General features: G+C 71.7%; 96 protein-coding genes and 1 tRNA gene (2 of these 97 running past the window's edge). 52 read left to right on the plus strand and 45 right to left on the minus strand.

All coding sequences use genetic code 11. The features are described 5' to 3' along the window. The 3 genes from DK419_RS21840 to DK419_RS21850 all read right to left on the minus strand — a co-directional run. Positions 1-1,400, minus strand: partial view of a CheR family methyltransferase gene (locus tag DK419_RS21840; RefSeq protein ID WP_109960958.1) — the beginning only. Its footprint begins 2,140 nt before the window's first position; the window shows 1,400 of its 3,540 coding nt (coding positions 1-1,400); it begins with the start codon at positions 1,398-1,400; its stop codon lies beyond the left edge, outside the window. Positions 1,401-1,580: 180 nt separating this feature from the next. Beyond that, a complete protein-coding gene (locus DK419_RS21845) occupies positions 1,581-2,618 on the minus strand; it encodes a chemotaxis protein CheB (protein WP_109960959.1) in 1,038 nt (345 codons plus the stop codon). 121 nt (positions 2,619-2,739) lie between these two features. Then, complete coding sequence (locus DK419_RS21850; RefSeq protein ID WP_109960960.1) at positions 2,740-3,549, minus strand: glycosyltransferase family 2 protein; 810 nt, start codon at positions 3,547-3,549, stop codon at positions 2,740-2,742. Positions 3,550-3,853: 304 nt separating this feature from the next. On the opposite strand from DK419_RS21850, the gene DK419_RS21855 reads away from it, so the two are divergent. The 4 genes from DK419_RS21855 to DK419_RS21865 all read left to right on the plus strand — a co-directional run bounded on the left by DK419_RS21855 (position 3,854) and on the right by DK419_RS21865 (position 8,230). Then, positions 3,854-5,122 carry an alpha/beta hydrolase gene (locus tag DK419_RS21855; RefSeq protein ID WP_245442618.1) on the plus strand — a complete coding sequence of 423 codons (1,269 nt, stop codon included), beginning with the start codon at positions 3,854-3,856 and terminating at the stop codon, positions 5,120-5,122. A 494-nt stretch (positions 5,123-5,616) separates the two neighbouring features. Beyond that, positions 5,617-5,928: an ImmA/IrrE family metallo-endopeptidase gene (locus tag DK419_RS21860; RefSeq protein ID WP_245443046.1), complete on the plus strand. Its 312-nt coding sequence runs from the start codon at positions 5,617-5,619 to the stop codon at positions 5,926-5,928. Then, entirely contained in the window at positions 5,894-7,012 is a 1,119-nt protein-coding gene (locus DK419_RS28800) for a hypothetical protein (protein WP_162561352.1), read from the plus strand. The genes DK419_RS21860 and DK419_RS28800 overlap by 35 nt, the downstream gene beginning before the upstream one ends. Before the next feature lie 207 nt (positions 7,013-7,219). Beyond that, entirely contained in the window at positions 7,220-8,230 is a 1,011-nt protein-coding gene (locus DK419_RS21865; RefSeq protein WP_109960963.1) for a TRAP transporter substrate-binding protein, read from the plus strand. Between the two features lie 104 nt (positions 8,231-8,334). On the opposite strand, the gene DK419_RS21870 is transcribed toward DK419_RS21865, so the two are convergent. Further along, complete coding sequence (locus tag DK419_RS21870; RefSeq protein WP_109960964.1) at positions 8,335-9,501, minus strand: mandelate racemase/muconate lactonizing enzyme family protein; 1,167 nt, start codon at positions 9,499-9,501, stop codon at positions 8,335-8,337. A gap of 129 nt (positions 9,502-9,630) precedes the next feature. Next, entirely contained in the window at positions 9,631-9,942 is a 312-nt protein-coding gene (locus DK419_RS21875; protein ID WP_245442619.1) for a hypothetical protein, read from the minus strand. A gap of 586 nt (positions 9,943-10,528) precedes the next feature. Between DK419_RS21875 and DK419_RS21880 the strand changes: the two genes are divergently transcribed. Further along, on the plus strand, positions 10,529-10,813 hold the full coding sequence (locus DK419_RS21880; protein ID WP_109960965.1) for a hypothetical protein: 285 nt from the start codon (positions 10,529-10,531) through the stop codon (positions 10,811-10,813). Positions 10,814-10,919: 106 nt separating this feature from the next. Here the strand turns inward: DK419_RS21880 and DK419_RS21885 are convergent, their stop codons facing one another. The 3 genes from DK419_RS21885 to DK419_RS21895 form a co-directional block, all read right to left on the minus strand. Continuing rightward, a complete protein-coding gene (locus DK419_RS21885; protein WP_109960966.1) occupies positions 10,920-11,594 on the minus strand; it encodes a sigma-70 family RNA polymerase sigma factor in 675 nt (224 codons plus the stop codon). A 67-nt stretch (positions 11,595-11,661) separates the two neighbouring features. Further along, the gene (locus DK419_RS21890; protein WP_208642232.1) at positions 11,662-12,459 is read right to left on the minus strand and encodes a spermidine synthase family protein; all 798 of its coding nucleotides are present in this window, start codon (positions 12,457-12,459) and stop codon (positions 11,662-11,664) included. 84 nt (positions 12,460-12,543) lie between these two features. Continuing rightward, positions 12,544-13,707 carry an MFS transporter gene (locus tag DK419_RS21895; protein ID WP_109960967.1) on the minus strand — a complete coding sequence of 388 codons (1,164 nt, stop codon included), beginning with the start codon at positions 13,705-13,707 and terminating at the stop codon, positions 12,544-12,546. 324 nt (positions 13,708-14,031) lie between these two features. Here DK419_RS21895 and DK419_RS21900 point away from each other — a divergent pair, with 324 nt between their 5' ends. The 4 genes from DK419_RS21900 to DK419_RS28805 all read left to right on the plus strand — a co-directional run bounded on the left by DK419_RS21900 (position 14,032) and on the right by DK419_RS28805 (position 16,806). Then, a complete protein-coding gene (locus DK419_RS21900; RefSeq protein WP_109960968.1) occupies positions 14,032-15,051 on the plus strand; it encodes an aldo/keto reductase in 1,020 nt (339 codons plus the stop codon). A gap of 167 nt (positions 15,052-15,218) precedes the next feature. Further along, positions 15,219-15,632 (plus strand): SWIB/MDM2 domain-containing protein, encoded by a 414-nt coding sequence (locus DK419_RS21905; RefSeq protein WP_109960969.1) that lies wholly within the window; start codon positions 15,219-15,221, stop codon positions 15,630-15,632. Between the two features lie 163 nt (positions 15,633-15,795). After that, on the plus strand, positions 15,796-15,978 hold the full coding sequence (locus DK419_RS21910) for a hypothetical protein (protein ID WP_109960970.1): 183 nt from the start codon (positions 15,796-15,798) through the stop codon (positions 15,976-15,978). A 105-nt stretch (positions 15,979-16,083) separates the two neighbouring features. Further along, entirely contained in the window at positions 16,084-16,806 is a 723-nt protein-coding gene (locus DK419_RS28805) for a hypothetical protein (protein WP_162561354.1), read from the plus strand. A 424-nt stretch (positions 16,807-17,230) separates the two neighbouring features. Here DK419_RS28805 and DK419_RS21915 read toward each other — a convergent pair whose 3' ends face one another. The 4 genes from DK419_RS21915 to DK419_RS21930 all read right to left on the minus strand — a co-directional run bounded on the left by DK419_RS21915 (position 17,231) and on the right by DK419_RS21930 (position 26,417). Next, complete coding sequence (locus DK419_RS21915) at positions 17,231-18,877, minus strand: OFA family MFS transporter (protein ID WP_109960971.1); 1,647 nt, start codon at positions 18,875-18,877, stop codon at positions 17,231-17,233. A gap of 166 nt (positions 18,878-19,043) precedes the next feature. After that, positions 19,044-20,417, minus strand: a complete 1,374-nt coding sequence (locus DK419_RS21920; RefSeq protein ID WP_109960972.1) for an MFS transporter — start codon at positions 20,415-20,417, stop codon at positions 19,044-19,046. A gap of 308 nt (positions 20,418-20,725) precedes the next feature. Beyond that, positions 20,726-24,325: an autotransporter family protein gene (locus DK419_RS21925; RefSeq protein WP_245442620.1), complete on the minus strand. Its 3,600-nt coding sequence runs from the start codon at positions 24,323-24,325 to the stop codon at positions 20,726-20,728. A gap of 415 nt (positions 24,326-24,740) precedes the next feature. Next, positions 24,741-26,417 carry a methyl-accepting chemotaxis protein gene (locus DK419_RS21930; RefSeq protein ID WP_109960973.1) on the minus strand — a complete coding sequence of 559 codons (1,677 nt, stop codon included), beginning with the start codon at positions 26,415-26,417 and terminating at the stop codon, positions 24,741-24,743. A gap of 441 nt (positions 26,418-26,858) precedes the next feature. On the opposite strand from DK419_RS21930, the gene DK419_RS21935 reads away from it, so the two are divergent. Next, the gene (locus tag DK419_RS21935; RefSeq protein WP_109960974.1) at positions 26,859-27,920 is read left to right on the plus strand and encodes an HD-GYP domain-containing protein; all 1,062 of its coding nucleotides are present in this window, start codon (positions 26,859-26,861) and stop codon (positions 27,918-27,920) included. A 112-nt stretch (positions 27,921-28,032) separates the two neighbouring features. On the opposite strand, the gene DK419_RS21940 is transcribed toward DK419_RS21935, so the two are convergent. After that, complete coding sequence (locus DK419_RS21940) at positions 28,033-30,636, minus strand: putative bifunctional diguanylate cyclase/phosphodiesterase (protein WP_245442621.1); 2,604 nt, start codon at positions 30,634-30,636, stop codon at positions 28,033-28,035. Between the two features lie 143 nt (positions 30,637-30,779). After that, a complete protein-coding gene (gene pdxR / locus DK419_RS21945; protein WP_245442622.1) occupies positions 30,780-32,258 on the minus strand; it encodes a MocR-like pyridoxine biosynthesis transcription factor PdxR in 1,479 nt (492 codons plus the stop codon). 127 nt (positions 32,259-32,385) lie between these two features. Between pdxR and DK419_RS21950 the strand changes: the two genes are divergently transcribed. From DK419_RS21950 to DK419_RS21985, 8 genes are all read left to right on the plus strand, one after another. Then, positions 32,386-33,282: a LysR family transcriptional regulator gene (locus tag DK419_RS21950; protein ID WP_109960976.1), complete on the plus strand. Its 897-nt coding sequence runs from the start codon at positions 32,386-32,388 to the stop codon at positions 33,280-33,282. 118 nt (positions 33,283-33,400) lie between these two features. Next, positions 33,401-34,201 (plus strand): putative hydro-lyase, encoded by an 801-nt coding sequence (locus DK419_RS21955; protein WP_109960977.1) that lies wholly within the window; start codon positions 33,401-33,403, stop codon positions 34,199-34,201. Between the two features lie 140 nt (positions 34,202-34,341). Further along, positions 34,342-35,592 (plus strand): ABC transporter substrate-binding protein, encoded by a 1,251-nt coding sequence (locus tag DK419_RS21960; protein WP_208642233.1) that lies wholly within the window; start codon positions 34,342-34,344, stop codon positions 35,590-35,592. Between the two features lie 249 nt (positions 35,593-35,841). After that, a complete protein-coding gene (locus DK419_RS21965; protein WP_109960978.1) occupies positions 35,842-36,720 on the plus strand; it encodes a branched-chain amino acid ABC transporter permease in 879 nt (292 codons plus the stop codon). Beyond that, positions 36,721-37,761, plus strand: coding sequence for a branched-chain amino acid ABC transporter permease (locus DK419_RS21970; RefSeq protein WP_109960979.1), 1,041 nt, complete (start codon positions 36,721-36,723; stop codon positions 37,759-37,761). After that, positions 37,758-38,519: an ABC transporter ATP-binding protein gene (locus DK419_RS21975; RefSeq protein WP_245442623.1), complete on the plus strand. Its 762-nt coding sequence runs from the start codon at positions 37,758-37,760 to the stop codon at positions 38,517-38,519. Before DK419_RS21970 ends, DK419_RS21975 begins: the two co-directional genes overlap by 4 nt. Continuing rightward, positions 38,512-39,216: an ABC transporter ATP-binding protein gene (locus tag DK419_RS21980; RefSeq protein ID WP_162561459.1), complete on the plus strand. Its 705-nt coding sequence runs from the start codon at positions 38,512-38,514 to the stop codon at positions 39,214-39,216. Before DK419_RS21975 ends, DK419_RS21980 begins: the two co-directional genes overlap by 8 nt. A gap of 348 nt (positions 39,217-39,564) precedes the next feature. Beyond that, entirely contained in the window at positions 39,565-40,149 is a 585-nt protein-coding gene (locus DK419_RS21985; RefSeq protein ID WP_109960981.1) for a hypothetical protein, read from the plus strand. A 271-nt stretch (positions 40,150-40,420) separates the two neighbouring features. On the opposite strand, the gene DK419_RS21990 is transcribed toward DK419_RS21985, so the two are convergent. Together DK419_RS21990 and DK419_RS21995 are read right to left on the minus strand one after the other, a co-directional pair. Then, entirely contained in the window at positions 40,421-43,612 is a 3,192-nt protein-coding gene (locus DK419_RS21990) for an efflux RND transporter permease subunit (RefSeq protein ID WP_109960982.1), read from the minus strand. A 469-nt stretch (positions 43,613-44,081) separates the two neighbouring features. Beyond that, positions 44,082-45,350: an efflux RND transporter periplasmic adaptor subunit gene (locus DK419_RS21995; RefSeq protein ID WP_109960983.1), complete on the minus strand. Its 1,269-nt coding sequence runs from the start codon at positions 45,348-45,350 to the stop codon at positions 44,082-44,084. Between the two features lie 88 nt (positions 45,351-45,438). On the opposite strand from DK419_RS21995, the gene DK419_RS22000 reads away from it, so the two are divergent. The 3 genes from DK419_RS22000 (at position 45,439) to DK419_RS22010 (ending at position 50,018) form a co-directional block, all read left to right on the plus strand. Next, complete coding sequence (locus DK419_RS22000) at positions 45,439-46,053, plus strand: TetR/AcrR family transcriptional regulator (protein WP_109960984.1); 615 nt, start codon at positions 45,439-45,441, stop codon at positions 46,051-46,053. 307 nt (positions 46,054-46,360) lie between these two features. Further along, a complete protein-coding gene (locus DK419_RS22005) occupies positions 46,361-48,529 on the plus strand; it encodes a methyl-accepting chemotaxis protein (RefSeq protein WP_109960985.1) in 2,169 nt (722 codons plus the stop codon). A gap of 421 nt (positions 48,530-48,950) precedes the next feature. Beyond that, positions 48,951-50,018, plus strand: coding sequence for a DUF4274 domain-containing protein (locus DK419_RS22010; RefSeq protein WP_162561356.1), 1,068 nt, complete (start codon positions 48,951-48,953; stop codon positions 50,016-50,018). Positions 50,019-50,088: 70 nt separating this feature from the next. Here the strand turns inward: DK419_RS22010 and DK419_RS22015 are convergent, their stop codons facing one another. The 4 genes from DK419_RS22015 to DK419_RS22030 all read right to left on the minus strand — a co-directional run bounded on the left by DK419_RS22015 (position 50,089) and on the right by DK419_RS22030 (position 54,041). Next, positions 50,089-51,147, minus strand: a complete 1,059-nt coding sequence (locus DK419_RS22015) for an alpha/beta hydrolase (RefSeq protein WP_109960987.1) — start codon at positions 51,145-51,147, stop codon at positions 50,089-50,091. Positions 51,148-51,286: 139 nt separating this feature from the next. Next, positions 51,287-52,444, minus strand: a complete 1,158-nt coding sequence (locus DK419_RS22020) for an oxidoreductase (protein WP_109960988.1) — start codon at positions 52,442-52,444, stop codon at positions 51,287-51,289. 114 nt (positions 52,445-52,558) lie between these two features. Then, a complete protein-coding gene (locus DK419_RS22025; RefSeq protein WP_109960989.1) occupies positions 52,559-53,821 on the minus strand; it encodes an MFS transporter in 1,263 nt (420 codons plus the stop codon). A 128-nt stretch (positions 53,822-53,949) separates the two neighbouring features. Then, a tRNA-Ser gene (locus DK419_RS22030) sits at positions 53,950-54,041 on the minus strand. Between the two features lie 237 nt (positions 54,042-54,278). Between DK419_RS22030 and DK419_RS22035 the strand changes: the two genes are divergently transcribed. The 7 genes from DK419_RS22035 (at position 54,279) to DK419_RS22065 (ending at position 63,566) form a co-directional block, all read left to right on the plus strand. After that, the gene (locus DK419_RS22035) at positions 54,279-55,538 is read left to right on the plus strand and encodes an aromatic ring-hydroxylating oxygenase subunit alpha (RefSeq protein WP_109960990.1); all 1,260 of its coding nucleotides are present in this window, start codon (positions 54,279-54,281) and stop codon (positions 55,536-55,538) included. A 4-nt stretch (positions 55,539-55,542) separates the two neighbouring features. Then, the gene (locus DK419_RS22040) at positions 55,543-56,691 is read left to right on the plus strand and encodes an FAD-binding oxidoreductase (protein ID WP_109960991.1); all 1,149 of its coding nucleotides are present in this window, start codon (positions 55,543-55,545) and stop codon (positions 56,689-56,691) included. A gap of 55 nt (positions 56,692-56,746) precedes the next feature. Beyond that, on the plus strand, positions 56,747-58,789 hold the full coding sequence (locus DK419_RS22045; protein WP_109960992.1) for an NADH:flavin oxidoreductase: 2,043 nt from the start codon (positions 56,747-56,749) through the stop codon (positions 58,787-58,789). A 280-nt stretch (positions 58,790-59,069) separates the two neighbouring features. After that, positions 59,070-60,962, plus strand: a complete 1,893-nt coding sequence (locus tag DK419_RS22050) for a DUF3483 domain-containing protein (protein WP_109960993.1) — start codon at positions 59,070-59,072, stop codon at positions 60,960-60,962. Further along, entirely contained in the window at positions 60,959-62,200 is a 1,242-nt protein-coding gene (locus tag DK419_RS22055) for an electron transfer flavoprotein subunit alpha/FixB family protein (RefSeq protein ID WP_109960994.1), read from the plus strand. The genes DK419_RS22050 and DK419_RS22055 overlap by 4 nt, the downstream gene beginning before the upstream one ends. Beyond that, a complete protein-coding gene (locus DK419_RS22060) occupies positions 62,197-63,027 on the plus strand; it encodes an adenine nucleotide alpha hydrolase family protein (protein ID WP_109960995.1) in 831 nt (276 codons plus the stop codon). Before DK419_RS22055 ends, DK419_RS22060 begins: the two co-directional genes overlap by 4 nt. Before the next feature lie 8 nt (positions 63,028-63,035). After that, positions 63,036-63,566: a prolyl-tRNA synthetase associated domain-containing protein gene (locus DK419_RS22065; RefSeq protein WP_109960996.1), complete on the plus strand. Its 531-nt coding sequence runs from the start codon at positions 63,036-63,038 to the stop codon at positions 63,564-63,566. 405 nt (positions 63,567-63,971) lie between these two features. Here DK419_RS22065 and DK419_RS22075 read toward each other — a convergent pair whose 3' ends face one another. The 5 genes from DK419_RS22075 to DK419_RS22095 are packed head-to-tail and all read right to left on the minus strand — an operon-like array spanning position 63,972 to position 70,565. Beyond that, complete coding sequence (locus tag DK419_RS22075) at positions 63,972-65,375, minus strand: L-serine ammonia-lyase (protein ID WP_109960998.1); 1,404 nt, start codon at positions 65,373-65,375, stop codon at positions 63,972-63,974. Continuing rightward, positions 65,372-65,965: a sarcosine oxidase subunit gamma gene (locus tag DK419_RS22080; RefSeq protein WP_109960999.1), complete on the minus strand. Its 594-nt coding sequence runs from the start codon at positions 65,963-65,965 to the stop codon at positions 65,372-65,374. Before DK419_RS22080 ends, DK419_RS22075 begins: the two co-directional genes overlap by 4 nt. Beyond that, positions 65,958-68,942: a sarcosine oxidase subunit alpha family protein gene (locus tag DK419_RS22085; RefSeq protein ID WP_109961000.1), complete on the minus strand. Its 2,985-nt coding sequence runs from the start codon at positions 68,940-68,942 to the stop codon at positions 65,958-65,960. The genes DK419_RS22080 and DK419_RS22085 overlap by 8 nt, the downstream gene beginning before the upstream one ends. Next, entirely contained in the window at positions 68,942-69,280 is a 339-nt protein-coding gene (locus DK419_RS22090; RefSeq protein WP_109961001.1) for a sarcosine oxidase subunit delta, read from the minus strand. The genes DK419_RS22085 and DK419_RS22090 overlap by 1 nt, the downstream gene beginning before the upstream one ends. Before the next feature lie 31 nt (positions 69,281-69,311). After that, positions 69,312-70,565: a sarcosine oxidase subunit beta family protein gene (locus DK419_RS22095; RefSeq protein WP_109961002.1), complete on the minus strand. Its 1,254-nt coding sequence runs from the start codon at positions 70,563-70,565 to the stop codon at positions 69,312-69,314. A 320-nt stretch (positions 70,566-70,885) separates the two neighbouring features. On the opposite strand from DK419_RS22095, the gene DK419_RS22100 reads away from it, so the two are divergent. Then, positions 70,886-71,815 carry a GlxA family transcriptional regulator gene (locus DK419_RS22100; protein WP_109962439.1) on the plus strand — a complete coding sequence of 310 codons (930 nt, stop codon included), beginning with the start codon at positions 70,886-70,888 and terminating at the stop codon, positions 71,813-71,815. 691 nt (positions 71,816-72,506) lie between these two features. Here the strand turns inward: DK419_RS22100 and DK419_RS22105 are convergent. The 3 genes from DK419_RS22105 to DK419_RS22115 form a co-directional block, all read right to left on the minus strand. Further along, positions 72,507-73,346: a glycine betaine ABC transporter substrate-binding protein gene (locus DK419_RS22105; RefSeq protein WP_109961003.1), complete on the minus strand. Its 840-nt coding sequence runs from the start codon at positions 73,344-73,346 to the stop codon at positions 72,507-72,509. A 99-nt stretch (positions 73,347-73,445) separates the two neighbouring features. Then, positions 73,446-74,297: an ABC transporter permease gene (locus DK419_RS22110; RefSeq protein ID WP_109961004.1), complete on the minus strand. Its 852-nt coding sequence runs from the start codon at positions 74,295-74,297 to the stop codon at positions 73,446-73,448. After that, the gene (locus tag DK419_RS22115; protein ID WP_109961005.1) at positions 74,213-75,532 is read right to left on the minus strand and encodes a quaternary amine ABC transporter ATP-binding protein; all 1,320 of its coding nucleotides are present in this window, start codon (positions 75,530-75,532) and stop codon (positions 74,213-74,215) included. The genes DK419_RS22110 and DK419_RS22115 overlap by 85 nt, the downstream gene beginning before the upstream one ends. A 500-nt stretch (positions 75,533-76,032) precedes the next feature. Here DK419_RS22115 and glyA point away from each other — a divergent pair, with 500 nt between their 5' ends. The 7 genes from glyA to DK419_RS22155 all read left to right on the plus strand — a co-directional run bounded on the left by glyA (position 76,033) and on the right by DK419_RS22155 (position 82,356). Then, complete coding sequence (glyA, locus tag DK419_RS22120) at positions 76,033-77,334, plus strand: serine hydroxymethyltransferase (RefSeq protein WP_109961006.1); 1,302 nt, start codon at positions 76,033-76,035, stop codon at positions 77,332-77,334. Positions 77,335-77,445: 111 nt separating this feature from the next. Continuing rightward, positions 77,446-78,345 (plus strand): polysaccharide deacetylase family protein, encoded by a 900-nt coding sequence (locus DK419_RS22125; RefSeq protein WP_109961007.1) that lies wholly within the window; start codon positions 77,446-77,448, stop codon positions 78,343-78,345. Positions 78,346-78,352: 7 nt separating this feature from the next. Beyond that, complete coding sequence (locus DK419_RS22130; RefSeq protein ID WP_109961008.1) at positions 78,353-78,646, plus strand: hypothetical protein; 294 nt, start codon at positions 78,353-78,355, stop codon at positions 78,644-78,646. Next, the gene (locus DK419_RS22135; RefSeq protein WP_109961009.1) at positions 78,643-79,695 is read left to right on the plus strand and encodes a CobW family GTP-binding protein; all 1,053 of its coding nucleotides are present in this window, start codon (positions 78,643-78,645) and stop codon (positions 79,693-79,695) included. Before DK419_RS22130 ends, DK419_RS22135 begins: the two co-directional genes overlap by 4 nt. 50 nt (positions 79,696-79,745) lie before the next feature. Further along, positions 79,746-80,096: a hypothetical protein gene (locus DK419_RS29595; protein WP_245442625.1), complete on the plus strand. Its 351-nt coding sequence runs from the start codon at positions 79,746-79,748 to the stop codon at positions 80,094-80,096. An 87-nt stretch (positions 80,097-80,183) separates the two neighbouring features. After that, entirely contained in the window at positions 80,184-80,609 is a 426-nt protein-coding gene (locus DK419_RS22150; protein WP_109961010.1) for a thiol-disulfide oxidoreductase DCC family protein, read from the plus strand. 46 nt (positions 80,610-80,655) lie between these two features. Next, entirely contained in the window at positions 80,656-82,356 is a 1,701-nt protein-coding gene (locus DK419_RS22155; protein WP_109961011.1) for a saccharopine dehydrogenase family protein, read from the plus strand. Between the two features lie 9 nt (positions 82,357-82,365). Here DK419_RS22155 and DK419_RS22160 read toward each other — a convergent pair whose 3' ends face one another. The 6 genes from DK419_RS22160 to DK419_RS22185 all read right to left on the minus strand — a co-directional run bounded on the left by DK419_RS22160 (position 82,366) and on the right by DK419_RS22185 (position 88,656). After that, positions 82,366-83,340 carry an alpha/beta hydrolase gene (locus DK419_RS22160; RefSeq protein ID WP_109961012.1) on the minus strand — a complete coding sequence of 325 codons (975 nt, stop codon included), beginning with the start codon at positions 83,338-83,340 and terminating at the stop codon, positions 82,366-82,368. Between the two features lie 66 nt (positions 83,341-83,406). Then, positions 83,407-84,618, minus strand: a complete 1,212-nt coding sequence (locus DK419_RS22165; protein ID WP_109961013.1) for an acyl-CoA dehydrogenase family protein — start codon at positions 84,616-84,618, stop codon at positions 83,407-83,409. A 109-nt stretch (positions 84,619-84,727) separates the two neighbouring features. Beyond that, positions 84,728-85,237, minus strand: a complete 510-nt coding sequence (locus DK419_RS22170) for a hypothetical protein (RefSeq protein ID WP_109961014.1) — start codon at positions 85,235-85,237, stop codon at positions 84,728-84,730. Continuing rightward, positions 85,234-87,054, minus strand: coding sequence for a PQQ-dependent dehydrogenase, methanol/ethanol family (locus DK419_RS22175; RefSeq protein WP_109961015.1), 1,821 nt, complete (start codon positions 87,052-87,054; stop codon positions 85,234-85,236). The genes DK419_RS22170 and DK419_RS22175 overlap by 4 nt, the downstream gene beginning before the upstream one ends. 283 nt (positions 87,055-87,337) lie before the next feature. Next, positions 87,338-87,919: a QcrA and Rieske domain-containing protein gene (locus DK419_RS22180; RefSeq protein ID WP_109961016.1), complete on the minus strand. Its 582-nt coding sequence runs from the start codon at positions 87,917-87,919 to the stop codon at positions 87,338-87,340. A 179-nt stretch (positions 87,920-88,098) separates the two neighbouring features. Beyond that, positions 88,099-88,656 carry an SCO family protein gene (locus DK419_RS22185; RefSeq protein WP_109961017.1) on the minus strand — a complete coding sequence of 186 codons (558 nt, stop codon included), beginning with the start codon at positions 88,654-88,656 and terminating at the stop codon, positions 88,099-88,101. 301 nt (positions 88,657-88,957) lie between these two features. On the opposite strand from DK419_RS22185, the gene DK419_RS22190 reads away from it, so the two are divergent. Then, positions 88,958-89,437: a cupin domain-containing protein gene (locus tag DK419_RS22190; RefSeq protein WP_109961018.1), complete on the plus strand. Its 480-nt coding sequence runs from the start codon at positions 88,958-88,960 to the stop codon at positions 89,435-89,437. 156 nt (positions 89,438-89,593) lie between these two features. On the opposite strand, the gene DK419_RS22195 is transcribed toward DK419_RS22190, so the two are convergent. The 3 genes from DK419_RS22195 to hisC form a co-directional block, all read right to left on the minus strand. Next, entirely contained in the window at positions 89,594-90,790 is a 1,197-nt protein-coding gene (locus tag DK419_RS22195; RefSeq protein ID WP_208642234.1) for a patatin-like phospholipase family protein, read from the minus strand. A 108-nt stretch (positions 90,791-90,898) separates the two neighbouring features. After that, positions 90,899-91,831 (minus strand): prephenate/arogenate dehydrogenase family protein, encoded by a 933-nt coding sequence (locus DK419_RS22200; protein ID WP_109961019.1) that lies wholly within the window; start codon positions 91,829-91,831, stop codon positions 90,899-90,901. Next, on the minus strand, positions 91,824-92,942 hold the full coding sequence (gene hisC / locus DK419_RS22205) for a histidinol-phosphate transaminase (RefSeq protein WP_109961020.1): 1,119 nt from the start codon (positions 92,940-92,942) through the stop codon (positions 91,824-91,826). The genes DK419_RS22200 and hisC overlap by 8 nt, the downstream gene beginning before the upstream one ends. 247 nt (positions 92,943-93,189) lie before the next feature. Here hisC and DK419_RS22210 point away from each other — a divergent pair, with 247 nt between their 5' ends. After that, positions 93,190-93,969 (plus strand): DUF1499 domain-containing protein, encoded by a 780-nt coding sequence (locus tag DK419_RS22210; protein WP_109961021.1) that lies wholly within the window; start codon positions 93,190-93,192, stop codon positions 93,967-93,969. 69 nt (positions 93,970-94,038) lie between these two features. Here DK419_RS22210 and DK419_RS22215 read toward each other — a convergent pair whose 3' ends face one another. Both DK419_RS22215 and DK419_RS22220 read right to left on the minus strand, forming a co-directional pair. Continuing rightward, entirely contained in the window at positions 94,039-94,965 is a 927-nt protein-coding gene (locus tag DK419_RS22215; protein WP_109961022.1) for an MBL fold metallo-hydrolase, read from the minus strand. Positions 94,966-95,330: 365 nt separating this feature from the next. After that, positions 95,331-96,374: a DUF2865 domain-containing protein gene (locus DK419_RS22220; RefSeq protein WP_109961023.1), complete on the minus strand. Its 1,044-nt coding sequence runs from the start codon at positions 96,372-96,374 to the stop codon at positions 95,331-95,333. Between the two features lie 215 nt (positions 96,375-96,589). Between DK419_RS22220 and DK419_RS22225 the strand changes: the two genes are divergently transcribed. Beyond that, entirely contained in the window at positions 96,590-96,946 is a 357-nt protein-coding gene (locus tag DK419_RS22225; protein ID WP_109961024.1) for a CsbD family protein, read from the plus strand. A gap of 86 nt (positions 96,947-97,032) precedes the next feature. On the opposite strand, the gene DK419_RS22230 is transcribed toward DK419_RS22225, so the two are convergent. After that, a complete protein-coding gene (locus DK419_RS22230) occupies positions 97,033-97,755 on the minus strand; it encodes a sigma-70 family RNA polymerase sigma factor (protein ID WP_109961025.1) in 723 nt (240 codons plus the stop codon). A 371-nt stretch (positions 97,756-98,126) separates the two neighbouring features. After that, a complete protein-coding gene (locus DK419_RS22235) occupies positions 98,127-98,402 on the minus strand; it encodes a hypothetical protein (RefSeq protein WP_245442627.1) in 276 nt (91 codons plus the stop codon). A 310-nt stretch (positions 98,403-98,712) separates the two neighbouring features. Between DK419_RS22235 and pstS the strand changes: the two genes are divergently transcribed. From pstS to phoB, 6 genes are all read left to right on the plus strand, one after another. After that, a complete protein-coding gene (pstS, locus tag DK419_RS22240; protein WP_109961027.1) occupies positions 98,713-99,750 on the plus strand; it encodes a phosphate ABC transporter substrate-binding protein PstS in 1,038 nt (345 codons plus the stop codon). Between the two features lie 173 nt (positions 99,751-99,923). After that, on the plus strand, positions 99,924-100,898 hold the full coding sequence (gene pstC / locus DK419_RS22245) for a phosphate ABC transporter permease subunit PstC (protein WP_109961028.1): 975 nt from the start codon (positions 99,924-99,926) through the stop codon (positions 100,896-100,898). Positions 100,899-100,926: 28 nt separating this feature from the next. Then, the gene (gene pstA, locus DK419_RS22250; protein ID WP_109961029.1) at positions 100,927-101,844 is read left to right on the plus strand and encodes a phosphate ABC transporter permease PstA; all 918 of its coding nucleotides are present in this window, start codon (positions 100,927-100,929) and stop codon (positions 101,842-101,844) included. A 103-nt stretch (positions 101,845-101,947) separates the two neighbouring features. Next, positions 101,948-102,760, plus strand: a complete 813-nt coding sequence (pstB, locus tag DK419_RS22255) for a phosphate ABC transporter ATP-binding protein PstB (protein ID WP_109961030.1) — start codon at positions 101,948-101,950, stop codon at positions 102,758-102,760. 80 nt (positions 102,761-102,840) lie between these two features. Then, positions 102,841-103,560, plus strand: coding sequence for a phosphate signaling complex protein PhoU (gene phoU / locus DK419_RS22260; protein WP_109961031.1), 720 nt, complete (start codon positions 102,841-102,843; stop codon positions 103,558-103,560). Between the two features lie 71 nt (positions 103,561-103,631). Continuing rightward, a complete protein-coding gene (phoB, locus tag DK419_RS22265) occupies positions 103,632-104,333 on the plus strand; it encodes a phosphate regulon transcriptional regulator PhoB (RefSeq protein WP_109961032.1) in 702 nt (233 codons plus the stop codon). 261 nt (positions 104,334-104,594) lie between these two features. Here the strand turns inward: phoB and DK419_RS22270 are convergent, their stop codons facing one another. Then, positions 104,595-105,113 (minus strand): GcrA family cell cycle regulator, encoded by a 519-nt coding sequence (locus tag DK419_RS22270; RefSeq protein WP_109962441.1) that lies wholly within the window; start codon positions 105,111-105,113, stop codon positions 104,595-104,597. A gap of 541 nt (positions 105,114-105,654) precedes the next feature. Here DK419_RS22270 and DK419_RS22275 point away from each other — a divergent pair. After that, the gene (locus tag DK419_RS22275; protein ID WP_109961033.1) at positions 105,655-106,524 is read left to right on the plus strand and encodes a cell envelope integrity EipB family protein; all 870 of its coding nucleotides are present in this window, start codon (positions 105,655-105,657) and stop codon (positions 106,522-106,524) included. Positions 106,525-106,546: 22 nt separating this feature from the next. Here the strand turns inward: DK419_RS22275 and DK419_RS22280 are convergent, their stop codons facing one another. After that, positions 106,547-107,878 carry a DNA polymerase IV gene (locus DK419_RS22280; RefSeq protein ID WP_109961034.1) on the minus strand — a complete coding sequence of 444 codons (1,332 nt, stop codon included), beginning with the start codon at positions 107,876-107,878 and terminating at the stop codon, positions 106,547-106,549. Further along, complete coding sequence (locus tag DK419_RS22285) at positions 107,875-108,159, minus strand: DUF3572 domain-containing protein (protein ID WP_245442629.1); 285 nt, start codon at positions 108,157-108,159, stop codon at positions 107,875-107,877. Before DK419_RS22285 ends, DK419_RS22280 begins: the two co-directional genes overlap by 4 nt. Positions 108,160-108,294: 135 nt before the next feature. On the opposite strand from DK419_RS22285, the gene DK419_RS22290 reads away from it, so the two are divergent. Together DK419_RS22290 and DK419_RS22295 are read left to right on the plus strand one after the other, a co-directional pair. Beyond that, a complete protein-coding gene (locus DK419_RS22290; protein WP_109961036.1) occupies positions 108,295-108,675 on the plus strand; it encodes a response regulator in 381 nt (126 codons plus the stop codon). A 28-nt stretch (positions 108,676-108,703) separates the two neighbouring features. Next, a complete protein-coding gene (locus DK419_RS22295; RefSeq protein ID WP_109961037.1) occupies positions 108,704-110,068 on the plus strand; it encodes a PleD family two-component system response regulator in 1,365 nt (454 codons plus the stop codon). 145 nt (positions 110,069-110,213) lie between these two features. Here DK419_RS22295 and DK419_RS22300 read toward each other — a convergent pair whose 3' ends face one another. Next, positions 110,214-111,716 (minus strand): NAD(P)H-hydrate dehydratase, encoded by a 1,503-nt coding sequence (locus tag DK419_RS22300; protein WP_109961038.1) that lies wholly within the window; start codon positions 111,714-111,716, stop codon positions 110,214-110,216. Between the two features lie 202 nt (positions 111,717-111,918). Here DK419_RS22300 and DK419_RS22305 point away from each other — a divergent pair, with 202 nt between their 5' ends. The 4 genes from DK419_RS22305 to rnr form a co-directional block, all read left to right on the plus strand. Next, on the plus strand, positions 111,919-112,257 hold the full coding sequence (locus DK419_RS22305) for a P-II family nitrogen regulator (RefSeq protein ID WP_048427121.1): 339 nt from the start codon (positions 111,919-111,921) through the stop codon (positions 112,255-112,257). 100 nt (positions 112,258-112,357) lie between these two features. After that, positions 112,358-113,770: a type I glutamate--ammonia ligase gene (glnA, locus tag DK419_RS22310; RefSeq protein ID WP_109961039.1), complete on the plus strand. Its 1,413-nt coding sequence runs from the start codon at positions 112,358-112,360 to the stop codon at positions 113,768-113,770. A 144-nt stretch (positions 113,771-113,914) separates the two neighbouring features. Further along, positions 113,915-114,256 carry a hypothetical protein gene (locus DK419_RS22315; RefSeq protein WP_109961040.1) on the plus strand — a complete coding sequence of 114 codons (342 nt, stop codon included), beginning with the start codon at positions 113,915-113,917 and terminating at the stop codon, positions 114,254-114,256. Positions 114,257-114,376: 120 nt separating this feature from the next. Continuing rightward, positions 114,377-114,409, plus strand: the start of a protein-coding gene (rnr, locus tag DK419_RS22320; protein ID WP_109961041.1) for a ribonuclease R. 2,310 nt of this gene lie beyond the right edge of the window; 33 of the gene's 2,343 nt are visible here — the first part of the coding sequence; its start codon is at positions 114,377-114,379; its stop codon lies beyond the right edge, outside the window.

The following is a 114,409-nucleotide window of genomic DNA, read 5'->3' on the forward strand; positions in this document are numbered from 1 at the left end:
CGGAAGATGCGGTAGCGCCGGTCCACCGGCGCGAACAGCTTGGCGTGCCGGGTGACGTTCTCGGAATTGCCCAGGAACAGGAACCCGCCCGGCCGCAGGGCGAAGTGGAACAGCGGGATCACCCGGTTCTGCAATTCGCCGTTGAGGTAGATCAGGAGGTTGCGGCAGGAGACGAGGTCGAGGCGCGAGAACGGCGCGTCCTTGATGACGTTGTGCTGCGAGAAGATGCACATCTCCCGCAGTTCCTTGACGACGCTGTAGGTGGCCCCCTCCTTGACGAACCAGCGGCCGAGGCGGTCGGGCCGGACCTGGCGGGCCAGCGCCTCGGTGTAGCGGCCGACCCGGGCCGAGGCCAGCGCCCGCCCGTCGATGTCGGTGGCGAAGATCTGCACCTGCGGCACCGCGTCGAGCGTGGCCATGTGCTCGCGCAGCAGGATGCCGATCGAGTAGGCCTCCTCGCCGGTGGCGCAGCCGAGCACCCAGACCCGGACCTGGTCGCCCGAGCCCTTGCCGGCGAAGAGCCGCGGGATCACCTCGCCCTCGAGCAATTCGAACTCGCGGCCGTCGCGGAAGAACTGCGTCACCCCGATCAGCAGGTCGTTGAACAGGTTCTGGACCTCGTCCGTGTCGGCGCGCAGGTGCTCGACATAGGCCTCGATCGTCTCGACCTGCACGACCTGCATCCGCCGGTGGACGCGGCGCAGGAAGGTGTTCTGCTTGTAGCCGTGGAAGTCGTGGCCGGTCTTGTTGCGCAGGATGGTGGCGATGCGGATCAGCCACTCGCCGGCGGTCTCGGCCTCCGCCTCCCCGGCGGCGAGGAGGCCGCGCTGCAGGTGGCGGGCATAGGCCAGGATCCGGTCCGCCATCTGCTCGGGGTGCACGACGTGGTCGGCGAGCGCCGCGGCGGTGCTGGCGGACGCGCCCTCCTCGCCCTGCGGCTCGGCCAGGGTCAGGCCGCCGGCCTCCTTGATCGCCGTGACGCCGAGGGTGCCGTCGCCGCCGGTGCCGGCGAGCACCACCGCCACGGCACCCGCGCCCCGATCCTCGCCGAGCACCACCAGGAAGCTGTCGAGCCCGCCCCGGACCTCCGGGTCGCCCGCGGGCCCGAGCGTGAACCGGCCCTGCCGAAGGACCGCCGTCCTCCCCTCCGGCAGGAGGTAGATCCGGCCGGGCTCGACCGCCTCGCCCTCCTCGACGGCGGCGGGCGCCAGGGCGCCGGCCCGCGCCAGGACCGTGCGCCAGCGCGCCTCGTCGAGCATCTCGCGCTGCTGCGGCACGATCACCACGGCGGTGCCGGGCATCTCCGGCACGTGGGCGAGGAAGCGCTCGAGGGAGTCGATCGCCGTTCCCGAGGCGCCGACGCCGACCACCACCAGAGGCTCCTGCGACCGTCCTTCCATGGGGCTGCCCGATCCCGCACGGGTCTTCCTGGCCAAGGGTCGTCGTCTCCGATGTCTGGCGGCGGACGGGGAACGCGGCCTTGCCGGGGCGATCATACGCGTCCGGCGCGACGCTGTCAGGACATGGCGCCGGGCTTCTCCCGGCTTTCGTGCCCGGCTTTCCTCATGACCGCCCGCGCCTCATCCGGGCTCGCTCCGGCCGGCCTCGTCGCGCAGCGCCCGGCGGATCGTGCGCACGTGGCCGTCGTACTCGCGGGCGCGCTCCTCGTACATCCCGGCCACCAGGGCGTTGCCGCGCCGGTGGGCGTCGGCGGCCATGCGCCCGACGAGGTCGGCCCGCTCCTTGACCACCCGGAGGGCGATCCGCAGGGCGCTCTCGACCGCGTCGCCCTGCGCGTCCGCCAGGGCCTCCGCCGTGTAGGCGTGGCCGATCTGGCAGCGGAAGCGCAGCACCCCCCCCTCCCGCAGCTGGGACAGCACGCCGCCGCAATCCGGGCAGGTGATCGGGGCCGGGTCGGCGCCGTGCCCGAGGGTCTCGGACGAGGAGCGCCCGCCCGCGATCGCGACCTCGAGGGCGAGGTCGTCCGGCACCGGGCCCGGCGCGCCGGTGGGCAGGGCGACGAGGCGCGCCAGCGCCTCGCCGAGGGCGGGCGTCGGCGCGCGGGCATCGACCTGCACCGCGGCGAGCGCGCTCCGCGGCATGTCGGGCGCCTCGGCCTCGTCGGGATCCTGCACCAGGGCGAGTCCGCCGCGGGCCTTGATCGCGTCGAGGCCCGCCGCGCCGTCGTGCAGGAGGCCGCTCAGGAGCACGCCGACCACCCGCGGCCCGTAAGTGAGCGCGGCGGAGCGGAACAGGGCGTCGATCGCCGGCCGGCTGGTATTCTCCCGGGGCCCCGAGCCGAGGCGGATCGCGCCGGGCTCGACGAGCAGGTGGCGGTCGGCCGCCGCCAGGTAGACCCGGCCCGGCGCGATCGCCATGCCGTCCTCGGCGGTCGCCAGGGGCAGCGGCCCCGGATTCGGACCCAGCCGGGCCGCGAGGCGGCTGCCGCTCGCCATGTGCAGGACCACGAAGTAGGAGGCCGGGCTGTCCGGCGGCAGGCTCGCCAGGATCGCCCGCAGGGGCGCCACCGCTCCCGAGGAGCCGCCGATCACCACGACGTCGTGCGCGATGGCGCCGCCGCCCGGCGCCGGAGAATCTCGTCTGTGCGTCGGGGGCATGCCTGTCGCCGGAGGGGCGGCGGCCCGGCGCGTCACGCCGCCTGCCGTCTTTGGGGGGAGGGGGAGCCTCGCATCCGGGGGCCGGCCGTGCCCCAACACAGGTTAAGCGGAGGTGCCGCCTTCAGCGTTCGGCGCGCCGATCCCGCTTCGTCGCCCGGCCCCCGCCCCCGATGCGGCGCTCGTAGTGCTTGGCGACCCGGAGGTGGCGCGAGATCGCGTAGTTCATCGCCGTCAGGAAGCCGTAGGCGCCGCGCACGCAGTGGCGGCGGCCGAAATAGGCCTTCAGGAAGTTGCCCGGCAGCTCGACGAACAGGCGCCAGGTCGGGATCTCGACGCCGCGCGCCGCGAGGTCGTCGGCCTGCTGGTCGGAATAGCGGTTGAGCTTGTCGAGCTGGTCGCCGAGCGAGCGGACCGAGAAGTGGTGGATCACCGCCTTGAGCCGCCCGACCGTGGCGCCGGGCTCGAGATCGACCCGGTCGTGCACCGGCGAGGGCGAGTAGCGGCCCCGGTCGCGCCGGTAGAGCCGCACCGGCCGGAGCGTGTAGGCGAGGCGGTGGGGTCTGGCCTCGCCGGGGAACACCTCGGCGATGCCGAGCGCGTAGGCCGGGTGCGGCGGCTCGCCCGAGGCGAAGAGCCCGCGGATCTCGGCGGCGAGCGCCGGCGGCACCACCTCGTCGGCGTCGAGGTTGAGCATCCAGACGTGCCGGCACTGCTCCTCGGCGAAGCGCTTCTGCGGGCCGTAGCCGGGCCAGCCCCGCTCGATCACCCGGGCGCCGTGGGACGCGGCGATCTCCCGCGTGCCGTCGGTCGAGCCCGAATCGACCACGATCAGGTCGTCGGTCAGGTCGCGGACCGCCGCCAGGGTGGCGCCGAGGCGGTCGGCCTCGTTGTGGGCGATGAGGAAGATCGAGAGGGGGAGGGGGGCGAGCATGGACCGACGCGGGAGGGCCCCGGCCCGCCTGGAGAGCGCCGGGGGATGTCGGGGCAGCCTCTAGAGCACTTTTCGGCGTTCTGGAAACCGGTCCGGGCCGGAGGGGCCGACCGGCGGGCGGGAGCGTGCCCTGGCGGCAACGGCCGCCCGAAGAAGCGCGCTCGCGCCCCGCCGCCCCATTGGCGCCGCATCGGTTTGGCTCATCCTTAAGCAGTGCCCGGGACAATCGGGTGCGAGGAATCGTTCGGTGCCGCAGGGTTTCGCGGGACGAGCGGGGAGCGGGTTCGTGGTGATGAGGTGTCTCGTGCGCGGCCGGAGCCTGGGAATCCTCCTCGTCGCGACGGTGCTCGGCGCCTGCGCGGGCACGCCGAAGGGCGTGCTGGCCCCGGTCGCCGCGACGGTGCCGGGGGCGTCAAAGGTCGACATGCTGGTCGCGACGACCCGCAAGACCGCCGCCAACCCGGGCGAGATGTATTCCGGCGACCGCGGGCCGGCCCTGTCCTACGCCGACATCACGGTCTCGATCCCGCCGGATTCGATGCGCCAGCCCGGCACGGTGCAGTGGCCGAAGGAACTGCCCGGCAACCCCGCCACCGACTTCGTGACCCTCAAGGCCGAGACCCTGGACCGGCCGGAGGCGGCGGCCCGCCTGCGCCGCAGCGCCGCGCGCACGGGCAAGCGCCACGTCCTCGTGTTCGTCCACGGCTTCAACAACCGCTTCGAGGACGCGGTCTACCGCTTCGCCCAGATCGTGCACGACACCAGGGCCGACGTGGTGCCGGTGCTGTTCACCTGGCCGTCCCGCGGCAGCGTGCTCGCCTACGGCTACGACCGCGAGAGCACCAACTACTCCCGCAACGCCCTCGAGGGCGTGCTGCGGCGCCTCGCCCAGAACCCGGAGGTGGCCGAGGTCACGGTGCTCGCCCACTCGATGGGCAACTGGCTCGTGCTCGAATCCCTGCGCCAGATGGCGATCCGCGACGGGCGCGTCGCGCAAAAGATCCGCGACGTGGTGCTGGCCGCCCCCGACGTCGACGTCGACCTCGCCCGCGAGGCGTTCCGCGACATGGGCCCGACCCGGCCCCGGCTCAGCCTGTTCGTCTCCCAGGACGACAACGCCCTCGCGGTCTCGCGCCTGGTCTGGGGCAATTCCGGCGCGCGGTTAGGCGCCATCGACCCCTCGACCGAGCCCTATCGCAGCGAGCTCGCCCGCGAGAACATCGCGGTCCTCAACCTCACGACGATGAAGGGGGAGGACGCCCTCAACCACGGCAAGTTCGCCGGCAGCCCGCAGCTCGTGGCGCTGCTGGGCAACCGCCTGGCGCAGGGACAGACCATCACGGATTCCCGCGTCGGCCTCTCAGACCGCATCGTCCAGATGACGGCCGGCGCCGCCGCCACCGTCGGCACCGCGGCCGGCCTCGCGGTCTCGGCCCCCGTGGCGGTGGTCGACGCCCAGAGCCGCGAGACCTACGGCGAGCACCTGCGCAACCTCGGCCAGGGCATCGGCGACACGGCGGAAGGGGCGGTCGATCTCGCCACCGCGCCGGCCCGGGCGCTCGGGGGGCGGTGAGAGGGTCGGCGGCGCAACGGTTGTGGCTCGCGATCCAGGTCCGCTGCGACGAGCAGCAGGAACGGGGGAGGCTCGATAGGGGGCTCGCGGGATCGCTCCGGGTGGCATCAGTCTGTGCACAAGTGCGGCGGCGCACGTGACGGCGGCTTGTCGCAGGGGCGGGCTGCGCTCTGTGTATGAGTGTGGATAAATAGCATGTTCTCCACACGTTCTTCCGGTGGTAGTCTCTTGAATCGGTCCTCAACCAGGTGCCCGTCGTGAACCCGCTGCCCCCCATCCCGACTCGCTTGTTGAAGGCTAAGGTTCACGGCCTCGCGGAGGCTGCTGCGTCACGACTGAAATTTGAGCCCGGCGACGCAATGGAGCCATTGGTCGTGCGACTTGGTGGCCGAATAGAGTATTAAACTGCCGACACAAACTTTGATAGGTTGCCCGAGTCAATCATCGTTCGATCAACCAACGATTTTACGATCTTTCTACCGAGCGTAACGTCGGTGGTAAGGGATAGATTTACGATAGCCCACGAGCTTGGTCATTTATTTCTACATTACGCCATGATTGTCAGAAATTTTCCTGGCGCAATGATGATTGCAACGCGTTGGGTCAAGGAAGATAATGATGATTTGAAGCGCGCCGAATGGGAAGCGAATTGGTTTGCTGCAGCATTTCTTATGCCTGCTGCTAAGTTCAAGAAGTGCCTCGAAGAAAATGATGGTCACGTGAATGTTGTTGCCGTCCAATTCGGCGTGAGCCCGAAGGCGGCGGAAGTGCGTGCGCAATCTCTGGGCCTTTTTGTGTATGCTTGAGTGCCCCGATTACCGTCTAAGGCTGTTTTTGTCTGTCGATCTTGTTGGGTCGACGGCTTTTAAATCGAAGCATGCCGACAGACGTGAAGAGAACGAGCCGTATCCAGTCTGGCTGAATCGAACGCGAAGCTTTTACAGGCATTTCCCGCAAATGCTTAATAAGCATTATAATGAATTTTTGGGTGTAGTTGAACATAGAAATGCGTTTTCCGAGATGGCGCCAAAAATTTGGAAAACTGTTGGGGATGAAATCATATTTTGCATTCGCATAATATGTTTAGAGCATCTTTCGTATTGTATGAAAGCATTCGTGCGAGCGCTCTCATCATACGGTGAGGCGATCAATCGGCAGGAGAAGGAGCTGGATGTAAAAGGGTGCGCGTGGATCGTATCCTTTCCTGCTCCAAATGCGACGGTTCTATCTCCAAGCGGTGCTTCGGGCGACATGCGACAAACTGAAATCGGAGCACAGCTCGACGAGGCGGATGAAATAAAGGCCGATTTCAATCCGAGGGAATATGATTTTTTAGGTAAGCAGATTGACACTGGATTTCGGGTCTCGAAATTCGCTCAATCGCATGAGCTTGCCCTATCAATCGATTTGGCGTGGCTGCTAACGCTCGTGCGACATCGAGATCTGGTCGATTTTAATTTTTTGTATAAAGGACGAGAGGCTTTGAAGGGCGTAATTGGAGGAATCCCTTACCCGATCATAACAATTCAAACGGAAAGATCGGTTCATCGTCGCGAGCTCGAAGCACTCGAAAGATCTGTTAATGGCACGGGCTTTGCTGAGCCGTTTGGTTTGCACAAATATATTTATAAATTTATGGAAATCAATGAAATAGAAATGCCGATTTTAAAAGCATTTGGTGAGAGTATTGAATCAGAAGAACTGCCCATATGCTATAAGAATATCAAATCTGCATGGAATTCAGCCGCACAAGAAACGGACAAAAGAGAAATATTAAAGGACGAAGCAAATAAATATGAAGATCAAGAAAATGATAGCGACGGCGCTAGTCTTTCCACCGATCCAATCGAATATTTAGACAGTTTTATGGAAAAAATTACGAAGGAGTAAATTGAGGTTTAATATAAAACATTGAATGTTTCCTACATCATCGTGCATGATAGTCTTTTTCATAATATATAAGTGTATATATAAATGGTCGGACCCTGCACGCCTCGATCATGGGCATCATCAGTCATGAGACCAGAGCGGTGGCTCGGCATAGAGAAGTGACATAATGGCGTTGCCGACGACGCCGAAGATGCGAGGAAAGCCGCCATGCACCACCCCACGCGCCGCACCCTTCTCGCCGGCGCCGCCGCGACCGCGATCCTCCCGAGCCCGCACGTCCGGGCGCAGGGCGGGCCTCTCCGGCTCAAATGCGGCGTCGTCACCCCCGACACCCATCCGGCGACGATCCGCCTGCGCGAGGCGGCCGACAAGGTGGCGAAGGAGACCAATGGCGCCATCGAGGTCGCGGTGTTTCCCAACGGCCAGCTCGGCTCCGACACCGACATGCTGAGCCAGCTGCGCTCGGGCGCGCTCGAGATGTTCGCGCAATCGTCCTCGAACCTCGCGACGCTGGTGCCGCGGGCCTCGCTCATCAACATCGCCTTCGCGTGGAGCGGCTACGACAAGGTCTGGCCGGCGGTCGACGGCGAGCTCGGCGCCTATATCCGGTCCGAGATCACGAAGGCCGGCCTCGTCCCGTTCGAGCGGATGTGGGACAACGGCTTTCGCCAGACCACGACCAGCACCCGCCCGATCAAGAGCCCGGCGGATTTCGAGGGCCTGAAGCTCAGGGTGCCGAACAGCGCGCTGTTCACCTCCGCCTTCCGGGCGCTCGGCGCCGCGCCCGTCGCCCTCAACTTCTCGGAGGCCTACTCGGCCCTGCAGACTAAGGTGGTGGACGGCCAGGAGAACCCGCTCGCCATCATCACGAGCTTCAAGCTGGCCGAGGTGCAGAAGTACCTCTCCTTCACCAACCACATCTGGGACGGGTTCTGGCTGATGTCCGGGAACCGGACCTGGTCGCGCCTGCCGGAGGACGCGAAGGCGGTGCTCGCGCGCCACTTCGACCAGGCGGCCCTCGACCAGCGGCAGGACATCGCGAGCCAGGGCGTGGCGATGCGCGAGGCGCTGGCCAAGGCCGGCTTCGCGATCAACGACGCGCCGGCCGGTCCCTTCCAGGACAAATTGCGGAGCGCCGGCTTCTACACCGAGTGGAAGGGCAAGTACGGCGCCGAGGCCTGGGGGCACCTGGAGAAGTTCGCCGGGGCGGTGTCGTAGAACGCCTCGACACCCGTCTCATCCCGCCTCGTCGTCCCGGGGCTCCGCGCGGCCCCGGGACGACGTCGATGGATGGACGGAATGCCGGGGGAGCGACCGGAGGCCTACCCCGCCTCCAGCGGCCGCATCACCGCGTAGAGCGCGCTCTTCGCCTCGAAGCCGATGCCGGGCACGTCCGGCATCGCGACCCGGCTGTCCTCGACCGGCACCGCATCGGCGAAGCCGCCGAAGGGGGCGAAGACGTCCGGGTAGCTCTCGTTTCCGCCGAGGCCCAAGCCCACCGCGATGTTGAGGGCGAACTGGTGCCCGCCATGGGGCACGCAGCGGCGCGGCGACCAGCCGTGGGCGCGGAGCACGTCGAGGGTGCGCAGGTACTCGACGAGCCCGTAGGACAGGGCGGGGTCGAATTGCAGGATGTCGCGGTCGGGCCGCAGGCCGCCGTGGCGGATCAGGTTGCGGGCGTCCTGGTGCGAGAACAGGTTCTCGCCGGTGGCGAGCACGCCGTCATAGGTCGTGGCGAGCGCGGCATGCGCCAGGCAGTCGAGGGGATCGACCGGCTCCTCGTACCAGCGCAGGCCGAACGGCGCGACGGCGCGGCCGAAGCGGATCGCCTCCTCGAGGGTGAAGCGGCCGTTGACGTCGACGCAGAGGCGGGCGCCGTCGCCGCCGAGCACGGAGAGCACCGCCTCGATCCGGGCGAGATCCTCCTCCAGCGGCACCAGCCCGACCTTCATCTTCACGGTGCTGTAGCCGCGGTCGAGGTAGGAGCGCATCTCGTCCTGGAGGGCGCCGACACCCTTGCCCGGGTAGTAGTAGCCGCCCGCGGCGTAGACCCAGGCGGTCGGGTCGGCCTCGCCGCCGCGGTAGCGGTCGGCGAGCAGCCGCCACAGCGGCACGCCCTTCGCCTTGGCGAGCGCGTCCCACAGGGCCATGTCGAGGACGCCGACCGCCACCGAGCGCTCGCCGTGACCGCCGGGCTTCTCGTTCCTCATCATCGCCGCCCAGGCCCGGTGCGGGTCGATCAAGCCGTCCTCGCCCTGGAGGTCCGGGGCGGCGGCCAGGAGGCGCGGGATGAAGCGCTCGCGCAGGAGCCCCTGCGGCGCGTAGCGCCCGTTCGAGTTGAAGCCGAAGCCGACGACCGGGCGGCCGTCGACGACGGCGTCGGTCACCACCGCGACGACGCTCGCCGTCATGGTCGAGAAGTCGATCCAGGCGTTGGCGATGTCCGACTTGATCGGCGCGACGATGTCGCGGATGGCGGTGATGCGCATGGGGACGCCCCTACGAGTTCGGTCGCCTCGTCTCGTAGGACCCCGAGCCGGCGCTGACAAATGCGCCGGACGCGCGGGATGCCGGCGCCGGCAAATGGGCGCCGGCAAGTGGGCGCCGGCGCCGGGATGTCAGCGTGCGGTGCCGTTCTTCTGCGCGCCCGGGCCGGTGCCGGGGGCGCCGCTGCCGGTCGGGCCGTCGCGCTGCACCGTGGGGCCGGGACCCATGTTGCCGCCGCTCGACCCTTGCGAGCCGGTCGAGCCCATGCTGCCGGGATTGTTGCCGCCGATGCCGTTGCCCGGCGGCTGGCTCGCCATGCCCGAGCCGGTATTGCCGCTCGAGGACGGAGCGGCGCCCGAGCCGTTGTTGATGCCCTGGGCGGCGACGCCGGCCGCCGTGCCGGTCACGAGGGCGAAGGCGAGGAGGGAGATGCGGAGCGACATGAGGCTAACCGGTCCGGGATGAGTCGGACCGGGGCAACGGCGGGACGCTGCGGGCGTTCCCCGCCCGGGAAACACCTCTGGCGGATCGGGCCTGGCCCGACCCCGGACCGACGGTCGACGCCGCCCGGCGGATTAAACCCTTGGCATCGCGTGCCACTCGCGGGCAGAGTGCGCCGCCTGTCGTCCCGCTGTCACGGGGCGGCGGCTATGGCCGCCCGGAAGAAGGTGGCGTGGATCTTGAAAGGGAGCGCGCGGGGTCCGGTCCCGGCCCGTCCTCGCGCGAAGGAGTTGTGATGCAGGTGTTCCTGGTCGCCCTCGGGCTCATCGTCGTCCTGGTCGCCGTCGGCGTGTTCGGTCATCATCCCGATCACCGCGAGGAGCCGACGCCGCGGCGGCGCGGCTGAGGAGGCCTTTCGGGCGGCACGGCCGAGGAGGCCGTTCGGGCGGCGCGGCCGAGGAGGCCGTTCGGGCGGCGCGGCCGAGGGGGTATCGGCGCGGCGCAACGGCCGCGTCCCTGCCGCGTTGGATCCTGCGGACGGCCGTGCCTCGCGCCACGAGGATCGTCCTCCTGCGACAGGAGCCCACCATGCCCGCATCGCGTCCGATCATCCGCGCGCTGCTCACCGGCGCCCTCGCCGCCGGCAGCCTCGCGCAGGCTCATGCCCAAGCCCAGAGCCTTCCCGACCAGACCGGCACCGGGGGCGGGCCGCGCTCGACCATCACGGCCCCGAATACCAGCTCGGTCGGCCAGGTCATGCCGCATTCCGGCCGGCCCGAAGCGGGCCTGGAGCGCAGGATCGACGACCGCACCCGCCAGGAGCGCGTCGACGACCGGATCGATTCCGGCATCTGCGTCGGCTGCGGCCGTTAGCGCATTTCCCGACGACGCGGATACCGGCCCGTCGACAGGCGACGCGGCACGATCAAAGACCGGGAGCATCATCCGATCGCCCGCGATCGGATGATCTCGCGGGGGCTCAGCCCAGCATCTCCGCCAGCCGCGCCCGGGCCCGGTTGATCCGGCTCTTCACGGTGCCGACCCGGCACTCCATCGCGGTCGCGATGTCCTCGTAGGAGAGGTCGTGGACGGCCGAGAGCAGGAGCGCCTCGCGCTGGTCCGGCACCAGGCGGTCGAGGGCGGCCTGCACGTCGCGCAGGTCGACGTTGCCCTGCTGGGCCGGCAGGGAGACGAGGCTCGCGGCGAACAGCCCGTCGGGATCGCCGACCTCGCGGGCGCGCTTCTGGTGCTCGGAATAGAAGCTGTTGCGCAGGATGGTGTAGAGCCAGGCCGAGAGGTGGGTGCCGGGCGCGAACCGGTCCTGGGCCGCCCAGGCCTTGAGCAGCGTCTCCTGCACCAGGTCGTCGGCGCGGGTGCGATCGTTGCACAGGGTCACGGCCCGGCGCCGCAGCCGCGGCACCTCCTCCAGGAGGTCGCGGCGGAACGCCTCCGCGGGCGCGGCGTCGAGGCCGGCGAGCGCCGCGGCGAGGCGGGCGACCAGGTCCTGCAGGTGCGCGCAAGGCGGCAGCGCCGCGTCGTCGTAGGCGGCGCGCAGGGTCGCGCCGAGATGGGCCTGGATGCCGGCCGGCAGGGCCGGCGCCTCGGCGCGCTCCGGACCGAGCCGGTCCGGGTCGTTCGTGGTCAGCGACGGCATCGTGCGGTCTCCGGTGACCGACGGCTTAAGGCACGTCCCGGCGTACCATTACAATGAGCCCGATGTACTAGTTCGTCCGGTCCGCCGCATCGGCCGGCGGACCGTCCGCGAGGGTGGGCGGCACCGTGCCGGGCAGCCAGCGCCCGCGCATGTGCCGCCCGGCGGCCTGCCTCAGCTTCTCGGCATAGTCCGGCAGCTCCGGCCCGATCAGCGGCAGGGCGAAGTCCGCGATGGTGGCCCGGATGCCGTCCGCGTCGAGGGCGCGCCCGGCGAGAGCGGCGTGGCGGGCGATCTCGAGCTCCTGGCCCCAGAAATAGACCTGGGCGGCGCGCACGTTCTCCTGCATCCGGCGCACTTCCTCGACCCGGCCGTCGGACACGAGCGGCAGCCAGATGTCCGGCATCAGCAGGTCGACGGGCCGGTCCGGCCGCCAGGCATGGGCGTCGCCCTCGACGATACGGAGCTTGCCCCGCGCCTCCGGCGGCAGCTGGGCGGCGAGGTCGAGCTCGCGGTGCAGCGCGATCACCTCGGGGTCGCGCTCGACCACGGTGACGGCGGTGACCTCCGGCCGCAGCGCGCTCGCCACCGCCGACCAGCCCATGCCGAGGCCGAACACGGCGACGTGGCCGCGGGCGAGCCGCACGCCGGTCTCCTGGCTCTCGAGCTCGATCGGCGTCGTCGACATCCAGGTCTCGTCGCCGCGGGTGAGCACGGTGACGCGCGGCACCAGCATCGTCGGGCTCCAGTAGCCCTGGGTGAGGAGGTTCTGCCCGTGATGCACCTGCCAGGCGCCGGAGCGCAGCGCCCGGTATTCCGGCACGAACAGGTCATAGACGAAGGGGGCGAGGCCGGGTGGGTGCGTCATGCCGTCTCCTCGTGCATCCGCCGCCCGGCACTGGGCCCCGATTCTCCGCCCTGACGCAAGGCGACGTCCGCCCGGAAGACGCCGCTAACCCGCGACCCGCCCCGGATCCGGACCGGGTCCCGCGCCCAGGCCCCGCACCAGCGGCAGGGCGGCCGCGCAGGCCCCGGCCATGACCCAGAACGCGCCCGCGCCGAGGCGGCCGTAGAGCGGGCCGGAGGCGGCGGTCGCCAGGGTGGTGGCGAGGCCGAGGCCGAGGGTGCCGTAGAGGGTCTGGGCCGTCGCCGCGAGGCCGGGCGGCACCGTCTGCCCGAGGATCCGCATCGCCGCGAGGTGCAGGAGCGCGAAGGTCAGGCCGTGCAGGGCCTGGATGCCGGCCAGCGCCGGCAGGGACGCGGTGAGCGCCGCCACCGACCAGCGGACGATCCCGGCCCCGGCCGCCAGCGCCAGGGCGCCGGCCGGCCCGATCCGGGCGAGGAGGGCCGGGCCGAGGACGAGGAAGACCAGCACCTCCGCCGCCACCGCCTCGGCCCAGAGCAGGCTCGCGGCGGTCGGGCCCAGGCCCGCCTCGCGCCAGCGGATCACCGCGAAGGCGTCGTGCACCGCGTGACTGCCGATCACCAGGGCCGCCACCGCGACGAGGCGCCGGAAGCGGGGATCGCGCAGGAGCGGGCCGGCCCCGGCGGTGGCGGGGCCCCCCGCGGCCGGGGCGGAGGCGGACGGAAGCCCGCGCACCGCCCCGGCGAGGCCCGCGAACGCGGCCGCCCCCGCGACCGGCAGGGCGGCGAGGCCGACGAGCGCCGTGAGCTGGCCGGCCGCGAGGGTGCCGGCGATGAAGGCCGCCGAGCCCGCACCCCGCACGGTGCCGTAGGCGAAACGGGCGGCCTTGGCGGCGGGCAGCGCCAGGGCGTCGGCGAGCGGCGCCAGCGGCGCGGTCGCGGCGGCGTGGGCGAGGCCGGCGAGCATCAGCCCGGCGAAGCCGTGGCCGGCGAGGTAGAGGAGGGCGGTGAGGCCCGAGAGGGCGGCGCAGCCCGCGAGCACGCCCCGCCCGGCGGCCAGCCGGTCGGCGACCCGGCCCGCCAGCGGTCCGGCGGCGAGGCGGATGCCGGTGCCGGCGGCGAGCACCAGCCCGACCTCCTCGGGGGAGAGCCCGCGCTCGGCGAGGAGCGCGGGCAGGAACGGCGTGGTGAGGCCGTAGCCGGCGTAGAGCGCGGCGTAGACGAGGAGGAAGCGCGGCAGCGCGCCGGGCACGCCGCCGCGCTCCCTCGCGCGCGTCAGAACGCGCGTCAGAGCAGGCCGGCGCCGTGCGGGTGGTCCCGCGGCGGCTCGACCGTGACGATGGCGCCGAGACCGAGGATGAGGGCGCCGGCGGCGCAGAAGGCGAGGGAGAGGGCGGTGATGATCATGGGCGAGAGCTTCGCGACACCGTGCTTAACGCGCGCTTGCCGAACAGGGTGAAGAGAGGGAAAACCCCGGCATCCACAACGCGGATGCGGGCGGGTGCGGACTCGCCGCCACGGCCACGCAAACGCCATCATCGCGGCCCCGCCCCCGCGATCGCCGGAGGAACGTTCCATGGAGTACCGCACCCTCGGCCGCTCCGGCCTGAAGGTCTCGCAGCTCTGCCTCGGCACCATGATGTTCGGCGGGCCGACCCCGGACGCCGAGGCCGAGCGCATCGTGGCGGACGCCCGCGAGCAGGGCGTGACCTTCATCGACACCGCGAACGCCTACACCGAGGGCTGCTCGGAGGAGGTCGTGGGCCGCGCCATCGCCCGCGACCGCGACGCCTGGGTGCTCGCCACCAAGGTGGCGAACCCGATGGGCAAGGGGCAAAACGACCGCGGCCTGTCGCGGGCCCACATCGTGCAGGCCTGCGAGGCCAGCCTCAAGCGGCTGAACACCGACCGGATCGACCTCTACTACCTCCACAAGGAGGACCACGACACGCCGCTCGCCGAGACCGTGCGGGCGATGGCCGACCTGATCCGGGCCGGCAAGGTGCGCTACTTCGCGGTGTCCAACTACCGGGCCTGGCGGGTCGCCGAGATCTGCCGCCTGTGCGACGAGCACGGCATCGACCGGCCGGCGGCGAGCCAGCCGTACTACAACGCCCTCAACCGGATGCCGGAGGTCGAGCACCTGCCGGCCTGCGCCCATTACGGGCTCGGCGTCGTGCCCTACTCGCCGCTCGCCCGCGGCGTCCTGACCGCGAAGTACCGCCCCGGCGAGGCGCCGCCCGAGGGCACCCGCGCGGGGCGCGGCGACACCCGGATGATGCAGACCGAGTGGCGGCCCGAGAGCCTGCGCATCGCCGAGGAGCTGAAGGCCCATGCCGAGGCCAGGGGCGCCACGGTGATCGACTTCGCGGTGGGCTGGGTGCTCAACAACCGCGCCGTCACCGCGGTGATCGCCGGGCCCCGGACCTTCGACCAGTGGCGCTCCTACGCCGACGCCCTGGCCTACCGCTTCACGCCCGAGGACGAGGCGCTCGTCGACCACCTCGTGCCGGCCGGCCACCCCTCGACGCCGGGCTACACCGACCCGGCCTATCCGCTCGAGGGACGGACCACCTGGACGGCGGCGCGCGACTGAGCCACGCTCCCGCCGTCAGGCTAACGGCGTGATCCGATGTGGATGACGCCGGTCGATGGCGGATTTCCTCTTGGAACGCGCCGCGCACGGCTTAGTTGTTGACGCTATGTGCCCAGGCATGTCCACTCTTCGACCCTGGGAAACGGGTTGCAGACCGGAGGAGACCCATGGCGACCAAGACCACCAAGAAAGCCGAGACCAAGGCCGAGCCCGAGGCCGCCCCGAAGGCCGCCGCCAAGGCGGCCCCGAAGGCCGCAAAGGAGACCAAGGCCGAGCCCAAGGATGACGGCAAGGACGAGGCCAAGGGCAAGAAGGTCGCGGCGCCGAAATCCGGCGACAAGCCGAACGCCCTGCAGAAGCCGCTGCAGCCGACGCCCGAGCTCAGCGCCATCGTGGGCGACAAGCCGATCCCGCGCGGCGAGGTGGTGAGCAAGGTGTGGGAGTACATCCGCAAGCACTCGCTCCAGAACCCCGAGAACAAGCGCGAGATCCTGGCCGACGACAAGCTCAAGAAGGTCTTCGGCAAGGACAAGGCGACGATGTTCGAGATGAACAAGTACCTCGCCCAGCACCTCAAGTAAGGCGGTCGGCCTCCTCCGGTCCGGATGGCCGCGCCGCGTGGCCATCCGTTCCCCGTGGGCGAAGCGAGGGGTAATCCCGGCCTCGGACGGCCCCGTCGATGCGGGCCGGTCCGCCGCTCTAAGCCGTGTCCGGCATCCGCCCGGCCCGCCGGTCGTCGATTGAATGACCCAGCCCCCCGATCCGGCCGAAGCCGGCCGTCGCCGCGCCCTGGCGGCCCTCCTGTTCCTCATCGTTCTGGTGATCGGCGGCGTCTGGCTCGCCGATGCGCTGCGCCGCGAATCCGAGCGCGAGGATTGCCTGGCGAGCGGCCGGCGCGACTGCGCTGTGGTGCGATCGGAGCCGTAGGGTCAAAACTCAATCAGCTTCACCCTGCGGAGAGCCGTCGAGGGTGGGAACTGGATTCCGGCCTTCTCCCCAGAGCGGATGTTCCTCCGCCGATCTGGAGAGCGAATGACGGGAGCGACCTCCATGTCCAGGGATTCTGCCCCATCACTTGCCGATATCGCTGTGGGTGTTTCTCGCATGCTCCAATTAACGCTTGAGCGCGATAGCAATGCAGAAGGCTATTTTTTCCACATCCTTCACGGCCCGTTTGATGAAGCCTGCTACGTGCTGGAAGATTTCCGAGTCGCCCATCCGATGCGCGAGAATAACAATCAAGCTATTTGGCATCAAGACGGCAAATATCCTTCTGACGTTTCCCCATGCCATTACGCATTTCAGCCTGACGAAGAGATGCGAGCGAGCATTGCTTCTCGGCCTCAGATCGATAAACTATTGGCAGATCGGCTGATTTCGGTTTTTCTCAGCCTGAGCTGCGAATATGCTGCGGCGGGCACAGCTTTGCCTGCTGGCCGAGAGCCATTCAGAGTGCCGCGCGAGTATGATTTGGAAATAAAGGCACTTATACTTTTGGGATATCTCGATCGGTTAGGCGAACTTGTCAGGTGGAATAATAATATATCTTCAATTATGCGAGAAATTCGCTTGTGGGACGAATCAAACGATCTAAAATTACCTGAAGTTCCGCAGGTTCCTGCTGATGCGCAGCATAAAGCGCGAAACTTGCTGATGCAAAACCAACGTATTGCCGCAATCAAGATCGTATGCGATGCGTCCGGTATGACGCTCGTTGATGCCATGGCATGTATAAAAGAATTGGAAAAAATCTGAACTGGAAAGCAACGCACTTACAGCCGATTCATGCTTGCAATAATACAAGTCATGTGGTTAAACATCTATCTGTGTGCTATAGCTTGCATATTAGCCCGAGGGCGGACGTTCCCGGGATCCGCAAGGGAGCAAAAGCAGCCCCGCACCGTGAAGCTGATGAGAATTTAACTCCAAGGCGTTGCCCGGAGCGGGCTTAAGGTCTTGCGCTGGCCGCGCGGCACCCCTCTTCCAACCCGCGCCTCATTCTGCCGGTGTCAAAGCCTTTTGATTGGCTTGGGAAATTCGCAAATCTCGACCGTCGTTCCGGGCTCCGCTTGCGCGGTCCTGGAATGACTCGATAGGTGTCGATGCCGTCGACGTCGATCAAGAAGGGTCTGGACCTGGGAGCGTCGCAGGAGGCCTGCGGCCTGCGACGCCCTCGGTCCTACCGGAACAGGATCAGCGCCTTTCCGAACGTGATCCACACGCCCCACAGGATCGGCAGGCCGACCGCCGCCCAGGCGAGCGCCGCCGCCGGCGTCAGGCCGCCCCGGCCGATCCCGAACGAGCCGGACGGGCCGGCCGCCGCCGTGTCGGACGGCGCTCCAGCGTCGGCCATGAACCAGCGCTCGGCGAGCGGCCGCACCAGGAGGTTCGCCACGAACCCGGCGGCCAGGAAGCCGGCGAGGATCAGGAGCGTGCGGCCGTAGAGCGCCGCGCCCTGGACCCCCGCATCGACCTGCGCCTGCCGGATCGCGGTCACGACCAGCGGGCCGATCACGCCCGCGGTCGACCAGGCGGTGAGCAGCCGGCCGTGGATCGCGCCGACGAACCGGGTGCCGAACACGTCGGCGAGGTAGGCGGGGATCGTCGCGAAGCCGCCGCCATACATCGACAGGATCACGCAGAAGAACAGCACGAACAGCGCCTTCGAGCCGATGCCGGCCGCCCAGGGCGCGGCCCCGTAGAGCACGCAGCCGAGGGCGAAGAAGGTCGCGTAGGTGGCCTTGCGCCCGATGCGGTCGGAGAGCGTCGCCCAGAAGAACCGGCCGAGGATGTTGAACAGCGACAGGAGCCCGACGAAGCCGGCGGCGATCGCGGCGACCTGCGCCTTCTCCCCGGCATCGAGCTGCCCGAACCCGATGTCGGGCCGGCCGATCAGCGCGCCGCCGAAGATCTCCTGCAGCATCGGCGAGGCGAGCGCCAGCACGCCGATCCCGGCCGAGACGTTCAGGCACAGCATCGCCCAGAGCAGCCAGAATTGCGGCGTCCGGTGCGCGTCGGAGAGGTGGACGTGGCCGCTGGTGATCATGCGGTTGCGCGCGGCCGGCGAGGTCCAGCCCTCGGGCTGCCAGCCGTCCGGCGGCACGCGGTAGCCGAAGGCGCCGCAGAGCATGACGACGAGGTAGCCGGCGCCCATCAGGGCGAGGGTCTGCCACACGCCGGCGGAATCCGGCCCCTTGAAGTGGGTGATGAGCAGGTCGGCGAGCGGCGAGCCGATCATCGCGCCGCCGCCGAAGCCCATGATCGCCATGCCGGTCGCCATGCCGCGCCGGTCCGGGAACCACTTCACCAGGGTCGAGACCGGCGAGATGTAGCCGAGGCCGAGCCCGATGCCGCCGATCAGCCCCATGCCGAGCCAGACCAGCCAGAGCTGGTGCAGGTAGACCCCGAGCGCGCCGACGAGGAAGCCGCCGCCCCAGGCGAGGGCCGCGACGAGGCCGGCCTTGCGCGGCCCGGCGCGCTCGAGCCAGCCGCCGAACAGCGCGGCGGAGAGGCCGAGCATGACGATGCCGATCGAGAACACCAGGACGAGGTCGCTGACGCGCCAGTCGCAGGTCGTGGTGACGAGGGCGGTGGCCAGCCCCATCTCGGGACAGGTCGCCGGGGCCGGCTTGCCGACGCTCAGCGCCCGCGACAAGGGCAGCCAGAACACCGACAGCCCGTACGACATGCCGATGCAGAGATGGATGGCGAGCGCCGCCGGCGGGACGAGCCAGCGGTTGAAGCCGGCGCGCGCGACGATGCGCTCGCGGGTCAGGAGGCCGGGCGAGACGACATCCGGGGAGCGATTGACGACGCGTGCGTCCATGAACGTCCTCCTGGTCCGACCCTGTGTCGGGCCATTCGGCCTGCACGTTTAGGGGCTGATTTTCATCCCCGATAGTCGATCCGCGGCCCGATCGGGTTGCGATCCCTCATCCTTTCGTCGGGAGGGCCGGACGTAATTTCCGTAACGTCATGCCGCCCGAGATCTTTCAGCGCCGGACCCTGAGCCCGCTCGCGACGGCACCGGCCAGCGCGAGGCCGCTCGCCAGCCACAGCACCGTCACGGTGCCGCCGGTATGCAGGTGGCCGAAGATCACCGCCACGACCGCCGCGCCGAGGGACTGGCCCAGCAGCCGCGCGGTGGATTGCATGCCGCTGGCGCCGCCGCTGCGCTCGCGCGGCGCGCTCGTGATGATCACCTTGTTGTTGGGCGACTGGAACAGTCCGAAACCGAGGCCGCACAGGGTCAGCCGCCAGGCGATGGCGAGCGGCGAGGCGTCCGGGCCGACGCTCGCCATCAGGGCGAGGCCGGCCGACAGCGCGACGAGGCCGATGCCGCCGAGCAGGCCCGGCGGGTAGCGGTCGGCCATCCGCCCGGCGAAGGGGGCGATCACCGCGATGGCGATCGGCCAGGGCGTCATCAGGAGCCCGGTCCGGGTGCTCGAGAGGTGCAGCACGTCCTGGAAGTAGAACGGCAGCGCCACGTAGGCCATCATCTGGGCCGAGAACGAGCAGACCGAGCTCACCATCGACAGCGCGAAGACCGGGATGCGCAGGAGGTCGATCGGCAGGAGCGGCGCGGGCAGGCGGGCCTGCATCCACACGAAGGCGGTGCCGACGAGACCCGCCGCCGCCAGGAGGGCGAGCGCCGTGCCCCGCCGCTCCGGCTCGCCGAGCCCGTCGACGCCGGTGATGAGCAGGCAGAAGACCAGCGCGTTGAGGAGCGCGCTCACCCCGTCGAACCGGGCGCCGCTGCGCGGCGTCGCCGGCAGCATCCGGGTGGCCAGCGTCAGCGCCGCGAGGCCGAGCGGCACGTTGACGAGGAACAGCCACGGCCAGCTCGCCACCGACAGGACCGCCGCCGCGACGCTCGGGCCCGCCGCCGAGGCGATCGCCACGATGAGCGCCATGGTGCCGACGCCGCGCCCGATCATCCGATGGGGATAGATGAAGCGCACGAGCGCGATGTTGACGCTCATGATCCCGGCCGCGCCGAGCCCCTGGACGATGCGGGCCGCGACCAGCACCGGCAGCGAGCCGGCGAGCGCGCAGGCGAGCGACGCGGCGGTGAACAGCGCGAGGCCCGTGCAGTAGACCCGCTTGTAGCCGAGGATGTCGCCGAGCGAGGCGAGCGGCAAAAGGGCGGCGGTGACGGCGAGCTGGTAGCCGTTGGTGATGAAGATCGCCGCCCCCGGGCTGACCGCGAGGTCCCGGGCCATCACCGGCAGGGCGACGTTGACGATGGCGCCGTCGAGCACCGCCATCGACATGGCGATGCCGATCGCCAGCATCGCCCACAGCCTCTCCCGGCCCGGCAGGCCGTCGGCCGCCTCCGCCGCCACCGGCCTCGCCGCTCCCGTCATCCGTCCCGCGCCCCTGGCGGGCGCACCTCGCGCCCATGGCGGGCGCGCGATGCGCCCGCCGGAGCCCTAGCCCAAAGCCGCGCCCGCCGCACCGTCTCCGGCCTCATCCCGGCCCTGCGCGGAGGGCGCGGATGCCGAGTGCGACCCGCTGCCCGGCTCCGCGCCGGCAGGCCGCGCGACCCACCCGAACCCTCCTCGCTGAAGGGAAGGGGCTCGCGCGAGCGCCGCGGGTAACCCTGCAAGGGGAAATCCCGCAAACGAGAAGGGCGCGGCCCGCGCTGCGCCCCCTGCCGTGACTCTCCTCGGGCTCAGAACCGGTAGGTGAAGCTGCCCTTCACCGCGTGGTCCTGCGCCCGCGACCCGACCTGGCCGGTATACGACACCCCCAGGGTCGCCGCCGCCGACACCCGCAGGTCCAGGCCCGCCGAGGCGACCAGCGCGTCCCGGGTGATCGGGATCCCCGCCGTCACGAAGCTCGGGCCGGTCCCGAAGGCGAGGAGCGCCGTCGGGATCACGTCCCCGAAGGCGCGCCGGTAGCCGACGAGCCCGTGCAGCGACACCGGAGGCCCGACGCCGAGATCCACCTCGGTCTGGCCGCGCACGCCCGCGGTCAGGGTCGGGATCTCGGAGAGCCGCGAGGCGCCCGCCAGCGCCGCCACGCCGCCCGTCTCCGCGAACCGGGCGCGGTCGATGCCGACATACGCCCCGCCCACGAACGGCTCGATGTACGACGCCGGGACCGGCGCGCCCGGCGTCCGGCCGGGCACCCCCGCCCCGAGCGCGATCCGGTAGCCGATCTCGCCGAAGCCCTGCACCGTCGACCCGCCGTAGCGGGCGCTCTCCGTCTCCGAGAAGCCCGGGAACGCCACGGAGCGGCGCAGCCGCAGGCTGTTGTCGGCGTAAGAAGCGCCGAGCCGCAGGGCGAACGGGCCGGCCTCATAGCCGCCGTAGACGCCGCCGAACCCGCTCTCGATCGTGCCGCTCGCGGTCTGGCCGGGCGCGTCGAGGTTGGTGCGGGTGTAGCCGCCGGCGACGCCGAGCCGGATCCCGCCCTCGAGCCGCACATCGGCGCCGAGCACGAAGCCGGCGGTGTCGCGGTTGAGCGTCACCGCGTTGCCGTCGCCGCGCGCCTGGCCGAAGCTGCCGAAGCCCTGGCCCCACAGGCCGAACACCCGCGGGTCGAGCACCCGCACCGGCACCGGAGCCGCACGGCCGGGCAGGTCGGCGGTGTAGGTGGCGGGCAGGTTTCCGTAGTCGCGGGTGCCCTCGCCGGACCAGCGCAGCCGGTCGAGGATCGCTTCGCGCACGAAGAAGGCGGTCTCGTAGGACGCCGAGACCGCGCTCGCGTGGATGTCGCCGGTGAGCGCCCGGAAGGCGGCGACGGCGTCCGGCGTGGTGAGGCCCACCGTGCGGTCGTAGATGGCCGCGCCGGCGCCGGCGCCCTGGATCGCGGCGGCGACCGCGGCCTGGTTGCGGGTCCGGGCGATGGACGCGAAGGCGACGTCGTTGCGGGTCAGCGTGAGGTCGACCTGCGTCGGCTGGTAGCGCAGGGTCGGGGTGAGGAAGGCGAGGGTGGCGGTGACGCCCGCGAAGGTGCCGGAGACGCCGCCACCCGCCGACAGGATGGTGTAGCCGGTGCGCGGGGCGTAGGTGCCGGTCTGCGCCAGGACCTGGACGGTGCCGCCCTGGAGGGTGGCGGCTCCCGTGACGGCGAGGCGGTCGGACCGGCCGCTCGCATCGGCCTCGACCTGGACGGTCGAGCCTGCCGCGAAGGCGGCGTTGCCGGCGACCGTCAGGGTGCCGATGGAATTGCCGGGGGCGACCGTGGCGCCGCCTTGCGCCACGACCCCGCCCACCGTGCCGGTGCCGCCGAGGCGGGCGCCCTGGCCGACCGTGACGACCGAGCCGGCGAGCGAGCCGTTCACCGCGAGGCCGCCGCCGAGTACCGCCGTGGCGCCGGTGAGGCTGCTCTGGCCGGTCAGGGTCAGGGTGCCGGCGTTGAGCTTGGTCAGGCTGCCGGTGCCCGAGAGGGCGTTGGCCATGGCGGCGTCGCCAGCCTGGTCGAGAACCAGGCTGGCGTCGGTGCGGATCGCGCCGGTGCCGAAGGCCTGGGCGTGGCCGACGAGGGCCCCGCCCGAGACCGTGGTGCCGCCCGCATACGTGTTGGTGCCGGTGAGCACCAGGGTGCCGGTGCCGGCCTTGGTGAGCGAGCCCGCTCCCCCGATGTCGTTGCGCCAGGTGTCGAAGGCCGAGTACCCGCCCTGCGCCGCGTCCATTGTCACGGTGACGTTGCGGTGGAGAGCGCCGTAGCCGTCGTTGGCGGCGTAGAGGTTCAGCCGGCCCCAGCCGTCATAGGTGTTGCCGCTGAGCACGGGATAGCCGGAGGGCAGGCCGGTGCTCGCCAGCACCTCGGTCCGCTGCGCGTCGGTGAGGTAGGGGAAGCGGGTGAGGAGCAGCACCTGCGCCTGGAGCGGCACGTCGGCGGCGGTCATCGGCGCGACGGTGCCGCCCGGCTGGAAGCCGTAGGTCAGGCGGGCGGTCCAGTCCGCCTTGTTCTGCGCCGCGTTGCCGAACGCGTCGCTCGCGCCGGAGGCCGCGTTGAGGCAGGCGGCGACGCTCGACGCGCCGCAGGCGGAGGCGAGATACGCCTGGGTCTGCCGGTAGGCCTGGTAGACCCCGTAGGCCGTCGCGTTCGCCGGATTGGTCCAGTCGACCCGGTTGCCGCCGGCATCGTAGAGCGCGCCGTAGAGGTTGGTAGCGACGATCGCCGTCGATTCCATCCGGCCGCCCATGACGTCGAAGGGCGAGTGCATGCCCGACAGGATGCGGTTGTTGCCGAGCTCGGAGGCGCGGGTCAGGAGCTGCTGCGCCCGCTGCGGCACCAGGAAGGCGGTCGCGAGCGCCTGCAGGTAGCCCGAATTGGTGTGGCCGCTCGGATAGGCGCCGTCGGCGTAGGGGTTGGTGCTGTTGATGATCGGCTGGAGCAGCGCCGGCACGTTGACGGCGGTGGAGACCCGGTAGGGCCGCGGCGAGGTGCCGATGCCTGGCACGTAGTCGCCGACCGAGAAGGTGGCCGGGGTGAAGGTGGCACCCGAGAAGGTGCCGACGTTGGGCACGGTGAGCGGCCGCCCGCCATTGGCGTCGATCATCGCCTGCGTGACCGTGAAGCCGCGCACCCACCTGTCCGCCGTGCCGTAGACCGCCGGGACGGTGAAGTTCGACAGGTAGGTCGGCACCACCAGGCCCGCGGTGTCGCGGGTCGAGAGGCCGGCCTTGTTCGTCGTCGCGCTGTAGTTGTTGAAGCGGGCGTCGAGCGGGTTGATGGCCGGGTTGTCGCCCTGGTAGCGGGCGAAGATGCGCTTGGCCGGCTCGGTCGAGGCGTTGGCGCGCGCGATGGTGTTGATGAAGTCGACCGCCGCGGCGAGCGGCGTCGCCGTCCCGTTGCCGAAGGTCGTCGCGCCCGCGCTGGCGTCGTTGCCGGTGCGGATGTTCGCCGCGTAATCGGCGAGCGTCGTGGTCACGTACGTCGTCGGCGTCAGGCTCGTCGGCGCCGTGCCGGTGAACGACGCGCCGGCTCCCGTGAGGTAGGCCGAGGTCAGCGGCCCGAGGCCGTTGAGGATGCTGTAGGCCTGGCCCGTGCGGTCGTCGTGGATCGCCGCCAGGGTCTGCGCGTCGCTGCGCCCCTGCGTCAGGGTGACGACGGTCCGGTAGTTCCGGGTCAGCGCCGCCGGGTCGCCGGTCTGGAGCCCGTTATAGGAATCGAGCACGCGGTTGAGCACCGTGCCGGGATTGACCGAGGTGCTGTTGGCAAAGCCCACCGACGGCGAGGTCGGTACGCCCTGCGCCCACGCATGCGCCGGGAAGAGACATGTCGCCGCGAGCAGCGCGACGTTGAGTTTCGATTGCATAGCCCCTCACAGATCGTTCTCTGTGCCGGGGCGGCGCCTAGCTTGGCCGTATGAAGTCTCGATGACGGAGGGCCCGGCAGCAATATCGAGAAACGATGTGCCGGGACTCGGCCCTCATGGGACGATCGAAGTCTCTCGGGAGATGACCGGCCGCGACCCGATGAGGTTCGTCCCCGGCGGAGCAGTGCTGCCGCCGGTCCGTCGACGCCCCGCGCGGGATAGGCCGCTCCCGCGGCAAGTCTCCCGCGGCAAGTCTCCCGCCAGCCGCGACCGGCACGAGCGTCGCCGGGGACGGTCGGCCGATGCAAGGCCGCCCGGGATCGATCCGGTCCCGGGCGGCGCGGTAGTCCAGGTGCGCGGTCGCAGCGCCCGCGATACCGGCCCGCGACGTCGGGAGTACGTGATAAGCTCGCCCTCACGCCGCCCGGACGGTGTCGAGGAAACGCCTGACCTCGGCGCCGAGGTGCCCGGATTGGCGCGACAGCTCGGAGGAGGCCGAGAGAACCAGGCCGGCCGACACCCCGGACTGCTCGGCGGCGCTCGCCACCGTGGCGACGTTGTGGGTGACCTCGTCGGTCCCGGCGGCGGCGTGGGAGACGTTGCGGACGATCTCCTGGGTCGCCGCGCCCTGCTCCTCCACCGCCGCGGCGATCGAGGTCGCGACGCCTGAAATCTCCTCGATTCGCGCGGTGATCTTGCCGATCGCGCCGGCCGCCTGGCCCGTCGAGGCCTGGATCGCCGCGATCTGGCTCGTGATCTCCTCGGTCGCCTTCGCGGTCTGGCCGGCGAGTTCCTTGACCTCCGCGGCCACCACCGCGAAGCCGCGGCCGGCGGCACCCGCGCGCGCCGCCTCGATCGTGGCGTTCAGCGCCAGCAGGTTCGTCTGCGAGGCAATCGAGGAGATCAGCCCGACCACGTCGCCGATGCGGGCGGTCGCCTCGGTCAGCGCCCGGACCTGGTGGGCGGTCTGCCCGGCCTCGGCGACCGCGGCCTGCGCCAGCCTGGCCGAGCCGTCGACCTGGCGGCCGATCTCCTGGACCGAGGCGCCGAGCTCCTCGGCGGCTTCCGCCACCGCGCCGACATTGGCGGCGGCCTGCGCGGCCGCGGCGGCGACGCCGGTGGACTGGCTCGCGGTCTGGGTCGCGGTCGCCGTCATGGCCTGGGCGGTGGCCTGGAGCTCCGCCGCCGAGGCCGAGACCTGGCCGACGATGCCGCCGACGGCGCGCTCGAAGGCGTCCGCCATCTGGCGCATGCCGGCGCGGCGCTGCTCCTCCGCCGAGGCGCGGGCGAGCGCCGTCTCCTCCTCGAGCGCGCGTGCGCGCACCATGCTCTCCTTGAACACCTGCACGGCGCCCGCCATCGCGCCGATCTCGTCGCGCCGGCCCCGCGCCGGCACCGCCTCGTCGAGCCGGCCGGCGGCGAGGGCGCCCATGCTGGCGGAGAGCCCGATCAGGGGCTTGGCGATGCTCCGCCCGATCAGCGTGGCGGCCGCGCCGACGAGGAGCGCCACCAGGGCTGCGCCGGCGACGAGGTTCCACAGCGTGGCGTGGACCTGGGCCGCGGTGTCGTCGGCGTAGATGCCGGTTCCGACGACCCAGCCCCAGGGCTGGAAGCTGCGGGCGTAGGACACCTTCTCGACCGGCACGTCGGAGCCCGGCTTCGGCCACCAGTAGGTCTCGAACGCGGCGCCGTTCGCCTCGACCTTGCGCATCATCTCGGCGAAGAACTTGCGGCCGGACGGCTCGGCGAGGCCGCTGACGTCGCGCCCGACCAGCTTGGGATCGGCGTGCGCGATCAGCCGCGACTGCATGTCGTTGACCCAGAAGAACTCGCCGGTGCCGTACCGCAGGTTGCCGACCGCGGCCGCCGCGGTCTTCTGGGCCGCCTCCCGGGTCATCCGCCCGGCGCGCTCCTCGGCCTCGAAATGGGCGAGGACGCCGTGGGCGGCATCGACCAGGTCCTTGGTCTTGAGGGCCCGGGCGTTGGTGATCGCCCCGGCGAGGTCGTAGGCCGCGAGGCCGAGGATGAGGGCGAGCCCGACGAGCGCGACCCCGGTCAGGGCCTGGATCCGGGCGGCGATCTTGAGCGACATGGAGGGCCTTGCAAGGAGGGGGCCGGTCCTCGCGCCCGATCGTTCGGGGCGCGGGGCCGGTCGCGGCGATCGAGGATCGGGCGGCAGACCCGTGCCGCACGGCGCTCCGGATCGGGCGTGCCCCAACTCGATCGGGTACGAGGCGATCATGCAGCCTAACAGTTACGAGGACGATAACGCATGGTCAGCTATCCGACTCTCGCCGCCGCCGGCAGGTTGCGCCGAGCAAACCGGGCGGCGCGCGCCGACGGGCCGCGAGGTGTGGCGGCGACGCCCGGGCCCGAAGACGTGCGGCCGGCGGCGTTACGGACATTCGGCAGCGCGACGGCCGGCCCGTCGTCGCATCAACCTCAGTGTCGGGGCCCCGCCGTAAGAGTTTGTTCGGGAGTGGTCCTGTAATCGGGGAGGGCAGCCAGGCCGTGCGGTGACCGGGAGGAAGCGATGCCCGACGAGAGGACCTTCGTCCTCGTGACCGACAGGCCCGATCGCAGCGCTGCGATCAGCGCGGCCCTGCGGGGCATCGGAATCTGCGACGTCGTCGGCCCCGAGGAGACGTGGCGCGACCGCCGGACGCTGGCCGGGGTGGTCTCCGACATGACGCTGGCGCGCCCTGAGACGGACCACTGCCTGCGCACGCTGCAGCGCCGCTACGCCGACCGCAACCTGCCGGTGATCTGCCTCCTACGCAAGGCGACGCAGGACGCGCTGCGCCACGCCAAGACCCTCGGGGCGACGGTGTGCATGCCGGCCTACGTGCCGCCCGAGACCATCATCGCCGCGCTCGCCAACCAGGTCGGGATCATCGCCGGCAATGCCGAGCAGGCGGTGAGCCAGGGGGTGGTCCGGGCCGGCGAGGCGCTGAACGGCCTCCTGGCCGAGGCGAGGGCGGGCCAGCCGATCCGCATGGGCGCCGTCGAGGCCGGCCTCGGCCCGATCCTGACCGCGGTGCAGGAGGGCGGGCTCGCCCGCTGGCTCGACACGGTCTGGACCCACGACGACGCCACCTACCAGCACTGCCTGCTGGTGGCCGGCCTGTCGGCGCAGTTCGCCCTGCATCTGGGCTTTCGCCACGACGACCAGTTCCGCTTCGTGCGCGCCGCGCTGATCCACGACGTCGGCAAGGCCCGCATCCCGCTCGAGATCCTCAACAAGCCCGGCCGGCTCGACCCCGACGAGATGACGGTGATGCGCACCCACGCGGCCATCGGCCACGAGGTGCTGCGGGCGGGCGGCGAGCGCGACCCGCTGACCCTCGCGGCGGTCCGCCACCACCACGAGATGCTCGACGGCTCGGGCTACCCGGACGGGCTCGCCGGCAACCAGATCGGCGACATGGTGCGCCTGCTCACCATCTGCGACATCTACGCCGCCCTCACCGAGCGCCGGCCCTACAAGGCCCCGATGAAGATGGCCGACGCGATGGCGATCCTCGCCGGCATGGACGGCAAGCTGGAATCCGGCCTGGTGCAGTCCTTCGGCGAGGCGATGCGCGCGGCGGCGTAAAGGAGGCCCCCTCACGCCTTGCGATCACCGGAGGCCTGCGCGGGATCGCATCTCCGGACCCTCCCTTCGTCCGTCCGCTGGGATTGGCGGTGCGCTCGGCGGCGCACCGGCCTCACGCCGTGCGCCGCGCGTCGGCCCGCAGGAGGTCCGCGAACGCCCCGGCGGGCATCGGCCGGCCGAACAGGTAGCCCTGGGCCTCCTCGCAGCCCTCCGCCCGCAGCCGCTGGGCCGTCGTCTCGCATTCGATCCCCTCCGCGATCACCGCGAGGCCGAAGCTGCGGCCGAGGGTCAGCACCGATTGCACGATCGCCCGGTCCTGCGCCGAGCCCTCCATGCCCTGCACGAAGGAGCGGTCGATCTTCAGCCGCGTCAGCGGGAAGCGCTTGAGCAGGCTCAGGGAGGCGTAGCCGGTGCCGAAATCGTCGAAGGCGAGGCCGACGCCGAGGTCGCGCAGGGCCCGCAGCGGGGCGATCAGGGCCTCGTCGTGCTGGAGGATGATGGTCTCGGTGATCTCGATCTCGAGGGCGGAGCCCGGCAGCCCCGACTCGGCGAGCGCCGCCCGGACCTCGTCGACGAGGCTCGCCGAGTGGAACTGCGCGCTGAACAGGTTGACGCCGACGCGCAGGTCGGGCGCCCCGGCCCGGCGCCACGCGGCTCCTTGCGCACAGGCCGTGCGCAGCACCCACCGGCCCACCGGCGCGGCGAGCCGGCTCGCCTCGAGGGGCGCCAGGAACTCCCCGGGGGCGAGCAGGCCGAGCCGGGGGTGGCGCCAGCGGATCAGCGCCTCGGCGCCGATGAGCCGGCGGTCCCCCAGGGCGACCTGCGGCTGGTAGTACAGCTCGAACTCGCCGGCCGCGAGCGCGCGCGGCAGTTCCTGCTGGCGCGCGGTCCAGGCCAGGGTGGCGTCGCGCAGGGACGGGGCGAACACCCGGTGGCAGTGCCGCCCGGCGCGCTTGGCCTCGTAGAGGGCCATGTCGGCGCAGGCGATCAGCTCGTCGGTGAGCGGCCCGTGGAGCGGGCTCGCCGCGATGCCGATGCTGGCGCCGAGATGGATGGTCTGGCCCTCGACCGCGAACGGCTCGGAGAGGCTGTGCAGGATCGTCTCGGCGAAGGCGGCCGCGTCCGCGGGCTCGCCGCGCCCGGGCAGCAGGATCGCGAACTCGTCGCCGCCCATCCGGGCGACGAGGCCGTCCCGGCCGATGCAGGCCGCGAGGCGCGCGCCGGCCTGGCGGATCAGGTCGTCGCCGGCCTCGTGGCCCAGGGTGTCGTTGACCTTCTTGAAGCCGTCGAGGTCGATCATCAGGGCGGCGGCCGGGGCGTCGGGCGCGGCCGCGACGCGCGCCATCGCCAGGGCGAGGCCGCGGCGGTTGCTCATCCCGGTGAGGCCGTCGGTCTCGGCCTGCCGGCGCAGGGTCTCCATCAGGCGCGCCCGCTCGCGCATCCGCTCCTCCAGCACCGCGAGCGCGTCGAACAGGCGCCGGATCCCGGTGATGCGGATCGCCGGCGCGGCGCGGGCGGGGCCGTCCGGCCGTTCGCCCTCGCGCGGGGCCTCGCCCCGGGAGAGGGCCACGACGAATTCCCGCGCGGAGAGGAGCGGACGCAGCACCGAGGCGTTCAGCGACTGGAGCAGGAAGGCCAGCAGCGCCAACACGACGACGGCGCCGCAGGCCACCGCGACGAGCCGCCGGCGCATCGCGTCGCGCTCGGCCGCGAAGCCCTCGACCATGCCGGCGAGGTAGCGGTCGCGCAGGGCCTCGACCGGCTTCAAGGTCGGCACGTAGCGGTGGGTGAGCTCGTCGGCGGTGAGCGAGTAGCGGCCGGTCCCGCGCCCCTCCGCGATCGTCGCCTCGATGAGCGCGAGGCCGCGCCCGGCGAAGGTCGCCTCGACCGTGCCGAACAGCGTCTCGAGGGGCTGCCCGTGCCCGAACGCCGCCTGCCCGCGCAACAGCCGCAGCAGCTCCAGGATGCGGCCCCGCATCTGCGTGGCGTCCGCGAGCTGGCGGATGTCGAGCGGACGGTGCACGGCGACCGCCGGGATGAGGGCGGAGCCGATCCGGCCGCCATACTCGCGCAGGTCGCTCACCACGTGGGCGACGAGGGCCGGGCCGGCAAGCGACGGATCGGCCCGGCCGATCTCGCGGATCTCCCAGGCGACCGCGTCCTGGAACGTGTCGACCGCGGCGACCATCCGGGCGATCGCGCCCGTGATGTCCTCGAGGCTCCTCTCCGCCGCCGGCAGGCCGGCCACCCGGTCCACCTCCTGCCGCGCCTCGGCCAGCCGGGACGCCGTCGCCGAGAGGAAGCGGTAGGGCAGGGTGGACACGGCGGCGCCCGCCGCCGCGTCGAGCCCGCCCAGGGCCGCGAGCGCGCCGTCGCTCGCCGCCCGGAACGCGGCGAGCCGGGCCAGGGCGGCCGGATCGCTGCCGGGCGGGATCGACATCGCGACGTTCGCCGGCCCGCGCTCCGCCGAGAGGCGGTTGGCGGCCTCGAAGACTTGCCCGAGCCGGCTGACGCGGGCGAGATTGTCCTGGCTGTCGCGGTAGGCGGTGGCGGAGGGGCCGACGACGAGGGCCGTCAGGGCGAGCAGGCTTCCCGCGAGGGCGATCGCGGTGATCCACAGCCGGTGCCCGAGATCGAGGGCGCGGCCCTGCCGCCGCAGCCGCCTCCAGCCGGATCGGCCCAGGGTCGCGAACCTCGCCGGAGATGAGTGACGCACGGTGCCCCTCGGTAGTCTCGTCGGCGACGCTCGGGAAGCCGCGACCGATGCCGATGCTCTAAGGGGGATTCATTGCCGATTGCTTAGGTCTTGCTGGCGGAGGGCCGGTGAGGCGCCGGATCCGCTCGTCCGGCCGGCGTCGGTCAGGGCGCCGCCGCGAGCGCCGCCGCGAGGCGGCGGATGCCGGCGCGGATCGTCTCGGGCCCGCTGCCGGCGAAGCCCAGCACCAGCCCGGCCCGGTCCGGGCGGTTCGCCGCCTCGTGGTAGGTCGGACCGACCGGGTAGACGCCGATGCCCGCCGCCCGGGCGGCCGCCGCCATCGCGGCCTCGCGGCCGGCCGGCACCTGCGGGAACCAGGCGACGAGGTGCAGCCCCGCCGCCGCGCCCTCCACGCGCACCGCCGGACCGAAGCTCTCCGCGAGCGCCGCCAGCAGGGCGGCGCGCCTCTCGGCGTTGCGGCGCCGGACTTGGCGCAGGTGGCGCTCGTAGCCGCCCTCCGCGAGGAAGCGGGCGAGCGCCGCCTGCTCCAGCCCCGGCGCCTGCCGGTCGGCGAGGCGCTTGGCCTCCGCGAAGGCCGCGCCCAGGGCCGGCGGCACCACGAGGTAGCCGAGGCGCAGCTGCGGCGAGAGGGTCTTGGAGATCGTGCCGACGTAGATCACGCGGCCGGTGCGATCGAGGCCGAGCAGGGCCTCCACGGGCCTCGCGTCGAAGCGGTACTCGCCGTCGTAATCGTCCTCGACGATCGTCGCGCCGCTCGCCTCCGCCCAGTCCAGCAGCGCCTGCCGGCGGGCGGCGGGCAGCACGCCGCCGAGGGGGAACTGGTGCGAGGGCGTGACGTAGGCGAGCCGCGCGCCTCCGATCGCCGCGAGGTCCCCGGTCCGCAGGCCATCGGCATCGACCGGAACCGGGACGATCGCCGCTCCGGCGGCGGAGAACACCCCGCGCGCCGCGCGGTAGCCCGGCTCCTCCATCACCACCCGGTCGCCGGGATCGACGAGGAGCCGGGCGCAGAGGTCGATCCCCTGCTGCGAGCCGTTGACCACCACGATCTGGTCGAGGCCGCAGCGCAGGCCCCGGGCGCGCCACAGATAGGCCTGGAGCGCCGCCCGGAGCTCCGGCAGGCCGCGCGGGTCGCCGTAGCCGAGCCGGGCCGGCCGGCGCAGCAGGGCGGCGTTGAGCGCGCGCCGCCAGGCCAGCGCCGGGAAGTCCTCGCCCGAGAGGTCGCCGGTGCGGAAGTCGATCGCCGGCGCCGGCGCGTCGTCGGGAGGGGGCATCGCGAGGATCCGCCGCCCGAAGGCCGACAGGCGCTGCGGCGGCGCGGCGGCGGCCTCGCGCGGCCCGGGATCCGGCCGGAGGCCGGCGGCGACCCGCGTGCGGCCGCCCGGCCGCGTCTCGAGATAGCCCTCGGCGATCAGCTGGTCGTAGGCCGCCGTCACGGTGGTGCGCGACACCCCGAGCTCGGCGGCGAGCGCCCGCGTCGAGGGCAGGGCGCTTCCGGGCGGACAGGTGCCGTCGGCGATCTGCGCCTTCAGGTCGGCGCCGATCCGGGCGCTGACGGACAGGGCGCGGGGAGAGGATGCGTCCAGGCCGGCCCACCTTTTTCGGCGTGATCTCCCGACCACAATGGGCCGGTTCCGGGCGGAGGACCAGGGGCCCGGCGCCGCCAGCGCGGTTGTGCCGCGAGGCGCCCCCGTTTGCGCCCGGTACGAACCTTGCTCCAGTATGGCCCGGGACGATCCGGGACGGGGCATGGCGGAACTGAGAAGCCTGGAGATCTTCTACTGGACCGCCTCGCTGTGCAGCTTCCGCAAGGCGGCGGAGCGGATGAACACCTCGCAGCCGGCGGTGTCGCAGCGCATCGCCGCGCTGGAGCAGGAATTCGGCGTGACCCTGTTCGAGCGGCGCGCCCGCTCGGTCGTGCTGACCGCCAAGGGGCGCGACCTGCTCGCGTACGCCGAGCGCTTCCTGCGCCTGCGCACCGAGATGATGCAGGCGGTGGCCGGGCCCGGCTCGCTGCGCGGCGTGCTGCGTCTCGGCGTCTCGGAGACCATCGTCCACACCTGGCTGATGCGCTTCATCGCGCGCATGAACGAGGCCTATCCGGGCGTCACCGTCGACATCGCGGTCGACATCTCGCCCAACATGCGCGACGCGCTCCTGAACCGCGACCTCGACCTCGCCTTCCTGGTCGGGCCGATCACCATGCCGAGCCTCGTCAACCTGCCGCTGTGCAGCGTGTCGCTCGCCTGGATCGCCGCGCCGGGGCTCGATCTCGGCCCGGGCGAGGTCAGCCTCGCGCGCCTGCTGCGCCATCCGCTGATCACCTACCCGAAGAACACCAACCCCTACGTCTCGTTGCGCGAGATGCTGGCGCAGTCGAACCTGCCGCCGCCGCGCCTGCACAGCAACGCGTCCCTCTCCACCATCGTCCGGATGGCGCGGGAGGGCATCGGCATCGGGGTGATCCCGCCGGAGGTGGTGCGCCAGGACCTCGAGGCGGGCTCCCTGCGGGTGATCGCCCCGGCGCCGGCGCTCCCCGACATCGACTTCACCGCCACCTATGCCAGCGCGCCCGATTGCGGGCTCGCCGCCACGGCGGCGCGGCTCGCCGCCGAGGTCGCGGCCTCGCCCGAGTGGCGCCGATGAACCTGGCGCCGCCCCCGGACCGCGATAAGCCGGGCTTATCGAAACCGATGCGAAATCACGATTGGCACTTACGTGCCTGCGATGTGAACATGGCGCATCCTTGAGCAGAGGAGTGGCGATGACCCTTCCCTTCGACCGGGCGCGGATGAGCGGCGAGGCGGCCCGGCTCGCCTGCCGCAGCGGCGCCATCACCGGCTGCACCGCCGGCATCGCCGACGGCTACGTCCAGGGCAACCTCGCGGTGCTGCCCGCCGACCTCGCCGACGAGTTCCTGCTGTTTGCCCAGCGCAACCCGAAATCCTGCCCGATCATCGGCGTGTCGGCCAAGGGCGAGCGCACGATCCCCGAGCTCGGCCTCGACCTCGACATCGCCACCGACATTCCCGGCTACCGGGTCTGGCGCGACGGCGAGGTGGTGGCGGAATGCGACTCCGTCGCCGAGTTCTGGCGCGACGACCTCGTGGCCTTCGTGATCGGCTGCTCGTACTCGTTCGAGGCGGCTCTGGCCGAGGACGGGCTCCCCTTGCGCCACGTCGAGATGGGGGTGCGGGTGCCGATGTACCGCACCAGCATCCCCACGGCGCCGGCCGGCCGCTTCTCCGGGCCTATGGTGGTCTCGATGCGACCCCTCACCCCGGCCCAGGCCATCCGGGCGGTGCAGATCACCTCGCGCTTCCCCTCCGTGCACGGCGCGCCGGTCCATCTCGGCCGGCCGGACCTGATCGGCATCCGCGACGTCGGCGCGCCCGATTACGGCGACCCGGTCGCGATCGGCGACGACGAGATCCCGGTCTTCTGGGCCTGCGGCGTCACCCCGCAATCGGTGATCGCCGCGGTGCGGCCGGCCTTCGCCATCACCCACGCGCCGGGCTGCATGCTGATCACCGATCGGCGCAACACCGAATATGCGGTGCTCTGACAGATGTCCCCGGTCCTTTCGTCTTAATCTCTTGTTCGAGCATCATTTCCGCCGTCGGGCTGGTGACAGCGTCGACACCGGCTTTTCAAAGCCGGCGGAATGAGGCTTAGAAGAAGTCCCCGCCGCCTGGAGGCCAGCGCATGATCCGTCGTCGAGAACTCTTGGTGGGGGCCGGCGCCCTCTCGCTCGTCGCCTCACGCGGCGCACCCGCCCGCGCGGCGGCGCCGGAGGTGGTGGTCGGCGTGCTCTACGCCATGTCGGGCGCGAGCGCGCAGGTCGGCGTCGATGCCCGCCACGCCATCGAGACCGCCCTCGACCTCATCAACAACGACCACGACCTCGACCTGCCAGGCGCCAAGGGCGCGGGCCTCGCCGGGTTCGGCGGCGCCAAGATCCGCCTCGTCTTCGCCGACCACCAGGCCGACCCGCAGAAGGGCCGCGCCGAGGCCGAGCGCCTGATCACCCAGGACAAGGTCTCGGCCCTCGTCGGCTGCTACCAGTCGGCGGTCTCGGCGACCGTCAGCGCCACCGCCGAGCGCTACGGCGTGCCGTTCGTCTGCGCCGATTCCTCGTCGCCGAGCCTGCACCGCAAGGGCCTGAAGTACTTCTTCCGCCCGGCCGCCCACGACGAGATGTTTTCGACCGCGATGTTCGACTTCCTGGATTCCCAGCGCAAGCAGGGCCAGAAGATCGACTCGGTCGCCCTGTTCTTCGAGGACACGATCTACGGCGTCGATTCCTCCACCGTGCAGCGCAAGCTCGCCGCCGAGCGCGGCTACAAGCTCGTCGCCGACGTGAAGTACAAGAGCAACTCGCCCTCGCTGACCGCCGAGGTGCAGCAGCTCAAGACCGCGAACGCCGACGTGCTGCTGCCGACGAGCTACACCACCGACGCGATCCTCTTGACGAAGACGATGGCCGAGCTCGGCTACAAGCCGAAGAGCATCATCGCCCAGGCCGCCGGCTTCTCCGAGAAGGTCACCTACGACGCGGTCGGCGACAAGCTCCAGGGCCTGATCTCGCGCGGCAGCTTCTCCCTCGATCTGGCCGCCAAGCGCCCGATGGTCGCCACCGTCAACGGGATGTACAAGGCCCGCGCCGGCCGCGACCTCAATGACAATTCCTCGCGCCAGTTCATGGCGATGATCGTGCTCGCCGACGCCCTCGACCGCGCCGGCTCGACCGACGGCCAGAAGATCCGCGCCGCGCTCGCCGCCACCGACATCCCGGGCACCCGCACGGTGATGCCCTGGACCAAGGTGGCGTTCGGACCCGACGGCCAGAACACCTTCGCCGACCCGGTGCTGCTGCAATGGATCGGCGACAAGTTCGTCACGGTGTTCCCGGAAGCCGCCGCGGCGGCGCCCGCGAAGTGGCCGATGAACGCGTGAGGTGACGCACGCCTCCCCTCTCCCGTGTGGGAGAGGGGCCGGGGGATCGGAGATCCCGCGTGAGGGTGCCACGGTGCCGATCGAAGATCAGACCGTCGTGCTGGCAGCTCGATGCTCGGCGTTTCACGCGGAGCCGCAGCACCCTCACCCCCAACCCCTCTCCCACACGGGAGAGGGGATCCCGCGCCCTTCTCGGTGACGATCGAGCGCGTCTCGCGAAGCTCACCACCCGGAGCCCCGACCGACCCCATGACGACGCAAGCCCTGGTGCAGGTGCTGGCGAGCGGCCTCCTGATGGGCTTGATCTACGCCCTGATCGCGGTCGGCCTCTCGCTGATCTTCGGCCTGATGGACGTGGTGAACTTCGCCCACGGCGAGTTCCTGATGCTCGCCATGTACGCGACCTTCGGGCTGGTGCTGGCCACCCAGCTCGATCCGGTGGTGCTGATGCCGCTGGTCGCCGCCCTGCTCTTCAGCTTAGGCGCCGCCGCCTATATGGGCGTGGTCCGGTTCGCCATGCGGGCCAAGGCCAACCAGGGCATGGTGCAGATCTTCGCGACCTTCGGGCTCGCGATCCTGCTCCAGGGCGCCGCCCAGTACCTGTTCACGCCGGATTACCGCAACGTCCAGAACACCTGGCTCGGCGGGCGCACCCTCGAGCTCGGCGGCATCTTCCTGCCCTGGCCGCAGATCTTCGGCGCCGCCGTCTCGCTCGCCGCCTTCGGGGGCCTGCACCTCCTGATGAGCCGCACCGATTTCGGCCGCGCGCTCGAGGCGACGCGCGAGGACCAGGGCGCGGTGGCGCTCGTCGGCATCGACCGCAACCGGGTCTTCGCCCTCGGCTGGGGCTTAGGGGCCGCCCTCGTCGGGCTCGCCGGCGCGGTGCTGGCGATCTTCTACTACATCCACCCCCAGGTCGGCGCGAGCTTCGCGCTCATCGCCTACGTCACGGTGGCGCTCGGCGGCTTCGGCAGCGTGGCCGGCGCGCTCGTCGCCGGGATCATCGTCGGCCTCGTCGAGGCCTTCACGGCGGTGATCCTGCCGCCGGCGCTCAAATCCGTCGGCGTCTACGCCCTCTACCTCGCGGTGGTGTTCGCGCGGCCGCAAGGCCTGTTCGGGAGGCTCTAGATGACCACGCTGACCACCGCCCTCGCGCCGGGATCGAGCCTGGTGCGGGCCGAGGCGAGCTACGCAGCGAAGCGCCGGCGCAAGCTGGTCGTCGCGCTCCTCGTCTTCGCCGCCCTCGCGGCGCTGCCCTACGGCATCCGCGACGTCTACCTGCAGAACGTCCTGATCCTGACCCTGATGTACGCCGCGCTCTCGCAGAGCTGGAACATCCTGGGCGGCTATTGCGGGCAGGTGTCGCTCGGCCACGCGCTCTATTTCGGCTTCGGCGCCTACGCGACCTCGGTCCTGTTCGTCAATTACGGCGTGCTGCCGTGGTTCGGGATGCTGGCGGGCGGCCTGCTCTCGGCCCTGGTCGCGCTCGTCCTCGGCTATCCGTGCTTTCGGCTCGCCGGCCACTACTTCTCGATCGCCACCATCGTGATCGCGGAGATCGGCCTGCTCCTCGTCCACAACTGGGAGTTCGTCGGCGGCGCCATGGGCATCCAGTGGCCGTTCAACCCGGATTCGTGGTGGACGCTGCAATTCGCCCGCGACAAGATCCCCTACGTCCACTTCGCGGTCGGCCTCCTCGCCGTGGTCTGGTTCGTGACCTGGCTGATCGAGGGCTCGCGCTGGGGTTACTGGTGGCGCGCGGTCAAGGACGATGCCCAGGCCGCCGAGAGCCTCGGCGTCGAGGTCTTCCGCTCCAAGATGGCGGCGGCGGCCGTCTCGGCCTTCTTCACCGCGATCGGCGGCGGGTTCTACGCGGCCTACGTCTCGTACATCGATCCCGAGAGCGTGATGAGCTTCCGCTTCTCGCTGCTGTTTGCCCTGCCGGCGGTGCTCGGCGGCATCGGTACCCTCTGGGGACCGCTCGTCGGCGCCGCGATCCTGATCCCGCTCACCGAGATCAGCCGCTCCTATCTCGGCGGCAGCGGCAACGGCCTCGACCTGATGCTCTACGGCGTCCTCGTGATGGTGGTGGCGCTCGCCCGGCCCGAGGGCGTGCTCAGCCTGTTCCGCCGCACCCGCAAGGCCCGCAACGAGGAGGCGACGCCGTGAGCACCCCGTCCGTGAGCACCTCGCCCGCGAGCGAACCCCTGCTGCGAATCGACCACGTCACGCTGCGCTTCGGCGGCCTCGTCGCCAATGCCGATGTCAGCCTCGACGTGCCGGAGGGCCAGATCCTCGGGCTGCTCGGCCCGAACGGCGCCGGCAAGTCGACCCTGTTCAACCTGATCTCCGGCACCTACCGGCCGAGCGAGGGCCGGATCGTCTTCCGGGGTCGGGACATCACCGATCTCTCCGCCCCCGAGCGCTGCCGGCGCGGCATCGCCCGCACCTTCCAGGTGCCCCGCTCCTTCGACTCGATGAACGTGGTCGAGAACGTCATCGTCGGGGGCTTCGCCCGCCACGCCGGCGCCGCCGCGGCGCGCCGCGTGGCGCTGGAAACCCTCGACTTCGCGGGGCTCAGCCACCGGGCCGAGGCCGTGGCCGGGGAACTGACGCCGCCGGAGAAGCGCCGCCTCGAGGTCGCCCGCGCGCTCGCCACCGAGCCGAAGCTCCTCCTCCTCGACGAGGTGCTGACGGGGCTGACCCCGAGCGAGGCCAAGGCCGGCGTCGAGCTGATCCGCAAGGTCGCGGCCCGCGGCGTCACCGTCATCATGGTCGAGCACGTGATGGAGGTGGTGATGCCGCTCGTCGACCGTGCCGTGGTGCTGCATCTCGGCCGCGTGCTGGCCGAGGGCCATCCGACCGAGGTGGTGCGCCACGAGGGCGTCATCACCGCCTATCTGGGGGAGCGCCACCGTGCTGCTTGAGGTCCGCGCGCTCTCCACCGCCTATCAGGGCCTGCTCGCCATCCAGGGCGTCTCGATCGAGGTCGAGACCGGAGAGATCGTCGTCGTGGCCGGCGCCAACGGGGCCGGCAAGTCGACCCTGCTCAAGTCGATCGCCGGGATGGAACGGCCGCGCTCCGGCGAGGTCGCGTTCGACGGCGTCCGCATCGACGGCTTGCCCGGCCACGCCATCACGGCGAAGGGCATCGCCTACGTGCCGGAGAACAAGCGGCTCTTCCCGCGCCTCTCGGTCTCGGACAACCTGCGGCTCGGCAGCTACCTCCACCGCAAGGCCGCCGACCGCGAGGCGCCGCTGGAGCGGGTCTTCTCCCTGTTCCCCCGCCTCAAGGAGCGCCTGCCGCAGCGCGCCGGCACCCTGTCGGGCGGCGAGCAGCAGATGCTCGCGATCGGCCGCGCCCTGATGACCCGGCCACGGCTCCTCATGCTCGACGAGCCCTCGCAGGGCATCATGCCCAAGCTCGTCGACGAGATCTTTGCCGCGATCGAGGCGATCCGCGCCTCGGGCACGACGATCCTGCTGGTCGAGCAGCGCTTGGCGGAATCCCTGAGCATCGCCGACCGGGCCTACGTGCTCCAGACCGGCCGCCTGATGCTCACCGGCCCGGCGGCGACCCTGCGGGACGACCCGGAGGTGCGGCGGGCGTATCTGGGGATCTGATCGACGATTCGAGAGGGAGTGCGTCTTGATCCGTGCGGCGGCCGTATTGACGGTCCCTGGAGCAACGAGGCGCGGGTCTCCCCTCTCCCCGCGGGCGGGGAGAGGGCCGTGTCTCCGTGCAGGAGACACGGCCAGCGGAGGCGAAAGCCGGAGCGAGGTTGAGGGGGAGGTGCCGAACGTGGCTCCGCCGGAAACACCCCCTCACCCTCGCCCTGCGGGCTCGCCGCGTTCCCTGGACGGGAACGCGGCCCTCTCCCCGCCCGCGGGGAGAGGGGAAGGGGCCGTAAGCGCGAGACTCCCGCCCACCCGCCCGATGCTCTACAGAGGGCTCCGCACGGAGACCCATCGATGACCAGCCGCACCACCGAGATCACGCTTGAGCGCATCGCCCTGATCCGGCGGCTGGTCGTGGCCTGGGACCCGACGGGGCAGGGCGCCCCGGTGATCCACCCGGACGCCCCCTACGGCAGCCTCGACCGCGACGGCGACATCGCCAACGTCACCGGCGACGACGAGGGCGCGGCGGAGGAGCACCGGGCGGTGGGCGAGGCGCTGGTCGCCTTCCTGCGCCACGCCGAGCTGAAGCCCGGCCGCTACAGCTACCACAACCCCCTGACCAAGCTCGACCTGTCCCACGTCTCCGACGTGTTTCGCGATGAGAGCACCGGGACGGCGCCCGAGCAGATCGTGTTCGAGGTCGGCCCCGAGCACATCGCCCTGATCCGGCACCTCGCCATGGGCTGGGACGAGGCCCGCGGCGTGCCGGCGGTCGATGCGGGCGCGCCCTACGGCCCGGATGCCATCGAGGAGTCGATGAGCCGGGCGATCGGCGGCAAGCGGGACGACCTGCCCCACCTGCACCGGTCGATGCAGCCGGCCCTGCAGATCTTCCTGCGCAGCGCCGACATCGCACCGGGGGATTTCGAGGTCTGACGAGCCTCCACTCACGCCGCTTCGTAAATAAAGCGCGGGATCCCCTCTCCCGTGTGGGAGAGGGGTAGGGGCGATCGAAGATCGCGCGAGGGTGACACGCTTCCGTGTAGAGCTATGACCGTCGTGCTGGCAGCGTGACGATCTGAGCTTTACTCGGGACCGTAGCACCCTCACCCCTAACCCCTCTCCCACACGGGAGAGGGGAACCGCGCTCAATTCTGAAACATCAGCGCCAAATAGGGCGTGTGGCAGCAATACCGAGCCTGCCGCCTCACGCCACCTCGGCGACGTGCCCCTCCGCCACCGTCCCGTGCCCGCCATGCTGCTTCAGCGGCCGGCTCCCGCTGAGCCGGCGCAGCAGCACGTAGAACACCGGCGTCAGGAACAGCCCGAACGCCGTCACCCCGATCATGCCGGAGAACACCGCGACGCCCATGGCGCGGCGCATCTCCGAGCCGGCCCCCGTCGCGGTGACCAGCGGCAGCACGCCCATGATGAAGGCCATCGAGGTCATCAGGATCGGGCGTAGGCGCAGGCGGCTCGCCTCGACCGCCGCCTGGACCGGGGTACGGCCGGCAAATTCCAGTTCCCGGGCGAATTCGACGATCAGGATGGCGTTCTTGGCCGAGAGCCCGACGAGGACGATCAGGCCGATCTGGGTGAAGACGTTGTTGTCGCCCGACGACAGCCAGACGCCGGTCATCGCCGCCAGCAGGCCCATCGGCACGATCAGGAGGATCGCCAGCGGCAGGGCGAGGCTCTCGTACTGCGCCGCCAGCACCAGGAAGACCAGCAGCAGGGCGAGCGGGAACACCCAGACGCCCGAGTTGCCGGCGATGAATTCCTGGTAGGTGAGGTCGGTCCACTCGAACGAGAAGCCGCGCGGCAGGGTCTCGGCGGCGATCCGCGTCGCCGCGGCTTGCGCCTGGCCGGACGAGTAGCCGGGGGCGGCGCCCGCGTTGATGTCGGCGGTGAGGAAGCCGTTGTAGCGCATCGCCCGCTCCGGGCCGGCGGTCTGGCGCACCCGCAGGAGCGTCGAGAGCGGCACCATCTCGCCGGAGCCCGCCCGCACCTTCAGCAGGCCGACATCGTCGGAACGGGCGCGGAACGGCGCGTCGGCCTGGACCCGGACCGAGTAGGTGCGGCCGAACTTGTTGAAGTCGTTGACGTAGAGCGATCCGAGATAGATCTGCAGCGTGTCGAACACGTCGGTGACCGGGATCTTGAGCTGGCGCGCCTTGGTCCGGTCGATGTCGGCGAAGAGCTGCGGCACGTTCATCTGGAAGCTCGAGAACAGGCCGGCGAGTTCCGGCGCCTGCGCGGCCTTGGCGAGGAAGGCTTTCGTCGCGTCGTTCAGCGCCTCGTAGCCGAGGCCGGCCCGGTCCTCGATCTGGAGCTTGAAGCCGCCGATCGTGCCGAGCCCGTTGACCGGCGGCGGCGGGAACATCGCGATGAAGGCTTCCGGGATGCCTGCGTACTTCTTGTTCAGCGACATCGCGATCGAGGCGCCGTCGAGCCCCGGGCCCTTGCGCTCCTCGAAGGGCTTCAGGGTCGAGAACACGATCCCCGAATTCGACGAGTTGGTGAAGCCGTTGATCGAGAGCCCCGGGAAGGCCACCGCGCTCTCGACGCCGGGTTCCTTCAGGGCGATCTCGCTCATACGGCGGATCACCTCCTCGGTCCGGTCGAGGGTGGCGCCGTCGGGCAATTGCGCGAAGCCGACGAGGTACTGCTTGTCCTGGCCCGGCACGAAGCCGCCGGGGATCTGGCGGAACAGGAGCGCGGTCACCCCGACGAGGACGAGGTAGACCACCATCATCGCGCCCTTTCGCGAGATGACGCCGCCGACGCCGCGGCCGTAGCCGTCGGACGCCCGTCCGAAGGCGCGGTTGAAGCGGCGGAAGAACCAGCCGAGCAGCCCGTCGAGGACCCGGGTCAGCCGGTCCTTCGGCGCGTGATGGTCCTTGAGGAGCAGCGCCGAGAGGGCGGGCGACAGGGTCAGCGAGTTGATCGCCGAGATCACCGTCGAGATCGCGATGGTCAGCGCGAACTGCTTGTAGAACTGGCCGGTCAACCCGCTGATGAAGGCGAGCGGCACGAACACCGCCACCAGCACCAGCGCGATGGCGATGATCGGGCCCGAGACCTCGCGCATCGCCTGATAGGAGGCGTCCCGCGGCGACAGCCCGGCCTCGATGTTGCGCTCGACGTTCTCCACCACGACGATCGCGTCGTCGACCACGATGCCGATGGCGAGCACGAGGCCGAACAGGCTGAGCGCGTTGATCGAGAAGCCGAAGGCGTGCATCACCGCGAAGGTGCCGACGATCGAGACCGGCACGGCGAGAAGCGGGATGATCGAGGCCCGCCAGGTCTGCAGGAACAGGATCACCACCAGCACCACGAGGGCGACCGCCTCGAGCAGGGTGTGGATCACCGCCTCGATCGAGGCGCGCACGAACTGGGTCGGGTCGTAGACGATCTGGTAATCGACCCCCTCGGGCATATTCGCCTTGATCTCCGCCATGGTCCGGCGGACCGCATCGGAGATCTGGATCGCGTTCGAGCCGGGCGATTGCGAGATGGGAAGCGCCACCGCCGACTTGTTGTCGAGGAGCGAGCGGAGCGCGTAGTCCGCGGCGCCGAGCTCGATCCGGGCGATGTCGCGCAGGCGCGTGATCTCGCCGTTCTCGCCGGTCTTGACCACGATGTCGCCGAACTGCTCCTCGCTGGTGAGGCGCCCTTCCGCGTTGAGCGAGAGCTGCAGGTCGAGGCCGGGGATGGCCGGCGAGGCACCGATGGTGCCGGCCGCCGCCTCGACGTTCTGGGCCTGGATCTCCCGCACCACGTCGCCGGCCGACAGGCCGTGCTCGGCGGCCCTTTGCGGGTCGAGCCAGATCCGCATCGCGTAGTCGCCCGAGCCGAAGAGCTGCACCTGGCCGACGCCGTCCAGGCGCGCGAGCCGGTCCTTGATGTTGAGCACCGCGTAGTTGCGCAGGTACGTCATGTCGTACCGGCCGTTCGGCGAGACGAGGTGGACCACCATCGTCAGGTCGGGCGAGGACTTCACCGTGACGATGCCGAGCTGGCGCACGATCGCCGGCAGGCGCGGCTCGGCCTGCGAGACCCGGTTCTGGACCAGCTGCTGCGCCTTGTCGGGATCGGTGCCGAGCCGGAACGTCACGGTCAGCGTCATGATGCCGTCCGTCGTCGCCTGGCTCGACATGTAGAGCATGCCCTCGACGCCGTTAATCTGCTCCTCGATCGGCGTCGCCACGGTCTCGGCGATGACCTTGGGGTTGGCGCCCGGGAAGGTCGCCCGCACCACCACGGAGGGCGGCACCACGTCCGGGTACTCGGAGATCGGCATCGCGAACAGCGACAGCAACCCGCCGATGAAGATGAGCACCGAGAGCACGCCCGCGAAGATCGGGCGGTCGATGAAGAACTTGGAGAGGTTCATGCCGCCCTCCGGGGGCGAGAGGGATCCTGAAGGCGGTTGCCGCCTCGAATGTCAGGATAAGAGAATGTCGCGGGATCCCCTCTCCCGTGTGGGAGAGGGGTAGGGGCGATCAAAGATCGCGCGAGGGTGATACGGTTCAGGATCGAGCACTGATCGGGGTGCCGGGACCGGGACAGTCCGAATTTTACTCGGAGGCGTAGCACCCTCACCCCTGTCCCCTCTTGCGAATGGGAGAGGGGAACTGAGATCTATTTTCAAACGCTGCGGGACATGTAACCCGCTCTGTCATCCCGGGGCCGCGCTGCGGAACCCGGGATCCATGACCGCCGACGATCCCGGACGAGGCGGGACGCCGATCGCCGTATTCTCCAGCGCCAGCGGTCATGGATCCCGGGTTCTCGCCGAGGCTCGCCCCGGGACGACGGGGAGAGGTGTCGGCCGATGGCCCGAAGGCGATCCGCCCACCTCCTCACCTTTGCGCCAGCTTCCCGGTCCCCATCCCCTTGCCCGTCCCCGGCTCCTGCATCGGCCGCGCGCCCATCGTCACCGGGGAGGGGCTGACGAGGCTGCCCGGGCGCACCCGCTGCAGGCCGTTGACGACGATCCGCTCACCCCCCGACAGGCCCGAGGTGACGATGCGCAGGCCCTCGACCGCCCGGCCGAGGGTGACGGTCCGGAACTCGGCCCGGCTGTCGGCGCCGACCACCAGCACGAAGCGCTTGTCCTGGTCGGTGCCGACCGCCCGCTCGTCGACGAGGAGCAGCCGCTCGGGCGCCGCCTGGCCGAGGCGCATCCGCGCGAACTGGCCCGGGATCAGGTGCCCGTCGGCATTGGCGAAGGTGGCGCGCACCCGCACCGTGCCGCTGCGGGCATCGACCTTGTTGTCGATGAACTGGAGGTGTCCTCGCGCCCGCTCGCCGTCGGCGGTCGCCATCTCGACCGGGATGCGGTCGAGCTTGCCGCGCCGGCCGGACGGGTCGGCGATGGCGGCGAGCGCCTTCAGCACCACCGTCTCGTCGGCGTCGAAGCTCGCGTAGATCGGATCGACCGAGACCAGCGTCGTCAGCACGGCGGCGCCCGCCCCGGTCGCCACGAGGTTGCCCGGGGTGATCTCCCGGCGCCCGACCCGGCCGCTCACCGCGGCCCGGACTTCCGTGTAGTCGAGGTTGAGGCGCGCCGCCGCCAGCGCCGCCTTCGCGGCGTCGAGGTTGGCCTTGGCCTCCTTGAAGGCGTTCGCCCGCACGTCGAGGTCGCGCGCCGTGACGATGCGCTGGTCCGACAGGCGCTGCCCGCGCTCGTAATCGCTGGCCGTCAGCGCCAGCCGCGCCTCGGCGCCCGCCACCTGGGCCTCCAGGCGCTGGACCTCGGCCGCGTAGGGGGCGGGGTCGATCGTCACCAGGAGGTCGCCGGCCTTCACGAGGTCGCCCTCCGAGAAGTGCGTCGCCTGCACGGCGCCGCCGACCCGGGCCCGCACGTCGATGCGCTCGACCGCCTCGAGCCGGCCCGAGAACTCGTCGAACAGGACCACGTCGCGCGGCTCGATCGCGGCGACCGGTACCGGGACCGCCTGCTCGACCGGTGGCGTCGCGGCGACGGCCTGACCCGGGGACAGGCGCGGCAGCGGCAGGTAAGGGTAGGACACTCCGGCCAGGAGCGCGACGGCGAGGCCGGCCGCGGCGAGGCGGGGGAGGCGGGACGGGACGACAGCAGGATCGGAATTCACGACCGGCTCCGACATCTGTAAGGTGCGTTACACATGTCGGCGTGGACGCCGGCCGTCAAGTGACTTATCTACCACTCGATACAAAAGTTGGAGCCAGCGGACAATGGTGATGGGGCGCCCCCGGTCCTTCTGCACGGACAAGGCCCTCGACGAGGCGATGGAGGTGTTCTGGCGCCACGGCTACGACGGGGCGACGCTCGCGATGCTGACCAAGGCGATGGGCATCAAACCGCCGAGCCTCTACGCCGCCTTCGGCAGCAAGGAGGGGCTCCTGAAGGCCGCCCTCGACCGCTACGCCGAGCGCCGCTCCGAGCACATGCGCTACGTGCTTGCCGGCGCGACCGCCCGCGACGTCGCCGAGCGCTTCCTGTCGAGCATCGCCGAGAGCCACACCGACCCGGCGAACCCGCCGGGCTGCCTGCTCGTCCAGGGCGGGCTCGCCTGCGGCGCCGGCTCGGAGAACATCCCGTTCGAGCTCGCCGCCCGCCGCGCCCAGGGCGAGGCCGAATTGCGCGAGCGCTTCGCGCAGGCGCGGGCCGAGGGCGACCTGGCGGCGGACAGCGACCCGGCGACGCTCGCCCGCTTCCTCTCGACGGTCGCCTCCGGGATGGGGGTGCTGGCCTCCTCCGGCGCCGACCGGGAGGCGTTGCGGGAGGTGGCGCGGGTGTCGCTCGGGGCGTTTCCGCCGAGCCGCGTCGCGGCCGACGGGGCGGGCTGACGGGACCGAGGCGCGACGGGCGCCTTCGCGTGCGGAGCGCCCGCCGGCGTGTCGCCGGGAGCCCGCCTGAGAATCTCGGCCATCGCGACGGGTTCGCGGCGATCGTCAGTGGTATTCGTGCGCGGAACGGTTGCGGTGGTGGGATTCTCGCCGGAGCGCCGGGTCATATCCGTCACCTAACGTCGGGACGGACTGATTGGGATTTTACTGAAAATTATCGCGATCCCGGTCCTGTGCCGGCGACGGGGCCTTCGCCCCACCCCCGAGCCTTCTACGGCAAGCAGCGCGTCGCGAGCTGGATCCCTTGATGTCGTCCCTGTCCAAGCTGGCCGTCAGGCTGCCCTCGACCATCGTCGGCCTCGCGCTCGTCAGCGCGACCGTGATGGGCGGCCTGAGCTGGTACTCCGCCAGGAGCAGCCTCGTCTCCTCCGTCCAGGACACGCTGCGGCTCGCCGCGACGGCGACCGGCCACGGCGTCGCCCTCGTGGCCGACCGGGCCCAGGCGGATTTCGCCGCCGCCGCCGGCCACCCGCAGGTGGCCTCGAACTTCACCGACCTCGTCGAGACCCTCGATCCGGGCAAGCCGGATTACGCCGGGATCCTCGCCGCCTTCCGGGCCCCGGCGGGCATCGAGGCGCGGCTCGCCTTCGACGGCGCGACGACGAACACGATGTACGGCCGCCGGCACGTCAAGGTGCAGGAGGTGGCCCGCAAGCTCCTGAGCCAGCCCGGCTACGCCGACCTGCTGTTCCTCGATCTCGACGGGCGGGTCGTCTACACGGCGACGAAGGGCGACGACTTCGCGATCTCGGTGACCGACGCGCCCTTGCGCGAGACCGGGCTCGCCCGGCTGTTCGAGCGGATGAAGGCGGCGGGGCCCGACGCGGTCTCGTTCGCGGACTTCGCCGCCTACCCGGTCGGAGGGGGCCCGGCGGCCTTCATCGGCAAGGCGATGAGCCGGCGCGCCAACGTCGCCATGGGTACCGCGCAGGCCGTGGAGCGGGCGGGCTACGTCGTGATGCGGCTCGCGCCCACGCTGTTCGACCTCACCCTGTCCCAGCGCGCCGGCCTCGGCGAGACCGGCGAGACCCTCGCGGTCGGCCCCGACGGGCGGCTGCGGGCCAAACCGCCCCTCGCCTCGCCCCTCGCGCCGGGCGTAGCGGCCGGGGCGCCGGCGAGCGATCTCGGCCTCACCCCGGACCTGGTCGCGGCCGGAACGCCGTTCACCTACGAGACGCCCGGAGGCCGCCGCCTGGCGGTGAGCGCCGCCGTGCCGGTGCTCGGCGCCCGCTGGACGATGGTGGCGGAGCAGTCCGAGGCCGAGGCGCTCCGGGCGGTGGACGCCCTGTCGCGGATGCTGGTGCTGATCGGCCTTTGCGTCCTCGTCGCGACGGCGCTCCTCGGCCTCGCGATGTCGCGGGCGATCGTGCGTCCGCTCGCCGCGCTCACCGGGGCGCTGACGGCGCTCGCCGCCCGCCGGGCCCTGGACGCGGTGCCGGGGGGCCGGCGCCGCGACGAGATCGGCGACATCGCCCGGGCCGTGGTGATGATCCGCGACGTCTCGCTCGAGGAGGCGGCCGAGCAGCTGCGCACCACCGAGGCGGCGCGCCTGCGCGAGGAGGAGGCCCGGCGCCACCTGCTGCGCGACCTCGCCGACCGGTTCGAGGTCTCCGTCGGCGCCATCGTCGCCCGCGTGTCGGGTGCGGCCGAGGGGCTGACCGGGGCCTCCGGGGCCGTCACCCGGGCGGTCGAGGGGACGTCGACCCGCTCGGTCGGCGTCGCGGCCGTCGCCCGGCAGACCAGCGGCAATGTCGGCGCCGTCGCGGCGGCGGCCGAGGAGCTCGGCGCGACCGTGGCGGAGATCGGCCGCCAGGTCGTGCAGGCCGCCGGCATGTCGGCCGAGGCGGTGGCGCAGGCGCGCCAGGCCGGCGGCACGATGGCCGATCTCTCCGCCGCCGCCGCCCGCATCGGCGACGTCGTCGGCCTCGTGTCGCAGATCGCCTCCCAGACCAACCTGCTCGCGCTCAACGCGACGATCGAGGCGGCGCGGGCCGGCGAGGCGGGGCGCGGCTTCGCGGTCGTCGCGGCGGAAGTCAAGGAGCTCGCCGGCCAGACCGCGCGGGCCACCGACGAGATCGGCCGCCACGTCGCGGCGATCCAGTCGACCAGCCGGGGAGCCGGGGAGGCGATCGCCGGCGTGACCGTCCAGATCGAGGCGATGAGCCAGGTCGCGACCGGCATCGCCTCGGCGATCGAGGAGCAGGGCGCGATGACCCACGAGATCGTGCGCCAGATGGCCGAGGCGACCGACGGCACCGCCGCGATGACGCGCGACATCGCCGAGGTCGCCGAGGCCGCGGGCGTCGCGGGCCGGGCGGCGGGCGAAGTGGCGCAGGCCTCCGAGGACCTGTCGGACGAGTGCGCCCACCTGCGCCGCGAGGTCGACGGCTTCCTCACCAGCGTCCGCGCCGCCTGAGGCGTCCGGTGCGCCCGGGAACGGGCGCGCCGTCATGCGTAAGCCCGGACCGTTCGCAGTCGCGACATCCGCCGGATCGATACGGGCGGCGGCTCGCCCCAGGGACCCCGCGGCCACGGCCGCCGCCCCGAGGCGGGATGCGCCTCCAAGCCCGTTCCGGGCACCTGACACGAATTCCGGAAGATGACTTCCGGAATTCGTATCACCGGCCGGCGCGGCGCCTAAGCGAAGCCGATTTCTGCATCGCGAAGCGATCAATCGGAAATCGTATGACCGGTCCGTATCCGTCGCTCGGGGGCGGCGCGACACGAGAAGGGCCGGGGTTTCCGCAATCGGGCTCATCGATCCTTCATCGGTCGTCGCTAAAGACCTTGGGTAAGATGACGTCGTGAGCTGCGGCGAGGGTGAGGTGTCTGCCATTATGACCATCTTCGACTGGTTGACCGAAGTGCTGCGCCGCACCGAGCCGTCCGGCCCGGGACGCCTGCCCTCCGATGAGAGGATCGCCTTCTACCGGGACTACGTGCATAACAGCGTCGTGCTGGCAGCCGCCGCGCAGCCCGAGGACCCGCTTCCGGGTTTGTCGTGGCAATACTTTCGCGAAGACGTGCGGCACGAGGCGCGCGCCGCGCGGATCGCCATGCGCGACGGGACCTTCGGGACGTTCTTCGACACGATCCGGCTCCTGCCGCCGATCGCGATCGTCCGCCTGATGGCGGCGCGCTCCGTCTACTTCCCGACACCCGAGAACGACGGTGCCGTCGACGATCTCTTGGCTTACCTCGATGCTGCTACGGTCCGACTCATGCGACAGCGGCGCAACGCCGTCCTCGCCCAGCAGGCGGCCGAGGCGAAGCGGGTCGAGTCTGAAGCGCCGGCCCGCGCGCGGGAGGAGGCCCTGTGGGCCGAGTACCGGGCGTGCCCCTTCGCCCGGCTGAGCACTGAGCCCGCCGAGTTCCTCCGCTGGATCAAGCTCCAGACGCCGGATACCTGGAACGTCGTCGTCGACCGGTGGGACTATAACGGCATCGGCCGCGAGGACGTCATCGCGTGGATCCTCGACCAGCCGGATTGCGACCTCGCCACCGCGGCCCAGTTTTTCTTCATCGCCGCCATGGACCTAGGCGATAGCGAGCCCGAGACGCTCAGCCCGCTCTACCGCAACTCGTGGGAGCTGATGGCGCGCGTCGGGCACAACTGGCAGCGTGGGCATTATCGGCGCAACGACTTGCGGCTCTCCTCGGTCGTTCCGTCCGAGATCGCGCTCTACGACGAGATCGTCGCCCGCCGGGAGGCCGAGGGCCGCCCGTTCCCGTGGCGCGTTCCGGGCCCGGGCGAGCGCCGGTTCGGCGTCCGGGAGCCGGATTCCGACTATCTCTACGAGCACGGCCACCTGTGGATCGGCTTCAGCACGTGGAAGCGCGGCCGCGAGGCCCGGGGCTGCGGAGTGGATTTCCCCCGTTGCTGCAACGCCTCGCCCGCGGACTGACGGAGGGGCGCGGGATCGCGGCGGATCGTCGGGCCGGCGGTCGCGGCAGACGACCGCCGACCGCTTCTTGTCACCGGGCGAGGTGGCGGTCGAAGAACCCGGCGATCTCCTCGAACACCTTGCGGGTCTCCGGCGCGGTGTCGTCGCGGATGTAGTGGGCGTGCGACTGGCCCTCGCCGACCTGGAGGAAGGCCTCGACGCCGGCATCGCGCAGCTTGCGGTGGACCCGCACGGTGTTCGACAGGAGGAGGTCGCGGGTGCCCGTCGTCAGGATGGTCGGGGGAAAGCCGTGCATGTCGCCGTAGACCGGCGACAGCATCGGGTCCCTCAAATCGTGGCCGTTGGCGTAGACCTTCGCGCCCGCGTCGCAGAAGCCGTCGGGGGAGACCAGCACGTTGTCGAGCATCGCGTTGGTGACGAAGCTGTCGCCGACCTTGGTCGTGTCCGACATCGGCGTGCCGGGGGCGATCGCCGCCGGGAGCGGCAGTCCTTCCCGCTTGGCGCGCAGCACCATCGCGAGGGTCAGCGCCCCGCCGGCCGAGGTGCCGAAGATCGCCGTCTTCTTCGGGTCGGCCATCTTGGTGACCGCCTTCCACACCGTCATCGCGTCGTCGTGGGCGGCCGGATAGGTCGCCTCCGGCGGCATGCGGTAATCGACCGAGACGACCTTGAACCGGCCGAAGCCCGCCATGAAGATCGCCTCCGGCAGGCCCGCCTCGCCCGGATTGAGCACGTAGCAGCCGCCGTGGACGTGCACGAGCAGCCGGTCGCGGTTCTCGGGCGGGATGGTCTCCGGGGTGACGATGAAGGCCCGCACGCCGTCGATCGTGGTGCGCTCGACCTTCACCTTCAGGCGTTCCAGCATCCCGGGCACCTGACGCGCGAGCGCCGCCGCGCCGGCCTCGGCGACCGGCTTCCACTCCTCGCCGGTCTTCGGCTGGATGTTCCAGTTCTGGCGCAAGGGCGCGCCGACGATCTTCGCCATCTGCGGGCTGACGTCGGCCGGCACCGGCACGCTCTTCTCCGGCACCTGCAGCGGCGGCGGCGCGCCCTGTGCGGCGACCGAGGTCGCCGCGACGAGGCCCGCCAAGGTCGCGCCGAACCGGCGCGCAAGTCTGATCGTCCGCATCCTGTCCTCCCGAGGGACCGCCCGCGCCGTCTCGTGCGGCGCTCCGCGGTCGCCAGGAGAGTAGGGCGCGAGGTCGCGCCCGCACAGCGCCGGGTCCAGGGACTCACAAGCCTTTGCCGGCGGACCGCGGCCGCGGGCCTCAGGCGGCCGGGCCGGACGGCGCGGGCACCGGCGGCCAGCCGATGGCGTCGGGGCTGGCGCGGAAGTTGCGCAGCCACCAGGCCCAGTCCTCCGGCACGAGGGAGAACGGGTCCGGATGGCCGAGCTCGCGCGCGGCCCAGACCGGCCAGTGCGGGTTGGCGAGCGCCGGCCGGCCGATGAAGACGAGGTCGACCAGCTCCTCCCGGATCACCCGGTCGGCCTCGGCGGGAACGCCGAGGTTCCAGCTCACGCCGACGGGCAGGCCGCACTCGCGCCGGACCCGCGCGCCGCGCTCGACCATGAAGGCGAGCTGCTTGAAGGGCGGCGCCCGCATGTCGTCGGTGTTGAGGCCGACCGACAGGTCGGCGAGGTCGAGCCCGCGCTCCTTCATCCAGCCGATCGCGGTCACCGAGTCCTCGAACTGGACCCCGTCCTCGTGCAGGTCGTCGGAGCCCAGGCGCATCGTCAGGGGCAGGCGCTCGGGCCAGACCGCCCTCACGGCGTCGATCGCCTCCAGGTGGAAGCGGGCCCGGTTCTCGAGCGGGCCGCCATAGGCGTCGGTGCGCTTGTTCGCCAGCGGCGAGAAGAAGCTCGCGCCGAGATAGCCGTGGGCGAAGTGCAGCTCGAGCCACTCGAATCCCGCCTCGGCGGCGCGGCGCGCGGCCGCCGCGTAGGCCGCGTGGACCTCCCGGATCTCGGCCACCGACATCGCGTGGACCGGATGCTGGAAGCGGCCGCCGTAGGGCAGGGCGGAGGGCCCGCGCACCGGCCAGCCCTGCGGGTGATCGGGCGGGTATTGCCGGCGCGGATCGTCCCAGGGGCGGTTCTCGCTCCCTTTGCGCCCGGTATGGCCGAGCTGGATCGCCGGCACCGCGCCCATGTCCTTCACCAGGCGGTTGATGCGCGCCAGCCCCTCGATCTGCGCGTCGTCCCACAGGCCGGCGCAGGCCGTCGAGGTGCGCCCGTCGGGCTGGATGGCGATCTGCTCGGGAAAGACCAGCCCGAACCCGCCGGCGGCCCGCGAGCCGACCAGCATCAGGTGGAAGTCGGTCACCGTGCCGTCCGGCGGCGAGCGGTACATCGTCATCGGCGACATGACGATGCGGTTGCGCAGGGTGACGTCCTTGAGGGTGAACGGGCTGAACAGGTCGGGCATCGGCGCTCCGGACGGCAGGGCAGGGCGGGCGCGGGCCGCGCGCCGGAGCCTCCCCGGAGACGAGTGATGGCGCAGGATCCGGCTCCCCGCCAGGGGCGCCGTCGAGCGCGCGCCTCAGGCCGTTCCGGCGGGGGCGAGGCGTGCGCAGGCGAGGAACAGGCCGGCGACCCCGAGGGCGACCAGGGCGGGGCCGACCACGGAGGCGACGGGGGCGGCCGCCCCCGCGCCGGCGACGTCGCCGAGGTTCATCGCCGCCATGTAGATCTGGAACTGCGTCGCCGAGGCGCGGCCGTCGCGGCTCGCCAGCAGCACCGTCGGCAGCAGCGCGACGTAGAGCAGTGCCGGCACGACGCCGACGAGGCCCAGGATGACCGGTCCCGCCGCGGCCTCGAGCCCGGCGGCGATCAGCCCCGCCGCCGCCGCGAACGCCGCCGCGCAGGCAAGCAGCAGGGCGCGAAGCGCCGGCCCCGGCCCGGCGCGATCGACATAGGCGCCGATCCCCGCCGCGCCGAGCGTCCCGCCCAGGAGCGCGAGCAGCGCCTGGAGCCGCGACAGGGCGCCCGCCTCCCAGCCGTGGACCTGCACCATCGCGACGGCGAAGGGGACCTGGAACAGCGCGAGCCCGAGATCGATCGCGAAGCACAACGCCAGCAGGATCGCCGCGTCGCGGCCGCGGAACGAGGCCAGCAGCCGGCGCGCGAAGGACGACCACGCCACCCGCTCCTCCGCCGGCCCCTCCCCGCGGGCCGGGCCGCGGCGCAGGGAGAGGAACCGGTCGCCCGGCGCCTCGCGCACGAGGACGGCCGCGGCGGCGAGCGGCGTGGTCAGGCCGAGGAGCGCGCCCGCGGCGGCCGGAAAGCCCCGCGCCTCGAGGATCCAGGCGAAGAGCGCGGTTCCGGCGGCGCTGCCGATCACGAAGCCCGCCCGCGTCGCGGCGCTGGTCCGCCCCAGTTCGCCTGCCGGCACGCTGCCGGCGATCATGCGGTCGGTCGCGGTGTCGGCCAGCGATGCGGCGAGGCTGTGCAGGAACAGTACGACGCTGATCGCCGTCAGGCCCGCGGCGGGGCCGAGGAGGAGGAGACCCGCCAGGCATGCCTGCGCGCCGGCGAGCGAGAGCACGAGCCAGGCGCGGCGCGGCCCCATGCGGAAGGGCACGGCGCGGTCGACCAGCGGGCCCCAGAGCAGCGGCTGCGCGACCCAGGGCAGCCCGACGACCGCGAGATGGCGCCCGACCTCCGCCGCCGACGTCCCGGACGCGGCGAAGTGGTTGGCGAGCGCCGTCAGCGCGAAGCCGGCCACGATGCCCTGGTAGAGGTAGAGGAGGGAGAACAGGCCGACGCGCCAGACCGATCCCTGCAAGCTCGGCGGCGAACGCATCGTCTCGATCCTCCGGCGGGATCGCCGCACCGCGACGCGCGTCCGACACACCGTCCTTCGACGACAGGCTACGCTTCGGTCGCCATGGTCGTGCAGGGTGGGGTCGTGCAGGAAAGGTCTTTGCAGGATGGCGGAGACGGAGGGATTCGAACCCTCGAAGCCCCTTTCGGGGCTTGCTCATTTAGCAAACGAGTGCCTTCAGCCGCTCGGCCACGTCTCCGGTGGGCCAACGCTCTAGGGAATCGGCGGGGCGCGGTCAACCGGTTTCGTCGAGGCGCGGCTGTGCCATGCCACCCGCAGCGTGCGGCGGCCGTCCCGCGCCCGTCCGGGCCGATCCGGGCGAACGGGCGGGATCGGGGCGCGTCGCAGCGAGCGAAGGGAATGTCGCTGACAGGGCAGCGGCGGTCCGGCCGCGCGGGGATAGTCGTCCTCGCTCGATACGGCTCTGCGAGGCCCCATGCTCGACGTGACCCCCACTCCGCTGCAGCGCCTCCTGCGCGAGCGCCGTCCCGGTTACAGCCTGCCGGCGCCGTTCTATCTCAGCCCCGAGATCTTCGAGGCCGACATGGAGGTGATCTTCGGCCGGCACTGGATCTATGTCGGCGTCGAGCCCGACGTGCCGGAGGCCGGCGACGTGATGGTCGTCGATGTCGGCAAGGCCTCGGTCGCGATCGTGCGCGACGACGACGACGAGATCCGCGCCTTCCACAACGTCTGCCGGCATCGCGGCGCCCGCCTCGTCCACGAGGAGAAGTCCACGGTCGGCAACCTCGTCTGCCGCTACCATTCCTGGACCTACGACCTCACCGGCAACCTGATCCATGCCGAGCATATGGGTCCGGATTTCAAACGAGGCTGCCACGGCCTGAAGCCCGTGCACATCCGCTCGCTCGAGGGCCTGCTCTTCATCTGCCTCGCCGACGAGCCGCCGGCCGACTTCGACGAGATGGCCGCCCGGCTCGGCCCCTACATCGCGCCCCACAACGTGCGCAACACCAAGGTCGCGTTCCAGAAGGACATCATCGAGCCCGGCAACTGGAAGCTCACGATGGAGAACAACCGCGAGTGCTACCATTGCGGGGCCAACCATCCCGAGCTGACCGTGCCGCTCTTCGCCTACGGCTTCGGCTTCGCGCCCGAGGAGATGGACGAGCACGACCGTGCCGAAGCCGAGCGCTACGGCTGCCTGCTGAAGACCCGCCACGGCGAGTGGGAGGCGGAAGGGCTGCCCTCGCGGGAGATCGACGAGCTCGACACGATGGTCACGGCCTTCCGCACCGAGCGCCTGCCGCTCGACGGCGAGGGCGAATCCCACACCATCGACACCAAGGCCGCCTGCAGGAAGCTGCTGGGCGACCTCACGAACGCCAAGCTCGGCGGCCTCTCGGTCTGGACGCAGCCGAATTCCTGGCACCACTTCCTCGGCGACCACATCGTCACCTTCTCGGTGCTGCCGCTCGATGCCGAGCGCTCGCTCCTGCGCACCAAGTGGCTCGTCCACAAGGACGCGGTCGAGGGCGTCGACTACGACCTCGCCAACCTGATCAGCGTCTGGGAGGCCACCAACGACCAGGACAGCGAGCTCGTCGGCATCTGCCAGCAGGGCGCGCGCTCGCCCGCCTACGAGCCCGGTCCCTACTCGCCGAACACCGAGATGCTCGTGGAAAAGTTCTGCAACTGGTACGTCGGCCGCATGGCCGCGCATCTGGGGCGCTAGCGCCATGAATTCGGTCCCCGCCTCGACCGAGCCGGCCGCCTCACGCCTCGCGGCCACAGCCTCCTGGGACGCGGAGGCCGACGACGCCCTGGTCTGCCTCGCGGTGCGCGACGAGACGCACGACGTGAAGACCTTCGTGCTCGCTCCCTCCGGGCCCCGGCTCTTCGCCTACGCGCCGGGCCAGTTCCTGGCCTTCGCCTTCGAGATCGGGGCCGAGACGATCCACCGCTGCTACACGATCTCCTCGGCACCGACCCGGCCGCACGCCCTGTCGATCACCGTCAAGCGCGTCCCCGGCGGTCCGGTCTCGAACTGGCTGCACGACACGCTGAAACCCGGCGACACCGTGCGGGCGCTCGGGCCGATGGGTGATTTCTCCTGCTTCACCCATCCGGCGCAAAAGTACCTGCTCCTGTCGGGCGGCAGCGGCGTGACGCCGATGATGGCGATGGCGCGCACCTTCCACGACCTCGGCGGGAATCGCGACGTCGCCTTCGTGCATTCCGCCCGCAGCCCGGCCGACATCGTGTTCCGGGGCGAACTCGAGACGATGGCCCGGCTCGATCCCGCCTTCCGCTTCCACGCGGTCTGCGAGGCCGATGCGCCGGACGAGGCCTGGGCGGGGCCGAAGGGCCGCCTCACCCTCGAGACCTTGAGCGCGGCGGTGCCGGACTTGCCGGAGCGCGAGGTCTTCGTCTGCGGGCCGAAGCCCTACATGGACGCCGTGCGGGCGATGCTGCGCGAGGCCGGCTTCGACATGGCCCGGCACCACGAGGAGAGCTTCGACTTCGGCGCCCTGCCGGAGGCCGAGCAGCAGGCCGCCGCGGAAGCCGGCCGGACCCTCGATGCCGAATCCTCGGCCGAGGCGGAGGCCGCGCCCGCCGCGGTGCGGACGTTCCGGGTCGAGTTCGCCAAGACCCGCCGGGTGCTCGACTGCCCGGAGGACTCGACGGTCCTCGACGCCGCCCGCAAGGCCGGCATCCGGCTGCCCTCCTCCTGCGCCAAGGGCCTGTGCGGCACCTGCAAGTCGAAGGTCACCAAGGGCACCGTCTCCATGACCCATGCGGGCGGCATCCGCCAGCGCGAGATCGATGCCGGCATGGCGCTCTTGTGCTGCTCCAAGCCGACCAGCGACCTCGTCGTCGAGCGCTGACGATCACGTCTTCGGTCTTTCAGTAACCCTGGCCCTCGCCTTCGGGAGTCGTCCCGTGATCGCCAATGCCGACGCGCTCTTGAAGCCGCTCACCATCAAGGGCCTCACCATCCGCAACCGGGTGATGTCGACGAGCCACGCGCCGGGCTACGGCCGCGACGGCAAACCCCAGGAGCGCTACCAGCTCTACCACGCCGAGAAGGCGAAGGGCGGCATCGGGCTGACCATGTTCGGCGGCTCCTCCTCGGTCGCCCCCGACAGCCCGGCCGCGCCCTGGAACCAGATCTCGGTCGCCGACGATTCGGTGATCCCGTACTTCCGGCAATTCGCCGACCGCGTGCACGAGCACGGCGGCAAATTGATGATCCAGCTCACCCATATGGGCCGGCGCACGAAGTGGGACACCGAGCACTGGCTGCCCACGATCTCGCCCTCGCCCCGGCGCGAGCCGGCCTCCCGCACCATCCCGAAGGAGATGGAGGAGGAGGACATTGCCCGGGTGGTGAAGAGCTTCGCCGAGGCCGCGCGCCGCTGCCGCGAGGGCGGGCTCGACGGCTGCGAGGTCTCGGCCGCCCACGGCCACCTGATCGACCAGTTCTGGTCGCCGAGCGTCAACCGGCGCACCGACAAGTACGGCGGCAGCCTCGAGAACCGGATGCGCTTCGGCATCGAGGTGCTGGAGGCGATGCGGGCGGCGGCCGGCGACGACTACGTCATCGGCATCCGCATGTCCGGCGACGAGATGATCGCCGACGGCCTGTCCCAGGACGACTGCGTGACGATCGCGGCGGAGTACGCGAAGCGCGGCCTCGTCGATTTCTTGAACGTGCTCGGCGGCCAGGCGCGCGACCACATCGCCCACGCGATCTCGCTGCCCAACATGTCGTTCCCGGTGGCCCCCTTCCTGTTCCTGCCGAGCGCGATCAAGCGCGAGGTCGACGTGCCGGTCTTCCACGCCCAGCGCGTCACGGACCTGGCGACGGCCGCCCGCGCCGTCGCGGAGGGTCACGTCGACATGGTGGCGATGACCCGCGCCCACATCGCCGACCCGCACCTCGTGAAGAAGCTCTCCGAGGGCCGGGCGGACGACATCCGCCAATGCGTCGGCGCCGGCTACTGCATCGACCGGATCTACGTCGGCGGCGACGCGCTCTGCATCCAGAACGCCGCCACCGGCCGGGAGGCAACGATGCCGCACGAGATCCGCAAGGCGGATCGGCGCCGGCGCGTCGTGGTGATCGGGGCCGGGCCCGGCGGGCTCGAGGCGGCCCGGGTCTGCGCCGAGCGCGGCCACGCGGTGGTGCTGTTCGAGAAGAGCGGCCAGGCGGGCGGCCAGATCGGGCTCGCGGCCAAGGCCGGCTGGCGCGAGGCGATGTCGGGCATCCCGCGCTGGCTCGTGGCTCAAGCGACGAAGCTCGGGGTGGACCTCAGGCTCGACACCGAGGCCACCGAGGCCATGGTGCTGGCCGAGACACCCGACGTCGTCATCGTGGCGACCGGCGGCACGCCCTCCCGCGGCCACGCCAAGGGCGCCGACCAGCACGCCGTCACCACCGCCGAGGTTCTCGCCGGCGCCGTGGAACCCACCGGCTCGGTGCTGCTCTACGACGAGATGGGCCAGCACAACGCCTCGTCGGTCGCCGAATTGCTCGCCAAGCGCGGCTGCCTCGTCGAGATCGCCACCCACGACCGCATGGTGGCGGAGGAGGTCGGCACCACCAACCAGCCGATCCACCTGCGCGAGCTCTACAAGCTCGGCGTCGTGATGACGCCGAACATGGAGCTGATCGAGATCTACCCCGAGGGCAACCGTTTCGTCGCGGCGCTCCGCAACACCATGACCGACGCCGAGGAGGAGCGCCTCGTCGACCGCATCGTGGTCGATCACGGCACCCTGCCGGTCGAGGGGCTCTACCACGCCCTGAAGCCGGCATCGGTCAACCACGGCCAGACCGACCAGGACGCGATGCTGCGCGGCGAGCCCCAGCCCTACGACCTCTCGAAGGGCTACGCCCTCTACCGCATCGGCGACGCGGTGGCCGGCCGCAACATCCACGCGGCGATCTACGATGCGTTGAGGTTGTGCAAGGACCTGTGAGTCCGGTGGACCGATAGACCCGCGCGCGAACCCTCCCCCCTCTGCGGGGGAGGGTGGCCCCCGGAGGGGCCGGGAGAGGGGACGCCGCGTCCGGAGCGGGCAGAACCGTCATGATGGGCGCCACCTGGATCGGCGTCGCGCTGCCCCTCTCCCGGCCCCTGCTGACGCAGGGACCACCCTCCCCCCCGCAGAGGGGGGAGGGCCGGCGTCGCGCGACCCGCAAGCGTGAGTTTCACCATTTCGCCAAGCCCCTAGGCCCCAAGCCCTCAGGCCCGCCGTCATGACCAGCCTCATGCCCCCGACCACGGTGTTTCCCGGCCTCGTCTGGGCCATGGCGGCGCTCGCCCTCGTCCAGGCCTCCCGGCGCGCGGCGCTCTGGCGGGTCGGGGCGGCGGCGCCGGTGGCGTGGCTCCACGGCCTCGCCCGGCTGCCGCGCCGCTACCTCGTCGACGTCCACGCTATCGTGGCGCGCGACGCCTACGCCTCCCGGATGCACGCGGTCGTGGCGGGCGGGCTGCTCGCGGCCTCGGTCCTGACGGCGCTGGCGATCCTGCCGCCGCTGGCGCAGTCCCGGGCCTACTGGCTCGTCGTGGCACTGGCCTTCGCGGTCACGGCGGCGGGCGCGATCCTCGTCGGTGCGCGCCGCTACCCCGAGAAGCAGAAGCGCCTCTCGGCCGGGCGCTTCCAGATCCTGCCGGTCCTGCTCGTCGCCTACGCGGTCGGCGGCACGCTCACCGCCCTGCTGCTGGCGCTCGGGAGCGACGGGTTCGTCGTCCCCCTCGCGCTCGCGGCGGCCGGGGGCCTCGGCCTCGCCTTCGAGGTGCGCCACGGGCCGATGCGCCACGCGGCGGCCGGCGCGCTCCACCTCGTCGCCCATCCCCGGCCCGGCCGGTTCGAGGGCCGGCCCGACACCGCGCTCCAGCCCCTCGACCTCGACGCCCCGCGCCTCGGCGCCGAGATGCCGGCCGACTTCACCTGGAACCGTCTCCTCTCCTACGATGCCTGCGTGTCCTGCGGCCGCTGCGAGATCGCCTGCCCGGCCTTCGCCGCCGGCCAGCCGCTCAACCCGAAGCGGCTGATCCAGGACCTCGTCGCCGGCCTCAACCCCGAGGAGCCGCTCTATGCCGGCAACCCCTATCCGGGCGGCCGTGGGGCGGAGGGCGAGCGCGGACCGCTGGCGCGGCTGATCGGCCCCGACGCGCGCATCCACCCGGACACCCTGTGGTCCTGCACCACCTGCCGGGCCTGCGTCGAGGAATGCCCGATGATGATCGAGCACGTCGACGCCGTGGTGTCCTTGCGCCGCTACCAGACGCTCGAGCGCGGGGCGCTGCCCGAGAAGGCGGTCGGCCCGGTGACGGAGCTGCGCCAGGCCGGCGATCCGGGCGGGCGTCCGCTCGCGGCCCGCACCGACTTCGCCGCCGGGCTCGACCTGCCGCTGATGGCCGAAAGGGGTCAGGCGGATGTGCTGCTCTGGCTCGGGGAGGGTGCCTACGACCTGCGCTACGGCCGGACGCTCCGCGCCCTGGTGCGGCTGCTGCGGCAGGCGAACGTGGACTTCGCGGTTCTGGGGGCGGAGGAGCGCGACACCGGCGACCTCGCCCGGCGGCTGGGCGACGAGGCGACCTTCCAGGCGCTGGCGCGGGAGAACATCGGGACCCTGTCGAAGTACCGCTTCGGCCGGATCGTCACCGCCGACCCGCACGCGCTGCATGCGCTCCGCAACGAGTACCCGGCCTTCGGCGGGCACTATACGGTGGTGCACCACACCGCCCTGCTCATGGAGCTGATCCGGGCCGGACGACTCAGCCCCGGGCGCCTGCCGGACCTCTCGGTCACCTATCACGACCCCTGTTACCTCGCCCGCTACAACGGCGAGACCGAGGCGCCCCGCGCCGTGCTCGACGCGATCGGCCTGACCCGGATCGAGATGGCCCGCTCGGGCAAGCGCGCGATGTGCTGCGGCGGCGGCGGCGGCGCGCCGGTGAGCGACGTGCCGGGCGAGCGGCGCATCCCGGACCTGCGCATGGCCCAGGCCGCGGAGACCGGCGCAGGGATCGTGGCGGTGGCCTGCCCGTCCTGCACCGCGATGCTCGAGGGCGTGACCGACCGCAAGGCCGACATTCGCGACGTCGCCGAATTGCTGCTCCAGGCCGTGGAGGCGGGACGATGACCAGGATCCGCCGCGATCCGCGCGCCGAGCGGGCGGCGATCCGGATCGCCGCCGGCCTCCGGCCCCGCTACGACCGGACCGCCATCGGGGTGGCGAAGGCCGCGGGCGGGCGCCCGCGCCGCGATCCCCGGACCGAGCGCACGGGCCAGCGCGTCCCGGGAGGCGACCGCCCCCGCTTCGACCTCGGCCAGATCGCCCGCGGCGAGGCTCCGGTCCTCGCCGAGAGCCGGCAGCGGCCGGCACAGGCGGCGGCACCGAAGATCGTCATCGTCGAGGCGCCCGCCTTCCTGGTCGCAGTCGTGCCCGACGCGGCCGGCGGGCGCCTGTCGGCCCACGATCGCCAGGTCCTGGGCGCCGCCCGGGCGCTCGCCGGGCGCGAGGGTGCGGTCGCCCTCGTCTCGACCGGCCCCTGCGAGGGGGCGGGGCCGGCCGGCGCCGACCGTCACCTCGCCCTCGACGAGGCGGGCGCCGACCCCGACGTCCGGGCCGTCCGGGTCGCGGCGGCGCTCGAGGAACTGGCGCCGCGCCACGTCCTGTTCCCCGAATCCCTCGACGGCGGCGACCTCGCCCGCCGGGTCGCGGTGCGGATGGGCGCGAACCTGTTCGACAACGCCGAGGTGGTCGCCCCCGGCGGCCTGATCCGCCCGGCCCGCGGGCGCCGGGTCGAGCAGCGGGCGGCGCCGGGCCTCCTCGCCAGCGTGGCGGCGGACGCGATCGCCGACTATGCCGGGCCACCCCGCGAGGCGCGGCCGCTGATGGTTGAGGCTGCGCCGCCCGCACCGCGGCCTTCCGCGATCGTGTCGGCCGAGCGCATCCCGGCCGACCCGGCCACGGTGCCGCTCGCGCTCGCCGAGTTCGTGACCTCGGCCGGCAACGGCCTCCACGACCTCGACACCTTCCGGCGGCTCGTCGCGGCCCTCAACGCCACGCCGGGCGCCAGCCGCGTCCTGTGCGATGCCGGGCTGATGCCGCGCCACGCCCAGGTCGGCGCCTCGGGCACGGTGCTCGCCGCGACCTGCTACTTCGCGCTCGGCATCTCCGGCGCGCCGCAGCACCTCCAGGGCGTGGCCGGCTGCGAGCACGTGGTCGCGGTCAACACCGACCTGCACGCCGCGATGATCGAGCGGGCCGGGCTCGCGATCGTGCAGGACGCCCAGCGGGTGATGCCGGCGCTGCTGCGGTTGCTGGCCTGGGACACCGAAGCGCGGGACGCGCAGGAAGCGGGAGAGCGCTCGTGAACATCGCCGTGCTTCTCTCCGCCGGCCGCCACCCGGTCTCCGGCGCGGCCGTGCTGCCCCGGCTCGAGGCCCAGGCGATCCGGATCGCCGCCGGGCTCGGGGAAGCCTACGGCCTGCATGCCGGGCCGGATGCCGCCGCGATCGCCGACGCCCTCGGCCAGGGGCTCGGGCGCATCGCGCACATCGCGCTGCCCGAGGGCGTCGATCCGGTGCCGGCGCTCGCCGCACGGCTCGCCGCGGCGGCGCCCGACCTCGTGCTCGCCGGGCGCCGCGGCCAGGGCGGCGACGAGAGCGGGTTCGTTCCCTACGCGCTCGCGGCGGCGCTCGACCGCCCGCTGGTTCCCGACGTGCTCGCGGTCGCGCGCGGCGACGCGGCCGGGACCCTGCGCCTCGACCAGAGCCTCGGCCGCGGCGCCCTGCGGCGGGTCGTGGTGCGCGGGCCGGTCATCGCGACGGTGCATCCCGACGCGCCGGCGCCGCTCGCCTACGCGTTCGGGCAGGCCCGGCGCGGATCGATCGATCCGTGCGGATTGATCGATCCGTGTGGATCGAGCGATTCCCTCGGAACGGCCGGTGCCGATGCCGCCGCGGCGCCGGCCGTCCCGGTGGAGGAGCGGCCCTACCGCCGCCGGCCCAAGCTCGTGAAGGGGGCGCCCGCCGGAGGCTCGGCGGCGGAGCGGCTCAAGGCGGCGACCGGCGAATCCGGCGCGGCGGCGACCGGGCGCCTCCTCGTCGATCCCGATCCGGAGGAGGCGGCGCGCGAGATCCTGGCCTATCTGCGGCGGATCGGCGTCGTCGCGCCGCCGGCCCCCCGCCCGAACCCGTGAGGAGACCCATGTCCGCCATACCCGCACCCTTGAGCCCCGACGACCTCTTGGCGCGCCTGCGCGAGCGCGGCATCGCCTACGAGCTGTTCGAGCATCCGCCGGTCCTGACGGTCGAGGCGATGATGGCGGTCTGCGGCGACATCGCGGGCGCCCACACCAAGAACCTGTTCCTGCGCGACAACAAGAAGACCTACTTCCTCGTCACGCTCCACCACGACGCGGCCGTCGACCTCAAGGCGTTCCGCGCGGTGCTCGGCGCGCGGGGCGGCCTGTCCTTCGCCAGCGCCGAGGCGCTGCGCGAGCAGCTCGGCGTCGAGAGCGGCGCCGTCTCGCCGCTCGCCGCCCTCAACGCCGCACCCGGCAGCGTGAGGGTCTTCCTCCAGGACAGCCTGCTCGACGAGACGCGGATCAACGTCCACCCGCTGGTGAGCACCCGGACCCTCAACCTCGTCCCGGCCGATCTCGTCACCGCCCTGCGGGACGAAGGCCACACGGTCACGCCCTTCGCCCTGCCGGAGGGGAGGGGGGAGGAGAGCTGAGGCGCTTCGCTCGCAAAAGAAGAGGTGCGGGCTTTGTGCCCTCTCCCTCGGGCGGCCGTCGCAGTCATACGATTTCCTGCTGATCGCTTCGCGATGCGGAAATCGGCTTCGCTCAAGCGCCGCGCGGGCTGGTGATACGAGATCCGGAAGTAATCTTCCGGATCTCGTATCACACATCTCCGCCTGAGAGCAGCGACGGTCGAAGTTGGCACGCCCCTCCTCCCCACACCGTGCAGCGATACCGGGCAAGTCCGGGATCGCCGGGAGGAGGGAAAAACGCGGACCTTTCCGGTGGGTTGGCTCTCGGAGGAGATGTATGGACGCGATAGCCGCCCGCGCGGGCGGAGAACTCGCGCTGACTTCACCACCCGCACGCTGCGTTACGGGCAGTCGGGGAGTGCGCCCTCAGCACGCCGCCACGTTGACCGCGAGACCGCCGAGCGAGGTCTCCTTGTACTTCTCCTGCATGTCGTGCCCGGTCTGGCGCATCGTCTCGATGACCTGGTCGAGGCTGACGAAGTGCACGCCGTCGCCGTGGAGCGCCAGGGAGGCGGCGGCGACCGCCTTGTTGGCCCCGAAGGCGTTGCGCTCGATGCAGGGCACCTGGACCAGCCCGCCGACGGGGTCGCAGGTCATGCCGAGATGGTGCTCCATGGCGATCTCGGCGGCGTTCGCCACCTGGCGCGGGCAGCCGCCGAGCACCGTGGCGAGGCCCGCCGCGGCCATGGCGGCGGCCGAGCCGACCTCGCCCTGGCACCCGACCTCGGCGCCGGAGATCGAGGCGCGGCTCTTGATCAGGCCGCCGATCGCGGCGGCGGCCAGCAGGTAGTCGCGGCCGCGCTCCTCGCTCCAGCCGGGGCAGAAATCGATCCCGTAGCGCAGCACCGCCGGCACGATGCCCGCCGCCCCGTTGGTCGGCGCCGTGACGACCCGGCCGCCGGACGCGTTCTCCTCGTTGACCGCGAGCGCGTAGAGGCTGATCCAGTCCATGATCTCGTGGGCCGGCCGGCTGTTGGTGAGCCGGGACGCCTCGAGGGTCTGGTGCAGGCGCCGGGCGCGGCGGCGGACCTTGAGGCCGCCGGGCAGGACGCCCTCCATCCGCAGGCCCCGGGCGATGCAGGCGAGCATCGCGTCGCGGATCGCGTCGAGCCCGGCATCGATCGCCGCGTCGGAGCGCAAGGCGCGCTCGTTCTCCCGCTGCACCTGCGCGACCGTCAGCCCGGTCGCGGCGCAGATCGTCAGGAGTTCGGCGCCGCTCGTGAAGGGGTAGGGCACGGCGACGGCGTCGATGCCGTCATTCACCGCCTCGCCCTCGCTCTCGACGAAGCCGCCGCCGACCGAGTAGCACACCACCTCGTCGAGGATCGCGCCATCCCCGTCATGGGCCCGGAAGCGCATGCCGTTGGTGTGGCGCGGCAGCAGCTCCTTGAAGTTGAAGACGAGGTCACGATCGGGCGCGAAGGCGACGCCCGGCAGGCCGGTCTCGCCCGTCTCGGCCAGCGCCCGGGTGTAATCCTCGACCCGGTCCGGATCGATGGTCGCCGGGTCGTGCCCGAGGAGCCCGAGGGCGATCGCCACGTCGGTGCCGTGGCCCCGCCCCGTCCAGGCCAGCGAGCCGAAGATCTCGGCGCTCACCCGGGTCACGGTCCCGGCCCCGTCCTGCCCGGCCCCGTCCTGCCCGGCCCCGTCCTGCGCCGCGCCCCGGGCCGCGACCCGCTCGCGGAAGCGGCGCGCCGCCACCATCGGGCCGATCGTGTGCGAACTCGACGGCCCGATGCCGATCTTGAACAGATCGAAGGCGCTGATCATCGCCTGACGATCCGCTCGGCCGGGCCGGCCCCGAGGGCGGCCTCGGCGAGGAGGCCGTGGACGTAGGTGGCGAAGGAGCGCCAGCACTCGACCCGGTAGCGCGGCTCCGAGCCCGGGCGCCGGATCAGGACGATCTCGGCCTTGCCCAGCAGCGTGCGGGTCGCCGCACCCGGCGGGAAGGCGGCCTCGCCGAGGTCGAGCGGGCAGCCGGCATTGAGGGCGACCGCCGCCAGCGGGCCGCTCACGTCGATGCCGACGTTGCGGTGCGAGACGTCGACGATCGCGTGCGCCCGCTCGCCGAGGTCGGCCGCGACGGCCGAGGGCAAGTGGTCGGCCTCCGCCTCGTCGCAGCCGATCAGCCACTCGTCGGGCCCGAGGCGGGCGATCCAGCGCCGGTCGTCGCCGGCAACCGAGTTGATCGGCCCGTCGAGGGGCAGGCCCGCCGCCGAGGCGATGGGATCGCGGACGCGAAGCGCGAAGCGCGCCTCGGCGCCGGCGGGCTGGATCACGACGCCGGTGCGGACCGGATCGGCGGCTGTGCTGCGGCCGAGGGGGAGCGCGCGGGCGGTGCGGTAGAGAGCCTCAAGCATGGATGCGCTCGCCTTTGGGATCGAAGAAGACCGGATCGACGACGGTGACGCGGGCGAAGCCCTCGGGCGTGGTGACGTGGAGGTGCGTGCCCTGGAGCGCGCGGCCATCCGCCACCAGGGCCATGGCGATGGAGCGGCCGCAATTCGGGCTCCAGTAGCTCGAGGTGACGTGGCCGAGCATCCGCATCGGGATCGGCTGGCCCGGATCGGCGACGATCTGCGCGCCCTCGTCGAGGACGAGCCTGGAATCATCGGTGACGAGGCCGACGAGCTGCTTGCGGCCGCTCGCCACCACGTCGGGCCGGGCGAGCGAGCGCTTGCCGACGAAGTCCTTCTTGGCCTTGGCGATCATGCCCGCCAGGCCGACATCGTCCGGGGTGACCGTGCCGTCGGTCTCCTGGCCGATGATGATGTAGCCCTTCTCGGCGCGGAGCACGTGCATCGTCTCGGTGCCGTAGGGGGTGATGCCGTGCGGCTGACCCGCCTCCCAGACCGCCTCCCAGACCGCCTTCGCGTGGTCGGACGGCACGTTGATCTCGAAGCCGAGCTCGCCGGTGAACGAGACCCGGAACAGCCGGGTCGGCACGCCGCAGATCGTGCCGGTCCGCATCGCCATGTGGGGGAAGGCCTCGGGCGACAGGTCGATCCCGTCGACGAGGGGGGCGATGACCTCGCGCGCCTTCGGTCCCTGGAGGGCGATCACCGCCCATTGCTCGGTGGTCGAGGTCAGGAAGACCCTGAGGTCCGGCCACTCGGTCTGGAGGTAGTCCTCCATATGGGCGAGCACCCGCGGCGCGCCGCCGGTCGTGGTGGTGACGTGGAAGCAATCCGGGGCGATCCGGGCGACGACGCCGTCGTCGAGGATGTAGCCGTCCTCCTTCAGCATCAGCCCGTAGCGGCAGCGCCCGACCTCGAGCTTCAGCCACGGGTTGATGTAGATGCGGTTCATGAACTCGGCCGCGTCGGGGCCGACCACCTCGATCTTGCCGAGCGTCGAGGCGTCGAAGATGCCCACCCCCTTGCGCACCGCCTCGCATTCGCGGGCGACCGCCGCGTGGATGTCCTCGCCGTTCTTCGGGAAGTACCAGGCGCGGCGCCACAGGGCGACGTTCTCGAAGGTCGCGCCATGCGCTTCCGCCCAGTCGTGGATCGGCGTGGTGCGGATCGGATCGAACAGGGCGTGGCGCGCCGGGCCGACCAGGGTGCCGAAGGTGACCGGGGTGTAGGGCGGCCGGAAGGTCGTGGTGCCGACGCCCGGCAGCGTCTTGTCGAGCTGCCCGGCGACGATGCCGAGCGCGTTCATGTTCGAGGTCTTGCCCTGGTCGGTCGCCATGCCGGTCGTGGTGTACCGCTTGACGTGCTCGATCGAGTGGAAGCCCTCGCGCACCGCGAGCTTGATGTCCTTGGCCGTCACGTCGTTCTGAAAGTCGACGAAGGCCCGCACCTTGCCCGGATCGGCGTCGGTCGGCATGGCGCGCACCGGCTGGAAGCCGGTCGGGGTCGGGCTCGCGGTGAAGGTCCTGCGCTCGTCCGAGCCGGCCGCCCCGGCGCCGGCGGCGAAGCCCTCCTGGAGGATCGCCGCGAGGTCGTAGGTGCCCTTCGCGGCGCCCGCCGAGCGCTCGGACTGGGCCGAGGTGCCGGGCACGAAGGCGTCGATGTCCCAGTCGTAGACGAGCTTGCCGCGGGATTGCGAGAACAGGTGCACCGCCGGCGTCCAGCCGCCCGACATGCCGACGCAGTCGCAATCGAGCACGCGGCGCGCCCCGCAGCGCCCGTCCCGGTCGAGGGGAGCGACGATCAGGCCGGTGACGCGCTTGGTGCCCTTCGCGCCGACCACGGTGTGGCCGGTCAGCACCTCGACGCCGGCGGCCTTGAGGCGCGCCAGCTCCGGGCCGCACTCGGCTTCCGTCCTGAGGTCGACCAGGGTGACGGCGAGGCCCGCCGCCTCGGCGTCGAGGGCCGCCGCGTAGGCCGAGGCGCCGCTCGTCGCGAAGACGATCCGCCGGCCCGGCGCCACGCCGTAGCGGTTGACGAAGACCCGCACGCTCTCGGCGAGCATGATGCCGGGCCGGTCGTTGTCGGCGAAGACCAGCGGACGCTCGTGGGAGCCGCCGGCCAGCACCACCTCGCCGGCGCGGACCTGCCACAGCCTCTCGCGCGGCGCCGTGCCGGGATTGGGCAGGTGGTCGGTGACCCGCTCGGCGAGCGCGACGTGGTTGTGGTTGTAGTAGCCGAACGCGGTGGTGCGGGAGAGCAGGACCACGTTCTCGCGGGAATCGAGCTCGGCCAGCGTCGCGCTCAGCCACTCCGCCGCCGGGCGGCCGTCGATCTCGGCGGTCGCGTCGTGCAGGAGCGAACCGCCGGGCTCCGGCCCCTCGTCGGCGAGGATCACCCGCTTGCCGGTGCGGGCGGCGGCGAGCGCCGCGGCGAGGCCCGCGGGGCCGGCGCCGACCACCAGCACGTCGCAATGGGCGTGGCGGTTGGCGTAGCGGTCGGGGTCGGCGACGGCCGGCGCCTTGCCGAGGCCCGCGGCGGCGCGGATGAACGGCTCGTAGACCTTGTCCCAGAACGTCCGGGGCCACATGAAGGTCTTGTAGTAGAAGCCGGCGACGAAGACCGGGGACAGAAGATCGTTGACCGCCCCGATATCGTGCTCGAGCGAGGGCCAGTGGTTCTGCGACAGGGTCTTGAGGCCGTCGCGCGCCTCGACCACCGAGGCGCGGTTGTTCGGGTCGATCCGGCCGGGGCCGCGATCGACCGAGAGCAGCGCGCTCGGCTCGTCGGGGCCGTGGCTCAGGATGCCGCGCGGGCGGTGATACTTGAACGAGCGCCCGACGAGGTGGATGCCGTTGGCGAGCAGCGCCGAGGCGACGCTGTCGCCGTGGAAGCCCTCGATCGCGCGGCCGTTGAAGGTGAAGCGGACCGGGCGCGTGCGGTCGATGCGGCCGCCGCGGGACAATCTGAACGGCTGTGCCATCACGCCCTCGCCTCTGCCTGGGTGGAAGTGGACCCGGTCGAAGTGGACCCGGTCGAAGTGGACCCGGTCGTCTTGGGCGTCTCGCCCATCTTGTAGGTCTCGAGGAAGCGGTCGCTCACGGTGTCGCGCCGCGCGTTGAACCAGCGGCCGCAGCCATGGACGTGGTTCCAGCGCTCGGCGTGCACCCCGCGCGGGTTGTCCCGCACGAACAGGTACTCGGCCCATTGCGCGTCGGAGAGCGCCGCCGGTTCGAGGGGCCGGGCGATGTGGGCCTGTCCGCCGCAGCGGAACTCGGTCTCCGGTCGGTTGCCGCAATAGGGGCAGGCGATCAGCAGCATCGGGAGCCTCGTCGCGTCTGGGTTTGCGGGATCAGTGCGCGACGGCGGCGGCGGCCGCCTCGTCGATGAGCCGTCCGGTGCGGAACCGGTCGAGGGTGAAGGGCGCGTTGATCGCGTGCGGGCTGCCCGTCGCCAGGGTGTGCGCGAAGACGTGGCCCGAGCCGGGCGTCGCCTTGAAGCCGCCGGTGCCCCAGCCGCAATTGACGAAGAGGTTCTCGACCGGGGTCTTGCCGATGATCGGCGAGCGGTCGGGCGTCACGTCGACGATGCCGCCCCAGGAGCGCAGCATCCGCATCCGGGTGAATTGCGGGAAGACCTCGCAGATCGCGTCGAGGGTGTGGGTGGTGATGTGCAGGCCGCCCTGCTGGCTGTAGGAGGTGTACTGGTCGGTGCCCGCCCCGATCACCAGCTCGCCCTTGTCCGACTGCGAGATGTAGGCGTGGACCGCGTTCGACATCACCACGCAGGGGAAGACCGGCTTGACCGGCTCCGAGACCAGCGCCTGGAGCGGGTAGCTCTCGAGCGGCATCTGCACGTCGGCCATCGCCATCACGTTCGAGGTGTGGCCGGCGGCGACGACGCCGATGCGGCCGGCCCCGATATAGCCGCGGGTGGTCTCGACGCCGATCGCCCCCCCGGAGGCGTCGCGGCGGATGCCCTTCACTTCGCAGTTCTGGATGATGTCGACGCCGCGGGCGTCCGCCCCGCGGGCATAGCCCCAGGCCACCGCGTCGTGGCGCGCGGTACCGGCCCGGCGCTGGAGCGCACCGCCGAGGACCGGGTAGCGAAGGCTGCCCGAGATGTCGATCGGCGGACAGAACTCCTTGCATTCCTCCTTGGTCAGCCACTCGTTGTCGATGCCGTTGAGGCGGTTGGCGTAGACGTGGCGCTTGAAGCTTTGTACGTCGTGCAGGTTGTGGGCGAGCATTAGCACGCCGCGCTGCGAGAACATGACGTTGTAGTTCAGCTCCTGGGACAGGCCCTCCCAGAGCTTCAGCGCGTGCTCGTAGAGCGCGGCGCTCTCGTCGTAGAGGTAGTTCGACCGGATGATCGTGGTGTTGCGGCCGGTATTGCCGCCGCCGATCCAGCCCTTCTCGAGCACCGCGACGTTGGTGATGCCGTGCACGGTGGCGAGGTAATAGGCGGTCGCGAGACCGTGACCGCCGCCGCCGACGATCACGACGTCGTAGGCGGGTTTCGGCTGCGGGTCCCGCCACTGGCGGCCCCAACCCCGGTGCCCCTTGAGGGATTCCGAGAGCAGCGACGAGAGGGAAAATCGGCGCATCGGTCGGCCTCGCTGTGATGAGGGATCATCGGGCGGCCTGTCGCACGGGGCTTTCCCGCTGGCGACCGCGAGTTTGGGATTTGCGACTCGGGGTCCGATTGCGGGCGCCACCGGAATCTGGAGGAGACCGCGGGTTGCCGCAAAGGGAGCACGAAACCGGCTTGCCTCGAAGCCTTCCCTGGAGTCATTCTCGGGTGACGATGCAAGGACGGTCTGGCGATGACGGTCTGGCGGTGGATCGGATGATGACGGCCGGGACGATGGGCCCCGCGACGACGGGCGGTGCCGCCGTGACCGACGAGGTCACCTCCGTCGGGTTCATGCTCGTCGAGAACTTCTCGATGATCGCGTTCTCCTCGGCGATCGAGCCGCTGCGGCTCGCCAACCGCGCGGCGCGGCGCGACCTCTACCGTTACTCGCTATGGTCGGAGAACGGAATGCGCTGCACCGCCTCGAACGGCGTCGAGGTCCAGGTGGCGGGCAGCTTCGCCGAGGCGCAGGCCCTCGACCCCGCCCTCGACATGGCGATCGTCTGCGGCGGCATCGACATCCAGCGCCGGGACCACCGCGCGCTCCAGGCCACCTTGCGCCGGACCTGCATCCGCGGCGGCGCGATCGGCGCCGTCTGCACCGGCACCTACGTGCTCGCCAAGGCGGGTCTCCTCGACGGCTACCGCGCCACGATCCACTGGGAAAACCAGGCGAGCCTCGCCTCGGAGCATGACGGGCTCGAGATCGGCTCCGACCTGTTCGAGATCGACCGCAACCGCTTCACCTGCGCCGGCGGCACCGCGGCGGCCGACATGATGCTGTCCTTGATCGTGCGCGCTCACGGGGCGGACATCGCGGCGGACGTCGCCGACCAGCTCATCCACCACCGCATCCGCGAATCCGGCGAGCGCCAGCGGATGGACCTGCGGATGCGCCTCGGCGTGGCCCACCCCAAGCTCCTGCACGTCGTCGGCCTGATGGAGAAGACCTTCGCCGAGCCGCTCGGCAGCCAGGACCTGGCCGAATCGGTCCACCTCTCGAAGCGCCAGCTCGAGCGCCTGTTCCTGAAGTATCTCGGCCGGTCACCGGCGAAGCACTACCTGCGCATCCGCCTGGAGCACGCCCGCCACCTGATCCGGCAGACCGCGATGCCGCTGCTCTCGATCGCGATCGAGTGCGGCTTCACCTCGGCCTCGCACTTCTCGAAATCCTACGTCGACCATTTCGGTCGGCCGCCGAGCACCGAGCGGAAGGCGTGAGGGGGCTCTGCCTGAACGGCGGGAGCGGCGGCTGAGAGCATGAACCCTCCCCCCTCTGCGGGGGAGGGTGGCGAGCGCAGCGAGCCGGGAGAGGGGCAGCGCGACGCTTCAAGACGTGGCGCCCTCCAGAATGGCTCACTCATATCCGGAAGCGGCGTCCCCCCTTTCCGCCCCACTCCGTGGGGCATCCCCCGCAGAGGGCAGGGCTGTCCGGGGAAAGGTGTGGCGCGGGTTTTCTCCTCTCCCCGCGGGCGGGGAGAGGGCTGTGTTCCCGTTCAGGGAGCACAGCAAGCGGAGGCGATAGCCGGAGCGAGGGTGAGGGGGTCTCGACAAGTGAGGCTCCTCCGGAAACACCCCCTCACCCTCGCCCTGCCGGGCTCCATTCACCCCCGACGAGGGGGGTGAATGCCTCTCCCCGCCCGCGGGGAGAGGGGTCTCCCGCGCCTCTTCCTTTCCCCGGACAGCCCTGCGCAGAGGGGGGAGGGTTCAGGCGCGGCGGCTGGCGCTCCCGTACTGCGCAACCTGTTGCATCGTGCACTGTGGTACAGTGAGCAACAATCACGCAAATACTTAAAATCACAAATAGGCGCATCCGCCTCAAAAACAATTCCGGGCACCGCTTTCGCGGCCCCGGAACGACTCAGGTCCGGTGGCGGCGCCCGAACTGATGCCGGGCGCGCCCTGTCCCCCGTTACTTCACCCAGCCATCCACCGTCGCCCGATTGGCCTTGATCCACTTGGCGGCGGTCTCGGACGGCTTGGCGCCCTTCTCCTCGTTCTCCGCCATCATCGCTTCCTCGTCCTTGATGGTCAGCTTGAACTTCTTGAGGATGCCGTAGACCTCCGGCATGTCCTCCTTCAGCCCCTTGCGGGCGAGGGTGTTCACGGTCTCGTCATCGCCGAAGATTTTCTTGGGGTCGGCGAGGTACTTCAGCTCGTAGCGCGCGAACATCCAGTGCGGCGTCCAGGTGGTGACGACGATGTCCTTCTTCTGGCGGATGGCGTCCTTGAGCGCGCTGGTCATCGTCGCGTCGCTGCCATCGACGAGCTTGACCGGCAGGCCGTAGGCCTTGATCGCCGCCTCCGAGGTCTTCATCACGCCGGCGCCGGGATCGATGCCGATGACCTTGCCGTCGACCTCCGCCGACTTGGTCTTCAGGTCCTCGATCGAGTTGAGCTTTGAATAGGCCGGCACGGCCCAGCCGATCTTGGCCCCGGTGACGTTCGGGCCGATCAGCTCGAGGCGGTTCTTCAGCTTGTCGTAATAGGCGGCCTGGGTCAGCGGCAGCCAGGCCGCGACGCTCGCATCCGCGTCGCCCGTCGCCACCGCCTGCCACATCGCCGCCGCGGCGAGCGGGATCGCCTTCACCTCGTAGCCCTTCTCCTCCAGCACCTGCTGGAGGATGGTGGTGGCCGCCACCGCGTCGCTCCACTCGACATAGGCGAGGCGCACCTGCTTGCCGGCCGCCTCGGCGGGCGTCTGGGCGAAGGCGAGGCAGAGGAGGACACCGAGGGTGGTCGTCGCGCGCATGGGAGGCCGGTCCGGAGGCTGGTGGGTGGCGGAAGGGTGAGGTCGTCGGGCGGCGCCCGCAGGGTCGCGGGCGCCGCGAGGGTGGAGCGGATGCCGGGCTCAGGCCGCGCCGTGCGGCCGGGCGCGGTCGGCGAGCGCCTGGGTCGAGCGGTCGAGGATGACCGCCAGGATCACGATGCCGATGCCGGCCTCGAACCCGGCGCCGGCCTCGAGCCGCTGGATCGACTGCCACACCGCCCGGCCGAGGCCGCCGGCCCCGATCATCGCGGCGATGACCACCATCGAGAGCGCGAGCATCATAGTCTGGTTGACGCCCGCCATGATGGTCGGGAGTGCCAGCGGCAGCTGCACCTTGAACAGCTTCTGGGTGGTCGAGCCGCCGAAGGCGTCCGAGGCCTCGACCAGCTCCGAGGGCACGTTGCGGATGCCGAGCGCCGTCAGCCGGATGACCGGCGGCACCGAGAACACGATGGTGGCAAAGCAGGCCGAGACGGCGCCGAGACCGAAGAACGGCAGGGCCGGGATCAGGTACACGAAGCTCGGCAGCGTCTGCATCATGTCGAGGATCGGCGAGAAGGTCCGCCAGGCGCGCCGGCTCAAGGCGAACCAGATCCCGACCGGGATGCCGATCACCAGGGCCGTGACGGTCGACAGGCTGACCAGCACCAGCGTCTCGACCGTCGCCTGCCACAGCCGCAGGTTCCACAGGAACAGGAGGCCGAACAGCGTCAGCAGGCCGATCTTGCGGCCGCCGATCCGGGTGGTGGCGAGCGCCGCGAGCCCGATGAACACCCAGGCCGGAACCGCCACCAGGGCGGCCGTCAGCACGTCGATCCAGTCGGAGACCGTCCGGCTGACCGCCCGGGTCAGCCAAGAGCCATGGTCGGTGAGCCAGTCGAGGCCTTGGTCGCTGAGCGTGTCGAGGGGAAATTTCGGGACGTTCCAGTCCATCGCTCCGCTCCTGCCGTCTTCTGAAGGATCGAGGTCTCGGGGTGATCGGCGTCGTGAGACCCGGGCGCGTGGGCGGCCAGGGCGCGCACCACGTCGCGGCTGCCGACGCCTCCGATCAGGCGCCCGTCCGGGTCGACGACGGCGACGCAGCCCTCCGCGGCGACCCGGGCCAGCATCGCGTCGAGGCGCGAATCGGCCGCGACGGCGTCACAGCGCGCCTCGAGCAGGCTCGCGACGGTCTCCGATGGCCGGGCGGCGGCGAGCCGGTCGGCGCGCAGGCAGCCGGCGAAGCGACGGTCGTCGTCGGCGACGAGCCAGGCGTCGCCGCCCTCGGCCGCGATCCGGATCCGGGCCTCGGCGGCGGTGAGCGTCGGTGCCAGGACCGGGGCGGACCGGTCCGCGACCTGCCCCGCCCGCATCACCGCGGCGCGGTCGATGTGCTCGACGAACCGGGCGACGTACTCGGTCGCCGGACGGGCCACGATCTCCTCCGGCTGGCCGATCTGGACGACCTCGCCATCCTTCATCAGGACGATCCGGCCGCCGAGCGCCACGGCCTCGTCGAGGTCGTGCGAGACGAAGACGATGGTCTTCTTGAGCTTCCGCTGCAGGTCGCGCAGCTCCGACTGCATGTCGCGGCGGATCAGCGGGTCGAGGGCGCTGAACGCCTCGTCCATCAGCAGCACCTCGGCATCGGCCGCGAGCGCGCGGGCGAGGCCCGCCCGCTGCTGCATCCCGCCGGACAATTCATGCGGATACTTGGCGTCCCAGCCCTTGAGGCCGACGAGCTCGATGGCCTGCATCGCGGCCTCGTTCCGGCGCGCCGCCGGAACGTTCTTCAGTTCGAAGCCGAAGCCGACATTGGACAGGATCGTGCGGTTCGGCAGCAGGGCGAAGTGCTGGAACACCATCCCGAAGGTCTTCTGGCGGAACGCCAGCAGGTCCTTGCGGCCGAGCTTCGTCACGTCGACGTCGCCGACCACGATGCGGCCGCAGCTCGGCTCGACCAGCCGGTTCATGCAGCGCAGGAGCGTGGACTTTCCCGAGCCCGACAGGCCCATCAGGGTCAGGATCTCGCCCTCGACGATGTCGAAGGAGATGTCGCACAGGCCGACGACCGCGCCGCAGGCCGCCGCGATCTCGGCCTTGCGCTTGCCCTGCTTGATCAGGTCGATTCCCTCGACCTGCTTGGAGCCGAAGATCTTGCTGATGCCCTCCAAAACAATGCGGCTCATAGGCGTATGATCCCTTTTGGAGCAGCGCGCTTCGTCGCCTGAAACCTGTCAGAAACGCATCTGTTTACATTGTATTATGAAAAGCTAGCCGGAGCGGGCCCCGCGGCTTGTCCGCCTGCGACATTTTTTGCCGCCAGGACGACACCGGCGAAATTTACCGCCGGAAACCATCGCTGCACCGCAACATTGGCGCGAGTTTCGCCATGTTCAGCAGCATAATGTGCACCGCCTGAACATGCCGTGTGCAGCGAGACTTGGGGCCCCGCCTTGGACATTAGGACGATGCCTCAGGGGCAGGTCGCTGGCATGCAACGGCATGTCGCTGGCGCGGCAATGCTCTGCCGGGAACGCCGTAACCTCGGCTCCCGGTCACACCGCTCCCGGTTACCCCAGCGGGCGAGCGAAGGTCTACGGCATCCGACGCAGACCGCGCCTTTTCCCGCTGCAACGACGCTCCGCCCGGCCCTCCCCGCGAGGCCGCCACCCGTGTGAGGATCCCCGTGTCCGCAGCCGCCGTCGATTCCATCCGCCCGCTCCCCTTCTTCTCCGCGTCGCTGTCCGACGTCGATCCGGAGCTCGCCGGCGCGCTGGCGCAGGAGCTCGGCCGCCAGCAGCACGAGATCGAGCTGATCGCCTCGGAGAACATCGTCTCCCGCGCCGTCCTCGAGGCTCAAGGCTCGGTGCTCACCAACAAGTACGCCGAGGGCTATCCCGGGCGCCGCTACTACGGCGGCTGCGAGTTCGTCGACATCGCCGAGACCCTCGCCATCGAGCGCGCCAAGCGCCTGTTCGGGTGCGGCTTCGCCAACGTCCAGCCGAATTCCGGCTCGCAGGCCAACCAGGCCGTCTTCATGGCCACCATGCAGCCCGGCGACACCTTCCTCGGCCTCGACCTCGCCGCTGGCGGCCACCTCACCCACGGCGCGCCGCCCAACGTCTCGGGCAAGTGGTTCAAGCCGGTCTCCTACACCGTGCGCCGCGACGACCAGCGCATCGACATGGAACAGGTCGAGCGCCTCGCCCACGAGCACAAGCCCAAGGTCATCATCGCGGGCGGCTCCGGCTATCCGCGCCACTGGGACTTCGCGAGGTTCCGCGAGATCGCCGACAGCGTCGGCGCGGTGTTCTTCGTCGACATGGCCCACTTCGCGGGCCTCGTGGCGGGCGGCGCGCACCCCTCGCCGTTCCCGCACGCCCACGTCGTGACGACGACGACGCACAAGACGCTGCGCGGCCCGCGCGGCGGCATGATCCTGACCAACGACGAGGCGCTGGCCAAGAAGCTCAACTCGGCGATCTTCCCCGGGCTGCAGGGCGGTCCCCTGATGCACGTGATCGCCGGCAAGGCGGTGGCGTTCGGCGAGGCTTTGCGGCCGGAGTTCAAGCTGTACGCGCGCCAGGTGGTGGAGAACGCCCGGGCGCTCGCCGACACGATCATCGCGGGGGGCTACGACATCACGTCGGGGGGCACCGACAACCACCTGATGCTGGTGGACCTGCGGGCGAAGGACCTGACCGGCAAGGCGGCGGAGGCCGCGCTCGGCCGGGCAGGGATCACCTGCAACAAGAACGGGGTGCCGTTCGACCCGCAGAAGCCGACGATCACCTCGGGCATCCGTCTCGGCACGCCGGCGGCGACGTCGCGGGGGTTCGGGGTGGCCGAGTTCAAGCGGGTGGGCGAGCTGATCGTGCAGGTTCTGGACGGGCTGCACCGGGCCGGCGAGGGCGGGGATGCGGGCCTCGAGGGCGAGGTCAAGCGCGAGGTCGTCGCGCTCACCGACCGCTTCCCGATCTACGCCTGAGGCCGGCGGACCCCGCCCGTTTCGCGCGGGCGGGGTCCGTGGCACTCGTCAGACGGCCCGCGAACGCTCTATCACTCAGGGTCTCGGACGGGCCGAGGCGGGGAGGCCGGTATGGCGAAAGAGATCTTCGTGTCCTACGGCGTCGACGTCGACGCGGTGGCGGGCTGGCTCGGCTCCTACGGCGGCGAGGACAGCCCCTGCGACATCTCCCGCGGCGTGTTCGCCGGCAAGGTCGGGGCGCCGCGGCTGCTGCGGATGTTTTCGCGATGGGGCATCCAGACGACCTGGTTCATCCCCGGCCACTCGATCGAGACCTTTCCCGAGGAGATGAAGGCCGTGGCGGCGGCGGGCCACGAGATCGGGATGCACGGCTACAGCCACGAGAACCCGATCGCGATGACGCCCGAGCAGGAGGAGGCGATCTTCGACAAGTGCGTCGGGCTGATCGCCGACCTCGCCGGCAGGCCGCCCCGCGGCTACGTCGCGCCCTGGTGGGAGTTCGGTCCCAAGACCAACGAGCTCCTGCAGAAGAAGGGCATCCGCTACGACCACTCGCTGATGCACGACGACCACCACCCCTACTACGTGCGGGTGGGCGAGAGCTGGACCAAGATCGACTACGCGCAGCACCCCTCGACCTGGATGCGGCCGTTCGAGCACGGCACCGAGACCCGGCTGATCGAGATCCCCGCCTCCTGGACCCTCGACGACCTGCCGCCGATGATGTTCGTCAAGGCGGCGCCCAACAGCCACGGCTTCGTCAACCCGCGCGACATCGAGGAGATGTGGCGCGACCAGTTCGACTGGGTCTACGCCAACTACGACTACGCCGTCTTCCCGATCACCATCCACCCCGACGTCTCGGGCAAGCCGCACGTGCTGCAGATGCACGAGCGCCTGTTCCAGCACTTCAAGGCCCATGACGGCGTGCGCTTCGTGACGATGGAGACGATCGCCGAGGATTTTTCGAGGCGCTTCCCGTTCGAGGGCACGGCGCGGCCGCAATCCTGAGCCCCCGATGTGCGGCCTGTGCGGCGCCTTCGGGGCGCCCGACCACTGGAGCGACGGCGTCGCCCGCGGCATCCCGCCCGAGGCCGAGCGGCGGGCCCGGGCGTCCGCCGCCAACCGGGTGCTCGGCCTCTACGGGTTGCGCCTCGCCGCCTGGGGCGGCCGCTACACCCTGTCGGGGCGCACCGGGCGCAGCGCCGTGATCGACCATCTCGGCGCCCTGTGGCCGGCGGCGGAGCGCCTCGCCGGGCGCCCCTGCGACCCCCTCGACCCCGCGATCCTCGACGCCCTGGAGGCGCGGTGACACTCGCCTCGGCGACCCCCGTCACCCTGCTCACCGGCTTCCTCGGCGCCGGCAAGACCGCTCTGCTCGCCCGCCTGCTGCGCTGGCCGGCCCTGCGCGACACCGCGGTCCTGATCAACGAGTTCGGCGAGGTCGGGCTCGATCACCTCCTGGTCGAGCCGCTCGAGGGCGAGGTGGCGCTTCTGCGCGGCGGCTGCGTCTGCTGCAGCATCCGCGGCGACCTGAAGGCGGCCCTCATCGACCTGCACGACCGCCGCCGCCGCGGCCTGGTGCCGGATTTCCGCCGGGTGGTGATCGAGACCACCGGCCTCGCCGATCCCGGCCCGTCCGTCGCCACCCTGGTGGCCGACCCGGTGCTGCGCCACGCCTTCGCGATGGGCGGCATCGTCACGGTGGTCGACGCGGTGAACGGCGCCCGCACCCTCGACACCCACGAGGAGGCCGTGCGGCAGGCGGCCGCTGCCGACCGGCTGGTCCTGTCGAAGACCGACCTCGCGGCGCCGGAGGCGGTCGCGTCGTTGAGGGCGCGGCTCTCCGCCCTCAACCCCGTCGCGCCGGTGACCGACCTGACGCTCGACGACGCGCCGGAAGCCGCGCTCCTCACCGACGACCCGACCGGGGAGGCGACGGCCCGGCGCTGGCTCTGTGTCGAGATCCCGGCCGAGATTTCGGCGGCGGCGCACGGCCCGGTCGGGGCGGTACTGATCGAGAGCGGGCCGGTGGACTGGACCCGGTTCGGGCTCTGGCTCGGCATGCTGCTCAACCGGCACGGCGCCCGGATCCTGCGTCTCAAGGGCTTGGTGGCGATCGAGGGCGCGGCGACGCCGGTGGTGATCCAGGGCGTGCAGCACCTCGTCCACCCGCCCCGCCACCTGCCCGAATGGCCCGAGGGCGCCGTCCGCACCCGCCTGGTGCTGATCGGCCACGACCTCGACGGCGCCCTGCTGCGCCGCTCCTACGGCGCCTTCACGGGCACGGAGGCGGTCACGGGCACGGCGGCCTTCGCGGGTCGTCAGGCTCTCACGGATGCCTCGGCAGTCGATCGTTAACCCTGAGGGTCCTACATCTCCGCCCTGTCCGGCAGACGGGAGGGTGAGGCGTGAACGCACTGGTGCCGAAGGAACTCGCCGCGAAGCTGAGCGCCCTGCCGCGCCGCCCCTGCGCGCTGGGCGAGGCCGGGCACGAGCCGCACAAGCCGGTCTTCGCCGAGATCCTCGACCGGTCCGGCCACGGCACCGGCCACTTCGTCCGCCTGCCGCAGAGCATGGTGGAGATGATCACCCGCGAGGCGCGCGGGCCCGAGCCGGTGCAAGTGCAGGGGCAGGTGCAGGGGCAGGCGCAGGGGCAAGTGCAGGGGCCGCCGCCCGAGCCCGAGGCGGTGGTCGCCGAGCCGGCGCCAAAGCCGCGCCGGAAGCCGGCGGCCAAGCGCGCGCCCCGCAAGGGCGAGTAAGCCCGAGCCAGCCGGCACCCGGCCCGCCCCGGCCGGGATCGCCGCGCGGGCTTTCCTCGCGCGGGGCGGCCCGGCTACGATCGGCGCATGACGAACGCGGCCCGCACGGCGACGGCTTCTCCCGGTCCCATCATCCTGTTCGACGCCGAGTGCGTGCTGTGCTCGGCCAATGCCCGGTTCGTGCTGGAGCGGGACCGCGCGGCGACGTTCCGCCTCGCCGCGATGCAGGGCGAGGTCGGCCGCGCCCTCTCCCTTCGCCACGGCCTGGACCCGGACGATCCGGCGAGCCTGCTCGTCGTCGAGGGCGACCGGATGCGCCGCGACAGCGACGCGATCCTCCACATCTACGAGACGCTCGGGCGTCCCTGGAGCCTCGCCCGGATCCTCCGGGTCGTGCCGGCGGCCTTGCGCGATCCCGTCTACCGGTTCGTCGCGCGCAACCGCTACCGCGTGTTCGGCCGGCGGGAGAGCTGCTGGGTCGCGCCCGACCGCTACCGGGACCGCATCCTGTAACGGGCAGGCCTCCGAAAAACCCCCTTCCGGTCGGGAGTGCCCGTCGATGAGAGTTCTGATCCTGGGCGGGTACGGCGTCTTCGGCGGCAGGCTGGTCCGGCTCCTGCGGGACGTGTCCGGCCTCGAACTCGTCATCTGCGGCCGCAGCCTCGCGCGGGCGCGGGCCTTCTGCGCCGCGCATCGCGGGGCGGCGCGGGTCGAGCCCCTCGCCCTCGACCGGGCGGACATCGCCGGGGCGCTCGCCGCCCGCAAGCCCGACCTCGTGGTCGACGCCTCCGGTCCGTTCCAGGATTACGGGCCCGAACCGTACCCCGTGATCGAAGCCTGCATCGCCGCGGGCGTCGACTACCTCGACTTCGCCGACGGTGCCGACTTCGTGTTCGGCGTCTCCCGGTTCGACGCAGCGGCGAAGGCGGCGGGCGTCGCGGTCCTCTCGGGCGTCAGCAGCTTTCCCGTGCTGACCGCGGCCGTCCTGCGCGAGATGGCCGCGACCATGGAGATCCGGGCCGTCGAGGGCGGCATCGCGCCCTCGCCCTATGCGGGGATCGGCCTCAACGTCATGCGGGCGGTGGTGGGCTATGCCGGCGGCCCCGTGCGTCTCCTGCGCGGCGGCCGGCCGGTCGAGGCCAGGGGCCTGACCGAGAGCCGGCGCTTCACGGTCGCGGTGCCGGGCCGCCTTCCGCTGCGCAACCTGCACTTCTCGCTCGTCGACGTGCCGGACCTGCGGGTCGTGCCCCCCGAGCACCCGTCGATGACCGACATCTGGATGGGGGCCGGGCCGGTGCCCGAAATCCTGCACCGGGTGCTCAACCTGCTCGCCAAGGCGCGGGCGCGGTTCGGGCTGCCGGCCTTCACGCCGTTCTCGCCGCTGTTCTACTGGGTGCTGAACCGGTTGCGGTTCGGCGAGCATCGCGGCGGGATGATCGTGTCGGTTCGCGGGCGGGCCGACGGGCGCGACGTCGTGCGCAGCTGGCACCTCCTGGCCGAGGGCGACGACGGCCCGCTGATCCCCTCGATGGCGATCGAGGCGCTGATCCGGAAGCGCCTGCGCGGCGAGCGGCCCGCGCCCGGCGCCCGCTCGGCGGTCCGGGCCCTCGACCTGCGCGACTACGAGGCCCTGTTCGCGCATCGCGCGATCACCTTCGGGTTCCGGGACGACACGGGCGGCGCCACGCTCTACCGCGAGGTCCTGGGGCCCGCCTTCGACGGGCTGCCCGCGCCGGTCCGCGCCCTGCACGACGGGGCGGGATCGCGCCGCTGGACCGGTTCGGCGAGCGTGCAGCGGGGAGGCGGGCTCCTCGCGCGCCTCGTCTGCGGGCTGGTCGGGTTTCCGGAGACGGGCCGCGACGTCCCCGCCACGGTCGCCTTCGCGCCGGAGCGAGGGGCTGAGCGGTGGACCCGGACCATCGGACGCAAGACCTTCGCGTCGGTCCAGGCGGCCGGGACCGGGCGGGACCGCTACCTGCTGATCGAGCGGTTCGGCCTCGCCACCTTCGCGCTCGCCCTCGTCCGCGACGGGAACCGCCTCCTCTTCGTCCCCCGGCGATGGTCGATCCTCGGGATCCCGATGCCGAGAGTCCTGATGCCCTCGGGCGAGAGCTTCGAGACGGAGCGCGACGGGCTTTTCGCCTTCGACATCACGGTCCGGGCGCCGCTCGTCGGCCCGATCGTCGCCTATCGCGGGACGCTGGCGCCCGCGGAGGTCGCGGAGCCGGTCCCCCGCGGCCGATCCGAGCGCGTGTCGTAGGCGCCCTCGTCAGCGCGCGCCGCGCCCGCCCTCCGGGCCGAGGCTCCAGCGCTCGAGCAGCGCCTCGGCCACGAAGGCCAGCACCGTCGCGGAGGTCCGCACCAGGCGGCTCATGGTCAGGATGCCGTGGGTCTGGTCGGAGAGGTGCAGGGCGGTGACCGGCACGCCCTCGCGCTCGAGGCGGTGGGCGTAGAGGCGCGCCTCCTCGCAGAGCGGGTCGTGGCCGCAGGTCAGCACCAGGGCCGGCGCCGTGCCGGCGAGGCTCGCGGCGCGGGCCGGCGAGGCGCGCCAGTCGGTGCGGTCGCGCGGATCGGGCGCGTAGTGGTCGACGAAGTAGCGCATCGTCGAGGCCGTCAGGGGCTGGCCCTCGGTGATGCGCTCGAACCCCTCGCTCGTCAGGCCGAGATCGACCGACGGATAGAGCAGCACCTGCATGGCGGTCCTCGGCACGGTGCCGTCGCGGCCCATCAGCGCCAGCACCGCCGCGAGGTTGCCCCCGGCGCTGTCGCCGCCGACCGCCAGCCGCCCCGGGTCGATCCCGAGCCCCTCGGCCCGCTCGACCACGAAGGCGAGCGCCGCGGCCGCGTCCTCGACCGCCGCCGGGAAGGGATGCTCGGGCGCCAGCCGGTAATCGACCGCGACCACGCAGGCCTTCGTCAGGTTGGCGAGCCGCCGGCAGACCCAGTCGTGCGACTCGATGTTGCCCAGCACCCAGCCGCCGCCATGCAGGTAGAGGAGGCAGGGCAGGGGCGTCCCGGGCGCCGTGCCCTCGCCGCGATAGAGCCGCAGCGGCACCGGCCCGGCCGGGGAGGGCGCGGCGAGGTCGCGGATCTCGGCGACCGGGTCCGGCGGCGGCTGCAGCGCCCGGCGCCCGGCGAGGTAGCTGCGCCGCGCCGCCTCGGGCGGCAGCGCCTCGAGGGGCTGCGCGTTGGCGGCGCGCAGGATCGCCAGCAGGGTCTGGACGTCGGGATGGAGGGCGGGCATGGCGGACTCGGGGGAACGGAATGTCGGAGCGGGAACCCTAGCAGGTTCCCGCCCGGACGGTCCCGCTCAGGCTTCCGCCGTTGGCCAGGCGAAGAAGCCGCGCCCCTCCGATTCGAGGTGGCGGTTCAGCACCATGCGGTGGACCTCGTCGGCGCCGTCGACGAGGCGCGCCTGGCGGGCGTAGCGGTAGATCCACTCCAGCACCGTGTCCTTGGAGTAGCCGCGCGCGCCGTTGATCTGGATGCCGATATCGGCGGCCCGGTGCAGGGTGTTGGCGACGTGGACCTTCGCCATCGACACCTCCTTGCGGGCGAACCGGCCCTGGTCGAGCTCCCAGGCGGCACGCATCACCAGCAGCCGGCCGATCTCGATGTCCATGGCGAGCCCGCCGAGCATCAGCTGCACGCTCTCGCGGTCGGCGAGCCGCACGCCGAAGCCCTCGCGGGTGGCGGCATACTCCTGCGCGATCTCGACGCAGCGGCCGGCGAGCCCGAGCCAGCGCATGCAGTGGGTCAGGCGGGCCGGCCCCAGGCGGACCTGCGTCACCTTCAGGCCCTTGCCCTCGCCGCCGAGCACGTCCTCGGGCTTCACCGTCAGGCCGTCGAAGGCGAGCTCGCAATGGCCGCCATGCTCCTCCGGCCCCATGATCGGGATGCGGCGCACGATCTCCCAGCCCGGCTGGTCGCGGTGGAACAGGAAGGCGGTGAGCCCGTAGCGCGGATCGTCCGAGGTGCGGGCGATCAGGATGAAGTGGGCCGCGTCCTCGGCGCCGGTGATGTACCACTTGCGCCCCGTGATCCGCCACGAGCCGTCGGGCTGGCGCTCGGCGCGCGTGCGGATCATCGACGGGTCGGAGCCGCCGCCGGGATGCGGCTCGGTCATCGCGAAGGCCGAGCGCACCTCCCCTGAGACGATCGGCTCGAGCCAGCGCGCCTTCTGCTCGGGCGTGCCGAGCGCTTCCAGCACCATCATGTTGCCGTCGTCGGGGGCGGCCGAGTTGAACACGACGGGCCCGAAGATCGAGCGGTTCATCTCGGTGTAGCAGGCCGCCATCCCGACCTTGCCGAGGCCCTGGCCGCCGGTCTCGGGCTTGAGCTGCAGGCACCACAGGCCGGCGGCCTTGGCCTTGGCGCGTAGACCCGCCAGGGCCTCGGGGCCGATATTCTCGTGCTCGTCCCAGGTGGTGCGGTCGGCCTCGATGGGCAGGATCTCGCTCTCGACGAAGGCCGCGATGCGGGCGCGGTATTCCTCGATGCGCGGGGAGAGCGTGAAGTCCATGACCGAATCCTCCGGGCGGTGGAATTATAATTCCAAACGCTTGCGCCACCCGGGGGCCGCGGTCAAGCGCCGACAGCCGTCCCGCCTGCCCGGACCGCTCGCGCGGAGATCATTTGCCCTTCGGCGGCCCGGTCGGGACCAGGAGGGCGATGCGGTAGCTGCCGCCCTCGCGGCCGACCAGGAACACGCTGGTGGGGGGAGCGTCGCCCTCGACCGGCGGCTCGTCGAACACCACCCGCAGCCGCTCGGTCACCGGCATGTTGGCCTTGAGGGTGCCGCGCGAGGTGGCCTCGGCGAGGCCGTCCTCCGGCATCGGCTCGAGGGTGGCTGCCCTGATCGGCCGGCCGAAGCCGGAGCGGATCTGGTAGAGCGTCAGGCGCCTTCTCTGCGCCCGGGTGCCGGTCCAGTTCACCAGCCGCTCGAAGGCGGGCAGGTCGTGGTCGGTCAGGGCCTTCGTCACGTAGGCGACGAGGGCGTCCCCTTGCGCGGGGAGGGGAGCGACGGCACCGGCCGTCGCCTCCGGTGCGGGTTGCGCGCCGGCCGGCCCCGCGAGGAGGCCGGCCGCGAGCGCCAGGGCGGCGAGACGCAGCCCCGGCTTCGTGATCGGGCGGCCCCTCACTTGGCCGCCGCCTCCTCGCCCATGACCCGGAACACCCAGATCACGCCGCCCTGCGGCAGGACGCTGACCCGGCGCTCCTCGGGGATGAGCGCGTTGATGCCGGTCAGCATGCGCTCGGCATCGACGCCCCAGCCGGCCTGGACCGCGACGTACTGGATCCCGTCGATCATGTAGCTCGACGGCACGCCGGTGACGCCGGAATTGAGCCTCGTCTCCCACAGCACCTTGCCGGTGGTGCCGTCGAGCGCCCGGAACTTCCGGTCGCTGGTGCCGCCGGCGAAGATCAGCCCGCTGCCGGTGGTCAGCAGCGGCCCCCAGTTGGCCGAATCCTGGAAGTCGTGCTGCCAGGCTTTCTTGCCGGTCTTCGGGTCCCAGGCCTGGATCGCCCCGATGGCGAAGGGCTTCGACTTGTCGACGCCGTCGCGCAGGCGCAGCGAGTTCAGCACCTCGTCGATCGGGATGCCGATATAGAGTTCGCCGGGCTTGCGCGTGCCGGCCTGGGCGCCGGCCAGCTCCGAGCACAGGTTGTCGTTGGAGGGGATGTAGAACAGCCCGGTCTTCGGGTTGTAGGCCTCCGGCGGCCAGTCCTTGCCGCCCCACAGGCCGGGGCAGAACGCGGCGCGCCGGTTGATGCCCGGGATCTTGGCCTGGTTGTAGGTCGGCCGGCCGGTCTTCGGGTCGAGGGAGGCGAAGACGTCCTGGTGCACGAACGGCTTAGCCTCGACGAAGCTCAGGGGCCCGTCCTTGCTGCGCTCGAGCGTCCAGAGATAGCCGTTGCGGCCGGCATGGATCGCGGCGGGGATCTTCTTGCCGTCGCGCTCGATGTCGATCAGCACCGGCGCCGAGACCTCGTCCCAGTCCCAGGCGTCGTTCCAGTGGTACTGGTGGTGGCCCTTGATCTTGCCGCTGTCGAGGTCGAGGGCGACGACCGACGAGGTGTAGAGGTTGTCGCCCGGCCGCGCGTCCGGGGTCCACGGGCCGCCGTTGCCGGTGCCGAAATAGGCGAGGTTGGCGGCCGGGTCGTAGCTGCCCTGGATCCAGACCGAGCCGCCGCCGGTCTTCCAGGCGTCGCCCTTCCAGGTATCGGCCGCCGGGTCGCCGGGGCCGGCGACCGTGTAGGTCTTCCAGGCCTCGTTGCCGGTCTCGGCGTCGAGCGCCGTGATGAAGCCGCGCACGCCGTACTCGCCGCCGGAGACGCCGACCACGACCTTGCCCTTCGCCACCAGCGGCGACAGCGTCATGTAGTAGCCGTCCTGCCAGGGGGCGACGCACTTCTCCCACTTCACCTTGCCGGTGGTGGCGCCGAGCGCGACCACGCAGGAATCGGTGGTGGTCATGAAGACGCTGTCGCCGTAGAGGCCGACGCCGCGGTTGGTCGGGTGGAGCTGCGACAATTCCGGCGGCAGCTCCTTCTGGTAGCGCCACAGGATCTCGCCGGTGCGGGCGTTGATCGCCATCACCTGCGCCTGCGGGGTGGTGACGAACATCACCCCGTTGTTGACGATCGGCGGGGCCTGGTGGCCCTCGCTCACGCCGGTCGACAGGCTCCAGGCCGGGACGAGCTTGGTGACGTTCTTCGCGGTGATCTGGTCGAGGGGGGAGTAGCCCCAGCTCTGGTAGTTGCCGCGGTATTGCAGCCAGTTCTCGGGCTCGGGATTGGCGAGGCGCTGGTCGGTGACCGGCTTGTAGTCGACCTTGCCGTCGGCGGCCTTTCCGTCGGCTTGGCCGGCCTGCACCGGCGCGGCGGCGAGGGCCAGGGCCACGGCACAGGGCGCGACCGCGGCGAGCCAGCCCCTGGCTCGAACGAGACGTGACATGCTGCTCTCCTCACAGGCGGGGGCAGGCGCGGGCCGGCCCGGGCGTTTCCTCTGACCCTGGTCGTTTGTCCGGACCCGCGTCGTTGCTGCGCGGGTCTCGGTCGTCCAAAGGCGGCGCGGCAGCGCCGCCGTTCCTGTCGCAGAGGCGGCGCGGCAGCGCCGCCGTTCCTGTCGCAGAGGCGGCGCTGCTGCGCCGCCGTTCCTGTCGCAGAGGCGGCGCTGCTGCGCCGCCGTTCCCGTCTAGAAGGCGGCGCTGCTGCGCCGCCGTCTCGCGCGGCCCCGCTCAGGCGGGGCCCGGCCCCGGCTTGCCGACGAAGCCGCCGGCGACCATCAGCGTGCCGCCCTCGCCCTTGGCGAGCGGCAGCACCGGCAGGCGCTTGCGCGCCGGCCCCTTGGCCACCCGGCCGCCCTCGGCGGGCAGGAACTCGGAATGGTGGCAGAAGCAGCTCAGGCGCCGTGTCTCGTGGCTCCAGCCCGAGATGGTGCAGCCCTGGTGGGTGCAGATGGCCGAGAGCGCGAGCACGCCCTCGACCGCGTGGGCGCGCTGGTCCTCGGCGACCTGGTCGGGCGCGACCCGCACCAGGATGATCTTGGCAAAGCGCGAGCCCTCGCGCCTGACCCCTTGCGGATCGACCGCCACCGCCTCGACGAGGTCGCCGCCGACCGGCAGCCCGTCCAGGGTGACGGGCTGACCCGCCTTCGCCCCGTCGCCGAGCACCAGCCGGTCGCCCTTCTGCGGCAGCAGATCCTCCGGCCCCGCAAAGGCGGCGCCCCCGGCCGCACAGCAGGCAACGGCCCCCAACACCACGCTGCGCCGGTCGGGCCCGTGCCCGGACCCCTGCGCGCGCCGTTCTCCGCGATCCATCGTTCCTCCCGGTGGAAGCGTTCTTTGTTCTTATGATTTTCTATATGAGTAGCCGAGACGCCGGTCGCGTCAACCCGCTTCGTGCAGCAGAGGGGCCGGTTCACGCCTTCGTGGCGATTGGTTTGCTTGGTGCAGTGCGAAAATCGACTGTGCGGTGCCGCGGAAGGCGGCACGGAACCTCAACGCGAGAGGGCGGCCCGCAGCGTCTCGGCGAGGACGTCCGGGGGGATCGCGTGAGGCAGCCGCGCGAGCAGGTTTCCCGCCGGGCCGACGAGGAACAGGTCGGCCGGGTGGTCGACGACCCCGTCGTGGCGCCGGATCGGGGTCGCGTAGGCCGCGGCGAGGCCGTCGATGACCGCGACCGGGCCGGTCACCGCCACGATGGCGGGGTGGAAGGTGTCGAGGTAGCGGGTGAGCACCTCCGGGCCGTCGCGCTCCGGATCGGCCGCGACCAGCACCGGCACCAGCCGGGCGAGCAGGGCCGGCGGCAGGTCGTCGAGGGCCTGGGTCACCGTCATCAGCGCGGTCGGGCACAGGTCCGGGCAGCGGGTGTAGCCGAAATAGACCAGCCGCAGCCGCCCGGCGAAGCGCGCCTCGTCGAGGACCGCTCCGGTCTGGTCGACGAGGCCGTGCCCGGCGGGCCAGGTGAGGGGACCGGACGCGGCCGGGCCGCACGGGGAGGCGGCCAGCGCCAGGGCGAGGGTGAGGTGCCGCAACCGGGACGAGACTGCACCCATGGCTTCAACCTCACGCCGCCGCAGGATCTAAGCCCGCCGGCGGAGGCCCGCCAATAGTACCGCCCCTGTTATTCCCGCTTCTCGCAGGGTTTTGACGGGCGAACCGGGTCGCCTGCCGCCGGATGCCGGACCGTCGATGGTCCGGGCACGGGTTCCTTAACCGTCCCGGGTCGCGGCATCGGCGTTCCGATGCATTCGAGCATCCGGCGCAGCCGGTCGTTAAGACCGTCCGGTGTCCTGTGGGCCGGTCAGCGAACGGGCCGCCTCTCTTGCGCGAGAGCCGCCGGGAGGAGGGGACGCCATGGGGATCGTCAAGCAGCTCATCACCACGTCGGGGCCGCTCCTGGCCTACATGAGCGCCGTGCCGCTCCTGCGCATGGTGCCGTTCTGGCAGCGCCCCGCGCCGCCGCTCCTCGACGGGCCGGTGCAGCGCACGGTCGACTTCCCGGCGGTGCAGCCCCCCGCCGAGCCCTACGCCTGGCCGCGCGCGCAGGTCCTCTCGGGCAATCCGGTCCAGACCGCGACCTACATCTACACCAGCCCCGACAGCCTGTTCGCCGCCGGCATCTGGACCTGCGAGGTCGGCAAGTTCCGCATCGATTTCGGGCGGGCGGAGTTCATCCAGATCCTCGAGGGCGTGGTGATCGTCACCGACGCCGAGGGCGCGTCCCGGACCTACCGCGCCGGCGACGCCTTCGTGACGCCGAAGGGCTTTTCCGGCACCTGGGACGTGATCGAGCCGATCAAGAAGCACTTCACCTGGTACGGCTCGGGGGAGTGACGGTCGAGCGGGTAGAGTCGCGCCGGCTTCTCCCGTGCGGCGTCTCTCGCGCGAGCCCCGTGATCGCCGGCGTCTCGGCGCCGGCGATCACGGGGCCGCACCGGTGACCGGTGCGGCTCGATCATCCGGCGCGCCCGTCGCGACGCCTTGCGCCCGCTACCGCAGCGCCAGCGTCGGCTCCGCCGGCTCGCCGTCGCGCGGCAGGGTCGTCTGCCAGACCGCGCCGCCGCTGCCCTTCTGGAAGCCGTCGTCGTAGAGCTTGCGCATGTAGGCGGTGTCGAAGCCCTGCGCGGCCGGGACCTCGGGGATGCGCCGGTCGATGTAGGTCAGGTTGAAGCCCATGCCGTTGCGGCGGGCGAAGGCCTGGGTGCTCGCGATCGTCGCCCGGGCGCGGGAGCGCCCGACCGTCGAGAGCGAGCGCACCGCGATCGGCAGGGTGCCGTTCGGCACCAGGTCGAAGCTCGGCTCGATGCGCCCGTTGATGATGACGTAGATGTTGGGCTTGCCGCGGCTCGCGGCAATGCGCCCGTCCTGGGTCAGGAAGGCCTCGGGCAGGGTGAAGACCGGGGTCACCACCGAGCCGTCGACGTGCATCTCCTGGAAGGCGTGGTTGCCGGCCTGGGCGTCGATCAGCATCGGCGGGAACACCGCCGGCACGCTCGCCGAGGCGGTGAGCACGTCGCGGAACAGCGCGACGGCGTTGGGCTGGCCGCTCGCCGCGATGGCGCCCATGTCCCAGATCACCGCGCGCTGCGAATCGAGGTTGGTGGTCACGACGAGGAGGCGGCGTCCCTTGCGGTGCTCCTCGGCGACCGCCGCCAGCAGGTCCGGCGTGACGTAGCGCCCGACGAGGTCGCGCAGCCGCGCGTCGCCGAACAGGCCGTCGCCGATCAGCACGTTGAGGGGATTGGGCGAGCGCACCAGGGTCGCGGCCTCGCCGCTGGTGTAGATCTCGCGCAGGTACCCGTCATAGGCGGGCCCCAGGAAGGCGAAGGGCGCGATCAGCGCGCCGGTCGAGACGCCCGAGACCATGGTGAAGGTCGGCCGCCGGCCGGTCTGGCTCCAGCCGTTGAGCACGCCGGCGCCGTAGGCCCCGTCGCCGCCGCCGCCCGACAGCGCGAGATAGCTGAACGGCTCGCGCGAGCCCTTCACCTGGTCGGCCACCGCCGCGAAGCTGCGGGCCGAGCCGTCGGCCCAGAAGCGCACCGCGGGGTCCTGGCCCGGCACGGTGGCGGTGGCGGCTTCCGCCGCCGTGTAGGGCGTGCGCGGCAGGGACGCGCACGCCGCGGCCTGCGCCCCGATGAGCGCCACCGCGAGACCGCGGATCCAGTTCGATCGATGGGACACGATCATCGCACCAAGAATTTCGCCACGCCGCCTCGCCGGGGAGTATCCGACGAAGACGACGAAACGGCAACGCTTATGGCAAAGCTTGAGACGCCGAACGGTTCCGCTCGAGGCTCACTCCGCCGCTTTCGGCCCGGCGCTGCGGCGGCCGAAATCCGGCTCGGCGGTCTCCTGGCCCATGGCGACGATGCCGCGGCGGATCGCCCGGGTGCGGGTGAACAGGGCGTGCAGGGCCTCGCCGTCGTCCCAGCGGATGGCGCGGGCGAGCGCCGCCAGGTCCTCGTTGAAGCGGCCCAGCATCTCCAGCACCGCCTCCTTGTTGGTGAGGAAGATGTCGCGCCACATCGTCGGGTCCGAGGCGGCGATGCGGGTGAAGTCGCGAAAGCCGCCGGCCGAGAACTTGATCACCTCGGACTGGGTCACGGCCTCGAGGTCGGCGGCGGTGCCGACGATGTTGTAGGCGATGAGGTGCGGCACGTGGCTGGTGATCGCCAGCACGAGGTCGTGGTGGGCCGGCGTCATGGTCTCGACGACCGAGCCGAGGCCCTCCCAGAATCCCCGCACCCGCGCCACCGCGGCCGGGTCGGTGCCCTCCGGCGGGGTCAGGATGCACCAGCGGCCGTGGAACAGCGTGGCGAAGCCCGCATCCGGCCCCGAATGCTCGGTGCCGGCGACCGGGTGAGCGGGCACGAAGCTCACGCCCGCGGGCAGGTGCGGCGTCGCCGCCGCCACCACCGCGGCCTTGACCGAGCCGACGTCGGACAGGATCGCGCCGGGCGCCAGCGCGCCCGCGATCTCGGCCGCCACCGTCCCGATGGCGCCGACCGGCACGCACAGGATCACGAGGTCGGCGCCCGCGACGCCCGCTGCCAGGTCGGTGGTGGCCTCGTCGGCGATCCCGAGAGCCCGTACGCGCCCGATCACGCCCTCGTCGCGGTCGACCGCCACGATGGTGTCGGCGAGCCCGGCGGCCTTCGCGCCCCGGGCGAGGGAGGAGCCGATCAGCCCGAGGCCGACCAGCGCCAGGCGCCGGAACGGCTCAGCCACGCGCGGCGCTCGTCACGAACTCGGTCAGCGCGGCCACCACGGCCTCGTTGGCCTCGGCGGTGCCGATGGTCATGCGCAGCGCGTTCGGCAGACCGTAGGCGCCGACCCGGCGCAGGATCATGCCGCGGGCGGTGAGGTACGCGTCGGCGTCGGCGGCGGTGTGCCCGGCCGCTTCGGGGAAATGGATCAGCACGAAGTTGCCGACGCTCGGAGTCACGGTGAGGCCCAGCCCCTCGAGCGCCTTCGTGACCTTCGGCAGCCATTCGTCGTTGTGGGCCACCGCCTTGACGATGTGGGCGTCGTCCGCCATCGCGGCGGCGCCGGCGGTGATCGCCGCAGCCCCCAGGTTGAACGGGCCGCGGATGCGGTTGACGGCGTCGGCGATCGCCGCGGGCGCCACCATCCAGCCGATGCGGAGCGCGGCGAGCCCGTACACCTTCGAGAAGGTGCGGGTCATCACGACGTTCTCGGACTCGGCCACCAGCTCGAGGCCCGCGGCGTAGTCGTTGCGCCGGACGTACTCGGCATAGGCCGCGTCGAGGACCAGCAGCGTCGTCTTCGGCAGGCCGGCATGGAGGCGGCGCACCTCGTCGAAGGGCAGGTAGGTGCCGGTCGGGTTGTTGGGGTTGGCGAGGTAGACGATGCGGGTCCTGTCCGTCACCGCCGCGAGCAGCGCGTCGACGTCGGTGGTGTGGTCGCGCTCCGGCGCCACCACCGGCGTGCCGCCCGCCGCCAGGATGGCGATGCGGTAGACCAGGAAGCCGTACTGCGAGTACAGGCCCTCGTCGCCCGGGCCCATATAGGCGTAGGTCAGGAGCGAGAGCAGCTCGTCCGAGCCGGCGCCGCAGACGATGCGCTCGGGGTCGAGGCCGTATTTCTGGGCGATGGCCTGCCGCAGCTTGGTCGCCGAGCCGTCCGGATAGAGCTCGAGATGCGAGGCCGTCTCCTGCATCGCCGCGATCGCGGCGGGGCTCGGGCCCATCGGCGTCTCGTTCGAGGACAGCTTGTGCAGCTTCACGCCGGCCGGCGCCGCGCTCTTGCCCGGGACGTAGGCCTCGATCTCGAGGACACCGGGACGCGGGACGGGACGAGGGGCGGCAGCGGCGGACATGGGCGAACCTTGAGGTCGGCGTCGGAAACGACGTCACGCCTCTAGAGCAAGTCGCGGGCTTTGGGAAACGGCGCCGATCGCGCGGGAGACCTGCATCCCGCACCGGTTCGATTCGCCGCTTGACCGTGGCGGGCGCCCGGTAGCGCCGGCGGGCGCGGGGCGGTACATCGGGGCCTGAAGGACCGCCCGTCCCGGCGCGGTCGCGACCCGACGGATTCATGCGCCGCCAGCCCCGGAACGTCGCCTCATGCGCCGCCTGATCGTCGAGGAGCCCGTCACCCGCGCGGCGCCCTGGGCCCTGCGCCTCGCCTGGTTCTCCCTCGCGGTGGTCGGCCTCGCGCTGCTGCTGGTGCGCGACCCGCGGGCCGAGACCGACGCGGCGCTCACCGTCCTCGGCTCCGGGGTCGGCCTCGCGGTGCTGGCGGTGCTGCTCGCGCTGGCGGCCTTCGTGCGGATCTGGCGCGAGGGCGCGCGCGGCCTCGGCGTCGCGGTCGGCGGCCTCGTCCTCGCCGCCCTGGTGCTGGCCTACCCGGCCATCATGACCGTGCGCGGCGTGATGCTGCCGCCGCTCACCGACGTCTCGACCGACATCGAGACCCCGCCGGCCTTCTCGCGCTCCCGCGCCGCCTGGGAGGCGCGGGGCTGGCGGATGCCGCGCGATACCGCTCCGGCCGCCCGGGCCCTGCAGCGCGAGGCCTACCCGCAGATCGCGCCGCTCACCCTCGATCTCGGGCCCGACGAGGCCTTCGCCCTGGCGATGAAGGCGGCGCAGAACCGCAAGTGGCAGGTGGTGGAATCCTACAAGCCCGGCGGCCGGGCCGGGAACGGCCGCATCGAGGCGGTGGTGCGCTCGCGCCTCCTCGGCCTGCCCTACGACGTCACGGTGCGGCTGCACCCCCGGGCCGACGGCACCCGCATCGACGTGCGCTCCGCCACCCGCTTCGGCGACCGCGACTTCGGCCAGAACGCCGACCACATCCGGGCCTACCTGGACGAGATCGGCAACCTGGCGCTGGCGGTGAAGTAGACGACATCCCTTCCGAGACCGATCACGTGTCTGATCGCCTCGGAACTCTCTCGCACCCTCGGCGAGGCTTCAGGCCACCCGATACTCCGCATCGAGCGCCGGCGGCCCGTCCGTGACCACCCGGCCGCGCTCCACCAGGTCCTCCAGGTGGGCGAAGACCGAGAGCGCCGCGGCCGGCCGCAGCATCGGGTCGAGGCCGGAATAGAGTGCCGCGACGAGGCCCGGGATGGTGCGCTCGCCGGCGGCCAGCCGCTCCACGATGCCGGTCTCGCGGGCGCGGCGATGGCTGAGGAGGCCGCGCACGAAGCGCTGCGGGTCGCGCACCGGGCCGCCGTGGCCGGGCCAGTACACGGCCTCGGGCCGGCCGCGCAGGCGCTCGAGGGACGCCATGTAGGGACCCATCGCGCCGTCCGGCGGGGCCACGATGCTGGTCGACCAGGCCATGACGTGGTCGCCCGAGAACAGGGAATTCTCCTGCGCGAACGCGAAGGCGAGGTGGTTCATGGTGTGGCCCGGCGTGGCGAGCGCCGTCAGGGTCCAGCCCGGGCCCGCGACGCTCTCGCCGTCGGCCAGCTCCCGGTCCGGCCGGTGGTCGGCGTCGCCCGCGGCGTCGAGCCGTCCCTGCTCGGGCCCGCGGACCGCGCGGGCGGGCCGGTGCGGGCCGCAGCCGACGATCGGCGCCCCGGTCGCGGCGCTGAGCGGGCGGGCGCCGGGGGAGTGGTCGCGGTGGGTGTGGGTGACGAGGATCGCCTCGACCGTCTCGCCGTCGAGCGCGGCGAGGAGGGCCGCCCGGTGCTCCGGATGGTCCGGCCCGGGATCGATCACCGCGACGCGGCCGTGGCCGACGACGTAGGTGCAGGTGCCGCTCTGGGTGAAGGGCCCCGCATTGGGGCAGACCAGCCGCCGGACCAGCGGCGACACCGCCTCGATCCGGCCGCTCGCCGGGGCCTCGCGCTGGAAGGCGGGCGCCGCCTCGGTGGCTTCAGACTCGCTCAACCGACCGGCTCCTGACGGGCTTCACGACCCGTCCGGGTTACCCGCCGTGCCCCGCCCTGTCGAGACCTCGCGCCTCTCGCGCCTCTCCCGCGTCAGCCGGCCATCCAGGCCCAGGCCAGCAGGCCCGCGAAGAACAGGCCGGAGCTCACGAAGACGGCGACGACTTCGCGGTAGGGCAGCAGACGATTCTCGAGCGCGGGCGACATGGCGGGCGTTCAGCATGGTGAGGGGGGGACCGGGCGAAGGCCGGGAACGCGATCAGTTTCGTCATGCCGGCCCGCGAATCGCAAGCGCCGCGAGCGCGCGGGACCGTGGAACACGGGCCCTGTCTCCGGCCCGCAACAGGCTCGTCAGTCCGGGGCGGATCAGCGGAACGGGGAGGGCGCGACGACCCGGACCGGCAGGAAGCCGGCATCGCTGACGACCTCGGCGAAGCCCCCGGCGGAGATCCCGGCGGAGATCCCGGTCCTGGCGGCGTAGCGCAGGCGTCCGGCCTCGCGGCTCTGGGCGACCAGCGAGCGGCGGAACTCGGCCCGGGCCCGCTCCAGGCGGGTCACGTCGAGGGTGCGGTCGAGATCGCGCCGGGCGCCGGAGGACAGCATCGCGGCGCGGCGGAAATCGACGAAGCGGGCCGCGCCGGTCCCGTCGCGGCCGGCGAAGACCCTGGCGCCGAGGGCCCGGTCGCCGGGCCCGCCCGCCACCGCGTCGCCGGGGCGCAGCGTCGCGTCGCGCAGGAGGAGCCGGGCGTAGCCGCCCTCGCCGGGGCGGCACCCGCAATGCGACACCTGCCGCGTCCGATAGACGAAGGCGGCCGCGAGGTTGCGGTAGGGGCGGCCGTCCAGGCTCACCGCCCGGTCGAGCTCCTGGCCCGCCCTCACCGTGTAGAGGGCGGTCTCGGCGCCCGGGCAGGCCGCCGCGCAGGCCTGCGCGTGTGCCGGCAGGGCGTCGTGCCCCTCGAGATTGGCGAGGGGGAACATGTAGCCGTCGCAGGTGCGCACGCAGACCGTGCGGTCGTGGCTCGCCGCGAAGGAGACGGGTTCCCGGACCTGTCGGGTCGCAGGATGGGACGGGGCGGGCCTGGGGGGGATGGAGCGCGCGCGGGGCGCCGGGTCGCGCCAGCGCGGCGCCTCGACCGCGGCCTGCGCCGGACGGCTGGTCCAGCGCACCCGCCGCTCGCGCAAAGCCGCCTCGGGCCGCGGCGCCCGCCCCGGCAGGCCGAGGCTGCGCGGCACGTCGCCGAGCAGGAAGTCGAGCACGCCGGCATCGTCCGCGGCCTGGACCAGCGTGGTGCCGGCCCCCACGCTCCCGAGGCCGAGCAGCACGCCGAGGGCGAGCGTGCGCGCGAGGCGGCGCGTGCGGGCAGGCGTGCCGGTGCGGCCGGACGGGAACGCGGACGAGGGGAAGTTCACGGGATGCCTCACCGAAGGTTAAGGCGAGTTAACGGTTCCCCCCTGGGTCGCGCAACTGCGGAGAAGCGCTGAGATAACAGATTCATGACTCGGCGCCGGGCCGGCAGGATCCCCCGGCTTCCCGGAGCGCGGGCGCGAAGCCGTTCGGCCGTCTGGCGCGTTGGATGAGGGAGCGGCGGCAGCAGACGGACCGCCCGCGAGCAAGGAGATTCGCGATGGATTCCGACCGGATCATCGGCGCCGGCAAGGAGCTCGGCGGCAAGGCGCAGCAGCGGCTCGGCGAGTGGACGGGCGATGCCGGCACGCAGGCCCAGGGCCTCGCCGACCAGGCGGCGGGGGCGGCGCGCAACGTCTACGGGCAGGCCAAGGATGCGGCGAGGGACGCGGTGCGCGGCCTCGCCGATTCCGCGCCCGACTACGCCGACCAGGCCCGCGAGACCGGGCGGCACTACTACGAGCGCGGCAACCGCGCGGTCGCCCGCCAGGTCGGCGACCGGCACCTCGCCGCCCTGCTGGTCGCGGGCGGGATCGGCTACCTGTTCGGCTGGCTGCTCCACGGCCGCCACCATTGAGGCGGGGACCGAGGCCGTAACGGCGGACGCCCGCGGATCGCTCCGCGGGCGTCGTCGAAAAAACCGGGAAACCGTGCGGAGGATCCTCAGACGCCCTCGCCCATCGCCGACTGCATCATGCGGTCGCCGGTCAGGTCGTCGTCGCCGTAGCCGAGGAGCTCGGCCAGGCGGTTGCGGGCGCGGTTGACGCGGCTCTTGATCGTGCCGATCGCGACGCCGCAGATGCCCGCCACCTCCTCGTAGGACAGGCCCTCGGCGCCCACCAGGATCAGCGCCTCGCGCTGGTCCGGCGGCAGCTTGGCGAGGCCGGCGCGCAGGTCCTGCACGTCGAGGCGGTGGCCCTGGTCGGGGGCGGTGAACAGGCGCGCGGCGTAGGAGCCGTCCTCGTCCTGCACCTCGCGCATCCGCTTGCGCTGCTCGGAGTAGAAGGCGTTGCGCAGGATGGTGAACAGCCAGGCGTTCAGGTTGGTGCCGGGCTGGAAGCGGTGCTGGTTCTGCCAGGCGCGCAGGATCGTGTCCTGGACGAGGTCGTCGGCCCGGGCGGCGTTGTTGGTGAGCGAGAGCGCGAAGGCGCGCAGCGAGGATAGGGCGGCCAGCATGCCCTCGCGGAATTCCGGCTCGACGGCCCGCCCCTGCGCGGCGAGCGCGGCTTCGAGCTTCTCGATCAGCGCGAGGAAGATCTCCGGCGTCGCGGCGGTCTCGAGGGGGGCGTAGGCCGCGCGCAGCTGGCGGCCGAGATGGACCTGGACGGTCGGGGGCAGGCCGGGCTTGGCCTCGGAGCCGAGAAGGGGGTTGTCGGTGGACGCCATGCGACTCTCACGTTCTGAAGCGGGGAGGGCGGGCGGCGGCCCTGGCGGCGCCGCCTGCGTGGTACTCCGCCGGAGCTTCCTTGGGCGGGAAACTGGGGCGCGCGGCGCGCGTGTCGACACGCGCGCATCGCCGCGGGTGGTCAGCAGCGCCGCGCCCGGTCCCGCACGGCACCCTCGACCGATCCCTTCACGCGCTGCATCGCGATCCCTCCGTCACTCCACCGGCCGCGCGAACGCGGCCGCGCCCGCGGCGCGGGTCGCCGGGGGCAACGGCTTCGTACTGCCGAGGTTCCCGGCAAGGGGCCCGGCAAGGGGCCCGGCAAGCGGCCCGGCAAGCGGCCCGGCGGGAGTCCGGAGCTGACGCCCGGAGCCTACCAGGACCGGGCGCCGGGCTGGCTCCGGTACTCGGCCGCGCGGATGCGGGTCATGATCCGGTCGAGCTCGCCGAGCAGGGCCGCCTCCGCGGCCTGCGCGGCGGAAGCGGCCGCCGGGTCGGCGAGGTAGAGGCGCTCCTGCTCGGCGCGGGCGAGCCGCTGCTCCAGCTCCGCGCGCTCGGCGTGAAGGGCGATCAGCTCCCGGCGGCCGGGATCGTCCGCGCGCTCGGCCGCGTCCGGGTCCTCGTCGGTCGTCATGTCTGGGTTGTGCACGGCCGCGCGTCCTGTGACCAAGATCCTGGGGATGCTCCCCCTCCGTCTCGGTCCCCCAACGCGCGAACGGCCCGGAACGTCGCATCCGGCCGGCGCTTGTCATCCCAATGTCATGGGACCGTCATAGGGCCGGCGTCGCACCGGGCGTATCCCTCGCCCGCGACGGCAAGGTCCCGGCAACGGTCGGGACATGATCCGACGCAGTCCGGGGAGACCGGTCACGTCCTCACCGGCAGTCGACGCGCGAGGCGCGGGCACGCGCAGGCAGGCCCGCATCGTGCCGGACCGATCCGAACACGGAGAGATACCAGTGAAGCCCTTCTCCTACGCGCTCGCCATCGGGCTCGCGACCGCCCAGATCGCCACCTCGGCGATGGCCCTCGACATCACCGGCGCCGGCGCCACCTTCCCGTTCCCGGTCTACTCCAAGTGGGCCGAGGCCTACCGCAAGGAGACCGGCAACGGCCTCAACTACCAGTCGATCGGCTCGGGCGGCGGCATCAAGCAGATCCAGGCCAAGACCGTCGATTTCGGAGCCACCGACGCGCCGCTGAAGGGCGACACCCTCACCAAGGACGGCCTGGTCCAGTTCCCGACCGTGATGGGCGGCGTCGTCCCGGTCGTGAACATCGCCGGCGTCAAGCCCGGCGAGATCAAGCTGACCGGCGAGGTGCTGGCCGAGATCTACCAGGGCAAGATCCGCAAGTGGTCCGACCCGAAGATCGCCAAACTCAACGAGGGCGTGAAGCTGCCCGACGCCCCGATCACCCCGGTCTACCGGTCGGACGCCTCGGGCACCACCAACATCTTCACCACCTACCTGTCGGACGTGTCGCCGGCCTGGAAGTCCGAGTTCGGCGCCTCGACCACGGTCAGCTGGCCGGCCGGCCAGGGCGGCAAGGGCAACGAGGGCGTCACGGCGGTCGTCAAGCAGGTGCCGAACGCCATCGGCTACGTCGAGTACGCCTACGCCAAGCAGAACAACCTGCCGGTCGCGCTGATCCAGAACAAGGACGGCCAGTACCCGATGCCGGGCGACGAGGCGTTCCAGGCCGCCGCCGCCAACGCCGACTGGAAGGCCGCCCCGGGCTTCGGCATCTCGCTGACCAACCAGGCCGGGCCTAAGGCCTGGCCGATCACCGCCGCGACCTTCATCCTGGTCCACAAGAACCCGGCCGACGCGGCCCGCACCGCCGAGGTGCTGAAGTTCTTCCGCTGGGCCTACAAGAGCGGCGACAAGATGGCCTCCGACCTCGACTACGTGCCGCTGCCCGACAAGGTCGTGACCCAGGTCGAGGACGAGTGGAAGTCGGTCGTCAAGGACGGCAAGCCCGTCCTGAGCAACTAACATCGCAACTCGAACCCGGGAGGGCGGGGTCGTCCCGCCCTCCCGCTTCCGCCGGCCCGATTCCGGGCCCGCGCGGCGCCTGAGCGATGCCGAGAGCCCGCCGCCGGCCGGACGCCCGACTCGCGTCGATCCGCCGAGCGCGCTAGAGCCCGCTCACTCCAAGGGAAACCCGGATGGTCGCGTTGTCTGAGAACGTTGCTTTGGCGGCGAGGCCCGTCGTCGCCCGCCGCAGCCCCAGCCCCGTGGGCGACCGCATCTTCCGCGCCGCCTCGCTCGCCTCGGCGCTGCTGGTGCTCGCGGTGCTCGCCGGCATCCTGGCCTCGATCGCCTATGGCGGCTGGCCGGCCTTCCAGGAATTCGGCCCCGGCTTCCTCGTCTCGAGCGCCTGGAACGTCGGCCGCGAGCAGTACGGCGCGCTCGTCGCCATCATCGGCACCCTGGTCTCGGCGCTGCTCGCCCTCGTCATCGGCGTGCCGATCTCGCTCGGCATCGCGATCTACCTGACCCAGCTCTGCCCCGGCTGGGCCCGCCGGCCGGTCGCGATGACGATCGAGCTGCTCGCCGCCGTGCCGAGCATCATCTACGGCATGTGGGGCCTGTTCGTGTTCGCGCCGCTCTTCGCGCGCTTCGTGCAGATCCCGGTCTCGAACCTCGTCGAGGGCATGCCGATCGTCGGCACCCTGTTCTACGCCCAGGTGCCGTCGGGCGTCGGCGTGCTCACCGCCGGCATCATCCTGGCGATCATGATCGTGCCCTTCGTCGCCTCGATCACCCGCGACATGCTCGACCAGATCCCGACGGTGCTGCGCGAGAGCGCCTACGGCATCGGCTGCACCACCTGGGAGGTCGTGCGCCACGTCCTGATCCCGCAGGCCTCGGTCTCGATCATCGGGGCGATCATGCTGGGGCTCGGCCGCGCGCTCGGCGAGACGATGGCGGTCACCTTCGTGATCGGCAACGCCAACCGCCTCTCGGCCTCGATCTTCGATCCCGGCTCGACCATCGCCTCGCGCATCGCCAACGAGTTCAACGAGGCCGACGGCCTGCAGCTCAGCTCTCTGATGGCGCTCGGCTGCATCCTGTTCATCGTCACCTTCATCGTGCTCATCATCGCCCGGCTGCTGGTGCGCCGCGCGAAGGTGGCCTGACCCCCTGAAACCCGCAGGACGCTTCCCGATGAACGCCTCCCCGGCCGCGGTCCAGGGTTCCACCCCGGCCGCTCCCCCCCACCCGGCCCCCGCGCAGTGGGGCCGGGTCCGCGCCGGCCGGCGCTCGGCCGACAAGTTCCTGATCGTCGCCTGCACGCTCGCCACGGTGCTCGGCGCCGTCGTGCTCGGCTCGATCCTGCTCATGCTCATCATCGAGGGCGTGCGCGGCTTCTCGCCGAACCTGTTCACCCAGGTCACGCCCGGTCCCGGCTCCGAGGGCGGCGGCATCGCCAACGCGATCCTCGGCAGCCTGGTGATGACGGCGCTCGGCATCGCGGTGGCGACGCCGATCGGTGTGCTCGCCGGCACCTACCTCGCCGAGTACGGCCGCACCTCGCACCTCGCCAACCTGATCCGCTTCCTCAACGACATCCTGCTCTCGGCGCCCTCGATCCTGATCGGCCTGTTCGTCTACACCCTGATGGTGCGGCCGATGGGCGGCTATTCGGGCTGGGCCGGCGGCGTCGCGCTCGCCATCATCGCCACCCCGGTGATCGTGCGCACCACCGAGGACATGCTGCGCCTGGTGCCCGGCACCCTGCGCGAGGCCGGCGCGGCCCTCGGCGCGCCGCTCTCGATCGTGATCCGCAGCGTCACCTGGCGGGCGGCGCAGTCGGGCATCGTCACCGGCGTGCTCCTGGCGCTCGCCCGCATCGCCGGCGAGACCGCGCCGCTGCTCTTCACCGCGCTCAACAACAATTCCTGGTTCAGCCCCAACCTGATGGGCGGCGTCGCGAACCTGCCGGTGATGATCTACCAGTTCGCGCTCTCGCCCTACGAGAACTGGCGCCAGCTGGCCTGGGCCGGCGCGCTCCTCATCACCGTCACCATCCTGGGCCTGTCGATCGTGGCCCGCCTCGTCCTGAGCGGCCCGAAGGGGCGCTGATCCGCACGTCGGCAGCACCCGATCGCTCCGCGACCGGGTGCTGCTCTCCACTTCTGATTGTGACGTATTTTCTTCGAAAATACTTCTGCCCGGAGACACACCGATGAGCGCCACCGCCACCGCCGCGCCGGTCGTGGGCCAGAGCCAGGCCGACGAATCCGCCGCGATCCGCCTCGCCGTGAAGGACCTCAACTTCTACTACGGCGACTTCAAGGGCCTGAAGAACATCAACCTCAACTTCCTCGACCGCCAGGTCACGGCGCTGATCGGGCCGTCGGGCTGCGGCAAGTCGACGTTGCTGCGCACCTTCAACCGGATCTACAGCCTCTACCCCGAGCAGCGCGCGGAAGGGCAGATCCTGCTCGACGGCCGCAACATCCTGGATCCCTCGATCGACCTCAACGAGCTGCGCGCCCGGGTCGGCATGGTGTTCCAGAAGCCGACCCCGTTCCCGATGTCGATCTACGACAACATCGCGTTCGGCATCCGGCTCTACGAGCGCCTCGGCAAGGCCGACCTCGACGTCCGCGTCGAGGAGGCCCTGCGCAAGGGCGCGCTGTGGGACGAGGTGAAGGACAAGCTGAAGCAGTCCGGCATGGGCCTGTCCGGCGGCCAGCAGCAGCGCCTCTGCATCGCCCGCACGGTGGCGCAGCGCCCGGAGGTGATCCTGTTCGACGAGCCGACCTCGGCCCTCGACCCGATCTCGACCGGCCGCATCGAGGAGCTGATCGAGCAGCTGCGGACCGAGTTCACCATCGCCATCGTCACCCACAACATGCAGCAGGCGGCGCGCATCTCGCAGTTCACCGCCTTCATGTATCTCGGCGAGCTGGTCGAGTACGGTCCGACCAACCGCCTGTTCATGAACCCGACGAAGCGCCAGACCCAGGACTACATCACCGGCCGGTTCGGCTGAGGATCCGGGAGCCGTTCCGCCGGCCCGGCTCCGGGCCGGCGCGCCCTACACTCCACCTCACCGCGGGGAGTCGAAAATCCATGTCGAGCCACATCGTCACCTCCTACGACCAGGAGCTGCAGAACCTGCGGCGCAGCATCGCCGAGATGGGCGGCATCGCCGAGAAGATGGTGGCCGATTCCGGCCAGGCGCTCCTGCGCCGCGACGCCAGCCTCGCCCAGGCGGTGATCGCGGTCGACCAGCGCCTCGACGGGCTGCAGCGCGAGATCGAGGAGAAGGCGATCCTCCTGATCGCCCGCCGCCAGCCGATGGCGATCGACCTGCGCGAGACGATCTCGGCGATCCGCGTCTCGGGCGACCTCGAGCGCATCGGCGACCTCGCCAAGAACGTCGCCAAGCGCGTCGTCGCTATCAGCGACCAGGTCCAGCTGCAGAAGATCGTCGTCGGCGTGGAGCACATGAACGAGCTGGTCCAGGGCCAGCTCAAGGACGTGCTCGACGCCTACGCCACCCAGGACACCGTCGCGGCCCTCGACGTCTGGGCCCGGGACGGCGGCATCGACGCGCTCTACACCTCGCTGTTCCGCGAGCTGCTGACCTACATGATGGAGGATCCGCGCAACATCACGTTCTGCACGCACCTCCTGTTCTGCGCCAAGAACGTCGAGCGCATCGGCGACCACACCACCAACATCGCCGAGACGATCCACTACCTCGCCACCGGCGAGACGCTGACGACCGATCGTCCGAAGAACGACCGTTCGAGCTTCGCCACCCTCGACAACCAGGCCGACGCCTGAGGGCGACACGCCCGTCCGGGCCTTCGGGCCCGGCGGGCCCCCACCCATGATCCCCGCCTGAAGTGCCCGCGATGAGTACCCGCATCCTGATCGTCGAGGACGAGGAAGCCCTCACCCTCCTCCTGCGCTACAACCTCGAGGCCGAGGGCTTCGAGGTCGACGCCGTCGCCCGGGGCGACGAGGCGGATATCCGCCTGCGCGAGCAGGTGCCCGACCTCGTCCTCCTCGACTGGATGATGCCCGGCTTGTCGGGCATCGAATTGTGCCGGCGCATCCGCGCCCGACGCGAGACCGAGCGGCTGCCGGTCATCATGCTGACCGCGCGGGGCGAGGAGGGCGACCGGGTGCGGGGACTGGCCACCGGCGCCGACGACTACATCGTCAAGCCGTTCTCGGTACCGGAGCTGCTGGCCCGGGTTCGCGCCCTGCTGCGCCGCTCCAAGCCCGCCCACGTCGCCGACCTCCTGGTCGCCGGCGACATCGAGCTCGACCGGGTCAGCCACCGCGTCCGCCGCGACGGGCGCGAGCTGCATCTCGGCCCGACCGAGTTCAAGCTGCTCGAGTTCCTGATGCAGAGCCCCGGCCGGGTCTTCTCCCGCGAGCAGCTCCTCGACGGCGTCTGGGGCCACGACGTCTACATCGACGAGCGCACGGTCGACGTGCATATCGGCCGCCTGCGCAAGGCGATCAACCGCGGCCGGGACACCGACCCGATCCGCACCGTGCGCGGCTCGGGCTACTCCTTCGACGAGATGTTCGCGCCCGACGCGTGAGGCGGGCATCGGCCGTTCCGGACGGAAACTCGTCCGGCCCGGGACGACGGAACTCGGCCGACGGACCCGATCCCCTCCATCGCCATCGCGGGGCGAGCCTCGGCGCGGCCCCGGGGCGACGGCCGAGGTCGGCATCGGGGGCGGGACGAACGGCCCGTGATGCGCCCGGCACCGGCGGCGGCCGGACAGGAATCGTTAGGATTTGAGCGATATCGTCAACCCATCGGAAGCGGCGGGTGCGCCGCCTCCGGCCGTGCGGGGCTAGCGGAACCCGACGACCTTGCGGTCGCGCTTGCGCTCGGCGGCGGGCTGGTAGGCGATGCGGCTGTGGTGGGTGCAATAGGGCAGTCCGCTGATCGCGCGGTCGCCGCAGAAGCGGAAATCCGGCGTCGACGGGTCGCCCATCGGCCAGCGGCACATGAATTCCCGCAGCTCCATGATGGTGACGCGGGCGCTCTCCGGCAGCGCGACCGAGGCGGACGGCGTGGCGGCGTGAGGCTTGATGAGGGCGAGGGCCGGCGGGGCCGGCGCGAGCACGGACGGGGTCTCGGCGAGGGGCGCATCGGTCTCGGCCCGGGGCCGCCGGCCGCCGGCCGGCGCGGCGCCGTTCGCCTTCAGAACCCGGCCGGCGAGGCCGAGGCGGTGGATCTTGCCGATGACGGCGTTGCGGGAGACGCCGCCGATCTCGGCGGCGATCTGGCTGGCGCTCCGGCCATCGCTCCACAGGCGCTTGAGGAGCTCGACGCGCTCCTTCGTCCAGCCCGGACCCGCTTCCATCATCGCCGCCTCCACTCCCCCGACATCACCCATGGAATCGACGCGCAGACGCGAGCGGCCCGCCGTTCGACCGCGCGTTGGACTCGTCCGATCCTGCTGGTGATCGCCGCCACGCCTCGGGCGGTGGCGACGGGGGTGAACCTACAGGACGGCCTAACATCCGCGCAAGAGTCCGGCCCCGGCCGAGTTAGTTTTTCCCCGCGGCGGACCGGCCCGCCGGGGCCGCCCGGATGGACCCGAGAATCCACCGCACGGCCTGGGCGGGACGACGGTGCGGCCGGGAATAATCCTTTTTCATCAAGGCGCTGTTCGCTCCCTTGCGGGGCTTCGTCCCGCCGTGCCGTCCATCGCGCCCGGGTTGCGCCGGGGCTGCGGCACGCGACGAGCACGGGTTTCCGGCCCGGTCTTCGGCAAGCGTGGCAGCGGCGCCACGGCCCGGCCCCGGCCGGCTTCGCCCGGCACGTTGCCGGGCGCCGGGGCGGGGCCTATCTTGAGGCGACCAACAGGGCCGACGCCAGTACCGACGGCCGCCCCGGGAGACCTCATGCGAACAGCCCTCGCGTGCGTCCTGCTCGCGCTCGCGCCGCCCGCACTGGCGGCCGATGCCGTGCACCTCGCGCCCCATCGCGCCGTCTACGACCTGTCGCTGTCCGGCAGCTCCGGTACCCGCGCGGTCGAGGGCGCGCGCGGCCGGATCGTGTTCGACTTCACCGGCGACGCGTGCAAGGGCTTCGCCCTGCAGTACCGCCAGGTGACGGTGCTGGAGAGCTCGGAGAGCGGCACCCGCACCTCCGACCTGCGCAACACCACCTTCGAGAGCGGCGACGGCCGCAGCTTCCGCTTCCGCACCCAATCCGACCTCAACGGCAAGGCCGCCGCGCCGGTCGACGGCAATGCCGAGCGCGGCGACAAGGGCGTGGACATCACCCTCAAGCAGCCCAAGCGCGGCGAGATGGCGGTGCCCGGCGAGGTGCTGTTTCCCGCCGCCCACATGAAGCGCCTGATCGAGGCCGCCCGGGCCGGGCAGTCCACCGTCGCCGTGAAGGTGTTCGACGGCTCGGACGACGGCCGCAAGGTCTACGACACCCTGGCGGTGATCGGCGCGCAGCGCACGGTCGCGACGAAGCCCGACGCGACGAAGCCCGACGCGGCCAGATCGGATTCGGCAAAACCCGCCACCGTGCCGGCCGACGCCGTCCTGCGCCAGGGCGCGATGGCGACGATGCCGCATTGGCCGGTGACCCTGAGCTACTTCTCGCCGGGGGAGGGGGAGCGCACCCCGGTCTACGTCCTCGCCTTCGACCTCTACGAGAACGGCGTCAGCGGGGCGTTGCGCCTCGATTACGGCGAGTTCTCCCTCAAGGGCGACTTGTCGCGCATCGACCTCACGCCGGAGAGCAAGGACTGCAAGTAGGGAGCCGATCGAGCCGGTGCCGTCAGCGCGGTTCGCGCTTCGGCGCCGCCTTGCCGGCACTCTCCGGGCCCGACGGGGCGCGCGCCTCGCCCTGGGGGGCGAAGCCGAGCCCGCGCTGCACCGCCGTCGCGCCGAAGCGCTCGCGCAAGGCGTCGATCGCCGCCGCCCGGCTGGCGTCGCGCACGGCCGAGACGTCGGCGAGGTCGCCGCGGTCGGCATGGGCGGCGCCGCACAGGTCGCCGGCGCCGACCCCGATCAGCCGGTAGGCGGTCCCGTCGCAGGCCTCGCGCAGCAGCGCTTCCGCGGGGCGGAACAGCCGCTCGGCGACCTGCGTCGGGGCGAGGCCCGAGCGGGTGCGGGTGCGCAGGCGGAAATCCCGGTCCTTCAGCTTCAGCGTGACGCTCGCCGCCGCCAGCTCCGCCCGCCTCAGGCGCCGGGCGACCTTCTCGCACAGCCGCCACAGCACCGGCCGCAGGTCCTCGAAGCGGCGCAGGTCCTCCGCGAAGGTGGTCTCGCCCGAGACGCTCTTCGTCTCGCGCGTGGGCTGGACCCGGCGCGGGTCCTCGCCGCGGGCGAGCGCCAGGAGGCGGCCGGCATCGCGCCCCAGGCCCGCGTGCAGCCGCTCGGGGGCGGTCCGGCCGATGTCGCCGATCCGCTGAATGCCGAGCGCTGCCAGGCGCTCGGCCGCCGCCTGGCCGATGCCGGGCAGGATCCGCACCGGCCGGGGCGCCAGGAAGGACGCGGCCTCGGCCCGGCCGATGATCGAGAAGCCGCGCGGCTTCTCGAGGTCGGAGGCGATCTTGGCCAGGAACTTGTTGGGCGCGAGCCCGACCGAGACCGTGATGCCGACCTCGGCCTCGACCCGGCGGGCGAAGCGCGCGAGCGTCACCGCCGGCGAGGCGCCGTGCAGCCGCGCGGTGCCGGAGAGGTCGAGGAAGGCCTCGTCGATCGAGACCGGTTCGACCAGCGGCGTCAGGTCCTGCATCATCGCCCGCACCTGGCGGCCGACCCGGGCGTACTTCTCCATGTCGGGCCGCAGCACCACCGCGTCCGGGCAGGCCTCGAGGGCGCGGAACATCGGCATCGCCGAGTGCACGCCGCGGATCCGCGCGATGTAGCAGGCGGTCGAGACCACGCCGCGCCGGCCCCCGCCGATGATGAGCGGCCGGTCGCGCAAGGAGGGGTCGTCGCGCTTCTCGACCGCGGCGTAGAAGGCGTCGCAATCGACGTGCGCGATGGCGAGCGCGTCCCGCTCCGGGTGGGCGAGCAGGCGCGGCGAGCCGCAGGCCCGGCAACGCCGCGCCCCGGCTTCGGCCCCCGCGCCGCAATCGCGGCAGAACGGGGCCCCGCTCACGCCCCGAACTCGTCCGGGTCCGGCGGGCCGAGGCGGCGCCAGGCCTGGGTGATCCGCTCGGGCGGCACCTCGAGGGCGCTCGCGCAGGCGAGCAGCAGCTCCTCGTCCGCCACCACGTGGTCGAGGAGGCCGGCGACGAGCTCCGGTCCGTTCGCCGCCTGCCGCAGCGCATCCGGCGACAGGCCGGCGCTTTCCATGAACCGCAGCAGGCGGCCCGGATCGCCGGTGACGTAGCCGAAGACGCGGGCGCCCAGGGCCTCCGCGGCGGATTCACTCAGCACTCCGCCACGGGGATCGGACCCCCTGGCAAATCCATCGAATTTGCGTTTCATCAACATGTGCCGCTTAACAGTGTTGCGGTTCCGGTTGCTGCCGGGGTGTGACGCGGCCCGCTGGAGCGCCGGAGACAGTGAGCCATGACGAAGACGGTGCTCATCGTCGAGGATAACGAGCTGAACATGAAGCTCTTCAACGACCTGTTGGAGGCTCACGGCTACGCGACCCTCAAGACGGCCAACGGGATCGAGGCGATCGAGCTGGCGCGCCGGCATCGGCCGGACCTGATCCTGATGGACATTCAGCTCCCCGAGGTGTCGGGCCTCGAGGTCACTAAATGGCTCAAGGAGGACGATGAGCTCAAGACCATCCCGGTGATCGCCATCACGGCCTTCGCCATGAAGGGTGACGAGGAGCGCATCCGCGAGGGGGGCTGCGAGGCCTACCTGTCGAAGCCGATCTCGGTCGCGAAGTTCCTCGCGACGGTCCGCACCTATGTCGGCGACGAGCGCCAGAGCTGAGCCACAGCTGAGAGAGGCCTGACCTTCCATGTCGGCACGCGTTCTCATCGTCGACGACCTCTTTCCGAACATCAAATTGCTCGAGACGAAATTGACCGTCGAGTATTTCGACGTCGTCTCGGCGATGAACGGGCCCGACGCCCTCGCGGTGTGCGAGAAGGGCCTGTGCGACATCGTGCTGCTCGACGTGATGATGCCGGGGATGGACGGGTTCGAGGTCTGCCGCCGGATCAAGTCGACGCCGACGACGGCGCACCTGCCGGTGGTGATGGTGACCGCCCTCGACCAGCCGAGCGACCGCCTGCGCGGGCTCGATGCCGGCGCCGACGACTTCCTAACGAAGCCCATCGACGACACCGCCCTGATGGCCCGGGTGCGCAGCTTGGTGCGCCTGAAGGCGGTGACCGACGAATTGCGCAGCCGCGCCATGGCCTCGCGCGTCGGCGATCCCCTCGCCGCGGCCACCGCCGAGACCGGGCACAACGCCAACGTGCTCATCGTCGAGGACCGCCGCTCCTCCGCCGAGCGGCTGGCCGCGGCGCTCGGGCAGTACCACTGCGTCGAGACGGTGGCCTCGCCGCAGGAGGCGCTCGACCGGGTCAAGGCCGGCGACTACGACGTGGTGCTGGTCAGCCTCGACCTGCAGGACCATGACGGCCTGCGCCTGTGCAGCCAGCTCCGCTCCCTCGACCGCACCCGCACCGTGCCGGTGGTGATGCTGGCCGATCCGCACGACCGCGCCCGGATCATGCGCGGCCTCGACCTCGGCGTGCACGACTACCTGGTCCGCCCGATCGACCGCAACGAACTGGTGGCGCGGGTGCGCACCCAGGTGAAGCGCAAGCGCTTCTCGCATTCCCTGCGCGAGTCGGTGCAGGCCTCGATGGACCTCGCCGTCACCGACGGGCTCACCGGCCTGCACAACCGGCGCTACCTCGACAGCTACCTCGCGGGCCTGTTCTCCGAGCCATCCTTGCGCGATCGGCCGGTGGCGCTGCTGATCCTCGACATCGACCGCTTCAAGACGATCAACGACCGCTTCGGGCACGATGCCGGCGACGAGGTGCTGAAGGAGTTCTCCGCCCGCATCCGGGCCCAGACCCGCGGCATCGACGTCGTCGCGCGCTTCGGCGGCGAGGAGATCGTCGTGGTGGTGCCCGATAACGGGCTCGATGCCGCCCGCCAGGTCGCCGAACGCATCCGGGAGCGGATCGAGGCGGCGGCGTTCCAGGTCCAGCGCGGCACCTGCGCCATCGACGTCACGGTCTCGATCGGCGTCGCGATCCGCCAGCCGGGGGACGACGATCCGGCCCAGATGCTCAAGCGCGCCGACCTCGCGCTCTACCAGGCCAAGCAGGCCGGCCGGAACCGCGTGGTCGCCGCGGCGGCGTGAGGGGAGGGGCGACCCCGTCCCGCCCGCCCGCTCCACGTCTCCGGCGCCCGCTCCACGGCTCCGGCGCCCGCTTGGCCATCCCGGGTTCCCGGCCGCGCCGATGCCCGGGATGAGGGTGCGCGAGGGGGCGATCGGCGCGGGCCGGTTACACCCGCCCGAGCCCCTCCAGCAACTCCCTTAGCACCGCCGGCATCAGCTCCGGCAGGTCCTCCGAGATCAGTCCCGGCCCGTGCCGGCGGCCCGCGGCGGCGTGGAGCCAGACCGCGGCGGCGGCGGCCTCGAAGGGCTCCATGCCCTGCGCGAGCAGGCCGCCGACGAAGCCGCACAGCACGTCGCCGCTGCCGGCGGTGCCGAGCCAGGGCGTGCCGTTCGAGTTGACGGCGGCGCGGCCGTCGGGAGCGGCGATCACCGTGTCGGCGCCCTTCAGCACCACGACGGCGTCGAGGAAGGCCGCCGCGGCCCGCGCCCGGGCGAGCTTCGAACCCTCCGCCGGTACCGCGGCCACGCCCTTGAACAGCCGCGCGAACTCGCCCTCGTGCGGAGTCGCGACCGCCCGGGCCCCGCCGGCCGCGATCATCTCGACGAGTTCGTCGGCTTTCCCGGAAAAGCTCGTCAGGGCGTCGGCGTCGAGGACGAGGCCGCGCCCGGCTTCCGCGGCGACCCGCACGAGGTCGCGGGTCGGGGCGCCGGTGCCGAGGCCGGGGCCGGCGACGATCGCGTTCAGGCGCTCGTCGGTGAGCGCGTCGTCGAGGTCGTCGGCGCTGTCGCAGGGGCGCAGCATGATCGCGGTGAGCTGGGCGGCGTTCTCCGGCAGCGCCGAGAGCGGCGACAGGATCGTGACGAGGCCGGCGCCGATCCTCAACGACCCGCGGGCGGCGAGCCGCGCCGCGCCGGTGCGGTAGGCGGGGCCCGACAAAACCACCGCGTGGCCGCGCGTGTACTTGTGGCTGTCCGGCGCGAGGTGCGGGAAGGTGCCGCCCCAGAGGTCAGGCCCGTTGACGTGGGCCCGCGCCCCGAGTCCCTCGACCACCGAATCCGGGATGCCGATCTCGGCGACCGAGACCGGCCCGCACAGGCGCCGGCCCGGCAGGAGCAGGTGGCCGACTTTCAGGCGCACGAAGGTCACGGTCTCGGTCGCCGTCACGACGGCGCCGCGCGGCGCCCCGGTATCGCCGTCGAGGCCCGAGGGCACGTCGACCGCGAGCACCGGCACGCCCGCCCCGTTGACCCGCGCGACGAGGGCGGCTGCCTCGCCCTCGATCGGGCGGGACAGGCCGGCCCCGAACAGGGCGTCGATCACCAGGGCGAAACCTCCGGGCTCGGCGCGGACGGCATCCGCCACCGGGCCGGCCCACTCGGCGGCAGCGGCCGCGGCGTCGCCCCCGAGCGCCTCGACCGATCCGAGGAGCGCGACCTCGACCGGCAGGCCGGCCTGCGCCAGGAGCCTCGCCGCGACGAACCCGTCGCCGCCGTTGTTCCCCGGCCCGCACAGGACGAGAACCGGTCCGTCGCCGGCGAGCGCCCGGGCGCGCTCCGCGACGGCACTGCCCGCCCGGTGCATCAGGGTCAGGCCGGGCGTGCCGGCACTGATCGCTGCGGCATCGGCGCGCCGCATCTCGTCGGTGGTGATGAGCTCGGTCCCGGCCATCGCATCCTACTCCGAGAAGCGCCCGGACGCGGCGGCGTCGCCGCGGCGCCGGGCTTGAGAACGGCGAGTTGCGCAACAAACGCGCAGAAATTGCTTACCGATTGGGCATTCTCGGTCCGGTCACGGGAAATCCCCCGTGGCGGTCGGCGCGGCGCGATGCTAGGAAGGCCGCCGGAACCGTTGCAGACCAGGCCCGCCCGGCATGAAGAAGATCGAAGCGATCATCAAGCCCTTCAAGCTCGACGAGGTGAAGGAGGCCCTGCAGGAGGTCGGCCTCCAGGGCATCACGGTGATCGAGGCCAAGGGCTTCGGCCGCCAGAAGGGCCACACTGAGCTCTACCGGGGCGCCGAGTACGTGGTCGACTTCCTGCCCAAGGTGAAGCTCGAGATCGTGCTGCCCGACACGCTGGTGGACGGTGCCGTCGAGGCGATCCGCAAGTCGGCCCAGACCGGCCGCATCGGCGACGGCAAGATCTTCGTCTCCTCGATCGAGGAAGCGATCCGCATCCGCACCGGCGAGACCGGTTCGGACGCGATCTGACGGCTTCGCCTTCTCTGCAGCGACGAATACCGCGGCCTGACACCCAGGACCGCGGCTTCATGGCGGCCAAAACGCCGTTCTAGGAAGGGATCAGACGAGAATGTCTAAGACCGCGACGGACGTCCTCAAGGAAATCAAGGAAAACGACGTCAAGTACGTCGACTTCCGCTTCACCGATCCGCGGGGCAAGTGGCAGCACGTCACGTTCGACGTGTCGCTGGTCGACGAGGACATCTTCGCCGAGGGCACGATGTTCGACGGCTCGTCGATCGCCGGCTGGAAGGCGATCAACGAGTCCGACATGCTGCTGATGCCGGATCCGGCGACGGCCTGCATGGATCCGTTCTTCTCGGCCTCGACCATGTCGATCGTCTGCGACGTGCTCGAGCCGGTCACCGGCGAGCCCTACGGCCGCGACCCGCGCGGCATCGCCAAGAAGGCCGAGGCCTTCGTCAAGGCCAGCGGCATCGGCGACACCATCTTCGTCGGCCCCGAGGCCGAGTTCTTCGTCTTCGACGACGTGCGGTTCTCCGCCGACCCGTACCATACCGGCTTCAAGCTGGATTCGGTCGAGCTGCCGATCAACGGCCAGACCGAGTACGAGGGCGGCAACCTCGGCCACCGCGTCCAGATCAAGGGCGGCTACTTCCCGGTCCCGCCGCAGGATTCGGCCCAGGACATGCGCGGCGAGATGCTCGCGGCGATGCAGTCGATGGGCGTCAAGGTCGAGAAGCACCACCACGAGGTCGCCTCGGCCCAGCACGAGCTGGGCATGAAGTTCGATACGCTCACGCTGATGGGCGATCAGATGCAGATCTACAAGTACTGCATCCACAACGTCGCCCAGAGCTACGGCAAGACCGCGACCTTCATGCCGAAGCCGGTCTACGGCGACAACGGCTCGGGCATGCACGTCCACCAGTCGATCTGGAAGGACGGCAAGCCGGTCTTCGCCGGCAACAAGTACGCCGACCTGTCCCAGGAGTGCCTGTGGTACATCGGCGGCATCATCAAGCACGCCAAGGCGCTCAACGCCTTCACCAACCCGTCGACCAACTCCTACAAGCGGCTGGTCCCGGGCTACGAGGCGCCGGTGCTGCTGGCCTACTCGGCCCGCAACCGCTCGGCCTCCTGCCGCATTCCGTGGACGACCTCGCCGAAGGCCAAGCGCGTCGAGGTCCGCTTCCCCGACCCGATGGCCAATCCGTATCTCGCGTTCGCCGCGATGCTGATGGCCGGCGTCGACGGCATCGTGAACAAGATCGATCCGGGTCCGGCCATGGACAAGGACCTCTACGACCTGCCCCCGGCGGAGCTCAAGGAGATCCCGACCGTGTGCGGCTCGCTCCGCGAGGCGCTCAACAGCCTCGACGCCGACCGTGAGTTCCTCAAGGCCGGCGGCGTGTTCAACGACGACTTCATCGACTCGTTCATCGAGCTGAAGATGACCGAGGTGATGCGGTACGAGATGACCCCGCACCCGATCGAGTTCGTGAACTACTACTCGCTCTGATCCGGCATCGGTTCAAGCAGGATGCGGAGGGGGCCGGAGCGATCCGGCCCCCTCTCTTTTGGCGCCGGGCCCGCCTCTCGGCACCGAGCCCGTTTCTTGGCACCGGGCTTGCCGTGCTCCAGGGCGACGATCCCCGGAGGCCCGATGACCGACCCGACCTCTCCCGCCGCGACCCTGCGCGCCCTTCTCGCCACCCTCGTCAAGTCTGCGCTCGTCGCCGACGAGGCCCGCATCGCCGCCTGGCGCCGGGAGGCGGCGGAGCTGCACGAGCGCCTGGCCGGACAGGACCTCTCGGCCCTCAAGCTCGACGGCCTCTGGGCCCTCGCGGTGCGCGAGGCCGAGGCGCCGGATCTGCGCCCCGACGAGACGCGGGTCTCGCTGACGCTGCCGCAGGCCTGCCCGCTGGCGCTCGCGGACCTCGCCGGGCCGGGCTTCGACGTCGAGGCCGCCGCGGACCGGGTCCGCCAATCGGCCGCCACCGGCTGAGGCAGGCCGTCGCTTCCGCCCGCCACGTTGCCCCGCGGCCGCACTCGTCCCATATTTCAGCCTTGCGGCTGCGGCTTGCCCGCCGGGGAGCCGTCGCGTCCCGCCGCCTGGATCGACCTGTTGGCCAAGAGAATTCATCCCAAGGGACTTCAC

The organism is Methylobacterium terrae, from assembly GCF_003173755.1.
GTDB lineage: Bacteria > Pseudomonadota > Alphaproteobacteria > Rhizobiales > Beijerinckiaceae > Methylobacterium > Methylobacterium terrae.

What these genes read in the sequence shown, in the direction of transcription:
- DK419_RS22010 (WP_162561356.1), top strand. Translation starts at nt 48,951, where the DNA reads ATGACCATCTTCGACTGGTTGACCGAAGTGCTGCGCCGCACCGAGCCG.
- pstB (WP_109961030.1), top strand. Translation starts at nt 101,948, where the DNA reads ATGAGCGCCACCGCCACCGCCGCGCCGGTCGTGGGCCAGAGCCAGGCC.
- DK419_RS21885 (WP_109960966.1), bottom strand. Translation starts at nt 11,594, where the DNA reads ATGCCGTCGCTGACCACGAACGACCCGGACCGGCTCGGTCCGGAGCGC.
- DK419_RS22065 (WP_109960996.1), top strand. Translation starts at nt 63,036, where the DNA reads ATGTCCGCCATACCCGCACCCTTGAGCCCCGACGACCTCTTGGCGCGC.
- DK419_RS22315 (WP_109961040.1), top strand. Translation starts at nt 113,915, where the DNA reads ATGACCGACCCGACCTCTCCCGCCGCGACCCTGCGCGCCCTTCTCGCC.
- DK419_RS22115 (WP_109961005.1), bottom strand. Translation starts at nt 75,532, where the DNA reads ATGAGCCGCATTGTTTTGGAGGGCATCAGCAAGATCTTCGGCTCCAAG.
- DK419_RS21930 (WP_109960973.1), bottom strand. Translation starts at nt 26,417, where the DNA reads ATGTCGCTCAAGATCGCCGCCCGGATCCAGGCCCTGACCGGGGTCGCG.
- DK419_RS22110 (WP_109961004.1), bottom strand. Translation starts at nt 74,297, where the DNA reads ATGGACTGGAACGTCCCGAAATTTCCCCTCGACACGCTCAGCGACCAA.
- DK419_RS22195 (WP_208642234.1), bottom strand. Translation starts at nt 90,790, where the DNA reads ATGATCGTGTCCCATCGATCGAACTGGATCCGCGGTCTCGCGGTGGCG.
- DK419_RS22270 (WP_109962441.1), bottom strand. Translation starts at nt 105,113, where the DNA reads ATGATGGAAGCGGGTCCGGGCTGGACGAAGGAGCGCGTCGAGCTCCTC.
- DK419_RS22190 (WP_109961018.1), top strand. Translation starts at nt 88,958, where the DNA reads ATGGGGATCGTCAAGCAGCTCATCACCACGTCGGGGCCGCTCCTGGCC.
- DK419_RS22155 (WP_109961011.1), top strand. Translation starts at nt 80,656, where the DNA reads ATGAGAGTTCTGATCCTGGGCGGGTACGGCGTCTTCGGCGGCAGGCTG.
- DK419_RS22005 (WP_109960985.1), top strand. Translation starts at nt 46,361, where the DNA reads ATGTCGTCCCTGTCCAAGCTGGCCGTCAGGCTGCCCTCGACCATCGTC.
- DK419_RS22300 (WP_109961038.1), bottom strand. Translation starts at nt 111,716, where the DNA reads ATGGCCGGGACCGAGCTCATCACCACCGACGAGATGCGGCGCGCCGAT.
- DK419_RS22080 (WP_109960999.1), bottom strand. Translation starts at nt 65,965, where the DNA reads ATGCTTGAGGCTCTCTACCGCACCGCCCGCGCGCTCCCCCTCGGCCGC.
- DK419_RS21870 (WP_109960964.1), bottom strand. Translation starts at nt 9,501, where the DNA reads ATGCGCATCACCGCCATCCGCGACATCGTCGCGCCGATCAAGTCGGAC.
- DK419_RS21865 (WP_109960963.1), top strand. Translation starts at nt 7,220, where the DNA reads ATGCACCACCCCACGCGCCGCACCCTTCTCGCCGGCGCCGCCGCGACC.
- pstC (WP_109961028.1), top strand. Translation starts at nt 99,924, where the DNA reads ATGGTCGCGTTGTCTGAGAACGTTGCTTTGGCGGCGAGGCCCGTCGTC.
- DK419_RS22230 (WP_109961025.1), bottom strand. Translation starts at nt 97,755, where the DNA reads ATGGCGTCCACCGACAACCCCCTTCTCGGCTCCGAGGCCAAGCCCGGC.
- DK419_RS22290 (WP_109961036.1), top strand. Translation starts at nt 108,295, where the DNA reads ATGACGAAGACGGTGCTCATCGTCGAGGATAACGAGCTGAACATGAAG.
- DK419_RS21915 (WP_109960971.1), bottom strand. Translation starts at nt 18,877, where the DNA reads ATGGACGCACGCGTCGTCAATCGCTCCCCGGATGTCGTCTCGCCCGGC.
- DK419_RS22035 (WP_109960990.1), top strand. Translation starts at nt 54,279, where the DNA reads ATGCTCGACGTGACCCCCACTCCGCTGCAGCGCCTCCTGCGCGAGCGC.
- DK419_RS21905 (WP_109960969.1), top strand. Translation starts at nt 15,219, where the DNA reads ATGGCGACCAAGACCACCAAGAAAGCCGAGACCAAGGCCGAGCCCGAG.
- DK419_RS21985 (WP_109960981.1), top strand. Translation starts at nt 39,565, where the DNA reads ATGACCAGCCGCACCACCGAGATCACGCTTGAGCGCATCGCCCTGATC.
- DK419_RS22015 (WP_109960987.1), bottom strand. Translation starts at nt 51,147, where the DNA reads ATGCGGACGATCAGACTTGCGCGCCGGTTCGGCGCGACCTTGGCGGGC.
- DK419_RS22130 (WP_109961008.1), top strand. Translation starts at nt 78,353, where the DNA reads ATGTGCGGCCTGTGCGGCGCCTTCGGGGCGCCCGACCACTGGAGCGAC.
- DK419_RS21995 (WP_109960983.1), bottom strand. Translation starts at nt 45,350, where the DNA reads ATGTCGGAGCCGGTCGTGAATTCCGATCCTGCTGTCGTCCCGTCCCGC.
- DK419_RS22275 (WP_109961033.1), top strand. Translation starts at nt 105,655, where the DNA reads ATGCGAACAGCCCTCGCGTGCGTCCTGCTCGCGCTCGCGCCGCCCGCA.
- DK419_RS22095 (WP_109961002.1), bottom strand. Translation starts at nt 70,565, where the DNA reads ATGCGCCGATTTTCCCTCTCGTCGCTGCTCTCGGAATCCCTCAAGGGG.
- DK419_RS22055 (WP_109960994.1), top strand. Translation starts at nt 60,959, where the DNA reads ATGACCAGGATCCGCCGCGATCCGCGCGCCGAGCGGGCGGCGATCCGG.
- DK419_RS21845 (WP_109960959.1), bottom strand. Translation starts at nt 2,618, where the DNA reads ATGCCCCCGACGCACAGACGAGATTCTCCGGCGCCGGGCGGCGGCGCC.
- DK419_RS22040 (WP_109960991.1), top strand. Translation starts at nt 55,543, where the DNA reads ATGAATTCGGTCCCCGCCTCGACCGAGCCGGCCGCCTCACGCCTCGCG.
- DK419_RS22025 (WP_109960989.1), bottom strand. Translation starts at nt 53,821, where the DNA reads ATGCGTTCGCCGCCGAGCTTGCAGGGATCGGTCTGGCGCGTCGGCCTG.
- DK419_RS21990 (WP_109960982.1), bottom strand. Translation starts at nt 43,612, where the DNA reads ATGAACCTCTCCAAGTTCTTCATCGACCGCCCGATCTTCGCGGGCGTG.
- DK419_RS21890 (WP_208642232.1), bottom strand. Translation starts at nt 12,459, where the DNA reads ATGACGCACCCACCCGGCCTCGCCCCCTTCGTCTATGACCTGTTCGTG.
- DK419_RS21920 (WP_109960972.1), bottom strand. Translation starts at nt 20,417, where the DNA reads ATGACGGGAGCGGCGAGGCCGGTGGCGGCGGAGGCGGCCGACGGCCTG.
- DK419_RS22100 (WP_109962439.1), top strand. Translation starts at nt 70,886, where the DNA reads ATGCTCGTCGAGAACTTCTCGATGATCGCGTTCTCCTCGGCGATCGAG.
- phoU (WP_109961031.1), top strand. Translation starts at nt 102,841, where the DNA reads ATGTCGAGCCACATCGTCACCTCCTACGACCAGGAGCTGCAGAACCTG.
- DK419_RS21970 (WP_109960979.1), top strand. Translation starts at nt 36,721, where the DNA reads ATGACCACGCTGACCACCGCCCTCGCGCCGGGATCGAGCCTGGTGCGG.
- pstA (WP_109961029.1), top strand. Translation starts at nt 100,927, where the DNA reads ATGAACGCCTCCCCGGCCGCGGTCCAGGGTTCCACCCCGGCCGCTCCC.
- DK419_RS21900 (WP_109960968.1), top strand. Translation starts at nt 14,032, where the DNA reads ATGGAGTACCGCACCCTCGGCCGCTCCGGCCTGAAGGTCTCGCAGCTC.
- DK419_RS22225 (WP_109961024.1), top strand. Translation starts at nt 96,590, where the DNA reads ATGGATTCCGACCGGATCATCGGCGCCGGCAAGGAGCTCGGCGGCAAG.
- DK419_RS28805 (WP_162561354.1), top strand. Translation starts at nt 16,084, where the DNA reads ATGACGGGAGCGACCTCCATGTCCAGGGATTCTGCCCCATCACTTGCC.
- DK419_RS22075 (WP_109960998.1), bottom strand. Translation starts at nt 65,375, where the DNA reads ATGATCAGCGCCTTCGATCTGTTCAAGATCGGCATCGGGCCGTCGAGT.
- DK419_RS21950 (WP_109960976.1), top strand. Translation starts at nt 32,386, where the DNA reads ATGGCGGAACTGAGAAGCCTGGAGATCTTCTACTGGACCGCCTCGCTG.
- DK419_RS22020 (WP_109960988.1), bottom strand. Translation starts at nt 52,444, where the DNA reads ATGCCCGACCTGTTCAGCCCGTTCACCCTCAAGGACGTCACCCTGCGC.
- DK419_RS22295 (WP_109961037.1), top strand. Translation starts at nt 108,704, where the DNA reads ATGTCGGCACGCGTTCTCATCGTCGACGACCTCTTTCCGAACATCAAA.
- DK419_RS21925 (WP_245442620.1), bottom strand. Translation starts at nt 24,325, where the DNA reads ATGCAATCGAAACTCAACGTCGCGCTGCTCGCGGCGACATGTCTCTTC.
- DK419_RS22000 (WP_109960984.1), top strand. Translation starts at nt 45,439, where the DNA reads ATGGTGATGGGGCGCCCCCGGTCCTTCTGCACGGACAAGGCCCTCGAC.
- DK419_RS22150 (WP_109961010.1), top strand. Translation starts at nt 80,184, where the DNA reads ATGACGAACGCGGCCCGCACGGCGACGGCTTCTCCCGGTCCCATCATC.
- DK419_RS22105 (WP_109961003.1), bottom strand. Translation starts at nt 73,346, where the DNA reads ATGCGCGCGACGACCACCCTCGGTGTCCTCCTCTGCCTCGCCTTCGCC.
- DK419_RS22160 (WP_109961012.1), bottom strand. Translation starts at nt 83,340, where the DNA reads ATGCCCGCCCTCCATCCCGACGTCCAGACCCTGCTGGCGATCCTGCGC.
- DK419_RS22185 (WP_109961017.1), bottom strand. Translation starts at nt 88,656, where the DNA reads ATGGGTGCAGTCTCGTCCCGGTTGCGGCACCTCACCCTCGCCCTGGCG.
- DK419_RS21960 (WP_208642233.1), top strand. Translation starts at nt 34,342, where the DNA reads ATGATCCGTCGTCGAGAACTCTTGGTGGGGGCCGGCGCCCTCTCGCTC.
- DK419_RS22085 (WP_109961000.1), bottom strand. Translation starts at nt 68,942, where the DNA reads ATGGCACAGCCGTTCAGATTGTCCCGCGGCGGCCGCATCGACCGCACG.
- DK419_RS21910 (WP_109960970.1), top strand. Translation starts at nt 15,796, where the DNA reads ATGACCCAGCCCCCCGATCCGGCCGAAGCCGGCCGTCGCCGCGCCCTG.
- DK419_RS22090 (WP_109961001.1), bottom strand. Translation starts at nt 69,280, where the DNA reads ATGCTGCTGATCGCCTGCCCCTATTGCGGCAACCGACCGGAGACCGAG.
- DK419_RS21935 (WP_109960974.1), top strand. Translation starts at nt 26,859, where the DNA reads ATGCCCGACGAGAGGACCTTCGTCCTCGTGACCGACAGGCCCGATCGC.
- DK419_RS22125 (WP_109961007.1), top strand. Translation starts at nt 77,446, where the DNA reads ATGGCGAAAGAGATCTTCGTGTCCTACGGCGTCGACGTCGACGCGGTG.
- DK419_RS22050 (WP_109960993.1), top strand. Translation starts at nt 59,070, where the DNA reads ATGACCAGCCTCATGCCCCCGACCACGGTGTTTCCCGGCCTCGTCTGG.
- DK419_RS21850 (WP_109960960.1), bottom strand. Translation starts at nt 3,549, where the DNA reads ATGCTCGCCCCCCTCCCCCTCTCGATCTTCCTCATCGCCCACAACGAG.
- DK419_RS22165 (WP_109961013.1), bottom strand. Translation starts at nt 84,618, where the DNA reads ATGGACTTCACGCTCTCCCCGCGCATCGAGGAATACCGCGCCCGCATC.
- DK419_RS21875 (WP_245442619.1), bottom strand. Translation starts at nt 9,942, where the DNA reads ATGTCGCTCCGCATCTCCCTCCTCGCCTTCGCCCTCGTGACCGGCACG.
- DK419_RS22180 (WP_109961016.1), bottom strand. Translation starts at nt 87,919, where the DNA reads ATGGATCGCGGAGAACGGCGCGCGCAGGGGTCCGGGCACGGGCCCGAC.
- DK419_RS21955 (WP_109960977.1), top strand. Translation starts at nt 33,401, where the DNA reads ATGACCCTTCCCTTCGACCGGGCGCGGATGAGCGGCGAGGCGGCCCGG.
- hisC (WP_109961020.1), bottom strand. Translation starts at nt 92,942, where the DNA reads ATGTCCGCCGCTGCCGCCCCTCGTCCCGTCCCGCGTCCCGGTGTCCTC.
- DK419_RS21880 (WP_109960965.1), top strand. Translation starts at nt 10,529, where the DNA reads ATGCCCGCATCGCGTCCGATCATCCGCGCGCTGCTCACCGGCGCCCTC.
- DK419_RS22175 (WP_109961015.1), bottom strand. Translation starts at nt 87,054, where the DNA reads ATGTCACGTCTCGTTCGAGCCAGGGGCTGGCTCGCCGCGGTCGCGCCC.
- glnA (WP_109961039.1), top strand. Translation starts at nt 112,358, where the DNA reads ATGTCTAAGACCGCGACGGACGTCCTCAAGGAAATCAAGGAAAACGAC.
- phoB (WP_109961032.1), top strand. Translation starts at nt 103,632, where the DNA reads ATGAGTACCCGCATCCTGATCGTCGAGGACGAGGAAGCCCTCACCCTC.
- DK419_RS22305 (WP_048427121.1), top strand. Translation starts at nt 111,919, where the DNA reads ATGAAGAAGATCGAAGCGATCATCAAGCCCTTCAAGCTCGACGAGGTG.
- DK419_RS22210 (WP_109961021.1), top strand. Translation starts at nt 93,190, where the DNA reads ATGCGCCGCCTGATCGTCGAGGAGCCCGTCACCCGCGCGGCGCCCTGG.
- DK419_RS21965 (WP_109960978.1), top strand. Translation starts at nt 35,842, where the DNA reads ATGACGACGCAAGCCCTGGTGCAGGTGCTGGCGAGCGGCCTCCTGATG.